This is a genomic window from Streptomyces echinoruber (genome assembly GCF_014651135.1).
Classification (GTDB): domain Bacteria; phylum Actinomycetota; class Actinomycetes; order Streptomycetales; family Streptomycetaceae; genus Streptomyces; species Streptomyces echinoruber.
In genome coordinates this window covers 1-115,343 of the sequence record NZ_BMWH01000007.1, presented here as the reverse complement: position 1 = coordinate 115,343, position 115,343 = coordinate 1, and the positions used below count along the sequence as shown (strand labels likewise).

The 115,343-nt window shown below is 73.8% G+C and carries 93 protein-coding genes, 1 tRNA gene and 2 pseudogenes; 65 read left to right on the top strand and 31 right to left on the bottom strand.

The features are described 5' to 3' along the window. Positions 1–413 precede the first annotated feature (413 nt). The 7 genes from ssd (at position 414) to IE225_RS12115 (ending at position 5,971) form a co-directional block, all read left to right on the top strand. Complete coding sequence (ssd, locus tag IE225_RS12145) at positions 414–1,517, top strand: septum site-determining protein Ssd (RefSeq protein ID WP_190057452.1); 1,104 nt, start codon at positions 414–416, stop codon at positions 1,515–1,517. Beyond that, complete coding sequence (locus IE225_RS12140) at positions 1,514–2,920, top strand: TadA family conjugal transfer-associated ATPase (RefSeq protein ID WP_229879462.1); 1,407 nt, start codon at positions 1,514–1,516, stop codon at positions 2,918–2,920. Before ssd ends, IE225_RS12140 begins: the two co-directional genes overlap by 4 nt. Further along, a complete protein-coding gene (locus tag IE225_RS12135; RefSeq protein ID WP_190057451.1) occupies positions 2,920–3,804 on the top strand; it encodes a type II secretion system F family protein in 885 nt (294 codons plus the stop codon). Before IE225_RS12140 ends, IE225_RS12135 begins: the two co-directional genes overlap by 1 nt. A 94-nt stretch (positions 3,805–3,898) precedes the next feature. Beyond that, positions 3,899–4,696 (top strand): type II secretion system F family protein, encoded by a 798-nt coding sequence (locus tag IE225_RS12130; RefSeq protein ID WP_190057450.1) that lies wholly within the window; start codon positions 3,899–3,901, stop codon positions 4,694–4,696. A 108-nt stretch (positions 4,697–4,804) separates the two neighbouring features. Continuing rightward, positions 4,805–4,996: a DUF4244 domain-containing protein gene (locus tag IE225_RS12125; protein WP_190057449.1), complete on the top strand. Its 192-nt coding sequence runs from the start codon at positions 4,805–4,807 to the stop codon at positions 4,994–4,996. After that, positions 4,983–5,402 (top strand): TadE family type IV pilus minor pilin, encoded by a 420-nt coding sequence (locus IE225_RS12120; protein ID WP_190057448.1) that lies wholly within the window; start codon positions 4,983–4,985, stop codon positions 5,400–5,402. Before IE225_RS12125 ends, IE225_RS12120 begins: the two co-directional genes overlap by 14 nt. 56 nt (positions 5,403–5,458) lie before the next feature. Further along, entirely contained in the window at positions 5,459–5,971 is a 513-nt protein-coding gene (locus IE225_RS12115; protein ID WP_229879482.1) for an Rv3654c family TadE-like protein, read from the top strand. On the opposite strand, the gene sftH is transcribed toward IE225_RS12115, so the two are convergent. Next, entirely contained in the window at positions 5,895–8,390 is a 2,496-nt protein-coding gene (sftH, locus tag IE225_RS12110) for a DEAD/DEAH box helicase (RefSeq protein ID WP_190057446.1), read from the bottom strand. The genes IE225_RS12115 and sftH overlap by 77 nt on opposite strands. Positions 8,391–8,472: 82 nt before the next feature. Between sftH and bldG the strand changes: the two genes are divergently transcribed. The 13 genes and pseudogenes from bldG to IE225_RS12045 all read left to right on the top strand — a co-directional run bounded on the left by bldG (position 8,473) and on the right by IE225_RS12045 (position 30,697). Beyond that, the gene (bldG, locus tag IE225_RS12105; RefSeq protein WP_010986038.1) at positions 8,473–8,814 is read left to right on the top strand and encodes an anti-sigma factor antagonist BldG; all 342 of its coding nucleotides are present in this window, start codon (positions 8,473–8,475) and stop codon (positions 8,812–8,814) included. A gap of 110 nt (positions 8,815–8,924) precedes the next feature. Next, positions 8,925–9,356, top strand: coding sequence for an ATP-binding protein (locus tag IE225_RS12100; RefSeq protein ID WP_190057445.1), 432 nt, complete (start codon positions 8,925–8,927; stop codon positions 9,354–9,356). A 369-nt stretch (positions 9,357–9,725) separates the two neighbouring features. Then, entirely contained in the window at positions 9,726–12,131 is a 2,406-nt protein-coding gene (locus tag IE225_RS12095; RefSeq protein ID WP_190057444.1) for a sodium-translocating pyrophosphatase, read from the top strand. Positions 12,132–12,339: 208 nt separating this feature from the next. Next, positions 12,340–12,951: a small secreted protein gene (locus tag IE225_RS12090; RefSeq protein WP_190057443.1), complete on the top strand. Its 612-nt coding sequence runs from the start codon at positions 12,340–12,342 to the stop codon at positions 12,949–12,951. A 124-nt stretch (positions 12,952–13,075) separates the two neighbouring features. Further along, a complete protein-coding gene (locus IE225_RS12085) occupies positions 13,076–14,596 on the top strand; it encodes a DUF7059 domain-containing protein (RefSeq protein WP_190057442.1) in 1,521 nt (506 codons plus the stop codon). Between the two features lie 589 nt (positions 14,597–15,185). After that, entirely contained in the window at positions 15,186–15,383 is a 198-nt protein-coding gene (locus IE225_RS12080) for a hypothetical protein (protein WP_190057441.1), read from the top strand. Between the two features lie 268 nt (positions 15,384–15,651). Then, positions 15,652–18,531 carry a type I DNA topoisomerase gene (gene topA, locus IE225_RS12075; protein WP_190057440.1) on the top strand — a complete coding sequence of 960 codons (2,880 nt, stop codon included), beginning with the start codon at positions 15,652–15,654 and terminating at the stop codon, positions 18,529–18,531. 279 nt (positions 18,532–18,810) lie between these two features. Next, a complete protein-coding gene (gene tmk / locus IE225_RS12070; RefSeq protein WP_190057439.1) occupies positions 18,811–22,110 on the top strand; it encodes a dTMP kinase in 3,300 nt (1,099 codons plus the stop codon). 224 nt (positions 22,111–22,334) lie between these two features. Further along, entirely contained in the window at positions 22,335–23,540 is a 1,206-nt protein-coding gene (locus tag IE225_RS12065; protein ID WP_190057438.1) for a DNA polymerase III subunit delta', read from the top strand. Positions 23,541–23,765: 225 nt separating this feature from the next. Beyond that, the gene (locus IE225_RS12060) at positions 23,766–25,358 is read left to right on the top strand and encodes an alpha/beta hydrolase (RefSeq protein ID WP_190057437.1); all 1,593 of its coding nucleotides are present in this window, start codon (positions 23,766–23,768) and stop codon (positions 25,356–25,358) included. Between the two features lie 115 nt (positions 25,359–25,473). Next, positions 25,474–25,550 (top strand) — tRNA-Thr (locus IE225_RS12055). A 311-nt stretch (positions 25,551–25,861) separates the two neighbouring features. Continuing rightward, positions 25,862–26,755, top strand: a pseudogene (locus IE225_RS12050) (glycosyltransferase family 2 protein). A 459-nt stretch (positions 26,756–27,214) separates the two neighbouring features. Then, entirely contained in the window at positions 27,215–30,697 is a 3,483-nt protein-coding gene (locus IE225_RS12045; RefSeq protein WP_373303173.1) for an AfsR/SARP family transcriptional regulator, read from the top strand. Between the two features lie 34 nt (positions 30,698–30,731). Here the strand turns inward: IE225_RS12045 and IE225_RS12040 are convergent, their stop codons facing one another. Both IE225_RS12040 and IE225_RS12035 read right to left on the bottom strand, forming a co-directional pair. Beyond that, positions 30,732–32,459, bottom strand: coding sequence for a bifunctional 3'-5' exonuclease/DNA polymerase (locus IE225_RS12040; RefSeq protein WP_190057436.1), 1,728 nt, complete (start codon positions 32,457–32,459; stop codon positions 30,732–30,734). A 70-nt stretch (positions 32,460–32,529) separates the two neighbouring features. Continuing rightward, positions 32,530–33,312 (bottom strand): Clp protease N-terminal domain-containing protein, encoded by a 783-nt coding sequence (locus IE225_RS12035; RefSeq protein WP_190057435.1) that lies wholly within the window; start codon positions 33,310–33,312, stop codon positions 32,530–32,532. Positions 33,313–33,788: 476 nt separating this feature from the next. Here IE225_RS12035 and IE225_RS12030 point away from each other — a divergent pair, with 476 nt between their 5' ends. Beyond that, entirely contained in the window at positions 33,789–34,964 is a 1,176-nt protein-coding gene (locus IE225_RS12030; RefSeq protein WP_190057434.1) for a DUF2786 domain-containing protein, read from the top strand. 220 nt (positions 34,965–35,184) lie between these two features. On the opposite strand, the gene IE225_RS12025 is transcribed toward IE225_RS12030, so the two are convergent. Next, a complete protein-coding gene (locus IE225_RS12025; RefSeq protein ID WP_190057433.1) occupies positions 35,185–35,736 on the bottom strand; it encodes a DUF4232 domain-containing protein in 552 nt (183 codons plus the stop codon). 116 nt (positions 35,737–35,852) lie between these two features. Next, complete coding sequence (locus tag IE225_RS12020; protein WP_190057432.1) at positions 35,853–36,395, bottom strand: hypothetical protein; 543 nt, start codon at positions 36,393–36,395, stop codon at positions 35,853–35,855. A gap of 333 nt (positions 36,396–36,728) precedes the next feature. On the opposite strand from IE225_RS12020, the gene IE225_RS12015 reads away from it, so the two are divergent. Then, on the top strand, positions 36,729–36,998 hold the full coding sequence (locus IE225_RS12015; protein WP_190057431.1) for a DUF397 domain-containing protein: 270 nt from the start codon (positions 36,729–36,731) through the stop codon (positions 36,996–36,998). A 377-nt stretch (positions 36,999–37,375) separates the two neighbouring features. Here IE225_RS12015 and IE225_RS12010 read toward each other — a convergent pair whose 3' ends face one another. Continuing rightward, positions 37,376–37,879, bottom strand: a complete 504-nt coding sequence (locus tag IE225_RS12010) for an ATP-binding protein (protein ID WP_229879461.1) — start codon at positions 37,877–37,879, stop codon at positions 37,376–37,378. A 363-nt stretch (positions 37,880–38,242) separates the two neighbouring features. Between IE225_RS12010 and IE225_RS12005 the strand changes: the two genes are divergently transcribed. The 3 genes from IE225_RS12005 to IE225_RS11995 all read left to right on the top strand — a co-directional run bounded on the left by IE225_RS12005 (position 38,243) and on the right by IE225_RS11995 (position 41,546). After that, complete coding sequence (locus tag IE225_RS12005) at positions 38,243–39,079, top strand: Sco1979 family transcriptional regulator (RefSeq protein WP_506004980.1); 837 nt, start codon at positions 38,243–38,245, stop codon at positions 39,077–39,079. A 255-nt stretch (positions 39,080–39,334) separates the two neighbouring features. Beyond that, complete coding sequence (locus IE225_RS12000) at positions 39,335–40,795, top strand: aldehyde dehydrogenase family protein (RefSeq protein ID WP_190057429.1); 1,461 nt, start codon at positions 39,335–39,337, stop codon at positions 40,793–40,795. A 196-nt stretch (positions 40,796–40,991) separates the two neighbouring features. Continuing rightward, positions 40,992–41,546: a DinB family protein gene (locus tag IE225_RS11995; RefSeq protein ID WP_190057428.1), complete on the top strand. Its 555-nt coding sequence runs from the start codon at positions 40,992–40,994 to the stop codon at positions 41,544–41,546. A 193-nt stretch (positions 41,547–41,739) separates the two neighbouring features. Here the strand turns inward: IE225_RS11995 and IE225_RS11990 are convergent, their stop codons facing one another. Further along, positions 41,740–42,105, bottom strand: a complete 366-nt coding sequence (locus tag IE225_RS11990) for a YbjQ family protein (RefSeq protein WP_190057427.1) — start codon at positions 42,103–42,105, stop codon at positions 41,740–41,742. 139 nt (positions 42,106–42,244) lie between these two features. Between IE225_RS11990 and IE225_RS11985 the strand changes: the two genes are divergently transcribed. After that, the gene (locus tag IE225_RS11985; protein WP_190057426.1) at positions 42,245–43,312 is read left to right on the top strand and encodes a DedA family protein; all 1,068 of its coding nucleotides are present in this window, start codon (positions 42,245–42,247) and stop codon (positions 43,310–43,312) included. 65 nt (positions 43,313–43,377) lie between these two features. On the opposite strand, the gene IE225_RS11980 is transcribed toward IE225_RS11985, so the two are convergent. Then, a complete protein-coding gene (locus IE225_RS11980; protein WP_190057425.1) occupies positions 43,378–45,081 on the bottom strand; it encodes a threonine/serine exporter family protein in 1,704 nt (567 codons plus the stop codon). Positions 45,082–45,194: 113 nt separating this feature from the next. Continuing rightward, positions 45,195–45,686, bottom strand: coding sequence for an inorganic diphosphatase (locus IE225_RS11975; RefSeq protein WP_190057537.1), 492 nt, complete (start codon positions 45,684–45,686; stop codon positions 45,195–45,197). Positions 45,687–45,765: 79 nt separating this feature from the next. Between IE225_RS11975 and dacB the strand changes: the two genes are divergently transcribed. The 6 genes from dacB to folE all read left to right on the top strand — a co-directional run bounded on the left by dacB (position 45,766) and on the right by folE (position 53,876). Continuing rightward, positions 45,766–47,559 (top strand): D-alanyl-D-alanine carboxypeptidase/D-alanyl-D-alanine endopeptidase, encoded by a 1,794-nt coding sequence (gene dacB / locus IE225_RS11970; protein ID WP_373303172.1) that lies wholly within the window; start codon positions 45,766–45,768, stop codon positions 47,557–47,559. A 164-nt stretch (positions 47,560–47,723) separates the two neighbouring features. Next, positions 47,724–48,863, top strand: a complete 1,140-nt coding sequence (locus tag IE225_RS11965; RefSeq protein ID WP_373303171.1) for an Rv3626c family coenzyme F420 biosynthesis-associated protein — start codon at positions 47,724–47,726, stop codon at positions 48,861–48,863. A gap of 277 nt (positions 48,864–49,140) precedes the next feature. Then, positions 49,141–50,310 carry a tRNA lysidine(34) synthetase TilS gene (gene tilS, locus IE225_RS11960; RefSeq protein WP_190057424.1) on the top strand — a complete coding sequence of 390 codons (1,170 nt, stop codon included), beginning with the start codon at positions 49,141–49,143 and terminating at the stop codon, positions 50,308–50,310. 55 nt (positions 50,311–50,365) lie between these two features. Next, the gene (hpt, locus tag IE225_RS11955; RefSeq protein WP_190057423.1) at positions 50,366–50,926 is read left to right on the top strand and encodes a hypoxanthine phosphoribosyltransferase; all 561 of its coding nucleotides are present in this window, start codon (positions 50,366–50,368) and stop codon (positions 50,924–50,926) included. Between the two features lie 175 nt (positions 50,927–51,101). Beyond that, a complete protein-coding gene (ftsH, locus tag IE225_RS11950) occupies positions 51,102–53,135 on the top strand; it encodes an ATP-dependent zinc metalloprotease FtsH (protein WP_190057422.1) in 2,034 nt (677 codons plus the stop codon). A 135-nt stretch (positions 53,136–53,270) separates the two neighbouring features. Further along, on the top strand, positions 53,271–53,876 hold the full coding sequence (folE, locus tag IE225_RS11945) for a GTP cyclohydrolase I FolE (RefSeq protein WP_190057421.1): 606 nt from the start codon (positions 53,271–53,273) through the stop codon (positions 53,874–53,876). Positions 53,877–53,893: 17 nt separating this feature from the next. On the opposite strand, the gene IE225_RS11940 is transcribed toward folE, so the two are convergent. From IE225_RS11940 to IE225_RS11915, 6 genes are all read right to left on the bottom strand, one after another. Beyond that, on the bottom strand, positions 53,894–54,385 hold the full coding sequence (locus IE225_RS11940; RefSeq protein WP_190057420.1) for a DUF3180 domain-containing protein: 492 nt from the start codon (positions 54,383–54,385) through the stop codon (positions 53,894–53,896). Positions 54,386–54,450: 65 nt separating this feature from the next. Continuing rightward, positions 54,451–55,062, bottom strand: coding sequence for a 2-amino-4-hydroxy-6-hydroxymethyldihydropteridine diphosphokinase (gene folK, locus IE225_RS11935; protein ID WP_190057419.1), 612 nt, complete (start codon positions 55,060–55,062; stop codon positions 54,451–54,453). Then, positions 55,059–55,418, bottom strand: coding sequence for a dihydroneopterin aldolase (gene folB / locus IE225_RS11930; protein ID WP_190057418.1), 360 nt, complete (start codon positions 55,416–55,418; stop codon positions 55,059–55,061). Before folB ends, folK begins: the two co-directional genes overlap by 4 nt. Positions 55,419–55,666: 248 nt before the next feature. Then, complete coding sequence (locus tag IE225_RS11925; RefSeq protein ID WP_190057417.1) at positions 55,667–56,188, bottom strand: nuclear transport factor 2 family protein; 522 nt, start codon at positions 56,186–56,188, stop codon at positions 55,667–55,669. Further along, entirely contained in the window at positions 56,185–57,075 is an 891-nt protein-coding gene (folP, locus tag IE225_RS11920) for a dihydropteroate synthase (RefSeq protein WP_190057416.1), read from the bottom strand. The genes IE225_RS11925 and folP overlap by 4 nt, the downstream gene beginning before the upstream one ends. A gap of 310 nt (positions 57,076–57,385) precedes the next feature. Continuing rightward, complete coding sequence (locus IE225_RS11915; protein WP_190057415.1) at positions 57,386–59,212, bottom strand: phosphatidylglycerol lysyltransferase domain-containing protein; 1,827 nt, start codon at positions 59,210–59,212, stop codon at positions 57,386–57,388. A 229-nt stretch (positions 59,213–59,441) separates the two neighbouring features. Between IE225_RS11915 and IE225_RS11910 the strand changes: the two genes are divergently transcribed. Both IE225_RS11910 and IE225_RS11905 read left to right on the top strand, forming a co-directional pair. Further along, positions 59,442–60,572 carry an alpha/beta hydrolase gene (locus tag IE225_RS11910; protein WP_190057414.1) on the top strand — a complete coding sequence of 377 codons (1,131 nt, stop codon included), beginning with the start codon at positions 59,442–59,444 and terminating at the stop codon, positions 60,570–60,572. Between the two features lie 210 nt (positions 60,573–60,782). Then, positions 60,783–61,868 carry a coiled-coil domain-containing protein gene (locus tag IE225_RS11905; RefSeq protein WP_229879457.1) on the top strand — a complete coding sequence of 362 codons (1,086 nt, stop codon included), beginning with the start codon at positions 60,783–60,785 and terminating at the stop codon, positions 61,866–61,868. 211 nt (positions 61,869–62,079) lie between these two features. Here the strand turns inward: IE225_RS11905 and IE225_RS11900 are convergent. Beyond that, a pseudogene (locus IE225_RS11900) lies at positions 62,080–62,366 on the bottom strand (PH domain-containing protein); the annotation flags it as partial. 93 nt (positions 62,367–62,459) lie between these two features. Between IE225_RS11900 and IE225_RS11895 the strand changes: the two are divergent. Further along, complete coding sequence (locus IE225_RS11895) at positions 62,460–63,611, top strand: NADH-quinone oxidoreductase subunit D (protein ID WP_190057412.1); 1,152 nt, start codon at positions 62,460–62,462, stop codon at positions 63,609–63,611. Here IE225_RS11895 and IE225_RS11890 read toward each other — a convergent pair. Continuing rightward, positions 63,576–64,637, bottom strand: a complete 1,062-nt coding sequence (locus tag IE225_RS11890; RefSeq protein WP_190057534.1) for an SAM-dependent methyltransferase — start codon at positions 64,635–64,637, stop codon at positions 63,576–63,578. The two genes, IE225_RS11895 and IE225_RS11890, sit on opposite strands and share 36 nt — an antisense overlap. Positions 64,638–64,890: 253 nt before the next feature. On the opposite strand from IE225_RS11890, the gene IE225_RS11885 reads away from it, so the two are divergent. The 3 genes from IE225_RS11885 (at position 64,891) to IE225_RS11875 (ending at position 67,611) form a co-directional block, all read left to right on the top strand. After that, positions 64,891–66,096, top strand: coding sequence for a sensor histidine kinase (locus tag IE225_RS11885; protein WP_190057411.1), 1,206 nt, complete (start codon positions 64,891–64,893; stop codon positions 66,094–66,096). 88 nt (positions 66,097–66,184) lie between these two features. Next, positions 66,185–66,856, top strand: a complete 672-nt coding sequence (locus IE225_RS11880) for a response regulator (protein WP_190057410.1) — start codon at positions 66,185–66,187, stop codon at positions 66,854–66,856. Positions 66,857–66,978: 122 nt separating this feature from the next. Beyond that, positions 66,979–67,611: an ATP-binding protein gene (locus IE225_RS11875; protein WP_190057409.1), complete on the top strand. Its 633-nt coding sequence runs from the start codon at positions 66,979–66,981 to the stop codon at positions 67,609–67,611. Positions 67,612–67,766: 155 nt separating this feature from the next. Here the strand turns inward: IE225_RS11875 and IE225_RS11870 are convergent, their stop codons facing one another. After that, positions 67,767–69,077, bottom strand: a complete 1,311-nt coding sequence (locus tag IE225_RS11870; protein WP_373303170.1) for a threonine aldolase family protein — start codon at positions 69,075–69,077, stop codon at positions 67,767–67,769. A gap of 205 nt (positions 69,078–69,282) precedes the next feature. On the opposite strand from IE225_RS11870, the gene IE225_RS11865 reads away from it, so the two are divergent. The 10 genes from IE225_RS11865 (at position 69,283) to IE225_RS11820 (ending at position 78,174) form a co-directional block, all read left to right on the top strand. Then, positions 69,283–70,248: a Rossmann-like and DUF2520 domain-containing protein gene (locus tag IE225_RS11865; RefSeq protein WP_190057407.1), complete on the top strand. Its 966-nt coding sequence runs from the start codon at positions 69,283–69,285 to the stop codon at positions 70,246–70,248. A gap of 259 nt (positions 70,249–70,507) precedes the next feature. Further along, positions 70,508–71,500: a pantoate--beta-alanine ligase gene (gene panC / locus IE225_RS11860; RefSeq protein WP_190057406.1), complete on the top strand. Its 993-nt coding sequence runs from the start codon at positions 70,508–70,510 to the stop codon at positions 71,498–71,500. After that, positions 71,497–73,233 carry an L-aspartate oxidase gene (locus tag IE225_RS11855; RefSeq protein WP_190057405.1) on the top strand — a complete coding sequence of 579 codons (1,737 nt, stop codon included), beginning with the start codon at positions 71,497–71,499 and terminating at the stop codon, positions 73,231–73,233. The genes panC and IE225_RS11855 overlap by 4 nt, the downstream gene beginning before the upstream one ends. A gap of 5 nt (positions 73,234–73,238) precedes the next feature. Beyond that, positions 73,239–74,255 (top strand): carboxylating nicotinate-nucleotide diphosphorylase, encoded by a 1,017-nt coding sequence (gene nadC / locus IE225_RS11850; RefSeq protein ID WP_190057404.1) that lies wholly within the window; start codon positions 73,239–73,241, stop codon positions 74,253–74,255. Between the two features lie 17 nt (positions 74,256–74,272). Beyond that, positions 74,273–75,070 (top strand): type III pantothenate kinase, encoded by a 798-nt coding sequence (locus IE225_RS11845; protein ID WP_190057403.1) that lies wholly within the window; start codon positions 74,273–74,275, stop codon positions 75,068–75,070. A 330-nt stretch (positions 75,071–75,400) separates the two neighbouring features. Beyond that, a complete protein-coding gene (locus tag IE225_RS11840) occupies positions 75,401–76,252 on the top strand; it encodes a hypothetical protein (protein WP_190057533.1) in 852 nt (283 codons plus the stop codon). A gap of 59 nt (positions 76,253–76,311) precedes the next feature. After that, on the top strand, positions 76,312–76,494 hold the full coding sequence (locus IE225_RS11835; RefSeq protein WP_190057402.1) for a hypothetical protein: 183 nt from the start codon (positions 76,312–76,314) through the stop codon (positions 76,492–76,494). 111 nt (positions 76,495–76,605) lie between these two features. Beyond that, positions 76,606–77,088: a BlaI/MecI/CopY family transcriptional regulator gene (locus IE225_RS11830; protein WP_190057401.1), complete on the top strand. Its 483-nt coding sequence runs from the start codon at positions 76,606–76,608 to the stop codon at positions 77,086–77,088. Between the two features lie 9 nt (positions 77,089–77,097). Next, on the top strand, positions 77,098–77,631 hold the full coding sequence (locus IE225_RS11825) for an amino-acid N-acetyltransferase (protein ID WP_190057400.1): 534 nt from the start codon (positions 77,098–77,100) through the stop codon (positions 77,629–77,631). Between the two features lie 207 nt (positions 77,632–77,838). Beyond that, positions 77,839–78,174: a histone-like nucleoid-structuring protein Lsr2 gene (locus IE225_RS11820; RefSeq protein ID WP_190057399.1), complete on the top strand. Its 336-nt coding sequence runs from the start codon at positions 77,839–77,841 to the stop codon at positions 78,172–78,174. Here the strand turns inward: IE225_RS11820 and IE225_RS11815 are convergent. Next, positions 78,153–79,001 (bottom strand): SCO3374 family protein, encoded by an 849-nt coding sequence (locus IE225_RS11815; protein ID WP_190057398.1) that lies wholly within the window; start codon positions 78,999–79,001, stop codon positions 78,153–78,155. The two genes, IE225_RS11820 and IE225_RS11815, sit on opposite strands and share 22 nt — an antisense overlap. Before the next feature lie 461 nt (positions 79,002–79,462). On the opposite strand from IE225_RS11815, the gene IE225_RS11810 reads away from it, so the two are divergent. Next, entirely contained in the window at positions 79,463–81,985 is a 2,523-nt protein-coding gene (locus tag IE225_RS11810; RefSeq protein WP_190057397.1) for an ATP-dependent Clp protease ATP-binding subunit, read from the top strand. Between the two features lie 139 nt (positions 81,986–82,124). Here the strand turns inward: IE225_RS11810 and IE225_RS11805 are convergent, their stop codons facing one another. After that, entirely contained in the window at positions 82,125–82,793 is a 669-nt protein-coding gene (locus IE225_RS11805; RefSeq protein ID WP_190057396.1) for an HAD family acid phosphatase, read from the bottom strand. A 120-nt stretch (positions 82,794–82,913) separates the two neighbouring features. Continuing rightward, positions 82,914–86,060 (bottom strand): NACHT domain-containing protein, encoded by a 3,147-nt coding sequence (locus tag IE225_RS11800; protein ID WP_190057395.1) that lies wholly within the window; start codon positions 86,058–86,060, stop codon positions 82,914–82,916. Positions 86,061–86,427: 367 nt separating this feature from the next. Between IE225_RS11800 and IE225_RS11795 the strand changes: the two genes are divergently transcribed. Further along, on the top strand, positions 86,428–87,228 hold the full coding sequence (locus tag IE225_RS11795; protein ID WP_190057394.1) for a M23 family metallopeptidase: 801 nt from the start codon (positions 86,428–86,430) through the stop codon (positions 87,226–87,228). 10 nt (positions 87,229–87,238) lie between these two features. Here IE225_RS11795 and IE225_RS11790 read toward each other — a convergent pair whose 3' ends face one another. Beyond that, positions 87,239–87,838: a TetR/AcrR family transcriptional regulator gene (locus IE225_RS11790; RefSeq protein WP_190057393.1), complete on the bottom strand. Its 600-nt coding sequence runs from the start codon at positions 87,836–87,838 to the stop codon at positions 87,239–87,241. 125 nt (positions 87,839–87,963) lie between these two features. Between IE225_RS11790 and IE225_RS11785 the strand changes: the two genes are divergently transcribed. The 3 genes from IE225_RS11785 to IE225_RS11775 all read left to right on the top strand — a co-directional run bounded on the left by IE225_RS11785 (position 87,964) and on the right by IE225_RS11775 (position 90,771). Further along, the gene (locus IE225_RS11785) at positions 87,964–89,568 is read left to right on the top strand and encodes an MDR family MFS transporter (RefSeq protein ID WP_190057392.1); all 1,605 of its coding nucleotides are present in this window, start codon (positions 87,964–87,966) and stop codon (positions 89,566–89,568) included. A 183-nt stretch (positions 89,569–89,751) separates the two neighbouring features. Continuing rightward, the gene (locus IE225_RS11780) at positions 89,752–90,198 is read left to right on the top strand and encodes a helix-turn-helix transcriptional regulator (RefSeq protein WP_190057391.1); all 447 of its coding nucleotides are present in this window, start codon (positions 89,752–89,754) and stop codon (positions 90,196–90,198) included. Between the two features lie 126 nt (positions 90,199–90,324). After that, positions 90,325–90,771: a VOC family protein gene (locus IE225_RS11775; RefSeq protein ID WP_190057390.1), complete on the top strand. Its 447-nt coding sequence runs from the start codon at positions 90,325–90,327 to the stop codon at positions 90,769–90,771. A gap of 77 nt (positions 90,772–90,848) precedes the next feature. Here IE225_RS11775 and cseC read toward each other — a convergent pair whose 3' ends face one another. The 5 genes from cseC to IE225_RS11750 all read right to left on the bottom strand — a co-directional run bounded on the left by cseC (position 90,849) and on the right by IE225_RS11750 (position 95,546). Continuing rightward, on the bottom strand, positions 90,849–92,204 hold the full coding sequence (cseC, locus tag IE225_RS11770) for a two-component system sensor histidine kinase CseC (RefSeq protein WP_190057389.1): 1,356 nt from the start codon (positions 92,202–92,204) through the stop codon (positions 90,849–90,851). A gap of 24 nt (positions 92,205–92,228) precedes the next feature. Then, complete coding sequence (gene cseB / locus IE225_RS11765; RefSeq protein WP_190057388.1) at positions 92,229–92,927, bottom strand: two-component system response regulator CseB; 699 nt, start codon at positions 92,925–92,927, stop codon at positions 92,229–92,231. A 151-nt stretch (positions 92,928–93,078) separates the two neighbouring features. Next, positions 93,079–93,744 carry a hypothetical protein gene (locus IE225_RS11760; RefSeq protein ID WP_190057387.1) on the bottom strand — a complete coding sequence of 222 codons (666 nt, stop codon included), beginning with the start codon at positions 93,742–93,744 and terminating at the stop codon, positions 93,079–93,081. Then, on the bottom strand, positions 93,732–94,271 hold the full coding sequence (locus IE225_RS11755; RefSeq protein WP_190057386.1) for a SigE family RNA polymerase sigma factor: 540 nt from the start codon (positions 94,269–94,271) through the stop codon (positions 93,732–93,734). Before IE225_RS11755 ends, IE225_RS11760 begins: the two co-directional genes overlap by 13 nt. Positions 94,272–94,607: 336 nt before the next feature. Further along, on the bottom strand, positions 94,608–95,546 hold the full coding sequence (locus tag IE225_RS11750) for an iron-sulfur binding domain-containing protein (RefSeq protein ID WP_229879453.1): 939 nt from the start codon (positions 95,544–95,546) through the stop codon (positions 94,608–94,610). A 294-nt stretch (positions 95,547–95,840) separates the two neighbouring features. Between IE225_RS11750 and IE225_RS11745 the strand changes: the two genes are divergently transcribed. After that, entirely contained in the window at positions 95,841–96,731 is an 891-nt protein-coding gene (locus IE225_RS11745; RefSeq protein WP_190057385.1) for a hypothetical protein, read from the top strand. Between the two features lie 268 nt (positions 96,732–96,999). Here the strand turns inward: IE225_RS11745 and disA are convergent, their stop codons facing one another. Then, on the bottom strand, positions 97,000–98,124 hold the full coding sequence (gene disA, locus IE225_RS11740) for a DNA integrity scanning diadenylate cyclase DisA (RefSeq protein ID WP_190057384.1): 1,125 nt from the start codon (positions 98,122–98,124) through the stop codon (positions 97,000–97,002). Between the two features lie 82 nt (positions 98,125–98,206). Next, positions 98,207–99,616 (bottom strand): DNA repair protein RadA, encoded by a 1,410-nt coding sequence (radA, locus tag IE225_RS11735; RefSeq protein WP_190057383.1) that lies wholly within the window; start codon positions 99,614–99,616, stop codon positions 98,207–98,209. Between the two features lie 422 nt (positions 99,617–100,038). On the opposite strand from radA, the gene IE225_RS11730 reads away from it, so the two are divergent. Next, the gene (locus IE225_RS11730; RefSeq protein ID WP_190057382.1) at positions 100,039–101,799 is read left to right on the top strand and encodes a BACON domain-containing protein; all 1,761 of its coding nucleotides are present in this window, start codon (positions 100,039–100,041) and stop codon (positions 101,797–101,799) included. Between the two features lie 179 nt (positions 101,800–101,978). Here IE225_RS11730 and IE225_RS11725 read toward each other — a convergent pair whose 3' ends face one another. After that, on the bottom strand, positions 101,979–103,001 hold the full coding sequence (locus IE225_RS11725) for a DUF3109 family protein (RefSeq protein ID WP_373303169.1): 1,023 nt from the start codon (positions 102,999–103,001) through the stop codon (positions 101,979–101,981). A 117-nt stretch (positions 103,002–103,118) separates the two neighbouring features. Here IE225_RS11725 and IE225_RS11720 point away from each other — a divergent pair, with 117 nt between their 5' ends. The 4 genes from IE225_RS11720 to ilvD all read left to right on the top strand — a co-directional run bounded on the left by IE225_RS11720 (position 103,119) and on the right by ilvD (position 107,878). After that, positions 103,119–104,051, top strand: a complete 933-nt coding sequence (locus tag IE225_RS11720) for a Ppx/GppA family phosphatase (protein WP_190057381.1) — start codon at positions 103,119–103,121, stop codon at positions 104,049–104,051. Between the two features lie 176 nt (positions 104,052–104,227). Continuing rightward, a complete protein-coding gene (locus tag IE225_RS11715) occupies positions 104,228–105,106 on the top strand; it encodes a sugar phosphate isomerase/epimerase family protein (RefSeq protein ID WP_190057380.1) in 879 nt (292 codons plus the stop codon). Next, positions 105,103–105,708 carry a TetR/AcrR family transcriptional regulator gene (locus IE225_RS11710; protein WP_190057379.1) on the top strand — a complete coding sequence of 202 codons (606 nt, stop codon included), beginning with the start codon at positions 105,103–105,105 and terminating at the stop codon, positions 105,706–105,708. Before IE225_RS11715 ends, IE225_RS11710 begins: the two co-directional genes overlap by 4 nt. Before the next feature lie 316 nt (positions 105,709–106,024). Beyond that, entirely contained in the window at positions 106,025–107,878 is a 1,854-nt protein-coding gene (gene ilvD, locus IE225_RS11705) for a dihydroxy-acid dehydratase (protein ID WP_190057378.1), read from the top strand. A gap of 75 nt (positions 107,879–107,953) precedes the next feature. Here ilvD and IE225_RS11700 read toward each other — a convergent pair whose 3' ends face one another. Continuing rightward, positions 107,954–110,188 (bottom strand): serine/threonine-protein kinase, encoded by a 2,235-nt coding sequence (locus IE225_RS11700; protein ID WP_190057377.1) that lies wholly within the window; start codon positions 110,186–110,188, stop codon positions 107,954–107,956. Positions 110,189–110,369: 181 nt separating this feature from the next. Here IE225_RS11700 and IE225_RS11695 point away from each other — a divergent pair, with 181 nt between their 5' ends. From IE225_RS11695 to proC, 6 genes are all read left to right on the top strand, one after another. After that, complete coding sequence (locus IE225_RS11695; RefSeq protein ID WP_229879451.1) at positions 110,370–110,717, top strand: SH3 domain-containing protein; 348 nt, start codon at positions 110,370–110,372, stop codon at positions 110,715–110,717. 50 nt (positions 110,718–110,767) lie between these two features. Next, on the top strand, positions 110,768–111,289 hold the full coding sequence (locus IE225_RS11690; RefSeq protein ID WP_190057376.1) for an EamA/RhaT family transporter: 522 nt from the start codon (positions 110,768–110,770) through the stop codon (positions 111,287–111,289). A gap of 309 nt (positions 111,290–111,598) precedes the next feature. Further along, entirely contained in the window at positions 111,599–112,384 is a 786-nt protein-coding gene (locus IE225_RS11685) for a class I SAM-dependent methyltransferase (protein WP_190057375.1), read from the top strand. Positions 112,385–112,499: 115 nt separating this feature from the next. After that, the gene (locus tag IE225_RS11680) at positions 112,500–113,351 is read left to right on the top strand and encodes an ABC transporter ATP-binding protein (RefSeq protein WP_190057374.1); all 852 of its coding nucleotides are present in this window, start codon (positions 112,500–112,502) and stop codon (positions 113,349–113,351) included. Continuing rightward, positions 113,348–114,094: an ABC transporter permease gene (locus IE225_RS11675; RefSeq protein ID WP_190057373.1), complete on the top strand. Its 747-nt coding sequence runs from the start codon at positions 113,348–113,350 to the stop codon at positions 114,092–114,094. The genes IE225_RS11680 and IE225_RS11675 overlap by 4 nt, the downstream gene beginning before the upstream one ends. A 77-nt stretch (positions 114,095–114,171) precedes the next feature. After that, complete coding sequence (proC, locus tag IE225_RS11670) at positions 114,172–114,984, top strand: pyrroline-5-carboxylate reductase (protein ID WP_190057372.1); 813 nt, start codon at positions 114,172–114,174, stop codon at positions 114,982–114,984. Positions 114,985–115,343: the final 359 nt, after the last annotated feature.

Sequence of the window (115,343 nt, the reverse complement as noted above, 5' to 3'; positions counted from 1 at the left end):
CGCATGTCCGGGCGGGTTTTCTCCTTTTGTACGCGGTTGCTTGGCGGCGTGGGCTGCTGCCGCCCCTTGATCCGTCATGCCCATGATCTGTCACTCTGTGTAGCAGGAGCGCTGCTCTGCGGGAGTCGCACAGAGGTCAGTACAGGCGTCACCGGTATGGGTGACGGCGATATTCACAGTCACCGACTTGTCCACCGTTATTGACCAAGATCCACACGATTTCCCGGATCGCTGCACCGTGATTCCAGCGCGTCCGGCTCGCGGCGAGTTCGTGGCCGGTTCCCGTTTGCCGGGACGCGTATGGGCCGGTTCGTATCGGGCGCTCATAGGGCGGCCGGTTGCCGGTTCTTCACACGGTTGGGATTCGCGGGGCCGCAGGGGCTGCGCGAGACATGCAGCAAGGGGGAAGCACCATGGCCGGATCCGTCACCCACGACCCGCCGCCCGTCGGCCCGGACCGGCCGGGCAGGCCGCTCATCGTCACCGAGGACGCCGAACTCCTCGACGACCTGCTGCGCCTGTGCGCCGCGGCCGGCGCCACCCCCGAGGTCCACCACGGGCTGCCGGAGCGCAGAGGGACCTGGGAGGGGGCACCGCTCGTCCTGGTCGGCGACGACGCCGCGCGGCGCGTACGCGGAGCTGCCCGGCGGCGCGGAGTCGTGCTGGTCGGGCGCGATCAGGACGACTCCGGGGTGTGGCGCCGAGCCGTCGAGATCGGCGCGGACCACGTCCTGATGCTGCCCGACGGCGAGCAGTGGCTGGTCGACCGCATCGCCGATGTCGCCGAGGGCGTCGGCAGACCGGCGCTCACCGTCGGCGTCATCGGCGGCCGCGGCGGGGCCGGGGCGTCCACGCTGGCCTGCGCGCTCGCCCTCACCTCCGCGCGCCGGGGGCTGCGCACCCTCCTGGTGGACGCCGACCCGCTCGGCGGCGGACTCGACGTCCTCCTCGGCGGAGAGGCCACCGAAGGGCTGCGCTGGCCGGCGTTCGCCGCGTCCCGCGGCCGGGTCGGCGGCGGCGCCCTGGAGGAGTCGCTGCCCGCGCTGCACTCGCTACGGGTGCTCAGCTGGGACCGCGGAGACCGCGTCGCCATTCCGCCCCAGGCGGTACGGGCGGTGCTCGCCGCGGGCCGGCGGCGTGGCGGCGCCGTGGTCGTCGATCTGCCGCGCCGCGTCGACGACGGGGTGGCCGAGGCCCTCGCACAGATCGACGTCGGGCTGCTCGTGGTCCCCGCCGAACTGCGCGCGGTCGCCGCGGCCGGCCGGGTGGCGTCCGCCGTCGGCATGGTCCTGCGCGACCTGCGGGTCGCGGTACGCGGTCCCCACGCGCCCGGCCTCGACGACCGCGAGGTGGCCCGCCTGCTCGGCCTGCCGCTGGCGGGCGAGGTGCCCGTCGAGCCCGGGCTGCTGCGCCCGGGAGAGGACAAGGCACCGCCCGCGGCCTCCGGACGCGGACCGCTGGCCCGCTTCTGCACGGTGTTCTGGGAGCGCGCACTGATCGAGGCGGGTGCCGCATGAGGAACCTCACCGACGTTCCCCGGCCCGGCGGCGGCACGGGCGCGGGCGGGAGCCTGCTGGACGGCGTGCGGCAGTGGCTGGCCGAGAGCGGGGCCGAGCCGACACCGGCGCGGGTGGCGCAGGCACTGCGGGAGCAGGGCCGGGTGCTGGGCGATGCCGAGGTGCTCGGCGCGGCCGAACAACTGCGGTCCGAGCTGGTCGGCACCGGGCCGCTGGAGCCGCTCCTGGCCGATCCGGCGGTCACGGACGTGCTGGTCTCGGCGCCCGACCGGGTCTGGGTCGACCGGGGCGGCGGGCTCGAACGGACCGACGTGGCGTTTCCCGACACGGCCGCCGTACGACGCCTCGCGCAGCGTCTCGCCGCGGTGGCCGGGCGCCGTCTCGACGACGCGCGGCCCTGGGTCGACGCCCGGCTGCCCGACGGCACCCGCCTGCACGCCGTGCTGCCGCCGGTCGCCGTCGGCTGCACCTGCCTGTCCCTGCGCGTGGTGCGGCCCCGCGCCTTCACCCTCGACGAGCTGGTCGCGGTCGGCACGGTGCCGCCGGGTGGAGACCGGCTGCTGCGGGCGCTGGTGCGGGCCCGGCTGTCCTTCCTGATCAGCGGAGGCACCGGCAGCGGCAAGACCACGCTGCTCAGCGCCCTGCTGGGGCAGGTGGGCCCCGGCGAGCGCATCGTGCTCGCCGAGGACTCCGCGGAGCTGCGGCCCGACCATCCGCACGTGGTCCGCCTGGAGACCAGGCCCGCCAACCAGGAGGGCGCCGGCCTCGTCACCCTGGAGGACCTGGTGCGGCAGGCCCTCCGGATGCGGCCGGACCGGCTCGTCGTGGGCGAGGTGCGCGGAGCGGAGGTCGTCCATCTGCTGGCCGCGCTGAACACCGGCCACGAGGGCGGTTGCGGCACGGTGCACGCCAACGCCGCCGCCGACGTCCCCGCGCGGCTGGAGGCGCTGGGCACGGCGGCCGGACTCGACCGGGCCGCCCTGCACAGTCAGTTGGCCGCGGCCCTGTCGGTGATCGTGCACCTCGTCCGGGACCGGAGCGGACGGCGGCGGATCGATGAGGTGCACGTGCTGGAGCGGGAGCCGTCGGGCCTGGTCACCACGGTGCCGGCGCTGCGGTGGGAGGCGGAGGCCTTCGCCCGCGAACGCGGGTGGGAGCGGCTGCTGGGGCTGCTTCACGGCAGTCACGGCAGTCACGGCGGTCACGGAGATCACGAAGATCACAGCGGTCACGGCAGTCACGGCCGTGACACGGGGGAGCGGGCCGACCGGTTTTCGCAGGCGCCTGCCGGAAGACCGGCGGGGGCTTGGAGACGTGCGAGGCCCGGTGGCGGCGGTGGGCGTGGTGGCGGCAGCGCGAGCGGTGCGGGCGGTGCGAGCGGCGCGAGCGGTGAGGAGGCGTGATGGGCACGGAGGGAACATCGCTGTACGACCTGTCTGTCGGTGCCGCCGCGGTGTGCGCCGGAATGGCGGCATGGCTGACGGACGGGCGCCACTCCGGCGCACGGCGGGCCCGGCTGCTCCTGGCGGGCGGAGGAACGGCGGGGACCGGACCGTCCCCGTGGGACCGTGCAGTCACCGAACTGCGGCGATTGCGGAGGCCGCCGCGCCCCGAGTGGTGGGCACCGGCCGCCGGGCTGGTCCTGACGGTCCTGGGCACCTCATGGATCCCGCTTCTCGTCGGAGCCGCCGCGGTACCGGCGCTGCGGCGGGCACGGCTGGCCAGGACGGCGCGGCGAGAGCGGGAGCGCCGCGGGGACGCCGTGATCGCCCTGTGCGGGGTCCTGGCCGGGGAAGTGCGGGCCGGACGCCAGCCGGGCGAGGCCCTCCTGCGTGCGGCACATGAGTCCGGTGGGCTCGGGGAGGCACAGGCCGCGGTGCTGGCGGCTGCCCGGTTCGGCGGCGACGTTCCCCAAACCCTCGCCGCGGCGGCGCGGCAACCGGGCGCCGAGGGGCTCCTGGGTCTCGCCGCGTGCTGGCGGGTGGCCGTCGACCGGGGCGCCGGACTCGCCGCCGGGCTGGACCGCCTGGAGGGGGCTCTGCGCACCGAACGCGACCAACGAGCCGACCTCAGTGCCCAGTTGGCGGGCGCGAAGGCCACCGCCGTGATGCTCGCGGGACTACCCGTCCTGGGCCTGCTGCTCGGCACCGCCCTCGGCGCCGACCCGCTGCACGTGCTGCTGCACACCGCGCCGGGACTGGGCTGCCTCGCGGTCGGCGCCGCGCTGGAGGGCGGGGGCCTGTGGTGGGCGCTGCGGATCGTGCGGGGAGCGGAGGCGGTGACGTGAGCGGGCGAGTCGGGGGGACGCACCGGTACGGGCTCCGGGCACGCGGGCGCTCCGCGGCGGGCCGGGCGGCATACGAGGGGAAGGCGGGATCGGGATGAGCACGGACGTCGTCCACGGGCTGGGGACGGTCCTGGGCGGGACGCTGCTGCTGTGGGCGGCGGTGAGATGGCCGACGGCGGTGCGCCAACGGCGGCGGGTCCGGCGGCGGTTGGCCGGATTGCTGGATCGGGAACGAGAGCGGCGCGGGGCGTCCGCCACACCGTGGCCCGCAGTGCGCGGCGTCGTACGGCGCTGGCTGCCCTCGGTCGGCGTGGTGGGTGCGGGATGGGTACTGGTCGGCGGCGTCGCCGGGGTCGGGCTTGGAGCGGTCGGCGCGGTCGTGCTGTGGCGGTGGCGGCAACGGCGGACGGCGGCCGATCCCTCGCAGGAGTACGACGTCGCGGAGGCGGCCCGTCAGTTGCCGCTGGCGGCCGACCTGCTGGCGGCCTGCATCGCCGCCGGCGCCGGTCCGGTGGCCGCTGCCCAGGCCGTCGGTGAGGCTCTGGGCGGGCCCGTCGGTGCGGCACTCGCACGCGGCGCGGCGGAGGTGCGGCTCGGCGGCGCACCGGCCGACGCCTGGCGGGGCCTGGCCGCGATACCGGGGGCTCGGGTCCTGGCACGGCTGCTGCACCGGGCCGACGAGTCGGGACTGCCCGCAGCCGGCCCCGTCGCCCGGCTCGCGGCCGACGCCCGTGCCGACTGGGCGCGCACCGCGACCGCGCGGGCCCGCCGGGCCGCTGTCCTGGTCACCGCACCCATGGGGCTGTGCTTCCTGCCCGCCTTCGTCACGGTCGGCGTTCTGCCCGTCGTGATCGGGCTGGCCGGCGGAGTGCTGGGAGGAGGCGGCCGCTGAGAGAACCACTGGCCCGACAACCGGGCCCGAAAGATCCACTGGCACCGACAACCGGGCCGAGAGAACCACTGGCACTGACGACTGGAACGAAACCTCACGGGGGTTGAGATGTGGAAGACGGTTTGGACACGACTGCGCACGTTTCTGCGCAGGGACCAGGGCATGGCCACCGCCGAGTACGCCATGGGCATCATCGCGGCGGTCGGACTGGCCGCGGTGCTCTACAAGGTGGTGACGAGCGATCAGGTCCAGGCGCAGTTGCAGGCACTCGTGAATCGAGCGCTCAGTGGCCCGATGTGAGCGCGCGGACGACCGGGGCTTCGTGACCGCGGAGACGGCCGTGGCACTGCCCGTCCTGGTGCTCGTCGCGCTGGCGCTCATGGGAGGGCTGCTGGCCATGGCCGCGCAGATCCAGTGCGTGGACGCGGCCCGTACGGGGGCCCGCGCGGCGGCCCGCCAGGATCCCGCCGACGCGGTGGTCGAGGTCGCCCGGAAGGCCGCGCCGCCCGGTGCCCGGGTCACGGTCACCCGGGAGGGCGACCAGGTCCGCGTGGTCGTCACGGCCCGGCCACCGCTGCTGCACGGGCTGCCCGTCGAGCTGCGGGAGGAGGCCGTGGCACTGGCAGAGGAGAGCACGGGCGGAACGGAGCAGAGCACAGGCGCGATGGAGGAGCGTACGGGCGGGGCGGAGGTGGTGGGGCGATGAGCCGTGCTCTGTGCGGACGTGGGATCGCGCATCCCCGGGTGGTGCCCGCGAGCCCCGTGGGGCGGTGGGCGGGGAAGGCGCGGCGCTTCGGCCGGGGCAGTGGTTCGCGGTGGCGTTCCGACCGGGGGTCCGCCTCGGTCTGGAGTGTCGCTGTGATCGCCTCGCTGTGCGTGGTGTTCGGCGCGCTGCTCGGCCTGGGGCACGCGTGCGTGGTCCGGCACCACGCGGCCGGAGGCGCCGACCTGGCGGCGCTCGCGGCGGCGGATCACTGGGCGGAGGGCGGTGCGGCGGCCTGCGCCCGGGCGGACCGGGTGGCGCACGCCCAGGGCGCCCGGCTCGTGCGGTGCGCGCTCGTCGGCGACACCTCGGACGTGACCGCGGCGTCGGGGCAGGGACCGTTCACCGCGCGGGTGAGGGCACGGGCGGGCCCGGGGCGGCTGCCGGACGCCCCGGTGCCGCCCGATCCGCCGGGACCACTCCCCGGGCCGGGGCCTACGCCCTCCCGGCCTTCTCCTCCGGTGTCTCCTGCGGCGGTGTCTCCTGCGGTGCCCCGCGCAGCAGCACCGTGAGGAGACGGACGGCACCCCGTTTGTGGAGCGGATCGTTGCCGTTGCCGCACTTGGGGGACTGGATGCAGGACGGGCAGCCGGCGTCGCACTCGCAGGAGGCGATGGCCTCGCGGGTGGCGGTGAGCCAGGAGCGGGCGGTGTGGAAGGCCCGCTCGGCGAAGCCCGCCCCGCCCGGGTGGCCGTCGTAGACGAAGACCGTCGGCAGGAGGGTGTCGGGGTGGAGCGGGACGGACACGCCGCCGATGTCCCAGCGGTCGCAGGTCGCGAAGAGCGGCAGCATGCCGATCGACGCGTGCTCCGCGGCGTGCAGGGCGCCGCCGAGGATCTCCGGGGTGATCCGGGCGGCGTCCAGCTGGTCCTCGGTGACCGTCCACCACACCGCGCGCGTGCGCAGCGTGCGGGGCGGGAGGTCGAGTTTCGTCTCGCCCAGCACCTCACCGGTGACGACCCGGCGGCGCAGGAAGGAGACGACCTGGTGGGTGACTTCGACGGAGCCGTAGCAGAGCCGGGCGTCCCCCCAGGGGACCTCGGTGTCGGTGTCGAGGACGGAGAGGGAGGTGGTGTCGCGGGCGACCGTGGTGTACGGCGGGTTCGCCTCCTCGACCAGGGCCACGGAGTCCTCCAGGTCGAGGGAGCGCACCAGGTAGGTGCGGCCCTGGTGCAGGTGGACGGCGCCCTCGTGGACGGTGGTGTGCGCGGCGCCCTCGTCGACGGTGCCGAGCAGCCGCCCGGTGCCCGCCTCGACGACCTGCACCGGCCGGCCGCCCTGGCCGCGGATGTCGGTGAGGTCGGCGGCCCGTTCGCGGCGCGTCCAGTGCCAGGCCGTCGCGCGGCGGCGCAGCAGCTTCGCGGCCTCCAGCTGCGGCAGCAGCTTTGGGCAGGCCGGGCCGAACAGGTCGAGGTCCTCGTCGGTCAGCGGGAGCTCGGCGGCGGCCGCACACAGGTGCGGGGCCAGCACGTACGGGTTGTCGGGGTCGAGGACGGTGGACTCCACGGGCCGGTCGAAGAGGGCTTCGGGATGGTGGACGAGGAAGGTGTCCAGCGGGTCGTCGCGGGCGACCAGGACGGCGAGGGCGCCCTGTCCGGCGCGCCCGGCCCGGCCCGCCTGCTGCCACAGCGAGGCGCGGGTGCCCGGATAGCCGGCGATCACGACGGCGTCGAGGCCGGAGACGTCGATGCCGAGTTCCAGGGCGGTGGTGGCGGCCAGGCCGAGGAGTTCGCCGGAGTCCAGGGCCTGCTCCAGGGCACGCCGCTCCTCGGGGAGGTAGCCGCCGCGATAGGCCGCGACACGCCGGGCCAGCGACCGGTCCACCTCGGCGAGCCGTTCCTGCGCGATCACGGAGATGATCTCCGCGCCGCGCCGGGAGCGGACGAAGACGACCGAGCGCACGCCCTGCACGGTGAGGTCGGTCAGCAGGTCGGCGGCCTCGGCGGTGGCGGTCCGCCGAACGGGTGCGCCCCTCTCGCCCTGCAGTTCGGTCAGCGGGGGCTCCCACAGGGCGAACACCAGTTCACCGCGTGGAGAGGCGTCGTCGGCGATCTCCACCACCGGCAGGCCGGTCAGCCGGCGGGCGGCGACGGCGGGCTCCGCGGCGGTGGCGGAGGCCAGCAGGAAGACCGGGGAGGCGCCGTAGCGCGCGCACAGGCGGCGCAGGCGGCGCAGCACCTGGGCGACGTGGGAGCCGAAGACGCCCCGGTAGGTGTGGCACTCGTCCACGACGACGTAGCGCAGCGCGCGCAGGAAGGAGGACCAGCGGGGATGTGAGGGCAGTATCCCGCGGTGCAGCATGTCGGGATTGGTCAGCACGTAGGTGGCGTACTGGCGGATCCACTCCCGCTCCTCGAACGGCGTGTCGCCGTCGTACACCGCGGCGCGCACGGCGTTGCCCAGCGGGCGGGCCAGGCGCTTCACGGAGCGGCACTGGTCGGCGGCCAGCGCCTTGGTGGGGGAGAGGTAGAGGGCGGTGGCGCCTCGGCCGTTCGGGGCCTCGGCGCCGTCCAGAAGGGTGGAGAGCACGGGGACCAGGTAGGCCAGCGACTTGCCCGACGCCGTGCCGGTGGCGACGACCACCGAGTCGCCGTCCAGGGCGTGCTCGGCCGCGCGCGCCTGGTGGGCCCAGGGGTGCTCGATGCCCGCCGCCCGCACGGCCGCGATGACCTCGGCGCGGATCCGGTCGGGCCAGACGGCATGGCGGCCCTCGCGCGGGGGCAAGTGCTGGGTATGAGTGATGCGCGAAGCCCGGCTCGGCCCGGAGGCGAGCCGGTCCAGGACCGCGCCCGGCGACATGCGGGGTGCGGTGTCCGTCGGGGGTCGATCGGATCGGTGATTCTTGGCCATCGGCACCGAGTGTGTCACCGGCGTGACGGACAATGGGACCAAGGCGTCGTGCACGCCTGCCGGTAAGTGATTGAATGCCATCGCGGCTGGCGAACCGTCCTGGGGGCTTCAAGCCGAGGTGTCCCGAGGGACGACCGCTCGATAGCAAGGTGCTGGAGGATCCGTGGACCTGTCCCTGTCGACCCGTACCGTCGGCGATCGTACGGTCGTCGAGGTCGGTGGCGAAATCGATGTATACACCGCGCCCAAGCTGCGCGAGCAGCTGGTCGAGCTGGTGAACGACGGGAATTTCCACCTCGTCGTCGACATGGAGGGCGTGGACTTCCTCGACTCCACCGGGCTCGGCGTGCTGGTCGGCGGCCTGAAGCGGGTGCGTGCCCATGAGGGCTCGTTGCGCCTGGTGTGCAACCAGGAGCGCATTCTCAAGATCTTCCGCATCACCGGCCTCACCAAGGTGTTCCCGATCCACACCTCGGTCGAGGAAGCGGTGGCGGCGACCGACTGACCACCGGACCCGGGCGGCGCGCCCGGGACGGAAGAAGTTCACCCGAGGGGTGGCCGGGCCGTCGACGGCCCGGCCACTCGAGAGCACGCCCGTAGTCGCGAGGGGGATGCATGGCCACCGTTGAGCTCCGCTTCAGCGCGCTGCCCGAGCACGTCAGAACCGCCCGGCTGGTGGCGGCGGCGGTGGCGCGCAGGGCCGGAGTGGACGAGGCCGTCCTCGACGAGGTCAGGCTCGCCGTCGGCGAGGCCTGCACCCGTGCCGTCGGACTGCACCGCAGCAACGGGGTCTCCGCGCCGGTGAAGGTGCTGCTGATCGAGGAGGAGAAGCAGTTCTCCATCGAGGTCGGCGACGAGGCGCCGCACTCGGCTCCCGGCGAGCGGTCCCCCGGCGCCGACACGGGCGAGCCGGAGAGCGAGGAGGACGACATGGGCCTCGCGGTCATCAGCGGCCTCGTCGACGACCTGGAGGTCAGGTCCGGCGAGCACGGCGGGCAGCTCCGCATGACCTGGCCGACCACCCCGCCCACCGCGGTACTCCCCTGACGGACGCACAGCGCGCCGTCGCACTGAAGGAGCCGTTGCACTGAAGGGCCCCACACCGTGGGGCCCTTCGGCATGTCGCCCCGCCGCCGGCACGCTCGTAGAGTGATCTCATCCGCAGAAACACACGGCGCATTACGTGAATTGCTTCACGATCGGCGGTGATGACCAGGTGATGATCAATGGCGCCGCTGCGGATCAGGAATTAATGCGTTCGGAGTATTACCGCTATCCGGTCGGCGGTCGTTCGGCGATCATTTACCGAGAGGCAAACGCAGGCCGAATCCCATGACCGCGCCCTGTTTAGATCAGGTCCCGGTACCTACAATCCCGTCCACATCTTGAGCTCAGCCCAAGCGTCAAGGAGGACGAATGGCGGGGCTTACCATCTCCCTTCACTCGGGCCACACCACCACCCTCTCCGCTGCCGTACTGACCGACGACAACCGGGTGATCGTGGCGGTTGTCGCGGCCGTCGCCGTCGCCGCGCTCGTGGTAGCCGGCGTCCTGGTGCGCCAGGTTCTCGCGGCGGGCGAGGGCACCGACGGCATGCGGCGGATCGCGTCGGCGGTACAGGAAGGCGCCAACGCCTACCTGGCCCGGCAGTTGCGCACCCTCGGCGTATTCGCGATCGTCGTGTTCTTCCTGCTCATGCTGCTGCCCGCGGACGACTGGAATCAGCGTGCCGGGCGGTCGGTGTTCTTCCTGATCGGCGCGGCGTTCTCGGCGTCCACCGGCTATATCGGAATGTGGCTCGCCGTACGCAGCAATGTGCGCGTCGCCGCGGCGGCGCGCGAGGCGACCCCGGCGCCCGGAGAGCCGGAAAAGGATCTCACCGCCGTCTCCCACAGAGCGATGAAGATCGCATTTCGCACGGGTGGCGTCGTCGGCATGTTCACGGTGGGGCTCGGACTGCTCGGGGCCACCTGCGTGGTGCTGGTGTACGCCGCCGACGCGCCGAAGGTGCTCGAGGGCTTCGGCCTCGGCGCGGCGCTGATCGCAATGTTCATGAGGGTCGGCGGCGGCATCTTCACCAAGGCCGCCGACGTCGGCGCCGACCTGGTCGGCAAGGTCGAGCAGGGCATTCCGGAGGACGATCCGCGCAATGCCGCGACCATCGCCGACAACGTGGGCGACAACGTCGGCGACTGCGCGGGCATGGCGGCCGACCTGTTCGAGTCGTACGCCGTGACGCTGGTCGCGGCCCTCATCCTCGGCAAGGCGGCGTTCGGCAACGACGGCCTCGCCTTCCCCCTGATGGTGCCCGCCATCGGCGTGCTCACGGCGATGATCGGCATCTTCGCCGTCGCGCCCCGCCGCGCCGACCGCAGCGGCATGAGCGCGATCAACCGCGGCTTCTTCATCTCCGCGGTGATCTCGCTCGCGCTGGTCGCGGTCGCCGTCTTCACCTACCTGCCCGGCAGCTACGCCGACCTCGACGGTGTCGGTGACGCCGCGATCCGCGGCAAGGACGGCGACCCGCGCATCCTCGCGCTGGTCGCGGTGGCGATCGGCATCCTGCTGGCCGCCCTGATCCAGCAGCTGACCGGCTACTTCACCGAGACCAGCCGCCGCCCGGTGCGGGACATCGGCAAGACGTCCCTCACGGGCCCGGCCACCGTGGTGCTGGCCGGCATATCCGTCGGCCTGGAGTCGGCCGTCTACACCGCGCTGCTGATCGGCCTCGGCGTATACGGGGCGTTCCTGCTGGGCGGCACGTCGATCATGCTGGCGCTGTTCGCGGTGGCGCTGGCCGGCACCGGGCTGCTCACCACGGTCGGTGTGATCGTCGCGATGGACACCTTCGGGCCGGTCTCCGACAACGCGCAGGGCATCGCCGAGATGTCCGGCGACGTCGAGGGCGCCGGCGCGCAGGTGCTCACCAACCTCGACGCGGTCGGCAACACCACCAAGGCCATCACCAAGGGCATCGCGATCGCCACGGCGGTGCTCGCGGCCTCCGCGCTGTTCGGGTCGTACCGCGACGCGATCACGACCGGCGCGCGGGACGTGGGCGAGAAGCTGACCGGGGCGGGCGCGCCGATGACCCTGATCATGGACATCTCGCAGCCGAACAACCTCGTCGGGCTGATGGCGGGCGCGGCGGTCGTCTTCCTCTTCTCCGGGCTGGCGATCAACGCGGTGTCGCGGTCGGCGGGCGCGGTGGTGTACGAGGTGCGGCGGCAGTTCCGCGACAAGCCCGGGATCATGGACTTCAGCGAGAAGCCCGAGTACGGCAAGGTCGTGGACATCTGCACCAAGGACGCCCTGCGGGAACTGGCCACACCGGGCCTGCTCGCCGTCATGGCGCCCATCTTCGTCGGCTTCACCCTCGGCGTCGGCGCGCTCGGCGCGTACCTGGCGGGCGCGATCGGCGCGGGCACGCTGATGGCGGTGTTCCTCGCCAACTCCGGCGGCGCCTGGGACAACGCCAAGAAGCTCGTCGAGGACGGCCACCACGGCGGCAAGGGCAGTGAGGCGCACGCGGCGACGGTGATCGGTGACACGGTCGGCGACCCCTTCAAGGACACCGCCGGTCCCGCGATCAACCCGCTGCTGAAGGTGATGAACCTCGTCTCGCTGCTGATCGCTCCCGCCGTCATCAAGTTCAGCTACGGCGCCGACGAGAACGTCGGCGTACGGGTACTGATCGCGGCCCTGGCGTTCGTGGTCATCGTCGGCGCGGTCTACGTCTCCAAGCGGCGGCGCACCGCCGTGGGTGACGAGGGCGACGTCGAGCGGAAGCACAAGTCGGCGGATCCGGCGGTGGTTTCGTAGACACGGCCCGGGGGTGTGGGAGGAGCCCCAGCTCAAGGGACGGGCGGGCGATGCCTGTTGAGGCGTCGCCCGCCCGTCCTGCGTGCGCCCCGCCGTGCCGCCGTGAGCCTTCTCTCGCTTGGGGCGAACAGCTGTAAGAGATCTCATAATCGGACGTTCCGCGTGTGGTCGTCTCCCGTCCGGCGTGTATGTTCCGGGGCCGAGAGCCATGGAAGGGACCAATCCGGTGAACAAGAAGCTCACGGCCGCACTGTCCGGCGGTGCGGTACTGATACTGGCACTGACGGGATGCAGCAGCAGCGACGGCGGCGACAAGGGCAACGACAAGCTGGATGCCTGGGCCAAGCAGGTCTGCGACGCGGTCAAGCCGCAGGCGCAGAAGATCAGAGCTGCCAACGCCGCGATCCAGAAGGAGACCTCGGACAACAGCCCGCCGGCACAGGTCCAGAAGACCGACGCGCAGGCCTTCCAGGACATGTCCGACGCCTACCGGGCGATCGGCGCCGCCGTGCGGAACGCCGGCGCGCCCGACGTCGAGAACGGCAAGAAGAAGCAGCAGGACGCCGTCGAGGAACTCACCCAGCTCTCGTCGTCCTACGCCTCCCTCCAGAAGCAGGTCGACGCCCTCAACACCAAGGACCAGGCGAAGTTCGCCGAGGGCCTCAAGGATGTCGCCACCGAGCTGGACAAGCTCAGCAAGAGCGGCAACGACGCGTTGAAGAACCTCGAGGAGGGCGAGGTCGGCGCGGCCATGGCCAAGCAGGCCAGCTGCCGGAACACCTCCTCGGCGGCCACGGCCTCGCCGGCGGTGAGCGGCTGACAGGCGCGCGTGCCCGGCCGTCCTCGTTCTTCGCCGCGCGGAGATGATCACCGGCTGACAGGCGTGTGCCCGGCCGTCGCCCGGCGGGACGCGCGGTGTCGGACCCAGCCGACACAATGAGGACGTGAGCGAATCCACCCTGCCCGACCTGCCCGCCGCCGACCGCCCGGACGTCGCCGCCCGGCTGCGTGACGCCCTGCTCGGCGCCTCTTTCACCGCCGACGGGCTGCTGGACCTGCTCGGCGCCCCGGCGTACGCGGCGCTGGCGCGCAGCGAGACCGTGCCGGCACTGCGGGCGACCCGCGGCGACACGCCGCTGGAGGCGCTGGTCCGGCTGTTCCTGCTGCAGCAGCCGGTGCCGCACGCGCGCCTGAAGGACGTCCTGCCCGTCGAGGAATGCCTGGCGACCGGCTGGCTGGTGCGCGCGGGCGCCGACGAGCTCGCCGCCACGGTCGACGTACGGCCCTACGGCGGCCCGGACGGCGAGGACTGGTTCGTCGTTGCCGACCTGGGCTGCGCGGTCGGCGGAGCCGGCGGCATCGGACGCGGGGACGAGGGGGTCGTCCTCGGCGTCGGGGGCGCCTCCACGACCCTGGCCGGGATCACCGTGCGCACGCCGGTCGCCTCCGCGCTCGACCTCGGCACCGGTTCCGGCATCCAGGCGCTGCACGCCTCCCGGCACGCCGGGCGCGTAACGGCGACCGATGTCAACCCGCGCGCGCTGCACATCGCCGCGCTCACCCTCGCCCTCTCCGGCGCCCCGGCCGCCGACCTGCGCCAGGGCTCGCTGTTCGAACCGGTCGGGGAGGAGGAGACGTTCGACCTGATCGTCTCCAACCCGCCGTTCGTGATCTCACCCGGCGCCCGGCTCACCTACCGCGACGGCGGCATGCGCGGGGACGATCTGTGCCGCACGCTCGTTCAGCAGGCGGGGGAGCGGCTGGCCCCGGGCGGCTTCGCCCAGTTCCTCGCCAACTGGGAGCACGTCGAGGGAGAGGAGTGGCAGGACAGGCTCAGGTCCTGGGTGCCGCGCGGGTGCGACGCGTGGATCGTGCAGCGCGAGGTGCTGGACGTCACGCAGTACGCCGAGCTGTGGCTGCGGGACGCCGGCGACCACCGCGGCGACCCGGCGGAGTACCGGGCGCGCTACGACGCGTGGCTGGAGGAGTTCGAGGCGCGCAAGGTCAGAAGCGTCGGCTTCGGCTGGATCACCCTGCGCAGGACCGACGCGGCCACGCCGTCGATCCTCGTCGAGGAGTGGCCGCACCCCGTCGAGCAGCCCCTGGGCGACACCATCCGCGCGACCTTCGACCGCATCGACTACCTGCGGGCGCACGACGACGCGGCCCTGCTGGAGGCACATTTCACGCTGGCCCCCGAGATCCTGCAGGAGCAGGTCGGGCTGCCCGGCGCCGAGGACCCGGAGCACGTCGTGCTGCGGCAGCGGCGCGGCATGCGCCGGGCCACCACGGTGGACACCGTCGGCGCGGGCTTCGTCGGCGCCTGCGACGGCACCCTCGGCGCGGGCCGCATCCTGGACGCCATCGCCCAGCTGATCGGCGAGGACCCGGTCCTGCTGCGCGACCGCACGCCCGCACAGATCCGGCGGCTGGTGGAACAGGGCTTCCTGGAACCGGCCGGGTGACCGGACCGGCCGGGTGACCGGACCGGCCGGATGACCGGCGGGGCGTCCCGGCAGCCGTAGCACACCGCAGGGCGCCGTGGATCCGCAGTGGCGAGTTCGAGCCGACTTCGGGCCGGCTGCGACCCGACTTCGGGCCGGCCGGCCGATCGGCGGCTTTCGCGCCGCCCCGCCCCTGCGCAGAGCCGCGCCCGGCTGCCCTCGCCCCGCGCCCTGCGCGCGCGGCGAGGGCAGCCGGAGGCCGAGCCCCAGCCGCCCGGGGCCCCAGCAGCCGCCGGGGTCGTCAAGGCCGCGGCAGCCGCCAGAGCCGTCGAAGCCCCCGGAGTCGCCAAAGCCCCCGGAGTCGCCAAAGCCCCCGGGGCCGTCGAAGCCGCGGCAACCGCCGGAGTACGGAAGCCGCTGAGGCCGCTGAAACCGCCGAAGCCGTCCGAATGTGAACCGTCCCCGGACGGTTACTCACCGTGCCCGGCGGGGAAGGTGCCGAAGTGCCCCGCGGCCCGGCGCGCCGCCGTCTGTTCACCGGGGGTTGGCCGCGTTGTCGCCCGCGGGTGCCAGCCTCCCGGTCCGGGGCATCGGGACGGAGGTGGCGTGGATGGAGCGCGGCCCGGCGATCTTCACGGGGATGGTGTTCGCCCTGTTCGGCGGGGCACTGCTGGTGTGGACGGCGGTTCGGGTGCGCCGCCGTGAGCCGGTGGCCGCCGGTGTGAGACCGGTCGCATCGGCCGCCCTCGCGGGCCTGGCCGCCGTGGCGGCCCTGATCCTGGGAACCTGGTGCCTGACGCACGTATGACCACCGCAGGACAAAACACCCAACAACGACAAACCCGGTAACCGGGAAATCACCCTCCGTGGAGGGCCGGTGGGCGGCCGCCCCCTCCGGGCGGCAGGAAGGGTACGAGTCGGGTTACCGTTCGAGTGGCCGTTGCGGGCTTTTCCCGTTTGACACGGGGGCGGGATGTACCGTCACACTCCGCAGCGTCAGCACGACAGCACGACCCGAGCCCCGGGAGCCAAGGCCTGGGGAGACCCAGCGTCGACCGGAGAGAAGAGCGAAGAAGTTGTCCCCGACCAGCGAGACCGCGCAGGGCGGCCGCCGACTCGTCATCGTCGAGTCGCCTGCCAAGGCGAAGACGATCAAGGGCTACCTCGGCCCCGGCTACACCGTCGAGGCGAGCGTCGGGCACATCCGTGACCTCCCCAACGGCGCCGCCGAGGTTCCCGAGCAGTACACCGGCGAGGTCCGGCGCCTCGGTGTGGACGTCGAGCACGATTTCCAGCCCGTCTACGTGATCAACGCCGACAAGAAGGCCCAGGTCAGGAAGCTCAAGGACCTGCTGCGCGACTCCGACGAGCTCTACCTGGCCACCGACGAGGACCGCGAGGGCGAGGCCATCGCCTGGCACCTGCAGGAGGTGCTCAAGCCCAAGATCCCCGTCAAGCGCATGGTGTTCCACGAGATCACCAAGGACGCCATCCAGCAGGCCGTGCGCAACCCGCGCCAGCTCAACAAGAAGCTGGTCGACGCCCAGGAGACCCGCCGCATCCTCGACCGCCTCTACGGCTACGAGGTCTCCCCGGTGCTGTGGAAGAAGGTCATGCCGCGGCTGTCGGCCGGCCGCGTCCAGTCCGTCGCCACGCGTCTCGTCGTGGAGCGGGAACGCGAGCGCATGGCCTTCCGCTCGGCCGAGTACTGGGACCTGACGGGCACCTTCTCCCCCACCTCCGGCTTCGCTCCGGCGGGGGGCTCCCCGTCCGGCCGCGCGGGCGACCCGTCGGACCCGTCGTCGTTCGCCGCCCGCCTGGCCACCGTCGACGGCAGGAGGGTCGCGCAGGGCCGCGACTTCGACTCCCGGGGACGGCTCAGGAGCGAGCAGGTCCTCCACCTCGACGAGGCGAACGCCCGCGCCCTCGCCGAGGCCCTGCAGGACACGCGCTTCACGGTCCGCTCGGTCGAGTCCAAGCCGTACCGCCGCTCGCCGTACGCCCCGTTCCGCACGACGACGCTGCAGCAGGAGGCCAGCCGCAAGCTCGGCTTCGGCGCCAAGGCCACCATGCAGATCGCGCAGAAGCTGTACGAGAACGGCTTCATCACCTATATGCGTACGGACTCCACGACGCTCAGCGACACCGCGGTCGCCGCCGCCCGCGCCCAGGTGACCCAGCTGTACGGCGCCGAGTACCTGCCGGAGCGGCCGCGCACGTACGCCTCCAAGGTGAAGAACGCCCAGGAGGCGCACGAGGCCATCCGTCCTTCGGGCGACCGTTTCCGCACCCCGGCGGAGACGGGCCTGACCGGCGACCAGTTCAAGCTGTACGAGCTGATCTGGAAGCGGACGGTCGCCTCCCAGATGAAGGACGCGACCGGCGACAGCGTCACGGTGCGGATCGGCGGCACCTCGGCCGACGGCCGGGACGTGGAGTTCACCGCCTCCGGCAAGACCATCACCTTCCACGGCTTCCTCAAGGCCTACGTGGAGGGCGCCGACGACCCCAACGCCGAGCTCGACGACCGCGAGCGCCGGCTGCCGCCGGTCGCCGAGGGCGACCGGCTCGCCGCCGAGGAGATCACCGCCGAGGGCCACGCCACCAAGCCCCCGGCCCGCTACACCGAGGCCACCCTCGTCAAGGAGCTGGAGGAGCGGGAGATCGGCCGCCCGTCGACGTACGCGTCGATCATCGGCACGATCCTGGACCGCGGCTACGTGTTCAAGAAGGGCACGGCCCTGGTGCCGTCCTGGCTGTCCTTCGCCGTGGTCAACCTCCTGGAGAAGCACTTCGGGCGGCTCGTCGACTACGACTTCACCGCCAAGATGGAGGACGACCTCGACCGCATCGCCCGCGGCGAGGCCGAGGCCGTGCCGTGGCTGAAGCGCTTCTACTTCGGCGAGAGCGCGAACGGCGCCGCGGGCGGCGTCGGCCGCGCCGCCGAGGCCGGCAACGGCGACGGCGACCACCTCGGCGGCCTCAAGGACCTGGTGACCGACCTGGGCGCGATCGACGCGCGCGAGGTGTCGTCGTTCCCCGTCGGCAACGGCATCGTGGTCCGCGTCGGCCGCTACGGCCCGTACGTCGAGCGCGGCGAGAAGGACGCCGAGGGCCACCAGCGCGCCGACCTCCCCGCCGACCTGCCGCCGGACGAGCTGACCGTCGAGCTCGCCGAGGAGCTGCTGGCCAAGCCCAGCGGCGAGCGCGAGCTGGGCCGCGACCCGCAGACCGGCCACCTGATCGTCGCCAAGGACGGCCGCTACGGCCCGTACGTCACCGAGGTGCTGCCCGAGGGCACCCCGAAGAGCGGCAAGAACGCCGTCAAGCCGCGTACGGCCTCGCTGTTCAAGTCGATGAGCCTGGACACGGTGACGCTCCAGGACGCGCTGCGGCTGATGTCGCTGCCGCGCGTCGTCGGCACCGACACCGACGGCCAGGAGATCACCGCGCAGAACGGCCGCTACGGGCCCTACCTGAAGAAGGGCACCGACTCGCGCTCCCTGCAGTCCGAGGACCAGATCTTCACGATCACCCTCGAGGAGGCGCGGGCCATCTACGCCCAGCCCAAGCAGCGCGGGCGCGCCGCGGCCAAGCCGCCGCTGAAGGAGCTCGGCCAGGACCCGGTCAGCGGTCGGCCCGTCGTCGTCAAGGACGGCCGCTTCGGCCCGTACGTCACCGACGGCGAGACCAACGCGACCCTGCGCTCCGGCGACAGCGTCGAGACGATCACCCCGGAGCGCGCCTTCGAGCTGCTCGCGGAGAAGCGGGCCAAGGGGACCGCCAAGAAGACGGCGAAGAAGGCCGCCGCGAAGAAGACGACCGCCGCGAAGTCGGCGGCGAAGAAGACGACGGCCGTCAAGAAGACCGCGGCGAAGACCACGACCGCGAAGAAGACGGCGACCAAGAAGACCGCCGCGAAGAAGACCACGGCGGCCAAGGGGGCGGAGGGCTGAGACCGCGCAGGCCCCGGCCCCGGGAGGGCCGGGGCCGGGCGGTCTGAGAACGCGTCAGGTCCGGGTCCGCGCGGCCCGGTCCGGCCGCCCCGCCCCTCCCGGGGCTCCCGGGGCGCGCTGTCCCTATTCAGGGCGTGCCGCCCGCCGCCCCCGCCCCTCCCGGGGCGCACCGCCCGCCGGTGCGTGAAGGCAACGTCCCGATATCACCTCAGTGACGGCGCGTTCGCGGGTACGTGCGGCAACCGTGGGCCCGTCTGCGGGGCCCGATAGGCTGAAAGCATGACGCGAGCCGAGCAGCCAACGGCCCCCCACACGGCATCGGACGACGCCCTGGTCGCCGACTCCCGCGAGCGCGCCGTCCGCGCCCTGCTGCGCCAGCCTCAGGTGAAACGGTTGTGGAGCGCCCAGCTCGTCGCGGGTGTCGGCGACACCCTGGCGCTGCTGGTGCTGGTCCTGCTCGTCCTGCAGGCGGCCATCGCCGAGGGCCCGTTCGGCGGCGGCTACCGGGGCGCGGCGCTCGCCGTGGCGGCCGTCTTCGGCACCCGCGTGCTGGCCACCCTGCTGTTCGGCGCGGTCCTGCTCGGGCCGCTGAACTCGCTCACCGCGAAGGAAGGTCCGCTCGACCGGCGCTGGACGATGGCCGGCGCCGACGGCCTGCGCGCCGCGCTGCTGATCGTCGCCCCCCTGTGGATCGACTGGACACCCGCCCACGCGCTCGCCCTGTTGCTGGTCACCGTCTTCGTCCTCGGCGTCGCCGAGCGCTTCTGGACCGTCTGCCGCGAGAGCGCCGCGCCCGCGCTGCTGCCCGCCCCGCCCCCGGAGGGCGCGACGGTGCGGCCGTTGCCGGACCACATGGACGCCCTGCGGCGCCTGTCGCTGCGCACCACCTTCGTGGCGATCCCGCTGGCCGCCGCCGCGCTCGTCGCCGCCGCGCTGCTGAACAACCTGCTGGGCACCGGCGTCGCGTGGTTCGACCAGCACCACGCGGCCCTCGCCTCGTACGTCGCGGCCGGCCTGTTCGCCGCCTCCCTGTCGGTGCTGACCTACCTGGAGCTGCCCGCCGTGCGCACCCCCCGCGCGCGGTCGCCGCTGGAGGGACTGCGCCGCCCGCGCACCGGCACCGGCGTCGACAAGGGCCGCACCGGCGCCCTCCCGCTGCTGGTGTTCGCCTGCGCCGCCGTCGCCTGCGCCGTCGCCGCCGCGGTCTCGGTGGCCGTCCTGCACGCCACGGACCTGCGCGGCGGCCCGGTGCTGTACGGGCTGCTGGTGCTCGCCCTCACCGGCGGTGTCGTCGCCGGCATCCGCACGGCCCCGAAGGTGCTCACGACGCTGTCGCGGCGCCGGCTGCTGCCGCTCGCCATCGCCTGCACCGGTGTGGCGCTGCTCGCCGCCGGGCTGGTCCCGGACGTCACCAGCGTGCTGCTGCTCCTCGCCCTGGCCGGCGTCGGCGCGGGCGCGGCCGCCAACACCGGGCACGCCCTGCTCGACCAGGAGACCGAGGAATACCGGCGCACCCGCACCACGGAGCACCTGCACGCGGTGGTGCGGGTCTGCGTGGCCCTGGGCACGCTGGCCGCCCCCGTCGTCGCCGCCGTGATCGGGCCGCACCGGCTGGAGAACGGCAGGTTCGTCTTCGCCCACGGCGGCGCCGCGTTCACCCTGATGCTCGTCGGCGCGCTGCTGCTGCCGGTGGCCGTGCTGGTGCTGGCGAAGACCGACGACCGCTCCGGGGTGCCGCTGCGGCACGACCTGCTGGACGCGGTGCGCGGCGACGACCCGGTGCAGGCCCCGTCGCCGACCGGTTTCTTCATCGCCCTGGAGGGCGGCGACGGCGCCGGCAAGTCCACACAGGCCGAGGCGCTCGCCGAGTGGATCCGCGCCAAGGGCCACGAGGTCGTCCTCACCCGTGAGCCGGGCGCCACGCCCATCGGCAAGCGGCTGCGCTCGATCCTGCTGGACGTGTCCTCCGCGGGCCTGTCGCACCGTGCGGAGGCGCTGCTGTACGCCGCCGACCGCGCCGAGCACGTCGACACCGTCGTACGGCCCGCGCTGGAGCGGGGCGCGGTCGTCATCTCCGACCGCTACATCGACTCCTCCGTCGCCTACCAGGGCGCCGGCCGCGACCTGTCCCCGACCGAGATCGCCCGCATCTCCCGCTGGGCCACCAACGGCCTGGTGCCGCACCTGACGGTGCTGCTGGACATCGCGCCGGAGACCGCCCGCGAGCGCTTCACCGAGGCGCCGGACCGGCTGGAGTCGGAGCCCGCCGAGTTCCACGCACGCGTGCGGGCCGGTTTCCTCGCCCTGGCCGCCTCCGACCCGGGCCGCTACCTCGTCGTCGACGCGGGCCAGGAGCCCGAGGCCGTCACCACCGTCATCCGGCACCGGCTCGACCAGATGCTGCCGCTGTCCGAGGCCGAGCGGAAGGCCCAGGAGGAGGCCCGCCGCAAGGCCGAGGAGGAGGCCCGGCGCAGGGCCGAGGAGGAAGCCCGCCGCAAGGCGGAGGAGGAGCGCCTGGAGCGCGAGCGCCAGGAGCAGCTCGCCCGGCTGCGCGCCGAGGAGGAGGAACGCAAGCGGCGCGAACTGGAGGAGGCCCAGCGGCGCGAGGCCGAACGCCAGGCCGAGGAGGCCCGGCAGCGCGCCGAGGAGGCCCGCCGCAAGGCCGAGGAGGAGCGGCAGCGGCTCCTCGCCGAGGAGAAGGCCCGCGCCGAGGAGGAGGCCCGCCGCAAGGCGGAGGAGGAGCGGCGCCGCCGGCAGGCCGAGGAGGAGGCCCGGCTGCGCGCCGAGGCCGAGGCGCGGCGCCTGGAGAAGCAGCAGAAGGCCGAGGAGGCCCTGCGGCGCGCCGAGGAGGCCCGCCGGGCGGCCGAGCAGGCGGCGGCCGCGGCCAAGGCCGGCCCCCGGCCGCCGGCACCGCCCGCCGTCTCGCCGCCCGCCATCTCACCGGACGCCGTCTCACCGGACGCCGCGACCGTCCCGACGCCGACGGTGACGCCGACCGGCGCGGAGGACGAGACGGCGGTGCTGCCGCAGGCGGCGCCGGGCGCGCCCGGCCCGTCGGGGGCCGACGACAGGACGACGGTGCTGCGCCCGGTGCGGGACGAGCCGGGTCAGCCGGGTCAGCCGGGCGGGCGCGCCGGCTCGGCGGCGCCGGGACCGAGGCGGCCCGCCGAGTCCGACGCCGAGGTGACGGCGAAGCTGCCGCAGCCGCCGGTGCCCGGCGCGGAGGACGAGACGGCCGTACTGCCGCAGGCGCAGCCGGAGGCGCCGGGGGCCGCCGGTCCCGCCGACGAGACGGCGGTGCTGCCCCCGGTCGGCCGCGAGGACCCCGCCGACCGGGTCCCGCCGGGCTTCTTCCGCGACGAACCGGCCGCCGCCCGCACCGACGGCACCGAGGACCGCACGCGTGAACTGCCGCAGCTCGACCCCGACGGCACTCCGCGTCGGCGGCCGCGCCCGGACTGGGCCGAGGAGACACCGCTCGACGACCTGCCGACGCTGGCCGACGAACTGCTGGGCCCGCGGGAGGACGAGACCCAGGACGAGGACCGGCACGGCCGGGGCAAGGGCCGCGGGCGCTGAGCGGACGGCTCACCCCTCGGCGGAACCGGCGCCGGGAGACGGGTGGCCAGGAGAGCCAGGGCGGACGGGCTGCCGACCTGTCCGGTCCTGGCCTCCCTGTGGCAGCCCGGAGACCCGCTTGGCGCGGGTGCCCGCCGTCGTCGCCGCCGTTGACGTCGTTGTCAGTGGCCGACCCCACAATGGATCCCGGCACCGCGAACCATGACGAAAGGGCGGCGTGACCCATGAGCGTGTGGGACGACCTGGTCGGGCAGGAGCGGGTGAGCGAGCAGCTCGCCGCCGCTGCCCGGGACGCCGACGCCCTGGTCACGGCCGCCGCCGCGGACGAGCCGCCGCCGGAGGCGTCGAAGATGACGCACGCGTGGCTGTTCACGGGTCCGCCCGGCGCGGGCCACACCCAGGCGGCCCGCGCCTTCGCCGCCGCGCTGCAGTGCGTCAGCCCCGACCGCGCCCTGGGCGGCGCACCCGGCTGCGGCTTCTGCGAGGGCTGCCACACCACGCTGGTCGGCACGCACGCCGACGTCACCACGGTCGCCGCCGTCGGCACGCAGATCCTCGCCGAGGACATGCGCGACACCGTCCGCAAGTCGTTCACGTCCCCGGCGAACGGCCGCTGGCAGGTGATCCTCGTCGAGGACGCCGAGCGGCTGAACGAGAAGTCCGCCAACGCCGTCCTGAAGGCCGTGGAGGAGCCCGCCCCCCGCACGGTGTGGCTGCTGTGCGCGCCCTCGATCGAGGACGTCCTGCCCACCATCCGCTCCCGCTGCCGCCACCTGGTCCTGCGCACCCCGTCCGTCGAGGCCGTGGCCGACATGCTCGTCCGCCGAGAAGGCGTCGAGCCCGAGGTCGCGGCGGCCGCCGCCCGCGCCACCCAGGGCCACGTCGAGCGGGCGCGGCGCCTGGCCACCGACCCGGCCGCCCGCGAGCGCCGCGCCGCCGTCCTGAAACTGCCCCTGCGCCTGGACGACGTCGGCGGCTGCCTCAAAGCCGCCCAGGAACTCGTCGACGCCGCGGCGGAGGACGCCAAGGCGCTCGCCGAGGAGGTGGACGCCAAGGAGACCGAGGAGCTGAAAGCCGCCCTCGGTGCGGCCCAGGGGGGCCGCCTGCCACGCGGCACGGCCGGTGTGATCAAGGAGCTGGAGGACAAGCAGAAGCGCCGCCGGACCCGCACCCAGCGCGACAGCCTCGACCTCGCCCTGTCCGACCTCACCAGCCTCTATCGCGACGTCCTCGCCCTCCAGCTCGGCTCCCGCGTGGCGATCGCCAACGCGGACGTCGAGGACACTCTGCAGCGCCTCGCCCGCGCGAGCACCCCCGAGTCCACCCTGCGCCGTATCGAGGCGATCGCCGCCTGCCGCGAGGCCCTCGACCGCAACGTGGCTCCGCTGCTGGCGGTGGAGGCGATGACGATGGCGCTGCGGGCGGGGTGAGGCGCGCGGCGCCGTACCCTGGACGAGCGACCGCACCTCGTGACTCCGCGGCCGCGTTCCCGACCCCGACCCCGCGGCCACGCCTCCGCCCCCGGCCCCGCGGCCACGCCTCCGAGTCCCCGGCCGCACCCCCGCAGGACGCGCACCCGGTTGACGGGGTGACCCGTCCGGGACATCTCCCGTGCGGAGAGCATTCGATTCGTCGCGCAGAGTTACGATCGCCAGATGTACCGCATTCTTCGCCCAGCCGTCCGTACCGGTACCCGCACGGCCGCCGCCGTCCTCGCGGCCGCGGCGCTGCTGGTGTCCGCCTGTTCCTCCGGGACGACCGCGAGCCGTTCCACGAGGTCGGCCGCCGAGGCCGCGCCGGCCGCGCTGCCCCGGGTCACGCCGTCCGCGCCGGCGCCGTACTACGGCCAGCGGCCGAAGTGGCGGGCCTGCGGCGTCTCCGGCTACGAGTGCACCACCCTGAAGGCGCCGCTGGACTACGCCCGGCCCGGCGCGGGAGACGTCCGGCTGGCCGTCGCCCGCAAGAAGGCCACGGGCCCCGGCAAGCGCCTCGGCTCGCTGCTGGTGAACCCGGGCGGACCCGGCGGCTCGGCGATCGCGTACCTGCAGCAGTACGCCGGCGTCGGCTACCCGGCCGCGATCCGCGCCCGCTACGACCTGGTCGCCATGGACCCGCGCGGCGTGGCCCGCAGCGAGCCGGTCACCTGCCTCGACGGCCGTGCGATGGACGCGTACACGCAGACCGACGTCACCCCGGACGACCGGAAGGAGACCGACGAACTGGTCTCGGCCTACCGCAGGTACGCCGAGAGCTGCGGCGCGCACGCCGCCCGCCTGCTGCGGCACGTCTCCACCGTCGAGGCGGCCCGGGACATGGACATCCTGCGGGCGGCGCTGGGCGACCGGCGGCTGACCTACGTGGGCGCGTCCTACGGCACGTTCCTGGGCGCGACGTACGCCGGGCTCTTCCCGGACCGGGTCGGGCGGCTGGTCCTGGACGGCGCGATGGACCCGTCGCTGCCCGCGCGCCGGATGAACCTGGAGCAGACGGCGGGCTTCGAGACGGCGTTCCGGTCCTTCGCGAAGGACTGCGTCCGCCACGGCGGCGCCTGCCCGCTCGGCGGCGCCGGCACCACACCCGCCCGGGCGGCGAAGACCCTCGGCGCGTTCTTCAGGCGGCTGGACGCCCACCCCCTCCCCACCGGCGACCGGAGCGGCCGCCGCCTCGGCGAGGCGCTCGCCACCACCGGCGTCATGGCGGCGATGTACGACGAGTCGGCCTGGCCGCAGCTGCGCGGTGCGCTGACCTCGGCGATCAAGCAGCACCAGGGTGCCGGCCTGCTCGCCCTGTCCGACAGCTACTACGAGCGCGGCCTCAACGGCCGCTACGCCAACCTCATGGCCGCCAACGCCGCCGTGAACTGTCTCGACCTCCCGCCCGCCTTCACCGGTCCGGACCAGGTGCGCCAGGCCCTGCCGGAGTTCCGGAAGGCCTCCCCGGTCTTCGGCGCCGGCCTGGCCTGGGCCGCCCTGAACTGCGCGTACTGGCCCGTGCGCGCCACGGGCGAACCCCACCGCATCGAGGCCAGGGGAGCCGCCCCGATCCTCGTCGTCGGCACCACCCGCGACCCCGCCACCCCCTACCGCTGGGCCCGGTCCCTCTCCCGCCAGCTCGCCTCCGCCCGCCTCCTCACCTACGACGGCGACGGCCACACCGCCTACGGCCGCGGCAGCGCCTGCATCGACTCCGCCATCGACACCTACCTCCTGCGCGGCACCCCGCCCGCGGACGGAAAGCGCTGCTCGTAGCCTCGCCCACCCGCCCCGCTCCCCGGAGGCCCCGCCTCCGGGGCCGGTACGAAGCACCCCCGGAACCTGTGTAGACTTACCCACGTTGCCGAGCGCACCCCGGTGCGGGCAGCACGCCGCTTTAGCTCAGATGGCCAGAGCAACGCACTCGTAATGCGTAGGTCTCGGGTTCGAATCCCGAAAGCGGCTCCATCGAGAAGGCCGACTGGGAGTTTCCCGGTCGGCCTTTCGTCGTTCCATGGGGTCTGTGGGCGCGGTGTCGGCGCCGTCGCCGGCGGCGGGAGCGGGCCCGTACGGTTGCGGGTCGGCGCGGTTGCGTGACTGTGCCGTGTCCTGCGGCATCGGGGGAAGCGTCGGCGCCGCGGAGGGAAAAGCGCCGTAAAAAGGGTGCAAAGGAAAGCCGAGCCGGTACACCCGCGGCCGTTGCGGCAACATCTTGGTGAACGGCGGGCGCCGTACGGTCGGCGCGCCGGTGTCGTCGTCGGCCGGACGGGGTGAGGGACATGGCGGAGCCGAGGATCGCGGTCGCGGTGGTGACCATGGGGAACCGGCCCGCCGAGGTCGACGCCCTGCTGGAGTCGGTCGCGAAGCAGGACCTGGCGCCCGCGCGCATCGTGGTCGTCGGCAACGGCTGCCGGCTGCCCGAGTTCGCCCGCCGGCTGTCGCTGCCCGGCGAGGTGACCGTCGTCGAGACCGAGGAGAACCTGGGCTGCCCCGGCGGGCGGAACGTGGCCCTCGCCCGGCTGCGGGAGTTCGGGGACGTGGACGTCGTCGTGGACCTGGACGACGACGGGCTGCTCGTCGACGCGGACGTGCTGCGCCGCGTGGCGGAGTTGTTCGCCGCCGATCCGCGCCTCGGCATCGTCGGTTTCCGGATCGCCGACGAGAACGGGGAGACGCAGCAGCGGCACGTGCCGCGGGTGGGGAAGTCGGATCCGCTGCGCGGCGGGTACGTCACCGGGTTCCTCGGTGGCGGGCACGCGCTGCGCATGGCGATGCTGGAGGAGATCGGCGACTGGCCCGCCGAGTTCTTCTTCGCGCACGAGGAGACCGACCTGGCCTGGCGTGCCGCCGACGCCGGCTGGCGCATCCGCTACGCGCCCGAGCTGCTCCTGCGGCACCCGAAGACCTCGCCCGCCCGGCACGCCATCTACCACCGCGTCACGGCCCGCAACCGGGTCTGGCTGGTCCGGCGCCGGCTTCCGCTGCCGCTCATCCCGGTGCACCTGGCGGTGTGGACGCTGCTCACCGTCGTACGGACCCGTTCCCTGGGCGGACTGCGGGCGTAGTGCGGCGGGTTCGTGGAGGGGCTGCGGCAGCCCGCGGGGGAGCGGCGGCCGATGCGGTGGCGGACGGTGTGGCGGCTCACCCGGCTGGGGCGGCCACCGGTCATCTGACCTGCGGGCGGCGGGCCGCCGTCCGGCAGGCGGCCGGGGAGCGTGCGGACAGGGCCCCGGTCGTTCACCTCCGCCGACCGGGGCCCTCGTGTCCCCGGATCCGGCCGCGGCGGCGACACTCCCCCGATTGCGCGTCGTACGCGCGCGCCGTCGGACCAGATCCGATGTGACGATCACACCAGGCGGCACCAACGGATCGCTAACATGTGGCCAACGGTTCGTCTCGGTGCCCGGTTCGGGCCGGCCGGAAGTCGCCGGACGACGGCCCAAGTCGGCCGGAACAGTAGCGGATTCCGCTGCGAACCGGTGTGAAGATGGTGGCGGGAAACCGTCGGGAAGAGGGCGGAAACCCGTCAGGCGGCGCACCGGAGCGGGCACCTCGCGCGCCCGCGCGCGTGCTCCGCCGTGGCTGCGGGTCTTCGCCGTGGAGCGCGGCCGCGGCGGCCGCACGGAAAGGCAGTGGGCGTCGTGGTGCGGTGCGAACTGCGGTACGGACTGCTGGGACCGCCCCTGGTGTACGACGACGAGGGCCGGGCCCGCCCCATCGGCAGCCCCAAGCTGCGGACCCTGCTGGCCGCCCTGCTGCTGGAGGCCGGCCGTGTCGTCTCCGTCAGCGCCCTCCAGGACGCGCTGTGGGGCCCCACCCCGCCGGCCTCCGCGCGCGCCTCCCTGCACAACCACGTCACCCGGCTGCGGCGGCTCCTCGACGACCCCGAGCGGCTGCGCGCCGTACCGCCCGGTTACCTGCTCCGCGTCGAGGACGGCGAACTCGACGTCCACCTCTTCGAACGCGGGATCGCGCAGGCGCGCGCGGCGCACGCCGAGCGCGACTGGGCGCGGGTCGTGCGCGCCTGCACGCAAGCGCTCGCCCTGTGGCGTGGCGCACCCCTCGACGGGCTCCCCGCCGACCTCGGCGGATACGCCTTCGTGCAGCGCCTGCAGGAGGCGCGGCTGCTGCTCCTGGAGTGGCGCTACGACGCCGAACTCGCCCTCGGCGGCGACCGTCTCGCCGGTCTCGTACCGGAGTTGGCGGCACTGGCCGCCGAGCATCCGCTGCGCGAGGTCTACCACCGTCAGCTCATGCTCGCCCTGCACCGCGCCGGCCGCCAGGCCGAGGCCCTCGCCGTCCACCGCGACCTGCGCGCCCGCCTGATCGAGGAACTCGGCGTCGAACCCGGCCCCGCCGTCCGCGAGGCCCACGCGGAGGTGCTGCGGGGGACGGCCGGGGAGAGCGGTGACCCCTTCACGGCCGGAGCCGCGGCCGGTGGGGGACGGGCGGGAACCGCCGCGGGGCGGCGGACGGGGACGGCCCGGGAACCCGTGGCCGCGGGGACCGCCCGGGAACACACGGCCACGGGGACCGCCCGGGAACAGGGGGCAGCCGTCGGCGGGGTGCCGGGGGCACGGGCGGGGGCGGTCGCGAAGGCGCGCGGAACCGGGGGCCGACGGGCGGGGAAGACCGCCGGCGCGTTCGGGCCGGGGACGCCGGCTGCCTCCGGGCTTTCGTCGCCGGTGGCGGAAGCGGCGCACGGGGCCGAGGACGAGCCGGCGTACGGAGCCGAGGACGAGTCGGCGTACGGAGCCGAGGACGAGCCGGCGTACGGAGACGGCGGCCCCGCCGGATCGGCCGACCCCGTCGACCCCGTCGACCCCGCCGGGTCAGCTGGGACAGCCGGGTCCGCCAGCCCCGCCGAGCCGACCGGACCTGCCGAACTGGCCGGTTCCGTCGGGCTCACCAGGCTCACCACCCCACCCCGGCCCGCCCAACTACCCCCGGCACCGGCCCACTTCACCGGCCGGACCGATGTCGTCAGGGCCCTCCTCGACGCTCTCGCCGCCGGGCGTCCGGCCGGTCCGGAGGGGGCCGCCGCTCCCGGGTGTCCCGTCGCCGTCGTCAGCGGCATGGCCGGTGTCGGCAAGAGCGCTCTGGCCCTGCACGTCGCCCATGAGCTGCGGAATCGTTTCCCCGATGGGCAGTTGTACGTCAACCTGCACGGCGCGACGCCCGGCGTGGCGCCCCTCACCGCCGGTCAGGCACTGCGCACGCTGCTGCGCGACCTGGGCACCGAGCCGCGGCTGATCCCCGAACACCCGGACGAGGCGGCGGCGTTGCTGCGGTCGCTGCTCACGCCGACACGCACGCTGATGGTGCTGGACGACGCGGCGAACGCGGCACAGGTGCGGCCGCTGCTGCCGGCGGGATCCGGCTGCGCGGTGATCGTCACCAGCCGTTCCCCGCTCACCGCGCTCGACGGCGCCAGCCGCTTCCCGCTCGCCCCGCTCACCGGTGAGGAGAGCGCGGCCCTGCTGCGCGCGGTCTCCGGGCGGGACGGCCTGCACGCTGGGCACCCGCTGGTCCACCTCACCGGCCGGCTCCCGCTCGCGCTGCGCGTCGTCGCCGCCCGGCTGGCCGCGCGCCGAGCTCTCACCCCGGACGTGCTCGCCGACCAACTGGCCGCCACCGAGCGGCGGTTGCACCACCTGGAGTACGACGACCTGAGCGTGCGCCGCTCCCTGGCCGTGGCCCACGACGCGCTCGCCGGCTCCGAGCGCGAGGCCGACCGGGACGCGGCCCAGGCGCTGCGCCGCATCGGCGCCCTGGACCTGCCGGTGTACGGGGCACCGCTGCTGGCCCGTCTGACCGACGGCGACGAGCGCCGCGCCGAGGCCGCCCTGGACCGGCTCGTCGACGTCGCGCTGCTGGAGGAGACGGCGTACGGCCGCTACACCCCGCACGACCTGGTGCGCGACTTCGCCCGCGAACTGGCCGGGGACGGCCGGGAGACCGGGCGGACCGTGGTGACCGCCCTGCGCTGGTACGCCGCCGTCGCCGAACGCGTCATGACGGTGATAGTCGAACCGGGCCTCGACCAGGACGACCGCCGCCGCCCCACCGCCGCCCAGCCGCCCGGGCACGCGGCCGAGGTCGCCGCCGTGGCGCCGTTCGCGCGCTCCGAGGACGCCTTCGCCTGGGGCGACCGGGAGCTGGAGAACGTCGTGGCGCTGGTGGAGCGGTACGCCGACGCACCCGACGAACACGTCGTCGCCCACGTCTCCACCCTGGTGCGGCTGTTCTTCCCGTACGCGCAGCGCCGGGGCCGCCTCGCCGAGATGGCGGTGCTCGGGCGGGCCGCGCTCACCGCGGCGCGGCGGCTTCAGGACGAGGCCGCGGAGGCGTACGCGCTGAGCGACCTGGCCGGGCTGCACTTCCTCACCGGCCGGCACGGCGAGGCCCTCGCGCTCACCGACCGGGCGCTGGCCATCTGGCGGCGGCTCGGCGTGCTGTCCTGGATCCGGCGCTGCCTGAACAACCGCGGGCTGCTGCTGGAGGGCCTGGGCCGCTACGCCGAGTCGGGCGCCGCCCTGCGGCAGAGCCTGGTCTACTCGCGGCAGCTCAACGACCCCCACGGCGAGGCCGTCACCTACAGCCACCTCGGCAACCTGTACGAGCACACCGACCCGCGCGCCGCCATCGAGCAGCACCGGCGCTCGCTCGCCATCGGGGAGGCGATCGGCGCCGTCATCGTGCAGCACTCCGCGCACTGCAACATCGGCTACGCCCACCTCACCCTCGGTGAACCGGCCGCCGCCGCGGCCCACTTCGAGGAGAGTCTGCGCATCCTCGGCGGCCACGGCGACTGGCACGGCGAGTCCCAGACCCGGCTCGGGCTGGTCCGCGCCCTGCGGCAGCTCGGCCGGCTGGAGCGGGCCGGGCGCGAGTGCGCGGAACTGCTGGCCCGCGCCGACGCCCGCGCCGACCGCTACGTGGGCGGCCTGGCCCGGCACCAGCATGGGCTGCTGCTGCGCGAGCAGGGCAGGTGCCGGGAGGCGTACGCGCAGTGGCGTGCCGCGCTGGAGGCGCTGGACGGCACGGACGAAAAGGCCGTGGCGGCGGAGCTGCGCGCGCTGCTGGGCGAGGCGGACATGCGCCGGTGCGGGTGATCCGCAGGCCGCCGCCCGGGTGCCGCCAGGGGTGCTACTTGGCGTCCGCATAGCACTCCACCACCGCCGTCGTGAACGGGAACCGCACCGGTGTGTCCCCGAAGGTCAGGCGCGCGGACAGGGCGGCGGCGTCGGCGATCGCCGCGACGACCGTGTCGGCCTCCTGCGCGGGGCAGTGCACGATCACCTCGTCGTGCTGGAAGAACACCAGCTCGGCGCGCAGGCCGGCGCAGGCGCGGCGCAGGGCGGCCAGCAGGAGCAGGGTCCAGTCGGCGGCGCTGCCCTGGACGACGAAGTTGCGGGCGAACCGGCCGCGTGCGCGGGCGTCGGCGGAGGCTCGGCCGGGCTCCCACTCCGGCGAGCCCGTCTCGTCCGAGGCGGCTGCGGCGGTGGCGGTGGTGGTGGCGGTGGCGTCCGGGTCCTGGGGCAGGCCGGCCTCCTCCGCCGACGCGTCACCCGCCCCGCGCGCGGGCGGGCAGGTGCGGCCCAGCCAGGTGCGCACCAGCCGGCCCTCCTCGCCGGCGCGGGCCGCCTCGTCGACGTACGCCACCGCCCGGGGGAAGCGGCGCCGGAGCGCGGCGAGGTTCTTCAGGCCGTCGCCGGAGGTCTGGCCGTAGATCGCGCCGAGCACGGCGAGCTTGGCCTGGGCGCGGTCGCCGGAGAACGCCCGGTCGGACACCTCCTGGTACAGGTCGGTGGCCCGGCCGGCCACCTCCATCAGGCCGGGGTCGCGGGAGATCGCGGCCAGCACGCGCGGCTCCATCTGGTCGGCGTCGGCGACGACGAGCCGCCAGCCGGGATCGGCGACGACCGCGCGGCGGATCACCCGGGGGATCTGCAGGGCGCCCCCGCCGTGGGTCACCCAGCGTCCGGTGACCGTGCCGCCGGCCTGGAACTCCGGCCGGAAGCGCCCCTCGTGCACCCAGTCCTGCAGCCAGGACCAGCCGTGGGCGACCCAGATGCGGTACAGCCTCTTGTACTCCAGCAGCGGTGGCACCGCCGGATGGTCGACGGCGGCCAGCTCCCGGCGGCGCGTCGAGCGCACCGTGATCCCGGCCTGCGCGAAGGCCCTGATCACGTCGGCGGGCAGGTCGGGCCGCACCCGGCGGCTGAACGCGGCGGAGATCTCCTCCGCGAGTTCGGCCAGGCGTTTCGGCTCGCCACCGCCCGCGTAGCGCTCGCCGAGCAGGTCGTGCAGCACCGCGCGGTGCACGTCCGCGCGCCACGGCAGTCCCACGTGGTTCATCTCGGCGGCGACCAGCGTCCCGGCCGACTCGGCGGCGGTCAGCAGCCGCATGCGGTCGGGGTGCTCCGCCTTGTCGTGCCGCCGCCGCTGCTCGGCGTAGACCTCCAGGAGATCGGTCAGCGGCAGGCGGTCGCCCGGCGGCTCGAACAGGGGCGACTGTGCGCCCGGGGCGGCCGGGCGCTGCGGCGGATCCGGCGGTACGGGGCCGCCGCGCAGCCGGGCCAGGGCGGCGGCGGCCGAGCGGGGTTCGCCGTGGCGGCCCTCGTGGCCGAGCAGGAGGGCCTCGGCGCTCTCGATGTCGTAGCACCGCTCCACGCGCACGCCCGCGGCGAGCAGGCGCGGGTACACCTCCGCGGTGGAGCGCCACACCCACCGTGCGACGCCGGGACGGGCGCGCACGGCTTCGGCGAGGTCCGGCTCCCTGGTGACCGGACCCGCGGGCAGCCCGTCCGGACCGAGGGCGGCGAGCTCCACGCCACCGTCCTCGGCCGGAGCCAGAGCCCACCGGTCGGTCATACGGCGAGTGTCGCAGGCGGGTCTGACAACCCGGCCCGAGCTGCGGTTTCCCGGAAAGGGGCCGCTTCGGCTAGCCCTGCTGTCCGTCCTGCTGTCCGTCCTGCTGTTCCTGTTCGTCCTGCTGTTCCCGGCGCGCCTGCACCAGGTCGGCCAGTGCCTTCGTCACGAACTCCTCGGCCCGCGCCTTGTCGACGCCCAGGTCGCTGAGGACGCCCTCGCCGTTCTCGTACTCCAGCAGGGCCAGCAGGAGGTGTTCGGTGCCGATGTAGTTGTGGCCGAGGCGGAGGGCCTCGCGGAAGGTGAGTTCCAGGGCCTTCTTGGCGGCGGCGCCGTACGGGACGAGTTCGGGGGCGTCCTCGGCGGGCGGCGGCAGGACGGCGGCCACGGCGGCGCGCCCGGCGTCGGGCGAGACGCCCTGCTCGGCGAGGGCCTGCGCGGCGAGGGCCTCGGATTCGGCGAGCAGGCCGAGGACCAGGTGCTCGGGCAGGACCTCGGCGTGGCGCGCGGCCCTGGCCTCATTGTGCGCGGCCATGACCACGTTGCGGGCGCGCAGCGTGTAGCGGCTGAAGCCCTGGGAGGGGTCGAGTTCCGTGGATTCCTTGGGCACGAAGCGCTTCTGGGCGGCCTGCCGGGTGACGCCCATGCTCTTGCCGATGTCGGTCCAGGAGGCGCCGGAGCGGCGGGCCTGGTCGACGAAGTGGCCGATGAGGTGGTCGGCCACCTCGCCGAGGTGCTCGGCGGCGAGGACGGCGTCCTGGAGCTGTTCGAGTGGTTCCGCGTGGACCTTCTTGATGGCCGCGATGAGGTCGTCGAGGCGGACGGTGGACGTGATGGCCGGATGCTGCTGCGTCATGTGTCAACCGTAGGTTGACAGGGCGGGGGTGTCAACCTCCGGTTGACGAAAGGGGGTTGCTTCGGGCCGGCCGTCGGCCGCACGCACCGCCGGCCCCGTGAGGATCGCGCCGCCGAAGACGTTCCGGGCCCGCGCCGCCCGGCCCTCGCGACGGTGAAGGAGACGAGGAACATGTCGGTCCCGGGGTGACGCGGAGCGCGAAGGCGGCGACCGGGGACGTCGCGCGGGGAGACGTGTCGAAGGGCGCCCTGCCCGGCGCGCGGCGAGGCGACGGTGAGTGGTTTCCGGAGGGCGGGACCGGGCTGGTCGGGGGTGCGGTGCACGGCACCGGGGCGGTGCGGGGCGCGGCACCGGGGCGGTGACCGCCGTCGGTCTCGCACGGGTTTCGCACGGGCGGGGGCTGCGGCGGCAGCGCCCGCGGCGAGGTTTTCCACAGGCGTGGACGCCGTGTCGGCGCCGCGTGCCACGATCGATGCGTGACCACGACCAGCAGCAGCACCGTCGAACGCGCCTTCCGGGCCGCCTTGTACGCCGGGACCGACGACACCCTCGACACCGGGGCCTCCCTGCTCGCCGCCGACCCGGAGGCGGACGGCGAACTGGGCCGGCGCGGGCGGGAGTTCGTCGCGACGGCCTGGCGGCGCGGCTGGCAGCCGGCGGACGTGGTGCGGATCGTGCGGCGCGAGCTGGACGAGGTGCACGTACGGCTGGTCGCCGCGCTGATCCGGGAGCAGGCGCCGTACGACGGCCCGCGCGGCCCGCGCTGGTCCGCCCAGCTCGCCGAGCTTCCCACCGCCCCGCCGCCCCGCACCGACCGTTTCACCCGCGCCACCGCCGTCCTGGAGCTGTACCGGCTGCTGCTGCGCCTGCCTCCCCTCGAACCCCTGGACCCCGCGGACGCGGCCCCCGGCGGATCCGCCCCCGCCGCCGGTTCCGGCCGCGCCCGCCCGGAGTCCCGCGTCCTCACGCGCGTGCGCGCCCTGCTCGCCAAGGCCGAGGCGACGGGCTACCCGGAGGAGGCCGAAGCGCTGACCGCCAAGGCGCAGGAACTCATGGCCCGGCACAGCATCGACGAGGCCCTCCTCGCCGCCCGCACGCCCGGGGACGGCTCCGGCACCGGCGCACCCGGCGCCTGCCGGATCGGTGTCGACCCGCCGTACGAGCAGGCCAAGGCGGTGCTGCTGGACGCGGTCGCCACCGCCAACCACTGCCGCGCGGTGTGGAACGAGGCCCTCGGCTTCTCCACCGTCGTCGGCTTCGCCCCGGACCTGGAGGCCGTCGAGCTCCTCTACGCCTCGCTGCTCGTGCAGGCCGAATCCGCGATGACCAGGGCGGAGGCGGCGCAGCGCGCGGGCGGCCGGAAGCGCACGAAAGCCTTCCGGCAGTCGTTCCTCGCCGCCTACGCCCACCGCATAGGCACCCGCCTCGCGGCCGCCGCCGAGCACGCCGGGACCGAGGTGGGCGAGGCGGACGCGCGGGACCTGCTGCCGGCCCTGGCGAGCCGCGAGGCGGCGGTCACCGAACGCCTCGACCGGATGTTCCCGGAGACGACCACCACCCGGCTGCGCGGGGTCAACGACGCCGCCGGCTGGACGGAGGGCGCCCGCGCCGCGGACCGCGCCCAGGTGCGGGCCCGTCCGCGGCTCGGATAAGGCGCGGACGGGTCTCGGGTGAGCTCTCGGGTGAGGTGCGGACGGGTGCCGCGCCGGTCGCGGTGGGGGCCGGGGCCGGCGGCACCCGCCGCGGTGGGACTCGGGTGACTGTCACCGGCTGCGGCCGCGACCCGGGCAGGTCTCGCCGGCGCGGTGGGGAGTAGGACAGTCCCGCCGGTGGCGGTGGCCCGCGTTCGGCCCCCGGGGCGTGGTCCCTGTCTCAGTCCCCGGCCTGCTGGAAAGCGCTGACCGTGGCGTCGGGGGTGCCGCCGCTCTTCAGGGCGACCGGGCCGTACGACCACGGGTGGCTCTGGTGGGCGCCGGAGCCCGGGAGGCTGATCGTCAGCGTCCTGGCGGCGAGGCTGCCGGCGCCGCTCGCTCCGCCCCGCACGTAGGTGAGGGTGAAGGAGGCGGTGCCGTTCTCGGGCAGGGTCAGCTTCTGCGGCTGGGCGCCCTTCTCCGAGGGGACGGACACCGAAGTGCTCCCGGCGGTCAGCCTGACGCCCGGGAAGCCCTGGAGGGTGCAGGTGGAGCCGCGGTTGGTCAGGGTGACGGGCACGTTGCCGGTGTCGCCGGCGACCGGCGCGGCATTGGCCGGTCCGACCCGCAGGCCGATGTCGCTCAGCCGGCACGCGGCGGCGCCGGCGTTCTTGCTCCCGCTCCCCGTGTTCTTCTCGCCGCTGCCGCCGCCGTCACCGCCGCTGCCGCAGCCGGTCAGCAGCAGGGCGGAGGCGAGAGCGGTGACGGTGAGCGTGATCGGGAAGGTGCGCATGAGGTGGTCCCCTGAGGTTCGTGACGATGCCCCAGGATCATCCCGCACCGGCCCCGGTCCGGCTCGCTCGCCTCGCCGGTACCGGGTGTGACCGGAGACCCGGCGGCCACCCCGGGTCAGGAGCCCGAGCCCGCCGTCGGCAGCCCCGTCGGCAGCCGGCCGCCCTCCGCCCGGCGGAAGGTCTCCCTGCCGTACCCCTCCCAGGTGACCTTCAGGGTGTTCCTGCCGACGGAATCGACCACGCCGTCGACGCGGTTCCGGTTGCCGGCGGTGCGCTGGAGGTGGATCGTCCGCCTGCCCGCCCGCTCTTCCACCGTGCCGCTGCACATGGTCCCGCCGGTGGTGAAGAGCCCGGCCTGCTCGCCGTTGAACACCAGGACGACGGCCTTGCCGCCCGTGGTGGCGAGCCAGCTGCCCTGCAGCTTGTCACCGGCGGACGGCGTGGCGCCCGTCCCGCCGCCGGTGTCCGCGGAGGCGGACGCGGACGCGCCGGCCGACGCCGTGGCGGCCGTGCCGGAGGTGGAGGGGGAGCCGCCCGCCGAGTCGCCCGAGCCGCCGCTGCACGCGGTCAGCGCGAGCGCGCCGGCCAGCGCGGCGGCCGCGGTCGCGACGCGTACCGCCCGGCGGGACGGCCCGCGCGTCCGCCGTGAGAGGGTCACCGTGGTAGCCGTGGTCGCCGAAGTCACTGGAAGCCCCCAAACTGCTGCGGCCCGCCGGCCAGGCCGGCCGGAAGCGACCGCAGCAAGCTACCAGCACCCTCTCCCACCCTCTCCGCGGCCCCAGGGGGGCGAGTGCGGCGGGAACGCTTCCGGCGAAGCACTCGTCCAACATTGAAGGGGTGCGTCGGGTCCTCGGGGGAGCTGTAACCGAGGGACCACCCCTCGTGCACGTGCATCTGCGCATGCATATGCACGTGAACACAGCTATGATCCGGTTCAGTTGACCAATGCACCAATGGCCACACCAGCCAGTGCACCACCGGGGAGCGACCTGTGGAACACGACGTCGACGGCGTGTGCGGGGGGTACGACGTGTACAACGGCATGGCGGCCACGCAACTGCGTGGGGTGGCCTGGCAGAAGAGCCGCCACAGCAACTCGCAGGGTTCCTGCGTGGAGTTCGCGCGGCTGCCCGGAGGGGACGTGGCCGTGCGCAACTCCCGGTTCCCGGACGGCCCCGCCCTCGTCTATACGCGCGCCGAGATCGAGGCGATGCTGCTGGGCGTCAAGGACGGCGAGTTCGACCACCTGATCGCGGGCTGATCCGGAAACGGAAAAGGCGCCGGGTCGCCGGGGCGCCGCGGGACGCCCGCCGCACGCGGGCGCACTCCGGCGCGTACGACGGCCCCGCCCGCTTCGGCGTGCGCACGTTCCCGCGCCGCCGTGCGTGCGCCTCCGCGCCGTGGGGCCGGCCGTGGGACCGGCCGTGAAGGCCGCAAGGACAGCCGTGGGGCGGGGTCACCAGGGCAGGGCGGTCAGTCGGCATGCCCCATGCATCCATCCTCGTGCTCCACGAGTCCCTGCACCCTGCACGTCCCCGTGCCCCGCAAGTTCCCATGTCCTGCGGGGCCCGTGTCCTGCGGGGCCCGTGTCCTGCGGGGCCCATGTCCTGCGGGGCCGTGTCCTGCAAATCCCTGTGTCTACCAGTCCTGGGGCAGCCGGAAGAGCGCCCACACGACCTTCCCGCCCACCGGCCCGGAGAGCGGGTGCCAGCCCCAGCCGTCGCTGAAGGAGTCGACGAGGAACAGCCCGCGTCCGGACTCCGCGGAGCAGTCGTCCGGGTCGCTGGCCACGGGACCGTCGTAGCTGGGATCGCGCACCGCGCACACCAGGCGTCCCGTCCACAGCATCAGGTGCAGCCGCACGGGCGGGAGTCCCCCCGGCGCGGCCACCTCGCCGGCCGCGCGGACCGGGGAGGCCGCGGAGGCCGGCAGCGCGTGCCGCAGGGCGTTGGTGACGAGTTCGGAGACCACCAGGCAGATGTCGTCGAAACGCTCGCCGACGTGCCACTGCTCCAGTGTGCCGCGGGTGAAGCGCCGGGCTTCGCGCACCGCGTCGTGGCGGGCGGGCAGGGCGCACGAGGCGGCGTTGGACACGGCCGCGGGATCCAGTGGCGGAAGGCCCTGCCGTAACGGCTCGAGCATGGTCGATCCATTCGTCCCCATGCGAGGCACTCCCGGGAATTCGCGGTCGTAGCGATGCGGCGGTGGCGCGGGACCATCGTTTCGGATGGGAACATCAGATGCAAGGGCAGATGCACGTGCACGCGACCGAAATAGGTGCTGACGTACCGATTCCCGGCCATTTTTTCTGCCCTCTCCGCGCCTCCCACCTGTCTCGCCGCCCCTTCTCGCCCCGTCCCCACCGGTCTCCGTGCCCCTCCGGCCTCCGGCTCCTTGCCGTATCTGTAACCGGACGAGTACAGCTCGGAGTGTTTTAGTGGCAGACTGCGATCCCTGAAGACGTTGGGGAGGCTGACGAACGTGAGCGCGGGAGAGCCCGGATCGGTGGTGCGGCGCATGCTGCTCGGCTCGCAACTCAGGCGACTGCGTGAAGCTCGGGGGATCACGCGCGAGGCGGCGGGGTACCACATCCGTGCCTCGGAATCGAAGATCAGCCGGATGGAGCTGGGCCGGGTGAGCTTCAAGACGAGGGACGTGGAGGACCTGCTGACGCTGTACGGCATCACGGACGAGCAGGAGCGCGCGTCCCTGGTGTCCCTGGCCCGGGAGGCGAACGTCGCCGGCTGGTGGCACAGCTACTCGGACGTGCTGCCCAGCTGGTTCCCGACGTACGTCGGCCTGGAGGGTGCGGCGTCCCTGATCCGCGCCTACGAGGTGCAGTTCGTGCACGGTCTGCTGCAGACCGAGGACTACGCCCGCGCGGTCGTCCGGCGCGGCATGAAGGGCGCGAGCGAGGCGGACGTCGAGAAGCGTGTGGCGCTGCGCCTGGAGCGGCAGAAGCACCTCGTCTCCGAGAGCGCCCCGGAGTTCCACATCGTTCTGGACGAGGCCGCGCTGCGCCGCCCCTACGGCGACCGCGAGGTGATGCGTGGCCAGATCCAGCACCTGATCGAGATGTCCGAGCGGGAGAACGTGCGGCTGCAGGTCATGCCGTTCAGCTTCGGCGGGCACTCCGGCGAGTCCGGCGCCTTCACGATCCTGAGCTTCCCGGAGTCCGACCTGTCGGACGTGGTCTACCTGGAGCAGCTCACCAGCGCCCTCTACCTGGACAAGGGGGAGGACGTTGCCCAGTACGAGAAGGCGATGAAGGAACTGCAGCACGACAGTCCCGGCCCGGACGAGAGCCGCGACCTGCTGCGGGGCCTGCTGCAGCTGATCTGACGATCAGGGAGCCGGATGACCGAGTGACCGGGTGGCCGGGTGGTCAGGTGACCGGGAGACCGGGAGACCGGGAGACCGAGTGGCCGGATGGCCCGGTGACCGGCCGGCCCGGGAACGGGCGGCCCCGCGGACACCCCTCGAGTTGTCCGCGAGTTGACCGAAGCTCCCCCTCAACTCGCTTGGAACGAGCGTACGATGACGCCTGTTCAGGCGTCCGTGCAGTCGTCGCCGCGGCGAGGGATTCGAGGGGTCCACATGTCGTCCTACTTCACCGAGCTGGCCCAGCAGTACATCGGTGGTGAGTGGCGCCCGGGCACAGGCTCCTGGGACATCATCGACTTCAACCCGTACAACGGCGAGAAGCTCGCCTCGATCACCATAGCCACGGCCGAGGAGGTCGACGAGGCCTACCGGGCGGCCGCCCGCGCCCAGAAGGAGTGGGCCGCGACCAACCCCTACTCCCGTCGCGCGGTGTTCGAGAGAGCGCTGCGGCTGATCGAGGAGCGCGAGCGGGAGATCACCGAGGTGATCATCGCCGAGCTGGGCGGCACCCACCTGAAGGCCGGCTTCGAACTGCACCTCGCCAAGGAGTTCCTGCGCGAGTCGATCCACCTGGCGCTGCGTCCCGAGGGCCGGATCCTCCCCTCCCCGATCGACGGCAAGGAGAACCGCCTCTACCGCGTCCCCGTCGGCGTCGTCGGCGTGATCAGCCCCTTCAACTTCCCGTTCCTGCTGTCGCTCAAGTCGGTCGCGCCGGCGCTCGCGCTCGGCAACGCCGTCGTCCTCAAGCCGCACCAGAACACCCCGATCACCGGCGGCTCCCTGATCGCGAAGATCTTCGAGGACGCGGGTCTGCCCGCCGGCCTGCTCAACGTCCTCATCACGGACGTCGCGGAGATCGGTGACGCCTTCCTGGAGCATCCCGTTCCGAAGGTCATCTCCTTCACCGGCTCCGACAAGGTCGGCCGTCACGTCGCCACCGTCTGCGCCGCGCAGTTCAAGCGCGCGGTCCTCGAACTGGGCGGCAACAGCGCGCTGGTCGTCCTCGACGACGCCGACCTCGACTACGCCGTCGACGCCGCCGTCTTCAGCCGCTACGTCCACCAGGGCCAGGTCTGCATGGCCGCCAACCGCATCCTGGTCGACCGCTCGGTGCAGGCGGAGTTCACCGAGAAGTTCGTCACCAAGGTCAGGTCCCTGAAGGTCGGCGACCCCAGCGACCCGCAGACGGTGATCGGCCCGGTGATCAACTCCCAGCAGGCGGATGCCGTCTCCGGCGCCGTCGAGCAGGCCCTCGCCGAGGGCGCCACCGCCCTGGTGCGCGGCGAGACCCGCGACACCCTCGTCGAGCCGTCCGTCCTGACCGACGTGCCCGCCGACTCCGCCCTGCTGCGGCAGGAGATCTTCGGCCCGGTCGCCTTCCTCATCCCCTTCGACGGCGAGGAGGAGGCGGTGCGCATCGTCAACGACACCCCGTACGGCCTCAGCGGCGCCGTGCACACCGCCGACGTCGAGCGCGGCGTGAACTTCGCCAAGCAGATCGACACCGGCATGTTCCACGTCAACGACGGCACCGTGCACGACGAGCCGCTCGTCCCCTTCGGCGGCGAGAAGAACTCCGGCGTGGGCCGCCTCAACGGCGAGACCACCCTGGACGCCTTCACCACGCTGAAGTGGATCTCGGTCCAGCACGGCCGGAGCGGCTTCCCGTTCTGACCGTTCCGACCGTCCTGGCCGTTCTGGCCGTTCTGGCCATTCCGGCTCGTTCCGGTCGCGACCGACCGCGTTCCCCTGTTCACCTCCGTTCAGCCCCGCACTTCCATCGCCGGGCCCCTTGCGGACAGAACCTGACCGCAAGGGGCCGTAGCGTCGTCGGTGTCAGGAAAACCGGACCCGACGAAAGGTGGCTGTCATGGTCATGCACGTACGCGCCGAGGCACCGGGCGACGAGCGCGGGGCGCTTCTCGCCTTCCTCGACGAGCAGCGCGGCGGCATCCGCCGGGCCGTGCTCGGTCTGACGGAGGAGCAGGCCCGCAGCACCCCCAGCGCGAGCGAGCTGTCGCTCGGCGGGCTGGTCAAGCACGTCGCCGAGGTCGAACAGGGCTGGATCGCCCGCGCCAAGGGCGAGCCGCCGGCGGTCGAGCGGAACGAGTCGAACTGGCACGAGTGCTTCCGGCTGACCGGCGAGGAGACGGTCGCCTCCCAGCTGGAGTACTGGGAGAAGGTCGCCGCCGAGACGGAGGCGTTCATCCGCTCGGCGCCCAGTCTGGACGTCACCTTCCCGCTGCCGAACGCCCCCTGGTTCCCGCCGGACGAGCGCGTCTCGCTGCGCTGGCTGCTGCTGCACCTCATCCGCGAGACCGCCCGGCACGCCGGCCACGCCGACATCATCCGCGAGTCCCTGGACGGCAGGACGGCGTTCGAGCTGGTGGCCCTCGCCCGGAACGGAGCCCCGGGTCCCGCCTAGATGTTCCGTCCGGGGCCGGGAGGCCGGTGACACGCCCGGCCCCGGCCCGGACTCGCCCCCCCCAACAGCCCGGAATCGCCCCCATCAGCCCGGACTCGCTCCCGCCGACCTGGACTCATCCCCACTGACCCGGATGCGCCCGCACTGACCCGGACTCACTCTTACCGGCCGGACTCACTCCTACCGGCCGGACTCACTCCCGGGCCAGCACCACCGCCGTCCCGTACGCGCACACCTCCGTGCCGATGTCCGCCGTCTCGGTGACGTCGAAGCGGAAGGCGAGGACCGCGTTGGCACCCCGCGCGCGGGCCTGCTCGACGAGGCGTTCCATGGCCTGGTTGCGGGTCTCGACGAGGGTCTTGGTGAGTCCGCGCAGCTCCCCGCCGACCACCGACTTCAGACCGGCGCCGATCTTGCTGCCGAGGTGCCGGGACCGGACGGTCAGCCCGAAGACCTCGCCCAGCACCTCCTGGACCCGGTGCCCGGGCACGTCGTTCGCCGTCACCACCAGCACGTCCGGCCGGGGCCCCTGACCACCGCCGTACTCATCGATGCCCATGTCCCACAGCTTCCGCCCGGAAGGCCCACGGCGCACCCCAAAGGGGCCGGTGGAACCCGGAGAGGACACCGGGCGTTGATAGCTTTGTGCGGCCGTATCAGAAAAACCGCCGCGTCCCCACCGTCAGGAGCCCGGAACCGTGACGACGCTTGCCCTCGGCCCGAGCTGGCTCGATCCGAACTATCTGCTGGACACGTTCGGCATCTGGGGTCTGCTCCTCATCGTCTTCGCGGAGTCGGGCCTGCTCATCGGCTTCTTCCTGCCGGGTGACTCGCTGCTGTTCACCTGCGGTCTGCTGATCACCTCGAACCAGCTGGACTTCCCGCTGGCCGCCGCCATCGCCCTGATCTGCCTCGCCGCGGTCCTCGGCGACCAGGCGGGCTACATGTTCGGCCGCAAGGTCGGCCCATCGCTGTTCACCCGGCCCGACTCGCGCCTGTTCAAGCAGGAGAACGTCACCAAGGCGCACGAGTTCTTCGAGAAACACGGCCCGAAGTCCCTGGTCCTGGCCCGCTTCGTGCCCATCGTGCGTACGTTCACGCCGATCATCGCCGGCGTCAGCGGCATGCGGTACCGCTCGTTCCTGGTGTTCAACGTCATCGGCGGCGTCCTGTGGGGCGCCGGCGTGACCCTCCTCGGCTCCTGGCTCGGCAACGTCGGCTTCGTCAAGAACAACATCGAGGCGATCCTCATCCTGATCGTCCTCGTCTCGGTCGTCCCCATCGGCATCGAGTACCTGCGCGCCCGCTCCAAGGCGAAGAACGCGCCGGCCGCGCAGGAGTCGGCGGCCGCGCAGGAGCAGCCCGCGGCACCGCCGCTCATGGACGACGCCACGACCCGCCTGCGCCGCGTGGAGCCCGCCCACCAGGACCAGGGGTACGGCGGGCAGGAGTACGGCGGGCAGCGGTACGACGCGCAGGGGTACGGCCGGCCGTACGCCCAGCAGCCGCACGGCCACCAGCCGTACGGCCAGGAGACCTATGACCGGCAGGGTTACGGCGACCAGGGATACGGCGACCAGGGATACGGCGACCAGGGTTACGGCGGCCAGGGCTACACCCAGCCCCATCCCCAGCAGCAGCCCCAGCCACAGCAGCCCCACCCCCAGCAGCCGTACGGCTACGACCAGCACTACTACGGCCGGCCGCACCCCCAGCAGCAGGACTGGCCGTACCCGTACGACGAGGACGGACGCCGCGCCCCGTGAGGGAGGACGGACGCCGCGCCCCGTGAGGGAGGACGGCCGCCGCGCCCCGTGAGGCACGGAACCCGCTAGAACCCCCGCGTCCGCTTGGCCGCCCGCCGCCGTGCCGCGTCCGCGCCCGGAACCCGCAGGAACAGCCGGAAGATCTCCGACCCCAGGTTGACGCCGATGGCGATCGCCATCGCCAGCGACGCGGCCTTGACCAGGGACACCAGGCCCGCGTCCACCTCGTTCTGCGCGATGGACAGCAGCCCGAAGTAGGTGGCCGATCCCGGCAGCAGGGGCCCGATGGCGGCGGTGGTGTACGGCAGCGCCGACGCGAACTGGTACCGCGACAGCAGCTGCCCGAACAGCCCGACCAGGCCGGCGGCCACGGCCGTGGAGGCGACCGGCGAGAGGTCGCCGACGTAGTGCATCGCGCCGTAGACGGCCCAGGCGACGCCTCCGTTGAGGGTCACCAGCAGCACGGTGGACCGTTCCTGCTGGAGCAGGACGGCGAAGGTCAGCGACAGCAGCATGGACGCGCCGAGCTGCCACAGCGGCCGTTCGGACAGGTGCAGGGCCGCGTCCGGATTGAGCGGGGCGCCCAGCTTCACGCCGAAGTAGAGCACCACCAGCACGCCGGTGACGATGCCGACGAAGAAGTACATGACCTCCAGCAGGCGCGCGGAGGCGGTGATGTAGAAGCCGGTCAGCCCGTCCTGCACGCCCGCGACCAGCGCCCGCCCGGGCAGCAGCGCGAACAGGCCACCGGTGATGACGGCGGACGCCCGCACGTGGACGTGGGCGAGGGTGAGGGCGACGCCGACCGCGGCAGGCGGCATCGCGGCGACCATGAACTGGTAGAACTCCGGCAGCCCGCGCCCCGCGCACAGCCACGCCAGCCGGTCGCCGAGCATCGCGCCCAGCGCGGCGGCCACGAACACGACGAGATTGCCGCCGACGAGCACCGAGGCCGCGCCCGCGAGCAGCCCGGCGGCCGCGGTGATCGCCCAGCCGGGGTAGGGGTGGCGGTTGCGGCGGATCTCCGCCAGGCGCCGGTAGGCCTCCTCCAGGGAGACGTGCGTCTCGGGATCGTGGAGGTCGTCGACGAGCCGGTAGACGGCCGCCAGACGCGTGTAGTCGGTGCCGCGGCGGCGCACCGTGCGGGAGGCGGAGACGGGATCGTCGACCAGGGACGGCTGGTAGGAGATCGACAGCAGGGTGAAGGTGACGTTCGGCTCGCAGCGGTCCAGGCCGTAGGAGCGGCACACGGCGAACATCGCCGTCTCCACGTCCTCGGCGCCCTCGCCGCCGGCCAGCAGCAGCTCCCCGATGCGCAGGGTCAGGTCGAGGACGCGCGGTACGGCCGGGCCGCCGTCGTCCTCCACCCGCTGCACCGGCTCGGGCGCGGGCCGCTCGGCCACCGGCAGGCGCAGCATGGTGCGCATCCGGTCCTGCCAGGGCAGGTCCTTGGTCAGCGTGACCACGGGTATGCCGGTGGGTGGGGTGAACGCGGGCGGGGCCGTACGGGCGTGGTACGTGCTCGGCGGACTGAACGCGGAGCCCTCCGGCTCGGCCGCCGACGGCTGCGGCACCTTCAGGCCCTCGGGGACCGCGAACTCGGAGGTGACCTCCGACTCCGGCACCGCCCGGGGCACGGCCAGCCCCTCCGGAATCGCGAACTCGCAGGTGGTGGACGCCTCACCGTCGCCGTCCACCGTTCCGACCGGAGGGCGAAACGCGCTCCTGGCCTCGTCCGACTGCGGTGTGCGGTCCTCCGCATCCGTCACTGGGCAACGCTCCCTGAACGACACATTCCGTAAGCCTCAGTATGTGCACAGGTGAGCGAACGGACCGCGTCACCCACAGGGGTCACGCGGTCCGCGGGCGGTGCGGCGGCGGATCAGTGGCCGCCCTGCTCCTTGAAGCGCTTCAGGGACCGCTCGATCTCCGCCTCGGCGTCGGCGCGGCCGACCCAGTTGGCGCCCTCGACCGACTTGCCGGGCTCCAGGTCCTTGTAGACCTCGAAGAAGTGCTGGATCTCCAGCCGGTCGAACTCCGACACGTGGTGGATGTCACGCAGGTGCTCCACCCGCGGGTCGGACGCCGGCACGCACAGCACCTTGTCGTCGCCGCCGGCCTCGTCCGTCATCCGGAACATCCCGATGGCGCGGCACTTGATCAGGCAGCCGGGGAACGTGGGCTCGTCCAGGATGACCAGCGCGTCCAGCGGGTCGCCGTCCTCGCCGAGGGTGTTCTCGACGAAGCCGTAGTCGGCCGGGTAGCTGGTCGAGGTGAAGAGACGGCGGTCCAGGCGGATACGACCGGTCTCGTGGTCCACCTCGTACTTGTTGCGCGAACCCTTCGGGATCTCGATCGTGACGTCGAACTCCACCGGTGGCTCCTCCATGATCAGCACATAGTTCTGGTGGTTAAGTGTCCCTCACGCAGGTGAGTGATCGCGAAAGGGGCTGGTGGTCGTGCCAGAGGTGAGGGCGTGGCAGGCCGCGAAACCACGGCTGGCGCGCCTCGCGCGCGCGGCGCGGCCGCGTCTGGCCGGGGCCGCGCAGACCGTGCGACCGCGTCTCGCGCGGCTGACCGCGAGACTGCGGGCCGCCCGGACGACGCAGTCGGCGGACCTTCCGGTCGCCCGGCCGGCGCGGTCCGTGAAGCCGCACGTCACGCGCCTCACGCAATCCGTGAAGCCGCACGTCACGCGCCTCACGCAGGCCGTGAAGCCGCGGGTGGCGCGCCTCACGCAGACCGTGGGACCGCGGATCGCGCGGCTCACGCGGGCCGCGGCCCCGCTCCCCGCGCGCACGGCGAGGAGCACGACCCGGCCCCTGAAGACCTGGCAGTACACCGCGGGCGCCGCCACCGCCGGACTGGCGCTCGCCGCCGGTGTGGTGACCGCCGCCGGTCCCTGGGACTCCACCGGTCAGCGTACGGCCGAGCGGGACTGGGCAGTGGCCCGGGGCGCCGGGGGTGGCGCAGATCACGGCCGTACGTCCGGTATGCCCCGCCCCGCGCCCAGCGCCCCCTCCGTCCTGGTGGGCCTCGCCGGCGGCACCGACGGCCCGGGGACCGCGCCCGCCGGCCCGGCCCTGGCCGGCGTCCTCGGCCCGCTGCTGGACGTGCCGTCCCTGGGCGCCCGGCGCGCCGCCGCGGTCGTCGACGTCGCCACCGGCAGGCTCCTGTACGGCCGGGGCGCCGACGACGCGCTGACCCCCGCCTCCACCACCAAGATCGCCACCGCCGTCGCCGCCCTGTCCGCGCTCGGCCCCGACCACCGCCTCACCACCCGCGCCGTCCTCGAACCCGGCACCCGCGAGCTGGTCCTCGTGGGCGGCGGCGACCCCACCCTCACCGCCCGCGAGGACGCCGCGGGCTGGGCGAGCCTGCGCACGCTGGCGGACCGGACGGCCGCGGCCCTGAAGCGGCACGGGCTGCGCACGGTGACGCTGTCGTACGACACCACGCTCTACACCGGCCCCGCACTTCACCCCATCGGGGTAAACGACAACCTCGCGCCCGTTACCGCCCTGATGGTGGACGAGGCCCGCACCGACGGCTCCGCCGCCGGCCCCGCACCCCGCGACACCGACCCGGCGGCGTCCGCGGCCCGCACCTTCGCCGGTCTGCTCAAGGAGCGCGGCATCACCACCACCGTGCCCGGCCCCTCCAGGGCCACCGCCCGCGCGACCACCCTCGCCGCCGTCTCCTCCCCCCCGCTGTCCGACCTGGTCGAGCGCATGCTCACCCACAGCGACAACGACATCGCCGAGGCCCTGGCCCGGCACACCGCCCTCGCCACCGGCCACCGCCCCGACTTCCCCGGCGGCGCCGCCGCGATCGCCGGCCGGCTGAAGCGGCTCGGTCTCCCGCTCGGCGGCGCCGCCTTCCACGACGGCAGCGGCCTGAACCGCGACGACCGCCTCACCGCCGGCCTCCTCACCGCCCTCCTCACCCAGGCCGGCTCCCCGGCCCACCCCGAGCTGCGGCCCGTCCTCACCGGCCTGCCCGTCGCCGGCTTCACCGGCACCCTCACCACCCGCTACACCGGCGCCACCGCCGCCACCGCCGCCGGCGTGGTCCGCGCCAAGACCGGCACCCTCACCGGCGTCAACACCCTCGCCGGCACCGTGGTCGACCGCACCGGCCGCCTGCTGGCCTTCGCCTTCCTGGCCTCCGGGACGACCGACCCGGCCGCGGCCCAGTCGGCCCTGGACCGGGCGGCGACGGCACTGGCGGGGTGCGGCTGCCGGTGACCCGCCGCCCGCGGACGGCGGCCGGGACGCGGTGCGCCGGCGGCGCGGACCCGCGGCGGCACCGCCACCTTCAAACAGCGGCGGCACCACCACGTTCGAACAAAGGCGCGGCCCCCGGTCGTCACGCCCTGCCCGCACCGGCGGCGCTCCCGTACGGTTGACACATGAGCATCGGTGGCGCTGCCTTCTCCGCATCCCCCGGGATGGTCGACTGGAACCTCGCCGTGGCGACCGCGACCCGGCTCGTACGACCCGGCCCCGACGTCACCCGCGACGAGGCTCGGGCCGTCGTCGCGGAGCTGCGCCGGCACGCCAAGGCCTCGGAGGAGCACGTCCGGGGCTTCACTCGTATGGGCGGCGAGGAGACCCACGACACCCCGGTCCTCGTCGTCGACCGCCCGGGCTGGATCCGGGCGAACGTGGCGGGGTTCCGGGAGATTCTCAAACCGCTGCTGGACAAGATGCAGCAGCGGCGCTCCCAGAGCCCCGGCGGCGCGCTGTTCGGCGCGGTCGGCGGCAAGGTCACCGGCGTGGAGCTGGGGATGCTGCTGTCGTTCCTCGCCTCCCGCGTGCTGGGCCAGTACGAGACGTTCGCCCCGTCCACCCGCGAACTGCCGGCCGGGGAGAACGGCGGCGGCCGGCTGCTGCTGGTCGCACCCAACATCGTGCACGTCGAGCGGGAGCTGGACGTCCAGCCGCACGACTTCCGCCTGTGGGTGTGCCTGCACGAGGAGACGCACCGCACCCAGTTCTCGGCGGTGCCCTGGCTGCGCGACCACCTCGAAGGCGAGATCCAGTCGTTTCTCGCGGAGACCGACGTCGACCCGATGACGCTCCTGGAGCGCGTCCGGGACGCTGCCCAGTCCCTCGTCGGCGGCCGGCCGGAGGGCGAGCGGGAGGACGGCGGGCACTCCCTCGTCGAGCTCGTGCAGACCCCCGCCCAGCGGGAGATCCTCGGCCGCCTGACCGCCGTGATGTCGCTGCTGGAAGGACACGCCGACTACGTCATGGACGGCGTGGGCCCCGACGTCGTGCCGACCGTCGCGGAGATCCGCGAGAAGTTCCAGCAGCGCCGCCAGAAGGGCGCCTCCCGCCTGGACATGGCCCTGCGCAAACTGCTCGGCCTGGACGCCAAACTGCGGCAGTACCGGGACGGCGAACGCTTCGTGCGGGCCGTCGTCGAGGAGGTCGGCATGGACGGCTTCAACAAGGTGTGGACCTCACCGAACACCCTGCCCACCAAGACGGAGATCTCCAAACCGGCGGACTGGGTCGCGCGGGTGCACCGCAGGCCGGAGGCGTGAACACCGCCGAAACGGAGTGGAGGCATGAACACCGCCGAAACGGAGTGGAGGCATGAACACCGCCGAAACGGAGTGGAGGCGTAAACACAGCCGGAACGGAGTGACGGAATCCGGCCGACGGCAGGCGAGCGCCCCTCCAATCACCCGTCCGAGGGACCGTGAGCCAGGGGAAGGCGTGCAATGCTCGGAGAACGGCCCGGTTCTGTCACCATCGAGACACTCTGAGTGACCGAACTCGGCCCCCACCCCCGGACAAGCTTCACGAAGGGAACCGGACATGGGTCCCCATCCTGCGGTCGCGGCGATACGCCTGGCGGTCCGCCGCGTCCTCCACGACATCCTCACCGAGCAGGCCGCCGCCCCGGCCGCTCCCCGGCCCACCACGGCCCTCCCGGAACCCGCCGCGCCGCCCGCGCCCGCGGCCGCGGCCGCGCAAGGGATCCCGCAGCCCCCCCAACACCCCGGACAGACCTGCGGACGGCCCACGCCGGCCGACCGGCCCGCCTCCCAGCAGACCCCCCACGAGCGGACCCCCTCCCCGCTCGTGCTCGTGGCCTGCTCCGGCGGCGCCGACTCCATGGCCCTCGCCTCCGCCCTCGCCTTCGAGGCGCCCAGGCTCGGCGTCCGCGCCGGCGGCGTCACCGTCGACCACGGCCTGCAGCCCGGCTCCGACACACGCGCCGCCGAGGTCGCCCAGCGGCTGCGCGAGCTGGGCCTGAGCCCCGTCGAGTCCGTCGCCGTCACCGTCGGCCGCGAAGGCGGGCCCGAGGCCGCCGCCCGCGACGCCCGCTACGCCGCCCTCGACGCCGTCGCCGAACGCCACGGCGCCGCCGCCGTGCTGCTCGGCCACACCCGCGACGACCAAGCCGAAACCGTCCTGCTGGGCCTCGCCCGCGGCTCCGGCATCCGTTCCCTGTCCGGCATGGCCGCGGTCTCGGGGGCCGGCGGCCGCTACCGCCGCCCCTTCCTGCACATCGACCGGCAGACCGCCCGCAAGGCATGCATGGTCCAGTCCCTGCCCGTCTGGGACGACCCGCACAACAGCGACCCCGCCTACACCCGCTCCCGGCTGCGCCACGAGGGCCTGCCCGCCCTGGAGAAAGCGCTCGGCAAGGGCGTCGTCGAGGCCCTCGCCCGCACCGCCCAGCTCTCCCGCGACGACGCCGACGCCCTCGACGCCTGGGCCGCCGCCGCCGAAGCCGGCGTGCGCGACGCCGGCGGCCTGCTGGAGTGCGCCAAACTGCACGCCCTGCCACCCGCCGTGCGCCGCCGCGTCCTGCGCCGCGCCGCCATCGCCGCCGGCGCCCCCGCCGGCTCCCTCTTCGCCCGGCACATCGAGGAGATCGACCGGCTCATCACCGGCTGGCGGGGCCAGGGGGCCATCAACCTCCCGGGCAAGGTCGTCGCTCAGCGGCAGGGTGGCAGACTGGTGATTCGGCAAGGCTGAATCCCTACCCTCGGGCCTCCCCTCGGGGAGGCGGCCGGCGGGACGACCGAAAGTGATGCGGGTGGACGCGAAAGACATGGGTGCCGACCTCAAGCAGGTACTCATCACCAAGGAAGAGATCGACGCGAAGCTGGCCGAGCTCGCCGCGAAGATCGACGCGGAGTACGCGGGCAAGGACCTGCTCCTCGTCGGTGTCCTCAAGGGCGCGGTCATGGTCATGGCCGACCTCGCCCGGGCGCTGTCCACCCCCGTCACCATGGACTGGATGGCCGTATCCTCGTACGGGGCGGGCACCCAGTCCTCCGGTGTCGTGCGGATCCTGAAGGACCTCGACACCGACATCAAGGGCAAGCACGTCCTCATCGTCGAGGACATCATCGACTCCGGCCTCACCCTGTCCTGGCTGATCAACAACCTGGGCTCGCGCGAACCGGCGTCCCTGAAGGTGTGCACCCTGCTGCGCAAGCCCGAGGCCGCCAAGGTCGCCATCGACGTGGAATGGGTCGGGTTCGACATCCCGAACGAATTCGTCGTCGGCTACGGCCTCGACTACGCGGAGAAGTACCGCAACCTGCCGTTCGTGGGTACGCTCGCGCCTCACGTCTACGGCGGCTGAGCGGACCCGTACGCGGACCGGGAACCCCGGCGGGTACGGAACCGTTGGAGCAAGCGGAGGCGGGATCGCCAGCCGTCCCGTGCGGCTTCGGACGGCAATGCTGGGGTACCGTCAGAAGAACTGTCTTATCAGACTCACTATGGCAGGAGGGACGGGGCGGCACCGCTCCGTATGGATGGACGTGAAGCGATACTTCCGTGGGCCGGTCATGTGGATCGTGCTGGCCGTCCTTGCCGTGGTCGTGTTGATGCAGGTCGTCGGCTCGTCCGGTGGCTACAAGACGGTGGACACCGGCCAGGTCGTCCAGGCGATCAATACCAACAAGGTCGAGTCGGCCAAGCTCACCACCGGTGACGAGCAGACCATCAAGGTCCAGCTCAAGGACGGTGTGAAGGTCAGCGGCGCCTCGAAGATCCAGGCCAGCTACATCGGCGACCAAGGCGTCAACATCGCCACCACGCTGCAGAACAAGTACGAGCAGAAGCAGATCCCGAAGGGCTACACGGTCTCGCCGTCCAAGCAGAACCCCTTCGTCAGCGTCCTGCTCTCGCTGCTGCCCTTCGTCCTCATCGTCGTCGTCTTCCTGTTCCTGATGAACCAGATGCAGGGCGGCGGCTCCCGGGTGATGAACTTCGGCAAGTCCAAGGCCAAGCTCATCACCAAGGACACGCCCAAGACGACGTTCGCCGACGTCGCCGGCGCGGACGAGGCCGTCGAGGAACTCCAGGAGATCAAGGAGTTCCTGCAGGAACCGGCCAAGTTTCAGGCCGTCGGCGCCAAGATCCCCAAGGGCGTCCTGCTCTACGGTCCGCCCGGCACCGGCAAGACGCTGCTCGCGCGCGCCGTCGCCGGCGAGGCCGGGGTGCCCTTCTACTCGATCTCCGGCTCCGACTTCGTCGAGATGTTCGTCGGCGTCGGCGCCTCCCGCGTCCGCGACCTGTTCGAACAGGCCAAGGCCAACGCCCCGGCGATCGTCTTCGTCGACGAGATCGACGCCGTCGGCCGCCACCGCGGCGCCGGCCTCGGCGGCGGACACGACGAGCGCGAGCAGACCCTGAACCAGCTGCTCGTCGAGATGGACGGCTTCGACGTCAAGGGCGGCGTCATCCTCATCGCCGCCACCAACCGGCCCGACATCCTCGACCCCGCCCTGCTGCGCCCCGGCCGCTTCGACCGGCAGATCGCCGTCGACCGGCCCGACAAGCAGGGCCGCCTGGAGATCCTCAAGGTCCACCAGAAGGGCAAGCCCGTCGCGCCCGACGTCGACCTGGAGGCCGTCGCCCGCCGCACCCCCGGCATGACCGGCGCCGACCTCGCCAACGTCCTGAACGAGGCCGCGCTGCTGACGGCCCGCAGCGACAAGAAGCTGATCGACAACAAGATGCTCGACGAGGCCATCGACCGCGTGGTCGCCGGCCCGCAGAAGCGCACCCGGATCATGTCGGACAAGGAGAAGAAGATCACCGCGTACCACGAGGGCGGACACGCCCTGGTCGCGGCGGCCTCCCCGAACTCCGACCCCGTCCACAAGATCACCATCCTGTCCCGCGGCCGCGCCCTCGGCTACACCATGGTCCTGCCGGACGAGGACAAGTACTCCACCACGCGCAACGAGATGCTCGACCAGCTCGCCTACATGCTGGGCGGCCGTGCGGCCGAGGAACTGGTCTTCCACGACCCGACCACGGGCGCCGCGAACGACATCGAGAAGGCCACCAACCTGGCCCGCGCGATGGTCACCCAGTACGGCATGACCGAGCGCCTCGGCGCGATCAAGTTCGGCAGCGACAACAGCGAGCCGTTCCTCGGACGTGAGATGGCCCACCAGCGCGACTACTCCGAGGAGGTCGCCGCGCTGGTCGACGAAGAGGTCAAGAAGCTCATCGAGAACGCGCACAACGAGGCCTGGGAGATCCTGGTCGAGAACCGCGACGTCCTCGACAACCTCGTCCTCGCCCTCCTGGAGAAGGAGACCCTCGGCAAGGAGGAGATCGCCGAGATCTTCGCCCCGGTCGTCAAGCGCCCGCCGCGGCCCGCCTGGACCGGCTCCTCCCGCCGCACCCCGTCCACCCGCCCGCCGGTGCTCTCCCCGAAGGAGCTGGCCCTGACCAACGGCGCGAACGGCGCGACGGCGTCGATCAGCACGGTCAAGTCCACGACCGAGACCGCCACCCCGGAGCCGTCCCCGGAGGACCGCTCCGACGGCTGACCCGCCCGGCAGCGGGTGGGTGATCCACCCCACCGGCCACGGAATGGATGCCGCGCCCCCCTGGTTCTAGCCTGGGGGGCGCGGCATTGCTGTGACATGCCCGCACGCAGGACATCTTCAGGAACGAGGCACCACATGACCGACCCCGTGACGCTGGCCGGCGAGCACCGCATCGGCGAGTTCGACGAGAAGCGCGCCGAGAACGCCGTGCGGGAACTCCTCATCGCGGTCGGCGAGGACCCGGACCGCGAGGGGCTGCGCGAGACACCGGCACGGGTGGCGCGGGCGTACCGGGAGATATTCGCGGGGCTGTGGCAGAAGCCCGAGGACGTCCTGACGACGACGTTCGACCTCGGACACGACGAGATGGTGCTGGTGAAGGACATCGAGGTCATGTCCTCGTGTGAACATCATCTGGTGCCATTCGTCGGAGTTGCCCATGTTGGGTACATTCCGTCCGTCGACGGCAAGATCACCGGCCTCTCCAAACTGGCTCGGCTGGTGGATGTGTACGCCCGGCGCCCGCAGGTGCAGGAACGACTCACCACGCAGATCGCCGACTCCCTGATGAAGATCCTGGAGCCGCGCGGAGTGATCGTCGTCGTCGAGTGCGAGCACATGTGCATGACGATGCGCGGGGTTCGGAAGCCCGGCGCCAAGACCATTACGTCGGCGGTGCGCGGTCAGTTGCGGGACCCCGCCACCCGCAATGAGGCGATGAGCCTCATCATGGCGGACTGATCACCGGCTTCGCCGCCTCAGGCTGCCGGGGCGGTTCCCGGGTCGTTGTGGTGTTCGTCGTCCTCCGGGAGGCGGCAGACGTGCTGGAGGAAGAGGGCGGCCGCTATGACGCCGATGCCCGCCACGACCGACAGGCCGGCGTAGATGGCCTGGTCGCGGCGGGGCGGGATGTCGAGCAGCTCCAGGAGGAAGACGCCGGTGCCGCCGTACATGCCGGCGACGAGGGCGGCCACCAGGGCGCTGGCCTGGCCGAAGACGACGGCGCGGGCGGCCATGAGGGGGTCGACGCCCTTGGCGTCGGGCACGCGCTCGCGCTGGGCCTTGAGGCGGGCGCGCAGGGACAGGGCCGTGGAGAGCAGGACGACGGCGATCAGCGCGAGGACGATCGGGGCGGCCAGGGGGACGCTGGGGAGCGTCCCCACCGCGTTCCACAGGCGGGCGCCCGCCCAGGACAGCACCCCGGCGGCGACGAACAGACCGGCCAGCACCCTGATGCGCAGCTCTCTCACGGTGTCCCTTCAGCCCATGCCCGTCCTCGGTGGTGGCCGGCGCGCGGCCGTCTTGACCTTAACGGTTACTCGGGCAGCCGGAGTTCCAGGTCCGTGCGGGGTGCGACGCCCGTGCGCGTGACGGTGCCGAGGAGGGCGGCGACGGCGCCGCGGCCGGGCAGGTGCGCCTCGGGGTCGATGTCGTGCCAGGGGGCGAGGACGAAGGCGCGTTCGTGGGCGCGCGGGTGGGGCAGGGTGAGCTGCGGGTCGTCGGAGACGACGTCGGCGTAGGCGACGATGTCCACGTCGAGGGTGCGCGGGCCCCAGCGTTCGTCGCGCACCCGGTGGAAGGCCTCCTCGACGGCGTGCGCCCGCTCCAGGAGGGAGGACGGGGGGAGGGTCGTTTTCAGGACGACGACGGCGTTGAAGTACGACGGCTGGGTGCCGGGCTCGACGCCCCACGGCTCGGTCTCGTAGACGGGGGAGACCGCCTTGACCCGGACGCCGGGCGTGTCGGCGAGGGCGTCGACGGCTCCCTGGAGGGTCTCCAGGCGGTTGCCGAGGTTCGAGCCGAGGGAGATCACGGCCCGCTGGGGGTTGTGCAGGGTGGTGTCGGCGGCGTCCACCTTCTCGGTGACGGAGGCGGGCACCGGCTGGACGGTCGGGTCGCTGGGGCCTTTCAGGAAGGGTGCGGTCATACTCGGCTCCGGGTGATGGTGACGGTCACGTCGTCGAAGGGGACGGTGATCGGCGCGTCCGGCTTGTGGACGCAGACCTCGACCTCCTGGACCCCCTCGTGCTTCAGACAGGCCTGGGCGATGCGCTCGGCGAGCGTCTCGATGAGGTTCACGGGCTCGCCCTCGACGACGGCCACGGCCTCCTCGGCCACGATGCCGTAGTGCACCGTCTTCGCCAGGTCGTCGTCGGCCGCGGCCGGCCGGGTGTCCAGGCCCAGGACGAGGTCGACGATGAAGGTCTGGCCTTCCTCCCGTTCCCTGGGGAACACCCCGTGGTGCCCGCGGGCCTTCAGGCCGCGCAGCGCGACACGATCCACGCGAATCACTCCTGCACTCGTCGGTTGCGGCCAATGGCGCCGGATGCGGTCGGCGCCGTCGGCCGCCACCGAATCTACCTGCGGGCACGGACGGTGCCGGGCCGCGGGGCGCGGCGCCGGGCCGGCGGCTCCGGAGGTTCACCGCGTGTTTCCCCCGGTGCGGCCGGCAGCTCACGGGTCGGTAGCCGCGCCCCTACCCAGGGACGGAGGGCTCCAACCGTGTGGCGGTCCTCAGGGCGCCTACCCGCTCAGGCGGGGGTGTCATCGGCCCCGTCGGCCCGGTCGTCCTCGTCCTCGTCGTTTTCGGCCAGGACGGGGGAGGCGTGGTGGGACCAGAGTTTCCAGCCCGCCGGGGTGCGCCGGAACACGTTGGTGGCGACCACGAGTTGCCCGACGAGCGGCCCGGGGCCGTCGCTGCCCTCGGGGGCGGGTCCGCTGCTGAGGATGTTCTCCGTGCAGGTCACCAGGGCCGTGTCGCCGGTGACGGAGACGTGTACGTCGGTGAGGAAGAACTGGATGTAGTCGGTGTTCGCCATGATCAGGGCGTACGAGCGCAGCACCTCGCCGCGGCCGGTGAGCACCGGCCAGCCGGGGTGCACGCAGGAGATCACGGCGGCGTCGGCCGGGTCGTGGTAGGTCTCGTCGATGCCCAGGTCGGCGGGGGTGAGCCAGAGCGAGGTCAGTTCCTCGAAGTCGCCCCGCTCGAGCGCCTCGTAGTAGGCGGTGTTGGCGAGTTCGACGTCCTCGACGTCGGTGTGGGGGGCGCTCACCGGGTTCCTTCGGGCGTGTCGTGCGTCGTGCGCGCCTGCTGCACGGCGCGTACGACGCGTACCGCGTCCGCCGTCGCGCGCACCTCGTGGACCCGTACGGCCCACGCGCCGGCCTGCGCGGCGAGCGCGGAGACGGCGGCCGTGGCGGCGTCGCGCTCGCGGGCGGGGGGCGGGGTGCCGTCGGGGCCGGCCAGGACGCGGCCGAGGAACCGTTTGCGGGAGGCGGCGACGAGGAGGGGGTGGCCGAGGGCGAGCAGGCGGTCGAGGTGGGCGAGGAGGGCGAGGTCGTGCTCGGCGTCCTTGGAGAAGCCCAGGCCGGGGTCGACGATGACGCGGTCGGCGGCGACGCCGCCCGCGAGGACGGCCTCCACGCGGGCGCGCAGTTCGTCGACGACCTCGGTGACCACGTCGTCGTAGACGCCCTTGACGGTCTCGCCCCGCAGCAGGCCGCGCCAGTGCATGACGACGAAGGGGACGCCGGCGTCCGCGACGACCGGGACCATGTCGGGGTCGGCGAGGCCGCCGCTGACGTCGTTGACGAGGGTGGCGCCGGCGGCGAGGGCCTGTGCGGCGACGGAGGCGCGCATGGTGTCGACGGAGATCGTCACGCCTTCCGAGGCGAGGCCGCGGACGACGGGGACGACGCGGCGCAGTTCCTCGGCCTCGTCGACGCGGGTCGCTCCCGGGCGGGTGGACTCGCCGCCGACGTCGACCAGGTCGGCGCCCTGGGCGACCAGGTCGAGGCCGTGCTTGACGGCGGCCGTCGTGTCGAACCAGCGGCCGCCGTCGGAGAAGGAGTCGGGGGTGACGTTGACCACGCCCATCACCGCGCACCGGTCCCACTCCGGCAGCCCTGCGACGTGCCCGCGTCCGCTCTGCTTGCTCATACGTTCAGCCTAGGCCCACGGGTGGCATCCGGCGGCCGGGGTGGGCCGGGGTGGGCCGGGGGGTGGCGGGGCCGGTTGCGGGTCCTCGGCGGCGTCGGCCGCGAGTCTCCGGCGGCGTCGGCTGCACGCCTCCGGCATCGTCGGCCGCGAGCTCCCGAGGGCTTCGGCCGCGAGTCCCGGCATCGTCGGCCGCGAGTCCCGGCACCGTCGGCCGCAGGCTCCCCGGCGGTGCATGGCCCAAGCGGAAGCCCCCCGGGGTGGAGGGAGGGGGAGGGGCTTCCGCCCGGGTCGGTCGGGGATCCCCGGGGCGTCAGGCCGTCTGCATGTCGCGGTGGGCCGGTTCGCGTTCGGGGGTGCGGTGGGCGCAGGGGCGCGGGGCGGCGGCGCGGCGGCGCAGGAAGCGGGGCAGCGGCAGGGCGAGGTCGACGAAGCCCTCCGCGCGCAGGTAGGCGAAGCCGAGGCGCGGCAGGTCGGCGGCGGTGCGGTAGACCACGAAGCGCGGCTCCCAGCGCGGCTGGAACTTGGCGTTGAACTTGTACAGCGACTCGATCTGGAACCACCGGGAGAGGAACAGCAGCAGTCCCCGCCAGGCGCGCAGCACCGGGCCGGCGCCGATCTTCTCGCCGCGTGCCAGCGCGGAGCGGAACACGGCGAAGTTGAGCGAGATCCGCTCGATGCCGAACTTCGGTGCGGCCTGCAGCGCGGCGACGATGAGCAGCTCGTTCATGCCGGGGTCGGCCGAGCGGTCGCGGCGCATCAGGTCCAGGGAGGCGCCGTTGGGGCCCCAGGGCACGAAGTGCAGGATCGCCTTGAGGTCGCCGTGGGGGCCCGGTTCGGCGTCCGGTTTGTGGGCGGTGGCGATGAGGCAGTCGCCGTCGGCGGGGTCGCCGATGCGGCCGAGGGCCATGGAGAAGCCGCGCTCGGTCTCGGTGCCGCGCCAGGCGTCGGCGGCGCGCCGGATGCGCTCCAGTTCGGCCTCGCCGAGGTCACGGACGCGCCGTACCCGGGTTTCGTAGCCGGCCCGCTCGATGCGCTTGACCATTTGGCGGACGTTGCGCATCGCGCGTCCGGCGAGCGAGAAATCCGCGACGTCCACCACCGCCTCGTCGCCGAGTTCGAGGGCGTCCAGGCCGGTCTCGCGCACCCACACCTGGGCGCCGGTCTCGGAGCAGCCGACGACGGCGGGGGTCCAGGAGTGGGCCCTGGCCTCGTCCATGAACCGTTCGATGGCGCCGGGCCAGGCCTCGACGTCGCCGATGGGGTCGCCGCTGGCCAGCATGACGCCGGAGACGACGCGGTAGGTGACGGCCGCCTTGCCGCTGGGGGAGAACACGACGGCCTTGTCGCGGCGCAGCGCGAAGTGGCCGAGGGAGTCGCGGCCGCCGTGCCCGGCCAGCAGGGCGCGCAGGCGGGCCTCGTCCTCCTCGGTGAGCTGCGCGGCCGGGTGTTCGGGGCGGAAGGCCAGGTAGATGGTGGTGACGGCGGTGAGCAGTCCCAGGGCGCCGAGGGAGTAGCCGACGGTCCAGGAGGTGTCGCCCTGGTAGTCGACGGGGCCCTCGAAGCCGAAGAGGCCGTACAGGACGTGCGTCAGCCGGTCGGCCAGGCTCGGGTCGCCGACGATGCGGTGCGGGTGGACGCTGACGATGACCAGTCCGAGCACGAGGGAACCGGCGCTCATGAGGACGAAGTTCGCCAGCGCCCGCCACCGGCTGCGCGGGTCGGGCAGGGCGGAGAAGGCGCTGCGGTACCGCACGAGTACGGCCAGCAGGGCGAGGGAGATCAGCGCGCCGACGACGGAGTGCCGGTACACGAACTGCGCCACCGCGCCCGCCGGCAGCAGCGCGACCCCGGCCCGCCAGGCCCGGCGCTTGGCGCGCTTGAGGCCGTGCGCGAGCAGCAGGAGCAGCACGCCCGCGCTGAGCGAGAGGGCGGCGGCGAACGGGCCGAGCGCGCCGGGCAGCACCTCGACCAGGTGGTGCATACGGCTGTGCCGGAACCGGGGGAAGACCCCGGCGGCGATGTCCAGAAGGCCCACCAGGGCGCACGCCCGGCCGACGAGCGCGGGGACGGCCTCGGGACGCGGAGCTCTCAGCGCGCGCCGCGCACGTCCGGATCGGCCTGGAACCGCTTCCGACATTTCCCCATCTGTCCTGACAGACATCGCATCCCGTAGTTCTGCGAGAGACCTTGGATCCGGTGCCGATTCGGGCATCCGGCGACATTGCGCCCTCTAGGACGGTGTCTCGGGGATACAGGTTCACTCCCCATCGGAAAGCCGATTCAAAGGCCGGGAAAAGCCCGGGGCAAGCTCGTGTCAAGAGTGCGTCGGCGGGCTGCCCGGGGCGGGACGACGCAGGCAGGAGCCCATGGGTCTGACGAGCGACAAGGTGCTGGTGCTGGCGGTCGGCTGTGCGGTGGCGCTGTTCGCCGGCACGGTGTGGTGCTGGCCGCGGCTCGCGCGGCGCGGCTGGCGGGCGGTGGGCGGGCGGATCGGCCTGCTGCTGGCCACGCAGCTGTCCCTGTTCGCCACCGCGGGCCTCGCCGTGAACCAGGCCTTCGGGTTCTACGCCGACTGGGCCGACCTGCTCGGGCGGGAAACCGCCCAGGGCGTGGTCGTCGACCACGCCACGGTGGCCGGCGGCGCGGGCGGCGCGCTGCGGGTGACGGACGCGCGCGACCTGCCGGCGGCCGGCGGGGCGCGGCCCGGGACGGCGGGGCGGATCCAGCGGGTCGAGATCTCCGGCCGTACCACGCACCTGACCGTGCCCGCGTACGTGTACCTGCCGCCGGAGTACTTCCGGCCGCGGTACCGCACCCGTACGTTCCCGGCGGCCGTGGTGCTCACCGGCTACCCCGGCACCGCCCGGGCGCTGGTGGACAAGCTGCACTACCCGCACACGGCGCACGCGCTGGCGAAGGACGGGCGGATGCGGCCGATGGTCCTGGTGATGCTGCGGCCTACGGTGGCGCCGCCGCGGGACACCGAGTGCGTGGACGTGCCCGGCGGGCCGCGGGCGGAGTCCTTCTTCGCGCGGGACCTGCCGGACGCCGTGGCGGCGCACTACCGGGTGGGGCGCGGGCCGGGCGGGTGGGGGATCATCGGCGATTCCACCGGCGGCTACTGCGCGCTGAAACTGGCGCTGCACCATCCGGAGGTGTACGCGGCGGGCGCGGGGCTGTCCGCGTACTACAAGGCGCCGACCGATCCGACGACGGGGGATCTGTTCCACCGGAACAAAGACCTGAAGAATCGTTCCGACCTGTGGTGGTGTCTCAAGCACCTGCGGGCGCCCGCGACTTCGCTGCTCGTCACCAGCAGCAGGGCCGGCGAGCCGAACTACAAGGACACGCTGAAGTTCATAGAACGGGTGAAGGCGACCGGCCGCACCGGTATCTCGTCGATCATCCTCGACAGTGGCGGCCACAACTTCACCACCTGGCGGCGGGAGATCCCGGCCGCGCTGCAGTGGCTGAGCGAGCGGCTCGACGACCGGTGACGATCCCGGAACGGGCGGGAGACGATCCCGGAACGGGCGGGAATCGGCGAAACTTCGAATTCACTCTTCCGCGCGGGGGAGAGCTGACGCACTGTGAACACTCGGGTATGGCTGTCTTTTTACGGTGCGGGGCACCACGATTCGCCTACGCGCGGTAAGTTTCTGGCCATGCCACGTGGACGTCACCGCCATTCCCCGCCCCTGCACAGAATGCTTCCTCCCGCGGCGATCGCCGGCGTCTCCCTCGTGTGCGCCCTCGGCCCCTGGCTGTTCACGGAGCCGGCGGTGCTCCGCACCCTGGCCGCGGTCGCGGCGGCCACGGCACTCGTCGGCGCGGCCGTCATGCGCCGCTGGGACGTGCAGGCGGGCAAGCGCGTCGCCGACCTCGTCCGCGCGCGTGCGAGCGACGAGTGGCGCTTCGAGGAACGCCTCGCCGAACTCGAGACCGACCTCGAGGAGGCCCGCGAACTGCGCGGCCGGCTGGAGCAGAAGCTGCGCGCCAAGCGCGCGGAACTGGCGGCCCTGCGCAACGAGCACGCGGCGCTGCTGCGCCGGTACGCCACGGCGGAGACCGAGCGCGCCAGCGCCCTGGAGGGCCGCCGCCTGCTCGAACTGGAGGCCGCGGTGCCCGCCGAGGACACCGACGCCGCCGGCGCCACCGATGCCACCGACAACGCCGACGGCTTTGCCGGGCCGGCGCCCGAGGACGCCCCGGCGCAGACCGGTCTCTCCTCGCCCGAGGGCGCCCGCCTCTTCCAGCGCGCCGCCCAGGCCCTGGCCCGGCTCGCCGGCGCCGACGACGACGAGCGGACGCGGGACGCCTCCGCCGAGCGGCGGGCGGCCGCGTCCGAGGCGGAGGCGCAGGCGGACGGGGAGCGGGACGGGGACGGGCCGGCCGCCGCCGACGGGCACCGGCGCACGGCCGCCCCGGAGGCGGCCGCCCGCGGCGGCGTCCCCGGGCGGCAGCCGTCCGGCCACTTCACCGTGCCGCCCGCGAAGGCCGTCGTACCGCCCGCCCCGGTGCGGCCCCCGGCGGCCGAGGGCGGCTTCGACTTCTTCGGCACGAAGAAGGGCTCGCCCAAGCGGTCCGCCGCCGCCGGCCTGGGCGGCGTGCAGAACGAGGACCTCGCCGACGTCGTCGGCCAGGAAGCCCTCGCCCTGCACAAGGCCGAGACCGAGTCCCGCTACAAGCCGGCCGGCGAGGACGCGCGCGGTGTGGGACAGGTCATCGACCTGACGGCCCACGACGAGACCGAGCAGATCGACCTGCAGGGGCTGCGCAGCAAGGTGTCGTGACGCGGCGTCGGGGGCGGGGCCGGGGCCGGGGCGCCGCGTCGTGAGGCGGCGGCAGGCCCCGCGGGGCGCCGTGGCACGGCCGCGGAACGGTACGGGGCGCACGGGCACGCGCGGGGGAGACCGGCGGCACCAGCACTCGCGCGCTGGGAGACCGGCGGCGCCGGCACCCGAGTGCGGGGGAGACCGGCGGCCCCGCGCGCGTGGCGCGTCCCTACGTCATCCACCGGTCCGGCCGCGCCCCCGCCGCCCGGTGCGCGGGCGCGCCGCCGGCGCGTGCAACAGGCGCGCGGCCTCGCCGGTGTCCCGGAGCCGGGCCGTGACCGTCCGGCCGGCGCCCGTGTCGACGGGGACGTCGGCGACCCGCCGCAGCCGCTGCCACGGCCCCTGGGCGAGCCGTACGCTCCGCACCCTGGCGTGCGGGACGCGGGCGAGGCGGCGCCGCAGCAGCCCGTGCCGCGCCGCGCACACCACGTCGGTGACGGCCAGGCCGTACCCCCGTCACCCCCGCCACCGCACCGGCGCGCCCCGCCCGCCGGCTTCTCGCGGCTCCCCGTCTCCACGGGCTCGGGGGACGTAGGGGAAACTGTCTCCATGACCCCCACGACTCAGACCACGGTCGGGATCGGCGGTGCCGCGGAGAGCACCGACATGGTGCTCAACATCGGGCCCCAGCACCCGTCCACGCACGGCGTGCTGCGGCTGCGGCTGGTGCTGGACGGGGAGCGCATCACACGCGCGGAGCCGGTGGTGGGCTACATGCACCGGGGCGCGGAGAAGCTGTTCGAGGCCCGCGACTACCGGCAGATCATCATGCTCGCCAACCGCCACGACTGGCTGTCGGCGTTCTCCAACGAGCTCGGCGTGGTGCTCGCCGTGGAGCGGATGCTCGGCATGGAGGTGCCCGAGCGCGCGGTGTGGACGCGCACGCTGCTCGCGGAGCTGAACCGGGTGCTCAACCACCTGATGTTCCTCGGCTCCTACCCGCTGGAGCTGGGCGGGATCACGCCGGTGTTCTACGCGTTCCGGGAGCGCGAGACGCTGCAGAACGTCATGGAGGAGGTCTCCGGCGGGCGCATGCACTACATGTTCAACCGCGTCGGCGGCCTCAAGGAGGATCTGCCGGCCGGCTGGACCACGCGGGCGCGGGCCGCCGTCGCCGCGGTGCGCTCCCGCATGGACGTCTTCGACGACCTCGTCCTCGGCAACGAGATCTTCCGGGGGCGCACACGGGGCGTGGGAGTGCTCACGCCCGAGACGGTGCACGCCTACGGCGTGAGCGGGCCCATCGCGCGCGCCTCCGGCGTCGACTTCGACCTGCGGCGCGACGAGCCGTACCTGGCCTACGCCGACCTCAAGGACACCCTCCGGGTCGTCACCCGGCGCGAGGGCGACTGCCTGGCCCGCTTCGAGTGCCTGCTGGAGCAGACGCACAACTCGCTGGACCTGGCCGACGCCTGCCTGGACCGGCTCGCCGAGCTGCCGCCCGGCCCGGTCAACCAGCGGCTGCCGAAGGTGCTGAAGGCGCCCGAGGGACACACCTACGCCTGGACGGAGAACCCGCTCGGGCTCAACGGCTACTACCTGGTCAGCAAGGGCGACAAGACGCCGTACCGGCTCAAGCTGCGCTCGGCGTCGTACAACAACATCCAGGCGCTGACCGAGCTGCTGCCGGGGACGCTGGTGGCGGACATGGTGGCGATCCTGGGGTCACTGTTCTTCGTCGTCGGCGACATCGACAAATAGGGAGGATGAGGCTGCCGGGTCGGCTGGATCGGCCGAGACGGATGGGGCTGCCGGGGCGGTGAGGCCGGTGAACAGGTCGTCGAGCAGGCCGGCCGTCCCGCGGCCCACGGGCTGGAGCAGCCAGCCGAAGTCGCCGAGCCCGCCGGCCGCGGTCAGCTCGGCGGCCTCGCCGGCGCGCGCGAGGGCGCGCACGTAGGCGGCGGGGTCGGTGGAGGCGAGCGCGAGCGGGGGGCGTGCGCCGGTCAGGCCGAGGGCGCGCAGGGCGTCGCGCTGCGTCAGGACGCGCCCGCCGGGCAGGGCGCACGCGTCGAGCGCCACGTGCGCGGTGAGGTCGCACGACCCGTCGGGCACCGGCGCCGTCTCCCGCCCCTCCCGGAAGCCGGTGAGCGTCCCGTACGCCGGGCGCGCGTGCGCCGTGTGCGCGTAGTCCACGGCGACCGCGAGCCCCCGCTCCAGCGACGCCACCGCCCCGGCCCATGCCGTGTCCCGGGGATGCCCGATCTCCGCCCGCCGCCCCTCCTCGGCGGGCAGCGGCCACCACCGCGCCAGCCACGCGGCGTCCGCTCCCGCCACCGGCGGCCCGAGCCGCTCGGTGCCGTCCGGCGCGACCAGCACCAGGCGCGCCGCGCCCGCGGCGTCCACCTCGGCGACGTCCAGGGGGACGTTGTCCAGCCACTCGTTGGCGAACAGCAGCCCCCGGGCGCCCGGCGGCGGTTCGGGCAGCCACTCGATACGGGGGTCCAGGCCGGCGGGCCGGTCGGCGATCTCGACGGCGCACACGCGCGTGCGGGCCGCCACCGGCTCGGGCAGCGCGGCCAGCACCCCGGCGGCCAGCTCCCCGCGCCCGGCCGCCATGTCCACGAAGTCCAGCCGCGGCGGCCGGTCCAGCGCCTCGTCCACCCGGCACAGCAGCCGCGCCACCGCCCACGCGAACAGCGGCGAGGCGTGCACGGACGTACGGAAGTGCCCGGCCGGGCCCTCCGGCCGCCGGTAGAACCCGCCGGGCCCGTACAGCGCCTCGGCCATGGCGGCCCGCCAGCCCCGCCAGTCCTGCGCGTTTCGCGCGTCCCGCTCGTCCCGCTCGTCCCGCCGGTCCTGCGGGCCGCGGGACGCGTCGCCCGCGGCCGCGTCCGCCCGTCCACCTGCCGTCTCGCCCGTCACACGGCAAGGCTAAGCATCCCGCACCGGCCACCCTCCACCTTGGGGAGTACGGGTATCGGGCCGGGATCGGTCCTCCGGTTGACTCCTGCACGCATCCCGCTTCCCTACGCTGGGTTACGTGCAGCGCCTCTATGACTTCCTCCGCAGGCACCCGACGTGGGTCGACGGCTTCTGGGCCCTCGTCCTGCTGGCGATGTCCGGCGTGAGCGCGTCGAGCATCAACGGGGCGCCGGACCGCCACGGCTCCCTGGCCGCGGCGATGGCGGTGAGCGTCGTGCTCGGCGTCGTCGTGACGCTGCGCCGCCGGATGCCGGAGAGGATGCTGCTGCTGGCCGCCGCGGTGGGGGTGGCGCAGCTCGCCGTGGACGTCGAGACGCTGCCGGCCGACTTCGCCCTGCTGGTGATCGTCTACACGGTCGCGGCGACCGGCGCCCGCTGGGCCTCCCGGCTGGGGCTGACCGCCGGCCTGTGCGCCGCGCCCCTGGCGCAGCTTCGCTGGCCGAACGAGCACACGAGCTTCGCCGGCAACCTCGCCCTCGTCGTCTTCCAGAGCGTGCCGTTCGCCCTGGCCTGGGTGCTGGGCGACTCGCTGCGCACCCGCCGCGCGTACTTCGCGCAGCTGGAGGAGCGCGCCGCCCGCCTGGAGAAGGAGCGCGAGGCGCAGGCGAAGGTCGCGGTCGCCGCCGAACGCGCCCGCATCGCACGCGAGTTGCACGACGTGGTGGCGCACAACGTGTCGGTGATGGTGGTGCAGGCCGACGGCGCCGCCTACGTCCTCGACTCCGCCCCCGACCAGGCGAAGAAGGCCCTGGAGACCATCTCTTCCACCGGCCGCCAGGCTCTTGCGGAGATGCGCCGCCTGCTGGGCGTGCTGCGCACCGGCGAGCACCAGGAGGCCGGCGAGTACGTTCCGCAGCCCGACGTGCGGCAGATCGAGGAGCTGGTCGAGCAGTGCCGCGCATCCGGGCTGCCGGTCGACTTCAAGGTCGAGGGCACCCCGCGCCCGCTGCCCAGCGGCGTCGAGCTGACCGCGTACCGCATCGTGCAGGAGGCGCTGACCAACACGCGCAAGCACGGCGGCCCCAACGTGGGCGCCAGCGTGCGGCTGGTCTACTTCGACGACGGACTCGGCCTGCTGGTGGAGGACGACGGCAAGGGCGCCCCGCACGAGCTGTACGAGGAGGGCGGCCTGGACGGGCAGGGCCACGGGCTGATCGGCATGCGCGAGCGGGTCGGTATGGTCGGCGGCACGCTGGACGCGGGTCCGCGCCCCGGCGGAGGCTTCCGCATCAGCGCCCTGCTGCCGCTCAAGCCCGCCCACTGAGCTGCCGCTGGAGCCCACCCACTGAGCTGCCGCTCGAGCCCGCCCGCCGACACGTGCACGACCAGCCGACCGACCGGAGGATGCCGCCATGCCGATCCGCGTGATGCTCGTCGACGACCAGGTGCTGCTGCGCACCGGATTCCGGATGGTGCTCGCCGCGCAGCCGGACATGGAGGTCGTCGCCGAGGCGGGCGACGGAGTGGAGGCCCTGCGGGCGCTGGAGTCCACGTCCGTCGACGTCGTCCTGATGGACGTGCGCATGCCGAAGCTGGACGGGGTGGAGGCCACCCGCCGCATCTGCGTCCGGCCCGACCCGCCCAAGGTGCTCATACTGACCACCTTCGACCTCGACGAGTACGCCTTCTCCGGGCTGAAGGCGGGCGCCTCCGGCTTCCTGCTCAAGGACGTGCCGCCCGGCGACCTGCTCGCCGCGATCCGCGCCGTGCACAGCGGCGACGCGGTCGTCGCGCCCTCCACCACCCGCCGCCTGCTGGACCGCTTCGCACCGATGCTGCCCTCGCCCGGCGGGCGGCCGCAGCACAAGGAGCTGGAGCGGCTCACCGAGCGGGAGCGGGAGGTGATGATGCTGGTCGCACAGGGCCTGTCCAACGGCGAGATCGCGCAGCGGCTGGTGCTGTCGGAGGCGACCGTCAAGACCCACGTGGGCCGCATCCTGACCAAGCTGGGGCTGCGGGACCGGGTGCAGGTGGTCGTCCTCGCCTACGAGACGGGGCTGGTGCGGGCGGGCGGACACGGCTGACGGGCGGAAGACCGAGGACCGGGCACGGCTGACGGGCGGAAGACCGGGGCGCCGGGCACGGCTGACGGGCGGAAGACCGGGATACCGGGCACGGCTGACGGAGGAAAGGCCGGGAGCGTTCGATGCTGTTGTGGATCAACGGCCCCTTCGGCGGGGGCAAGACACAGACCGCGTACGAGATCCGGCGCCGCCTGCCCGGCAGCGTGGTCTGCGATCCGGAGCACGCCGGTTTCGGGCTGCGCAGGGTGCTGCCGCCGCCGCTGCGGGGCGACTTCCGGGACCTGGTCTCCTGGCGGCGGGGTGTGGTCGAGGTGCTCGACCTGGCCCTGCGCGGGCACCCCGGCGTCGTCATCGCGCCCATGACCGTCACCGACCCCCGCCACTTCGCCGAGACCGTCGGGCGGCTGCACGAACTCGGCCATGACGTACGGCACTTCACGCTGCTCGCCGAGCGGGAGACGGTGCTGCGGCGGCTGCGGGAACGCGGCCTCGGGCACCTGCTGCAGTTCGCCGCGGGGAAGAAGGCGGGCCTGGGAAGGGAGAGTTGGGCGGTCCGGCAGCTCGACCACTGCCTGGAGCGGCTGCGCGGGCCGGAGTTCGCCGAGCACGTGTGGACGGACCACACGAGCGTGCCGCGGACGGCGGAGATCGTCGCCGCCCGGGCCGGCCTGACGCTCGCCCCGAACCCCGACGGGGCGGTGCGCAACCGGCTGCGGCAGGCGCGCGTCGGACTCCGGCACATCCGGTTCGACTGAGCCCTCCCCGGAACGCCCCGGAACGCCCTGGAACGCTCCGGCGCACCCCGGAACACCCTCCCGCGGCGCGCGACCCCGTGCCCGCGGTGCGACCCGGCCGTCGGGTCCGGCAGTATCCGACGGCAGTACCCGATGGCCGTACCCGACGGCCGTACCTACCGGACCTGGCGGGGGACGCCCTCCGGAAAACCGTCGCCGAGCCGGGCCGCGAAGTCGCCCACCGCCGCCCGCACGTCGTCCGCCGTCCACTCCAGCCCCGCGGCCTGCACGGACACCTCCGTGCAGGCCAGGCCGGGGCCCTTCGGGTCCCAGGCATGGGCGAAGAGCAGTGTCCCGGTCTCCTCGGCGGTGCGGACCGCGGCCTCGGCGAGGACGTCGGCGTCGTAGGGCAGCCACAGCTGGAACTCGTGGGTGTGCGGCACCTCGGGGTGCACCCGGGCCCACGGCACCCCGGCCGCAGCGAGGCCCTCGCGCAGCGCGGCGGCCACCACGCGCGCGTGCCGCACGTAGTCGGGCAGCCGGGGCAGTTCCCGCTCCAGCCCGACGAGCGCCGCCAGCACGGTCGGGAACTGCTGGAAGACCTGGCCGCCGTAGCGGTGCCGCCAGGTCTTCGCCTCGTCGACCAGCGTGCTCGGCCCGGCGAGGGCCGCGCCGCCGTAGCCGCCGAGGGACTTGTAGAAGGACACGTAGACGCTGTCGGCCAGGGCCGCGATCTCGTCGAGGGGGCGGCCGAAGTGGACGGTGGTCTCCCACAGGCGCGCGCCGTCGACGTGCACCACCGCGTCGCGCTCGCGCGCCGCCTCCACCACCGCGCACAGCTCCTCCCAGGTGGGCAGCAGGAAACCGGCGTCCCGCAGCGGCAGTTCGAGCATGAGCGCGCCGAACGGCTCGGGCAGCTCGCGCACCTCCCGGGCGGTGGTGGGCCGCGGCTCGGTGGTGACGTGGAGCGGGCGCAGCCCGGTGACCTGGCTCAGGGCGTGGCGTTCGTGCACCTCGGGGTGGGCGAGGGCGTGCAGGGCGACGGCCGGGTTGCCGGTGCGGCCCGCCCAGCAGCGCAGGGCGACCTGCTGGGCCATCGTCCCGGTGGGGAAGAACGCGGCTGCTTCGGTGCCGAGCAGCCCGGCGATCTTCCGCTCCAGGGCCTCGACGACGCCGTCGCCGTAGAGGTCGCCGCGCTCGTCGAGGTCGTACACCTCGCCGGCCCGCTCCAGCAGCGCCAGCCGCTCGCGCAGGGTGCCCAGGTAACCGGGGCGGGCGAGGACGCGCCGCACGCTCCGGCACGCGGCGCGGCGCCGTTCGCGCAGCGCGGCGCGCCGTTCCTCGTCCGATGCCGCCCGCTCTTCCTGGTCCGTGGCCGTCCGCTCTTCCTCCGTGGCCGCCCCTGCCCCCTCCGCGGCCGCTTCCGCGGGCTTTCGGTTCCGTGCCGTCGTACTACCGTCGTCCGCCGTGTCCGCCGTGTCGCTCATGGCCGGGATCATCCCGCGGGCGGCCGCTCGCGGTCACCCGTGTTTCCCGTGTTTTCCGTGTTTCCGCCCGGCCCGCGCGCGGCGGCGGAGCGTCACGAAGGCCCACGGTCCGTGGACGGCCGAACACCCTTCGAACCGATCGCGTTAACATGACGAGAAATCGTCCGGTACCCCGAGCGGACTGGAACGGGAAGGCCGCCGTCGCGTGAGTACATTCCAGCAGGCAGACCCCAGGGACCGCCCCGCGCGGCTCACCGTCGGCGTCGTGGGCGCCGGACGCGTGGGTCCCGCGCTGGCCGCGTCCCTCCAACTCGCCGGGCACCGCCCGGTGGCCGTCTCCGGGGTCTCCGACGCCTCCCGGCGCCGCGCCGCGCAACTGCTGCCCGACGTGCCCCTGGTCCCGCCCGCCGAGGTCCTGGAGCGGGCCGAGCTGGTGCTGCTGACCGTCCCCGACGACGCGCTGCCCGGCCTGGTCGAGGGCCTGGCCGCCACCCGGGCGGTGCGGCCGGGGCAGCTGCTCGTGCACACCTCCGGGCGCTACGGCACGCGCGTGCTGGACCCGGCCCGGCGCGCGGGCGCGCTGCCGCTCGCGCTGCACCCGGCGATGACCTTCACCGGCACCCCCGTCGACGTGCAGCGGCTCGCCGGCTGCCCGTTCGGCGTCACCGCCCCCGAGGAACTGCGGCTGGCCGCCGAGGCCCTGGTCATCGAGATGGGCGGCGAGCCGGAGTGGATCGCCGAGGAGATGCGCCCGCTGTACCACGCGGCCCTCGCCCTGGGCGCCAACCACCTGGTGACGCTGGTCGCCCAGGCCATGGAGCTGCTGCGCACGGCCGGTGTCGGGGCTCCCGACCGGATGCTCGGCCCGCTGCTCGGCGCCGCCCTCGACAACGCGCTGCGCTCCGGCGACGCCGCCCTGACCGGCCCCGTCGCGCGCGGGGACGCCGGCACCGTCGCCGCGCACGTCGCCGAGTTGCGCCGGCACTCCCCGCAGACCGTCGCCGGCTACCTGGCGATGGCCCGCGCCACCGCCGACCGCGCCCTCGCCCACGGCCTGCTCAAGCCCGAGCTGGCCGAGAACCTGCTGGAGGTCCTCGCCGACGGCACGGGCGGCGCGCACGGCACGGGCGGCGCGGCCGGGCCCGAGGGCACCCCGGGGAACACGCCGTGACCCGGGCCGGTTTCCCCAGCGGCGGCGCCCTGCGGCCCGTTTCCCGGCCCGCGCGCGGGCCCCGTACGACGGGACGGCTCCGTACGACGGGACGGCCCCGTACGGCCGTACGGCCATGCGCGACCGGCCGGCCCCGCGCGACCGCCCGGCCCCGTACGACCGGACGCCCGCCGCACGCGCCCGGCGCCGCCCGCGCCGCGTCCCCCACCGCCCCCGAGGGCCGTCCGCGTGCGGGCGCGCCCGAGAACGGAGACCTGCGATGACCACAGCCCTGCTGCGCACCGCCGACGAGCTGCGTGCCCGCGCACGCGTGGGCCGCCGCGCCGTCGTGATGACCATGGGCGCTCTGCACGAGGGCCACGCCACCCTGATCCGCACCGCGCGCGAGACCGTCGGCCGCGACGGCGAGGTCGTCGTCACCGTCTTCGTCAATCCGCTGCAGTTCGGGCAGGGGGAGGACCTCGACCGTTACCCGCGCACCCTGGAGGCCGACGTCAAGCTCGCCGAACAGGCGGGCGCCGACGTCGTGTTCGCCCCTTCCGTGGAGGAGGTCTACCCCGGCGGCGAACCCCAGGTCCGGATCAGCGCCGGACCCATGGGGGAGCGCCTGGAGGGCGCCTTCCGGCCCGGACACTTCGACGGCATGCTCACCGTCGTCGCCAAGCTGCTCCACCTCACCGCCCCGGACGTGGCCCTCTACGGCCAGAAGGACGCCCAGCAGCTCGCCCTGATCCGCCGCATGGTGCGCGACCTGAACTTCCCCGTCGAGATCGTCGCCGTCCCCACCGTGCGCGAGGAGGACGGGCTGGCCCTCTCCAGCCGCAACCGCTACCTCGCCCCGCAGGAGCGGCGCACCGCGCTCGCCCTCTCCCGCGCCCTGTTCGCCGGCCGGGACCGGCACGTGGCGCAGGAGGCGCTGCGCGCGCGGGCCCGCGAGGTGCCCTCCACGCACGCGCGCGCCGAGGCGCTGAGCGCCCTGGGCGAGGCCCGCGCGGCCGCCGACGCTGAGGCCGTGGCCAAAGCGGCGCCGAGCGGCCCCAAGGCCGTGCTGGCCGCCGCCCGCCACGTGCTGGACGAGGCCGCCCGCCTCGATCCGCCTCTGCGCCTGGACTACCTCGCCCTCGTCGACCCGTCCGACTTCACCGACGTGCCCGACGACTTCACCGGCGAGGCCGTCCTCGCCGTCGCGGCCCGGGTCGGCACGACCCGGCTGATCGACAACATCCCCCTCACCTTCGGAGCCGCCTCGTGACCAGCACAGGCATACGACTGCACGCGCCCGCCCCCGGGTGGTCGATCCCGGCGGACGTGGTGGTCGTCGGCTCCGGCGTGGCCGGCCTGACCGCCGCCCTGCGCTGCCAGGCCGCCGGCCTGGACACCGTCGTCGTCACCAAGGCCCGCCTCGACGACGGCTCCACCCGCTGGGCCCAGGGCGGCATCGCCGCCGCCCTCGGCGAGGGCGACACCCCCGCACAGCACCTGCGGGACACCCTCGTCGCGGGCGCCGGGCTGTGCGACGAGGAGGCCGTGCGCATCCTCGTCACCGAGGGCCCCGACGCCGTACGGCGGCTGATCTCCACCGGCGCCCGGTTCGACACCGACGAGGCGGGCGGCATCCAGCTCACCCGCGAGGGCGGCCACCACCGCCGCCGCATCGCCCACGCGGGCGGCGACGCCACCGGCGCCGAGATCTCCCGCGCGCTGGTGGCGGCCGTGCGCGCACGCGGGGTGCGCACCGTCGAGAACGCGCTCGTGCTGGACCTGCTCACCGACGCCGAGGGCCGCACCGCCGGCGTCACCCTGCACGTCATGGGCGAGGGCCAGCACGACGGCGTGGGCGCCGTGCACGCCCCCGCCGTCGTGCTGGCCACGGGCGGCATGGGGCAGGTCTACTCGGCCACCACCAACCCGGCGGTGTCCACCGGCGACGGCGTGGCCCTGGCGCTGCGGGCCGGCGCGGAGGTCTCCGACCTGGAGTTCGTGCAGTTCCACCCGACGGTGCTGTTCCTCGGCCCGGACGCCGAGGGCCAGCAGCCCCTGGTCTCCGAGGCGGTGCGCGGCGAGGGCGCCCACCTGGTCGACGCCGGCGGCGTGCGCTTCATGGTCGGCCGGCACGAGCTGGCCGAGCTGGCGCCCCGGGACATCGTCGCCAAGGGCATCATGCGCCGCATGCGGGAGCAGGACGCCGAGCACATGTTCCTCGACGCCCGCCACTTCGGCGCCGAGATGTGGCAGCACCGCTTCCCGACCATCCTGGCCGCCTGCCGCGCCCACGGCATCGACCCGGTCACCGAGCCCATCCCGGTCGCCCCGGCCGCCCACTACGCCTCCGGCGGCGTGCGCACCGACTCCCGCGGCCGCACCACCGTCCCCGGCCTGTACGCGTGCGGCGAGGTCGCCTGCACCGGCGTGCACGGCGCCAACCGCCTCGCCTCCAACTCCCTCCTGGAGGGCCTGGTGTACGCCGAGCGCATCGCCGCCGACATCGCGGCCGGCCGTGCCGGGGGCGGTCTGCCCGCGCGGGTGCCCGAGCCCGTCCCGCAGCCGGCGAAGCCCGCCCACCCCCTGCTCGCCCCCGAGGCCCGCTTCGCCATCCAGCGGATCATGACCGAGGGCGCCGGCGTGCTCCGCTCGGCCGAGTCCCTGCAGAAGGCCGCCGACCAGCTCGAACGGCTGCACACCGAGGCGCGCGACGCCCTCGACGTGCACGGCAAGACGGCCGAGCCCGGTGTCGACACCTGGGAGGCCACCAACCTGCTGTGCGTGGCCCGCGTCCTGGTCGCCGCCGCCCGGCTGCGCGAGGAGACCCGCGGCTGCCACTGGCGCGAGGACCGCCCCGAGCGGGACGACACGGCCTGGCGCCGCCACATCGTCGTACGGCTCAACCCGGACCGCACCCTGGCCGTGCGGACCACCGACACAGCAGACTTCCCCCCGACCCGTCCCCAGGCGTCTCCCGCGCCCCACCGTCCCCAGGAGCAGTGACCGACGTGAGCAACACCGACCTCCCCCTCGCCTCGACCGGAGGCTGCGGCGACGGCTGCGCCTGCGGCGCGGACAACGGCGAGGGCCCCGACGAGTACGCCGAGTACGCCGACGAGTGCGGCCTGGACCCCGCGCTCGCCCGGCTCCTGGCCGACGCCGGACTCGACCCCCTGGAGGTCGAGGACGTCGCCCACCTCGCCATCCAGGAGGACCTGGACCACGGCGTGGACGTCACCACGGTGGCGACCATCCCCGAGGACGCCGTCGCCACCGGCGACTTCGTCGCCCGCCAGGCCGGCGTGGTGGCCGGCCTGCGGGTCGCCGAGGCGGTGATCTCGGTGGTGTGCAGCGACGAGTTCGAGGTCGAGCGGCACGTCGACGACGGCGACCGCGTCGAGCCCGGCCAGAAGCTGCTGTCGGTCACCACCCGCACCCGCGACCTGCTCACCGCCGAGCGCAGCGCCCTGAACCTGCTGTGCCGCCTGTCCGGCATCGCCACCGCCACGCGCGCCTGGGCGGACGTTCTGGAGGGCACCGGGGCCAGGGTCCGCGACACCCGCAAGACCACCCCGGGCCTGCGCGCGCTGGAGAAGTTCGCGGTGCGCTGCGGCGGCGGCCTCAACCACCGCATGTCGCTGTCCGACGCGGCCCTGGTCAAGGACAACCACGTGGTCGCCGCCGGCGGCGTCGCCCAGGCGTTCAAGGCCGTGCGCGAAGCCTTCCCCGAGGTGCCGATCGAGGTCGAGGTGGACACCCTGCAGCAGCTGCGCGAGGTGGTCGACGCCGGCGCCGACCTGATCCTGCTGGACAACTTCACGCCCGCCGAGTGCGCCGAGGCCGTCGCGATGGCCGGCGGCCGCGCCAAGCTGGAGGCGTCCGGCCGGCTGACCCTGGACAACGCGCGCGCGTACGCCGAGACCGGCGTCGACTACCTGGCCGTGGGTGCCCTCACCCACTCCTCGCCGATCCTCGACATCGGCCTGGACCTGCGCGCGGCCGAGCCCGCCGGGCAGGCGGAGTAGGGAAGCGGGGACCGGCCATGCTGCTGACGATCGACGTAGGCAACACCCACACCGTCCTCGGCCTCTTCGACGGCGAGGACATCGTCGAGCACTGGCGCATCTCCACCGACGCGCGCCGCACCGCCGACGAACTCGCCGTTCTGATGCAGGGCCTGATGGGCATGCACCCGCTGCTCGGCGACGAGCTCGGCGACGGCATCGACGGCATCGCCATCTGCGCCACCGTCCCCTCCGTCCTGCACGAGCTGCGCGAGGTCACCCGCCGCTACTACGGCGACGTGCCCGCCGTCCTGGTGGAGCCCGGCGTCAAGACCGGCGTCCCGATCCTCTTCGACAACCCCAAGGAGGTCGGCGCCGACCGCATCATCAACGCCGTCGCCGCCAACGAGCTCTACGGCGGTCCCGCGATCGTCGTGGACTTCGGTACGGCGACGACGTTCGACGCGGTCAGCGCGCGCGGCGAGTACGTCGGCGGGGTCATCGCCCCCGGCATCGAGATCTCCGTCGAGGCCCTGGGCGTCAAGGCCGCCCAGCTCCGCAAGATCGAGGTCGCCCGGCCGCGCAGCGTCATCGGCAAGAACACGGTCGAGGCCATGCAGGCCGGCATCGTCTACGGCTTCGCCGGCCAGGTCGACGGCGTCGTCACCCGCATGGCCCGGGAGCTGGCGGACGACCCCGACGACGTGACCGTGATCGCCACGGGCGGGCTCGCGCCGATGGTGCTGGGCGAGTCGTCGGTGATCGACGAGCACGAGCCGTGGCTGACGCTGATCGGGCTGCGGCTGGTGTACGAGCGGAACGTGTCGCGGCTTTAGGAGCGGAAGGGCGGAGCGGGGGAGTACGGAGGGGCTGCGGGGCTGCGCGGGTCCGGCACCAGGCACCGCGGGACGGTGCCGGAGCCCTCGCGCTTCGCGCCGCGCGTCTCGCGCTTCGCGCCGCGCGTCTCGCGCCGCGCGCGGTCCGGAGCGGGAGCCCTCGCGGCCGGGTGCCCCCGACCGGCCGGGACACGGGCGGGGGCGCGGGCGGCGGGCGTCCTGCTGCCCCACCCGGGTGGCTCCCGCGCCACGCGCGCCCATTTCGATCTCGTTTGTCCGGTTGGCGCGTACCGTCGGCTCATGCCCACGCCATACGGATCCCGCGGCGGCATGGCGTTCGCGCCGGAGGAGCTGCGTGTGCTCCGCCGTGCTCTCGCCCTCGCCCTCCACCCCGCCCCCGCCTCGGCGCAGGACGTCCGGGCCTGTCTGCGCCTGGCCGAGTCCCTCGACGAGGCGATGCGCGAGGGCGCCCGGCTGCGCGCCTTCCTCGTGGCCGACGTCGCCCGGTACCGTGCCGCCCTGCCCGGCACCGTCGTCGGCTATCTCACGGTCCTGGAGGAGGCGCTGGGCGCCGGCTACCGCGCGCGTCCCGACGACCTCGCCGCGCTGCGCGCCCTGCGCGGCAACGGCCGGGCGGCCGCCCTGCTCGACCGCTGCCAGGCCCTCGCCGAGCGGGACGTCCGCGCCCGCCTGGCCCGTACGGCGCCGCGCCCGGCCCCCGAGGCGGCCCCGGCGATTCCGGCGGCCCCGGCGGCCTCGGCACTTCCGGCGGCCGGAGCCGCCACGGTCCCCGCCTCCCGCACGCGCCTCCTCGCCCTGCGCGGCGGCCTGTCGGACGCCGCGCAGGGCCCCGCCGCACCGGCGGGCGCGTCCGCGTCCGGGTGCGCCGCCCCTGCCGGTCCCCGCGCGGACGAGTCCGGCCAGGACAAGGACAGGAACAAGGACGACAGGGACAGGAACAAGGACGACAGGGACAGGGACAAGGGCAAGGACAGGGACAAGGACCCGGTGGGCAAGCCCGAGGAGCAGCCCGGCCGGCGCCCGGCTCCGGCCAAGCCCGACCAGGCCCCCGCCGCACCCAGGCCGGCCCGCCGCCCCGTCCCCACCCCCGGCGAGGTCTTCCCGCGCCGCAAGCCCGCCGCGCCGCCCGCCGACCCGCCCCAGCGGCTGGCGGCGGTCTGAGGCACGACCCGGCGGGGGGCCGCCCGGCTCCCCGCCGTCCCCGTGGCTACCCTGGAGACATGGACTACGTCTCCGCGCTCGTGCCCCCGGTCGTGATGGCCGCGTTCTTCATCGGGCTGATCCGTGTGATCGTGAAGACCCAGGGCGGGGCCAACAAGGCCAAGGAGGACGCCGCCGTCGACGCCGCGCTCGCGCGCGCGGAGGGCGCCCACCGGGCCGGCGCCCCGCACACCGACGCCTGAGACGCCTGAGCCGTCGCACATCGCCCCTTTTGCCCCATTTGTCACATTGAGCGGCTTTCGGCACGCTCTTGGGGGGATCTCCCACTATTGTTCTGAGGTGTGCCTCGCCCCTTGGGAGAACTCGAAGACGCGGTCATGACGCGGGTGTGGAAGTGGAACCGCCCGGTGACCGTTCGGGAAGTCCTGGAAGATCTGCAGCAGGAACGGTCCATCGCGTACACCACGGTGATGACCGTTCTCGACAATCTCCATCAGAAGGGCTGGGTGCGCCGCGAGGAGGAAGGACGCGCCTATCGCTACGAGGCCGTCTCCACGCGTGCCGCCTATGCCGCCGCGCTGATGAACGACGCGTGGGCGCAGAGCGACAACCCCGCCGCCGCTCTCGTCGCCTTCTTCGGGATGATGAGCGACGAGCAGCGCCGGGCACTGCGGGACGCCATCCGCATCGTTCAAGGTCCGGAAACGGGCGGAGCCGAGGACGAGAAGCCGCAGAGCGGGAACAGGAGCGGGAACACGCGGAACCCGGAGAGCGACGGAGAGAACGCCCAGAGCGATGGCAACCCCGGCTCGGCTCCGGAGCGCGCCGGGCGATAACGTCCGGACATGCCAGCTGAGCGCCCCGAAGTCACCGCAAAAGCCATCACCGTCCGGCGCGCCCGGACCGGCGATGTCCCGGCCGTGCGCCGGCTCGTCGACATGTACGTGCGCAAGGGCATCCTGCTCGACAAAGCGACGGTGACCCTTTACGAGGACATCCAGGAGTTCTGGGTCGCAGAACGGGACGACAACGCCGAGGTGGTCGGCTGCGGCGCCCTGCACGTGATGTGGGAAGACCTGGCCGAAGTCCGCACGCTGGCCGTCCTGCCCGGCCTCAAGGGCGCCGGGGTGGGCCATCAGTTGCTGGAGAAGTTGCTGCAGACCGCACGCTGGCTCGGCGTGCGCCGCGTATTCTGCCTCACCTTCGAAGTGGAGTTCTTCGGGAAGCACGGCTTCGTCGAGATCGGCGAGACGCCCGTCGACAGCGATGTCTACGCGGAGCTCCTCCGTTCCTATGACGAGGGCGTCGCGGAGTTCCTGGGCCTCGAACGAGTGAAACCGAACACCTTGGGCAACAGCCGGATGCTTCTGCATCTGTGATCTTCGACCGCTCAGTGCGGTTCCCTATGTCCGAAACGCACATATTTCCGGGCGGGTGTGCCCCCGGAGTCTCTCCCAGGGGTTTGTGTTTTTCCGGCAAAAGCGGTTTGCTTTCCGATGTACTGCAGTACTGCATATAACAGGGGCCGGTGAAACGGCGGACGCCGGCGACCCCCGGCCCTCACGTTATCGATGAAAGGAAATCCGGTGGCACAGAAGGTTCAGGTCCTTCTTGTCGACGACCTCGACGGTGGCGAGGCGGACGAGACCGTGACGTTCGCACTGGACGGCAAGACGTACGAGATCGATCTCACCACCGAGAATGCGGACAAGCTGCGCAGCCTTCTCGAGCCGTATGTGAAGCACGGTCGTCGTACCGGAGGCCGCACCTCGGGCGGGCGCGGAAAGGCCCGCGCCGCCTCCGGCGGCGGCCAGGACACCGCGGCGATCCGCGCCTGGGCGAAGGCGAACGGCTACGAGGTCAACGACCGCGGGCGCGTGCCCGCCTCCATCCGCGAGGCCTACGAGAAGGCCAACGCCTGAGCGCGGGCGCGTCGCAGCCGGAGACGGTGGCACCACGTCGCCATCGTGTCCACGACACGTACGAGATCGGGGGCGCCGTCGGCGCGTCCCACCGCCGACAGCGTCGGCAGCGAGGCCCCGACCTCGCACCCCGGCTGCGGGGGCCGCATCCACACGGCGGCCCCCGGCCCACCAGCGCGGCTCAGGGGAAGCGGCCGCGCGTGTTCCCGCTGCCCGGGAAGACGGAGGGCCCCGTTCCACACGGAGAGCGCCGTGAACCCGGGCACACCCGGCACCGCCCCGGGCGGCTCCGCGCACGCCCCGGGCGACTCCCTCACCCGCCCGGGCCGCCGGCCCTGCGGCCCGGGCGCCTCGCACGGCCCCGGGACGGACGCGTCGCAGGGCTCCGGCCCGGGCGCCTCGCACCACCCCGGCTCCCGCTCCCCGTCCCGCCGCGGCCACGGCGCCTCGGCCCGCTGCGGCCACGGCGCCTCGATGGTCGTTCCCTCGCCCAGCGCCACCAGGTCCCGGGCCAGGGCGCCCCACTCCAGCCACTCCAGCACGCCGGGAAGCTCCTCGGCGCTCCCCGGGGCGACCAGGAGCCGCACCCGGTCCCCGTGCAGGGCCACCGGGGAGTCGGGGCGCAGGTGGCGCAGGGCGGCGCGGCCGGCCTCGGCGGGGGCGTCCAGGACGTCGAAGCGGAGACCGACGGCGAGGCGGACGGGCGTGCCGGGCACCGTGACCCAGCCCAGGCCGTTCTCGTACCAGTCCCGCAGCCGCGCGTGCGGCCCGCCGCCCGGGTCCTGCGGGCGGCGGGGGAGGGGGACCGTGGGCGCCGTGCCGACCATGACCGGTGCAACCGGCGCGGAGCCGTGCGGGTTACGCGGAGTGCGTGGGTGTGCGCTCTCCATCACGAAATCGGGGATGCGCGGGGGCGGGGGAGGGCGCAAGGTTGTTCGCCCGTAGCGGAGGGAACCGGTGCGCGCCGCATGGACTGTCAGTCCGTACGGGTAAGACATCCCTAGTGGGAGGGGGCGACGCGCGGGTCGGAGAGGATTCCGTTCGCCATGGGCGTACTGGCGACTGGGGTATCTGCCTGGCCTGCGGGAACATCGTCTCGCACCATCGGGTTGGAGCAAGTGTCGGCGTTCGGGGTCAGGAGGCAGCCACTCTGTCTCCGCGGCAGCGGAGGTGATCCGGACGGTGTCGGCAGTTGGAATGAGCGGTCCCCGCTTGCGGGACTAAGCTGCGGAAGGACAGGGAGGGGACAGCCCCCTTACTGCCTGACCGCTCTGAGGAGCGATTAACGATGTTCGAGAGGTTCACCGACCGCGCGCGGCGGGTTGTCGTCCTGGCTCAGGAAGAAGCCCGGATGCTCAACCACAACTACATCGGCACCGAGCACATCCTCCTGGGTCTGATCCACGAGGGTGAGGGTGTCGCCGCTAAGGCCCTGGAGAGCCTCGGGATTTCGCTCGAGGCGGTCCGCCAGCAGGTGGAGGAGATCATCGGGCAGGGCCAGCAGGCCCCGTCCGGGCACATCCCCTTCACCCCCCGTGCCAAGAAGGTCCTGGAGCTGTCGCTCCGCGAGGCCCTTCAGCTGGGCCACAACTACATCGGCACGGAGCACATCCTGCTCGGCCTGATCCGCGAAGGCGAGGGCGTCGCCGCCCAGGTCCTGGTCAAGCTGGGCGCAGACCTCAACCGGGTGCGGCAGCAGGTCATCCAGCTGCTCTCCGGTTACCAGGGCAAGGAGACCGCCGCGGCCGGCGGGCCTGCCGAGGGCACGCCCTCCACGTCCCTGGTGCTCGACCAGTTCGGCCGGAACCTCACCCAGGCCGCCCGCGAATCCAAGCTCGACCCGGTCATCGGGCGCGAGAAGGAGATCGAGCGGGTCATGCAGGTCCTGTCCCGGCGGACCAAGAACAACCCGGTCCTCATCGGCGAGCCCGGCGTCGGCAAGACGGCGGTCGTCGAGGGCCTGGCGCAGGCCATCGTCAAGGGCGAGGTGCCCGAGACCCTCAAGGACAAGCACCTGTACACGCTGGACCTCGGCGCGCTGGTCGCCGGCTCCCGTTACCGCGGTGACTTCGAGGAGCGCCTGAAGAAGGTCCTGAAGGAGATCCGCACCCGCGGCGACATCATCCTGTTCATCGACGAGCTGCACACGCTGGTCGGTGCGGGTGCCGCCGAGGGCGCCATCGACGCGGCGAGCATCCTCAAGCCGATGCTGGCCCGCGGCGAGCTCCAGACGATCGGCGCGACCACCCTGGACGAGTACCGCAAGCACCTGGAGAAGGACGCGGCCCTGGAGCGCCGCTTCCAGCCCATCCAGGTCGCCGAGCCGTCCCTGCCGCACACCATCGAGATCCTCAAGGGCCTGCGCGACCGCTACGAGGCCCACCACCGCGTCTCCATCACCGACGAGGCGCTGGTGCAGGCCGCCACGCTGGCCGACCGGTACATCTCCGACCGCTTCCTGCCGGACAAGGCGATCGACCTCATCGACGAGGCCGGTTCCCGTATGCGGATCCGCCGGATGACCGCTCCGCCGGACCTGCGCGAGTTCGACGAGAAGATCGCGGCCGTGCGCCGCGACAAGGAGTCCGCGATCGACTCCCAGGACTTCGAGAAGGCGGCCGCCCTCCGCGACAAGGAGAAGCAGCTGCTGGCGGCGAAGGCCAAGCGGGAGAAGGAGTGGAAGGCCGGCGACATGGACGTCGTCGCCGAGGTCGACGGCGACCTGATCGCCGAGGTGCTGGCCACCGCCACGGGCATCCCGGTCTTCAAGCTCACCGAGGAGGAGTCCTCCCGCCTGCTGCGCATGGAGGAGGAGCTCCACAAGCGGGTCATCGGCCAGGACGACGCCGTCAAGGCGCTGTCGAAGGCGATCCGCCGTACGCGTGCCGGTCTGAAGGACCCGAAGCGTCCGGGTGGCTCGTTCATCTTCGCCGGCCCGTCCGGTGTCGGTAAGACCGAGCTGTCCAAGGCGCTGGCGGAGTTCCTCTTCGGCGACGAGGACGCGCTGATCTCCCTCGACATGTCGGAGTTCAGCGAGAAGCACACGGTCTCGCGGCTGTTCGGTTCGCCCCCCGGCTACGTGGGCTACGAGGAGGGCGGCCAGCTGACCGAGAAGGTCCGCCGCAAGCCGTTCTCCGTGGTCCTCTTCGACGAGGTCGAGAAGGCCCACCCGGACATCTTCAACTCGCTGCTGCAGATCCTGGAGGACGGTCGCCTGACCGACTCCCAGGGCCGGGTCGTGGACTTCAAGAACACGGTCATCATCATGACGACCAACCTCGGCACCCGGGACATCTCCAAGGGCTTCAACCTGGGCTTCGCGGCCTCGGGTGACACGAAGACCAACTACGAGCGCATGAAGAACAAGGTGTCGGACGAGCTCAAGCAGCACTTCCGGCCCGAGTTCCTCAACCGCGTCGACGACGTGGTGGTCTTCCCGCAGCTGACGCAGGAGGACATCCTGCGGATCGTCGACCTGATGATCAGCAAGGTGGACGAGCGCCTGAAGGACCGGGACATGGGCATCGAGCTCTCCCAGTCCGCCAAGGAGCTGCTCGCGCAGAAGGGCTACGACCCCGTGCTCGGTGCGCGGCCGCTGCGCCGCACCATCCAGCGCGAGATCGAGGACTCCCTCTCCGAGAAGATCCTCTTCGGCGAGCTGCGCCCCGGCCACATCGTGGTCGTGGACACCGAGGGCGAGGGCGAGGCCAAGACCTTCACCTTCCGCGGTGAGGAGAAGGCCGCCCTGCCGGACGTCCCGCCGATCGAGCAGGCGGCCGGTGGCGGGCCCAACCTGAGCAAGGACGCGTGACCTCACCGGGGGTGACCCTCCGGGGGTGACGCCGCGCGGCACCGGGAAAGGGGCCGCTCCGGGACTTCGGTTCCGGGGCGGCCCCTTTTCCCTTTCCAGGAGGCTCGTTTCAGGAGACTCGGGGGGGCGGCCCGGCCGTTCAGGAAAGCTGCCCGTCGTAGTCGGGCAGTTTGAACGTCTTCTCCGCATGCCCGCCGGTCAGGTCGGAGGTGTTGTTGCCGATGTTGGCGATGATCGTGTAGCCCTTCGCCTCGATGGCGGCGCGCTGGGCGGTCTTGTAGGCGGCGACGTCCTTGAACAGGTCGGCGAAGCCGCGCACGTACAGCCCGGAGACCCGGTAGCCGACATGCTTCAGGTTGTACTCGGTGGGGGCGGAGAGGATGCCCGGGCGCGCGGTGACGAAGAACAGGGAGACGCCGTGGTCCTGGGCGTACTCGGCGACGTCGAGGACGGGCTTGTTGGCGGACTGCGGGTAGCTGAAGCCGAAGTCGGTCTCCAGGGTGGTGTTGTCGATGTCGAAGACGACGGCCTGCTTCTCGCCGGGCCTGGCGGCGGCGATCCGCTCCTTCAGGTAGGGCAGGGCCTGGTCCATCACGGCCTGGCAGTCCCTCTGCCAGGTGGCGTAGTCGACGGCGGCGGCCGTCGCGGTGGCGGTGGTGGTGGCCGGCGCGGTGGCGGTAGTGGCGGTGGTGGCCGACGCGGCCGTCGTCGCGGCCTGGGCGGCGGTGGGGGCGGCCAGCGTGGCCAGCGCGGCCACAAAGACGGCGGTCAGGGTGACGCGGCGCGTCCGGCGGGGTCGTCGGGGCATGGGCGGGGTCCTCTCACGTCCGTACGTACACCTCTGTGAGTGTCATGGGCATGATCGGTGGTGAGGGTGGCGCGACGGGAACCGTAGGGTTACCGGACGGTAGGTGTACAGAGACGTGCGTCACACCACCCGGTGGAGGCGCACGACGGCGGGCGGGACGGGGAGGTGGGCCAGGAGGTGGTCCGGCAGCTCGGCGACCTCCGGGGCGGGGACCACCGTGAGCGTGCCGAGGCGGGGGAAGAGGGACCCGAGCCGCGAGAGGTCCTCCTCGCCGGTCAGCCTGTTCAGGCGCAGACTCGTGACGTTCGGCAGCGGCGGTCCGGCCCAGCCCCCGGTCGCCGCCCAGTCGATCCGCAGATCCGTCAGCCCGGGGAGCCGGGCGACCTCCTCGTAGTCCTCGGGGCCGAGCCGCCGGATCAGCGAGGCGAGGCTCAACTGCCGCAGCGAGACGAGCCGGTGCAGACCGCGCAGGCCGGTGCGCACCAGGGCGTGCTTGGTGAGGCGCAGGTAGCGCAGGGCCACGTCCCGGGGCAGGGCGGCGTCGAGTGACTCCGCGTCCAGCAGCACGCCGACGTCGAGTGCGCGCAGGGTGGCCGAGCCGGACAGGGCGTGCAGGGCCCCCGGCCGCTCGAGACCGGGCAGGCGCTGCAGGGACAGCCAGCCCAGCGGCAGGCCGGCGAGGGGCGCGAGGTCGTCGACGTGCGGGCAGTTGTTGAGGTCGAGGTAGTCGAGGCGCAGGTGGGTCAGGCAGGTCACCTCGGTCAGCGCGTGGTTGTCCCGCACGTGCAGCCGGGTCGTCACCTCGGGGTCGATCCCCTCGCGGAGCGCGGCCGGCGGGATGTCCCCGACGAGTTGGAGCGCGGGCCGGCCGCCCAGCTCGCGCAGGACACGCAGGTGCTCGGCCGAGTGGACGCTGAAGAACAGCTCGTCCGGGCGCAGGTGGGCGACGACCTCCCGGCCGTAGCGCCGGGCCGGGAACCGGTGCCAGGTCCAGGTCAGTTGGGCGCGCACCTCCAGCGACGGGTGGGAGCGGAAGCGGGCGAGCACCGGCAGGGCCGCGTCGGTGCCGACGAGGGACGCGGTGACGACGACGGCGCGGGCCTGGTCGTCGTCGAGCCCCTCGGGCCCGGGGAGCAGCTCCAGCACGAGCGGGCCGGCGGAGGCCAGGGCGCGGGCCTCCTCGGTCGTCCGGGGCGGGACGAGGGCGGCGGCGTCCTGCTCGACGGCGGCCCGCACGGCCGGGTCGAGCTGCGTGGCGTGCTCCAGACAGGCCAGGGCCAGCAGCCTCACCCGGGTGGCCGCGGGGCCCTCCAGACGGCGGGCCGACTCGGTCAACTCGGTGAGCAGGGCGGCGCGTTCGCGCGGCCGGGCGTGGGCGACGGCCATCCGGAGCACGTCCGCCCACTGCTCGTCCGCGGCGTTGCGCACCAGCAGGCCGAAGTCGCCGTCCTCCACCGCCGCCTTGGCGCCCAGGTAGTCCTGGAAGGTGCGGTGGACGAACTCCACAGTCCCGGGGGCGGGTTCGCGCAGCAGGCCGCTGCGGACCAGCAGGTGGCCGAGGACCGCCCGGGCATCGCCCTGGGCGGCGGCCGCGGGCAGGGACGGCAGGACGTCGGCGACGATGCGCTCGGCGCGTTCGCGGTCCATCTCCGACTGGTTGTTGCGGATCAGCCAGTACGCGAGCCGCTGCAGCAGCTGGATCTGCGGCAGTTCGCCGAGGCGGACGCCGGCGCCGGGATCCTCCCCCGGGCCCTGACGCGGGAACATGTCCCGTTCCTCGTCGCGCCGCACCAGCAGCATCGACAGGGCGGCGTCGTACAACTCCTGCCTGCCGTCCGGGAGGTAGCCGTGCCGGTCCCGGTGCAGGGCGCAGATCAGCGCGCACATCAGCGGATTGGTGGCCAGGCGGCCGAGGTCCGGGCGGATGCGCAGGGCCTGGAGGAGACCGCGCTCGTAGGCGTCGAGGCGTTCCGCGTCGGCCTCGGCGGCGTCGGCGCGGGCGGCGGCGTGCCAGCGGGCGACGAACGCCGCCACCTCGTCCCGGCTCATGGGCAACAGCGCCAGCTCCGTGAAGCCGTCCGCGGTCAGCCAGTCCTCCCGTACGGCGGAGGGGCGGGAGGTGACCAGCCACCGGTTGCCGGGGTAGACGTCGAGCAGGTCGCGCAGCCAGCGCCGGGTGCGCTCCCGGTCCCGCTCGGGGATCTCGTCGACGCCGTCCACCAGCAGCAGGCCCCGCCCGGCGCCGAGCACCCGGTCCGCCCAGCCCTCCGGCTGGACGGCGTGGAACGGGACGCGTACGGCGGCCAGGAAGGCGTCGGGCGCGGGCAGGCCGTCGGGGCGGCGGGCCAGCGTGCGCAGCGGGAGGACGAACGGGACGCGGTCGCCGCGCTCGCCGCGGGCCGCGGTCACCGCGAGCCACTGCACCAGGGTGGTCTTGCCGGAGCCGGCCACCCCGCGCAGCAGCACCCGGTCGTGTTCGGCCAGGGCCTGTTCGGCGGGGACCGGCGAGGCGGTGGAGGCGACGGCGAACCCGTCGGGCCCGGTGGCGTGGTCGTCGTCGGGGCCCAGGGCCTGCAGGCTCAGGTAGGCGGTGTCCAGGGGCCAGCGGTCGGGGGAGTTGTGCAGGTCGATGCCGTAGATGGTCAACCGGCCGTGCCGGGTGCGGACGTACGACAGGTAACGCTGCTCGAACTCGGTGTCGCGGCCGCCCGCCGGCGGGATGCGGGCGATCAACGCGTCGACCTTGGCCACGAGTTCGCGCTGCCGCCGGGACTGCTCGACCAGGGTGCGGGCCACGAAGGTGGAGCGCTGGGTGAAGAAGTGCAGGATGTGCAGGCAGGCCGTGGCGAGCAGTTGCTCATAAAACAGGCCCGCGTCGCGGGACAGGTGCCGCTCCGGGTGGCCGGCGGCCGCGCGGAGCCGGGCGGCGAGGGCCTCGTGGCCCAGCTCCACCGCCTGCACGTCGGTCATGGTGAGGTCGCCCAGGGCGTGCAGGGTGTCGGCGAGGGCGTGCACGACGGACGGCTCCTCGTCGGCGCAGACCGGGCGCTCGCCGGACTTCAGGGCCTGGCGGACCAGTTCGGCGGCGAGCCTGTCCAGATCCGGCCGCTCCAGGGTGCGTTTCTCGCCCCGGAAGGAGACGAAGCCCGAGATCCGCACGGGTCGGTCGACGAGACCGGCGCCGGGGCCCTCGGAGACGAAGAGCTTCCTGACGAGCGGGGTGACGGTGCTGGACGCCAGCTTGACGCCTAGGGTCGCCGGTTCCATGTCGTCGGGGGCTCCTCGGTCCTGACGGCGGGTCGGTACGGCACCGCGCACGGGCGCGTTGATCAGCGTAGCCCCGGTCACATGTCCGGGTCCTCCCGTCGCGGGCACCGGTGATATGCCACACAGGCGAAATGTCCGTTACTAGGCGGAATAGTGGGCCGGGTGGCGCGGGAACGGCGCGGGAACGGCGCGGTCGGCGGGGAATCGAGCGGGTGATTCGGCGACCTTCGTCGCGATCAACTAATTTCCGTCGTAGATGGTCGTTTTTGGGGTTTCTGTACCTCCGGGGTACCAAAGGATGGCCCACCCGGCGGACGCCCCGCGTGTCCCGGGTGGGGTTTCTTCGTCCCCGTCCCCGAGGTTTCGCATGTTCCAGCGCGTCACGCTCCGCAGCTTCCGTACCGCCCGCCCGTTCCGTACGTTCCCGATCCGCACCCGTGCGGCCGTGATGGCCGCGGGGCTGGGGGCGTCGGTGGCGCTGGGGGCCGGGGTCGCGGTCGCCGTCGGCGTCACCGCGGTGCCCGGGACGGAGAGCACCGCCGGCGCCGTGCGGGCGCAGGCCGTGGCGCAGGCCAAGGCGGCCCAGGCCGCCCAGGCGGCGAAGGCGGCGAAAGCGGCCCAGGCCACGAAGGCCGCCCGGCAGGCCGAGGTCGCGGCCGCCGCCAAGAAGGCCGCAGCCGCCAGGAAGGCCGCCGCTGTGAAGAAGGCCGCCGCCAAGGCCAGGAAGGCCGCCGCCGCCAGGAGGGCCGCCTCCTGGATCGACCCGGTGAAGACGTACCGGCTCTCCGCGCGCTTCAACCAGGCCGGCAGCCACTGGCACGCCCGGCACAGCGGGCAGGACTTCGCCGTCCCGATCGGCACGGACGTGGTGGCCGCGCACGGTGGGACCGTCGTCAAGGCGGGGCCGAACGGGGCCGGCGACGGGCCCGCGTACGGCAACGCCGTCGTGATCCGGCATGCCGACGGGACGTACTCGCAGTACGCCCACCTGTCCCGGATCGACGTGCGGATCGGCCAGGTGGTGACCACCGGTCAGCACATCGCCCGGTCCGGCGACACCGGCAACTCCACCGGCCCGCACCTGCACTTCGAGATCCGCAGGACGCCCGACTACGGCTCGGCGGTCGACCCGGTCGCCTTCCTGCGCGCCAGGGGCGTGACCGTCTGACGCGACCGGGTCAGGCGGGGCGCGTACCCGCGTGCGCCTGCCGGACCAGGTCGGTGGCGACCTCGAGGACGGCCCTGCGCTTCTCCTCGGGGTCGGCCTTGACGTCCTGCAGGACGAACATCCCGGCGTGCAGCGTGAACATGGCGCTGATGCAGCGGACCTGGTCGACCAGGTCGGCGTCGGGATCGACGATGATGTCCCGCATCTCGATCATGCGGTTCTTGAACAGCTCGCCGATGCGCAGCTCCCGTACGGTCGCCTGGTTCTCCTGCATGAAGCGGAACAGCGGGGCCGCGTCGCGCAGCGCCTCGCTGTAGCGGCGGATGATCTCCTGCTTCGTCTCCAGGCTGTGGGGCTGGCCCTTGCCCCACTCGATCAGCTCCTGGATCGGCTTCGTCAGGTCCTCGAAGAGGCTGACGATGATCTCTTCCTTCGTCTTGAAGTGGTAGTAGAGAGCGGCCTTGGTGACGCCGAGGTGCTCGGCGATCTCGCGCAGCGAGGTCTTCTCGTAGCCCTGCTCGGCGAAGAGGTCGAGCGCCACGTCCTGGATGCGCTGGCGCGTGTCGCCGCGGCGCTGCTGCCGCCTGGTGCCGTCCGTCGTGCCGCCCATCCCGATGCTCCTCGCGCTCCCCGGAAACTTACTTGACGCCCGGCTAGTTCCGGGTCTACCTTCCTTGAGTGTAGTCAACTAGCCGGGCGGCAAGTAAGTAGTCGAACCAGGGGGAACTGGAAACGATGGCGGACACGGCACAACAAGCGGCGATAGCGACGGACTCCGGCGGGAAACCCCGCAGCGTGCGGGTCGTCCTGCTCGCACTGATGATCGCGATGATGCTCGCGATGCTGGACAACATGATCGTGGGTACGGCGATGCCGACGATCGTCGGTGACCTGGGCGGACTGGAGCACCTGTCCTGGGTGGTCACCGCCTACACCCTCGCCACCGCGGCCTCGACCCCGATCTGGGGCAAGCTCGGCGACATGTACGGGCGCAAGGGCGCGTTCATGTCGTCCATCGTGCTGTTCCTGATCGGCTCGGCGCTCAGCGGCATGTCCCAGAACATGGGCGAACTGATCGGCTTCCGCGCGATCCAGGGCCTGGGCGCGGGCGGTCTGATGGTCGGCGTCATGGCGATCATCGGTGATCTGGTGCCGCCGCGGGAGCGCGGCAAGTACCAGGGCATGATGGCCGCGGTGATGGCGCTGGCGATGATCGGCGGGCCGCTGGTCGGCGGCACCATCACCGACAACTGGGGCTGGCGCTGGGCCTTCTACATCAACCTGCCGCTCGGCGCCGTCGCACTGCTGCTGATCAGCGCGGTGCTGCACCTGCCGAAGAAGCGGGCCGAGGCGGGCATCGACTACCTCGGCGTGGTGCTGCTGACCGTCGGCATCACCTCGATCGTGCTGATGACCAGCTGGGGCGGCACCGAGTACGCCTGGACGTCCGCGCGGATCATGGAGCTCATCGGGATCGGCGTGGCCGCGCTGGTCGGGTTCGTGTTCTGGCAGACCCGGGCCGCCGAACCGGTCGTGCCGCTGCACATCTTCCGCAGCCGCAACTTCTCGCTGATGTCGCTCATCGGCTTCATCACCGGATTCGTGATGTTCGGCGCCGTTCTCTTCCTGCCGCTGTACCAGCAGGCGGTGCAGGGCGCGTCCGCGACCAACTCCGGGCTGCTGCTCCTGCCGATGCTGGGCGCGATGCTGGTGACGTCGATGATCGCCGGCCGGATCACCACCGGCACCGGGCGCTACAAGGCGTTCCCGATCGCGGGCGGCGCCCTCATGATCGTCGGAATGTTCCTGCTGTCGACCATGGACACCGGCACCTCGCGGCTGACCTCCGGCCTGTACATGGCCGTCCTCGGCCTCGGCATGGGCTGCCTGATGCAGATCACCATGCTGGTGGCGCAGAACAGCGTGGAGATGAAGGACATGGGCGTCGCGTCCTCCTCCACCACCCTCTTCCGCACGCTCGGCTCGTCCTTCGGCGTGTCGATCATGGGCGCGCTGTTCAACCACCGCGTCCAGGACGTCATGGCCGAGCGGGCCGGCGCGCTGGGCTCGAAGATCACCGAGAAGTCGGCGCAGCTCGACGCCGCCAGCCTCGCCAAGCTGCCGGCCGCGGCCCGGGAGGCCTACCAGCACGCCGTGTCCTCCGGAACCCACGCGGCCTTCCTGCTGGGCTCCGTGATCGCGGTGGTCGTGCTGGTGGCGGCCCTGTTCGTGAAGGAGGTGCCGCTGCGCGGCGCCGGCCCCAAGGCGGGCAAGGACGCACCGGACGCCCAGGCGGACTCCGCCGCCGAGCCGAGGACGCCCGTGGTCGACGCGGTCTGACCCTCCGCGCGACGAGCGAAAGCCCCCGGTCGGTGTCCGCCCCGGGGGTTTTCCGCCGTGTACGGGGCCGTCCGCCGCGCGCGGGCCGTCCGTGCACGGGCCCCGTTCGTGCACGGCCCGCCCGCCGCGCGGCCGCCGCCCGCGCGGCGGGCCGTTGTCAGTGGTGGGTGCCACCATCGGCGCATGGACAGGTTGCGGCAGCTTCGGCTGGCCAAGGACGTCATGGACCGGGAATGGTCCGACCCGGAGCTCGACCTGGCGGTGGTGGCGGCCCACGCCGGGTACTCGCGCTACCACTTCCTGCGCGCCTTCAAGGAGGCGTACGGCGAGACGCCCGGCCAGTACCTGACGCACCGCCGCATCGAGCGGGCGCAGGACCTGCTGCGCACCGCCGACCTGACGGTGACGGAGATCTGCCACCTGGTCGGTTTCAGCAGCCTGGGCACGTTCTGCACCCGCTTCAAGGAGTGGACCGGGCTGACCCCCACCGAGTACCGCAAAAAGCACGTGGGCCGCGGCGCCGCGCTGATACCGGGCTGCTACGCGATGCTGTGGGCCGGCGGCTTCCGCACCGCTCCGGGCCGGCCGGACCAGGGCGCGCAACGGCGCAATTCCCGAGAAGCGGGGTGACGGCCCGGCTGCCTACGGTGGCGGGGCAGGGCGGGACCGGCACCGTGAAGACCGGCACCGTGAACAGCCGTCACCGCACCCGCCCGTCACCGCATCCGCCCATCACCGCACTCGGAGGAGCACGCCATGATCAAGGGACTCGCCATCTCCACCGTCTGGGTCCTCGACCAGGACCGCGCCAAGGAGTTCTACACCGAGAAGCTGGGCCTGGAGGTCCGCACCGACCTGACCATGGGCGAGGGCGGCATGCGCTGGCTGACCGTGGGCGCCCCGGGCCAGCCCGACGTCGAGCTGACGCTGATGGTGCCCGGCCCGCCCGCGATGGACCCCGAGTCCGCCGAGATGGTCCGCACGCTCGTCGCCAAGGGCGTCCTCGGCGCGGGCGCGCTGACCACGGACGACATCCACGGCGACTACGAGAAGCTGAAGGGCCGCGGCGTGGAGTTCCTGCAGGAGCCCCAGGAGCGGCCCTACGGCACGGAGGCCGTGCTGCGCGACGACTCCGGCAACTGGTTCTCCTTCGTCCAGCCCCGCGAGGGCGGCCTGGACCTGTCGAAGGAGTGGGCCTGCTGACAGCGGCGCGGCCCCGGCGTCCCGCCGTCGGGAACCGGCGCCGTCACCGGCCCGGAGCTGTCACCGGCCCGGAGCTGTCACCGGCCCGGCGCCGGCAGCACGGGGTAGCTGCCGGTGTTGGTCGGGGCGTGTTCGGGCAGCCAGAGGACGGCGACCGCGCCCTCGGCCGGGACGTGGGGCGGGGCGCCGGCGGGGCGGACGTTGCGGAAGGTGAGGCGGGCGCCCAGGACGCGGGCCTGGCCGGCGGCGATGGTCAGGCCCAGGCCGTGGCCCTGTCCGGAGCGGTCCCGGCTGCCGGTGCGGAAGCGGCTCGGGCCCTCGGCGAGCAGGTCCTCGGGGAAGCCGGGGCCGTGGTCGCGCACGCGGATCACCCGGCCCTCGACGGTGACCTCGATCGGCGGCCTGCCGTGCCGGACGGCGTTGGCGAGCAGGTTGAACAGCACGCGTTCCAGGCGGCGCGGGTCGGTCGTCACCATCGACTCGTGCACCACCCGCACCTCGACGTCCGGGTCCTTCGCGGCCACCCGCCGGGCGACGAACTCGCCCAGCATGATGTCCTGCAGCTCGGCCCGCTCCGAGGCGCCGTCGAGGCGGGCGACCTCCAGGACGTCCTCCACCAGCGTGCGCATCGCCTTCGCCCGGTCCAGGACCAGCTCGGTGGGCCGGCCCGGCGGCAGCAGTTCGGCGGCGGTCAGCAGCCCGGTCACCGGGGTGCGCAGCTCGTGCGCGATGTCCGCGGTGACCCGGCGCTCGGCCTCCAGCCGCTGCCGCAGCGCGTCCGCCATCGCGTCCACGGCCCGCGCGAGGTCGTCGGTCTCGTCCCGGAACATCCCGCCCAGGGCGTCCCGCACGCGCACCTCCGACTCGCCGCCGGCGACCTGGTGGGCGGCTTCCGCGGCCCGGCGCAGCCGTGACGACAGCCGCCCGCCGATGAGCACCCCGAGGGCGCTGCCGCCGACCACGGCCGCGACGGAGCCGATGACCAGGGCCTGGTCGAGGTCCTTCAGGATGCCGGTGCTGCGGTCGGTCAGCCGGGTGTGCAGGGACAGCACCTTGCCGTCCTTGTCGGGCACGGCCGCCCAGATGTCCGGCACACCGTGGCCGTCGTCGCCGACGTACGTCGCCCAGCGGCCGTCCTCGACCTTCCGGCGCAGCGGCGCCGGCAGGCGCGGGTCGTTGACGCGGACGTCGGGGAAGTTGGGCCGGCGGTACAGGTCGTAGTTGCGCCGGGCGATCTGCAGCCGTTCGACGGCCAGGTCACGCGCGTTGTCCAGCATCGACACCCGGGCGGCGTTGTGCACCACCAGGCTCAGCGCGACCGCCACCAGCGCGCCGACCAGGGCGATGGCCGCGCTGAGCTTCCACCGCAGGCCGGTGCGGACGCCGTCGCGCGCCAGCCGCCGCGGCACCAGCCGCCGTACGATCCCCCGCATGCCGTCGCCCAATCCCCGCCCCGCTCAGGCCTTCAGCTTGTAGCCGAAGCCGCGGACCGTCTCGATGCGGTCCTGGCCGATCTTCTGCCGCAGCCGCTGCACATGGACGTCGACCACGCGCGTGTCCCCGCCCCAGCCGTAGTCCCACACCCGTTCCAGGAGCTTGTCGCGGGAGAGGACGGTGCCCGGCGCGGAGGAGAACTCGAGCAGCAGCCGCATCTCCGTCGGCGTCAGCGCCACCGGCCGCCCGGCCCGGCGCACCTCCATGCCCTCGGTGTCGACCTCCAGGTCGCCGAAGGTCAGCACCCCGCCGGTCCCGGGGCCGCCCGCGTCCGCCCGCGCCGCGCCGGCCTGCACGAAGCGGCGCAGCACCGCCCGGATCCGGGCGACCAGCACGGCACCGTCGAACGGTTTGGTGACGTAGTCGTCGGCGCCCGCCTCCAGACCGAGCACGACGTCGATGGCGTCCGCGCGCGCCGACAGCATGATCACCGGCACGACGGACTCCTCGCGGATGCTGCGGCACAGGCTCACGCCGTCCAGGCCGGGCACCATGACGTCCAGCAGCGCGATGTCGGGGCGGTCGGCCCGGAACGCCTCCAGGCCCGACAGCCCGTCGGGCACGGCGGTGACCACGAAGCCGTTCCGCTCCAGGGCGAGTTGCGTGGCCTCGCGGATGACGTCGTCGTCCTCGACGAACAGGACGTGGGTCTGGTCTGCCATCCCGGTGCTGCTCTCTGCTCTCTGTCTCGCGGTCTCGTGGTCTCGTGTCGTGCCCGTGCGGTGGGCCGGAGTCCGGTGCCGTGTGCCGGACGGGCGGGCCGGGCAGGCGGGGTGTGAGGGCGCGCGGTCCGCGCCCCTCCCCGGTGTCCGGTCAGTGCCCGGGCGCCGGGGAGGGGTCGCCCCCGACGACGGTGCTGTAGTCGGTGTGGTGGTAGTCCTCCTGCACGAACCGCCCCGAGACCCACCGGTACGTGATCACGTTCTCGCCCGACGGGTCCGAGACCGGGTCGCCCTTCTCGTACACCTGCTTGGTCACCATCAGATCCCCCCGGTCGATCTCGGCGTAGACCGGGGACTCCTCGCTCTTGAAGACATTCTGGTAGGCGCCGTTCTCGCGGCGGTACACGTACGACCCGACGCCCACCGCGTCGCCGCAGGTGAGGACGTTGACGACGACGTCCTCGGCGGGCCCGCCGGTGAGGTCGCCGTAGGAGACGTCGACGGGGTACTCGTCGCCGGAGCACGGCTTGAGGGCGCGCTTCACGGCGGCCGACACCTGCGGGTCCCGCCTGACCAGTTGGACCGCGTTCACCCGCCGGAAGGTCTCGGACGGAGCGGGCGAGAAGGCCGCCCCGGTGCCCCCGGCCGCCTCGGCGTGGGCCGGTCCCTCGTCCCGGGCGCCGGTGCCGCCGGTGGCGCACGCGGAGACCGAGAGGGCGAGGGCGGCGAGGACGGCCAGGACAGCCGCCGCCGTGATTCCCGCCCGGACGGTGTCTCGGGCCCGGGGGTGGGGCCCCGCGGACGTCAGGCCGCGCAACGCTCCCGCTCCTCACGCTCCAGCGCGCGTGCGTCCAGATCGCGCGCCTCCAGCTCCTCGCGGAGCCGGGCGAGCGCCCGGTGCAGCGTGCTCTTGACCGTTCCGGCCGACATGCCGAGGGCCGCGGCCGTCTCCTCGGTGGACATCTGCTCCCAGTGTCGCAGCACCACGACACTGCGCTGCTTGGGGGCGAGCACCTTCAGCACGTCCATCAGCAGGGCCCGGTCGGCGTGCCGTTCAGCGGCGTCCTCCACGCAGGCGTCCGGGAGCTGCTCGGTGGGCACCTCCTCCAGCTTGCGGGCGCGCCACCACTCGGTCCGGGTGTTGATCATGACCCGGCGCAGGTAGGCGTCGGCGAGCTGCTTGTCGGCGATGTTCTCCCAGCGCCCGTAGGTGCGGGCCAGCGCGGTCTGGAGGAGGTCCTGGGCGTCGACCGGGTCCGGCACCAGCCGGCGCGCGCTGCGCAGCAGCGCGTCCTGCCGGGTGCGGACGTACTCCTCGAACTCGAGCACCTCGCCCTGATCCATGGTCAACCCCTCCGATTCCCCGTTCCGGCGGGCTCTTCCTGCCGCCGGCCTCCCGGTGCCGCACTCGTCCGCAGCGGCCGGGATCCATCTGATCGGAGAAGAAACTACGGAGGGCGTGTCACGGCGCTGTCCGAGCCGGCCCGCGACTGTCACTCGGCTGTGCGTCGGTTGTGTAACAGCCGTCGGATCTGGGTAAGGAGGCGCCCGGAATTGGGCGGTTGTGAGGTGGTTCGTTCGGTGGCGTACGGCCCGGTGGCGGCCGTACGCCCGTGACATGACGGCGGATCAGCGCGACAGGGCGGCAAGGCAACGCGGCAGGGCGGCGGGTCAGGCCGGTCAGGTCAGCGGCAGCCGGTACAGCCCGCCCGGCAGCGGCTCCACCAGACCGTCGGCGACCAGACCGTCCAGGGCGCGCGCCCGCTGCACCGGGTCGTGCCACACCCGGTCCAGGACCGCCTGCGCGACCGGCGCGTGCGCCTCCCGCAGCACCGCCAGCAGCTTGCCGCGCACCTGCCGGTCGGTCCCGGCGTAGGTCTGGCCGCGCCGCGGCGGGCCGGCGTGCTCCGGCTTGCCCGCCAGCCGCCAGGCGCACTGCGCGGCGATCGGGCAGCGGTGGCACGCCTCGTTCTTCGCCGTGCACACCAGCGCGCCCAACTCCATCGAGGCGGCGGCCCAGCGGGCGGCGGTCCGCTCGTCCTCGGGCAGCAGGGCGCGCGCCAGGCGGCGCTCGGCGGCCGTGGTGGCGTTCGGCGGGTACTGCACGCCGGTCACCGCCCGCGCCAGCACGCGCCGCACGTTGGTGTCCAGCACCGCGTGCCGCTGCCCGTACGCGAACGACGCCACCGCCGCCGCGGTGTACTCGCCGATGCCGGGCAGCGCCAGCAGCTGCGCGTGGTCGGTCGGCACGTCACCGCCGTGCCGTTCCGCTATGGCCACCGCGGCGCCGTGCAGCCGCAGCGCGCGGCGCGGATAGCCGAGCCGGCCCCACGCGCGCACCGCCTCGCCGGGCGACTCCCGGGCGAGGTCGGCGGGGCGCGGCCAGCGGGCCATCCACTGTTCGTAGACGGGCAGCACACGGTTCACCGGCGTCTGCTGGAGCATGAACTCGCTGACCATCACACCCCACGGGCCGGCCTCCGGGCGCCGCCAGGGCAGGTCGCGGGCGTGCTCGTCGAACCAGGTGATGACCGGGGTGTGCAGGGCGTGGCCGGGGTTCTGACCGAGGGGGGCGCCGTCGTTCCCCGAGGGGGCGGCGTCGGTGGTGGGAGCAGTCATGGCGCTTCGATCCTGCCACGCCAAAGGGGCGAAGTGCGCGAGGTGACGGACGGCCACGCGGGTGTGGTGCGCCGCTGACCCGCCGTACGGCGCCATCGGGGTGGCCGCGCGGAGCCGGGCGGTTCCTGCTCCGCGGAGCCGGGCGGTTCCGCCCCGCGGCGCCGCCGGTCCTGCCGTGCGGAGGTGAACGGCCGTGCTCCGAACGGCCGTTATCAAAATGATGATCGGGAAAAGTTGTGGTCCGTGCGGCGGGTGGGACGGGGGAACGCGCCGATCTCTCGTACAGTTTGCGCCGTGGGATCTCTGCGCAATCCGGTCGGGCCGCTTCCCTCCTCCATCTACTGGCGACGGAGGATCGTCGTTCTGTCCGTCATCGTCCTGCTGGCGCTGCTGATCACCTGGATCGTCACCTCCGGCGGCGGAGGCGGCAGAAACGGCGCCGACGGGTCGAACGGCAAGCATCCCGCACCCTCGACGATCACCCCCGGTCCCTCCGGTTCCGGGCCCGCGATCAGCCAGCACCCGGGCGGTCGCGACGGGTCGGGCGGGTCGGACTCCGGCGGATCGGGCTCCGGCGGATCGGGCTCCGGCTCCGGTGCGGGGTCGGGCTCGGGGTCCGGTACGGGCTCCGGCGGAGCGTCGGGCGGCAGCGGCGGCTCGGGCGGCTCGGGCGCGGGCTCCGCGTCCGGCGGCGGGTCCGCGGGCACCGGCGTGACGGTCTCCGAGGGCGGCTCCGGCGGCGGGGGCGGTGCGGCCGCCTCACTGCCGGCCGGTTCCACGCTGCCCACCTGCACACCCAGCGTCGTCAAGCTGAACCTGCGCAGCGTGCACAACACCTACGCGCCCGGGAAGACGCCCACCGTCGAACTCACCGCGAAGAACACCTCCGGCCACGACTGCAAGATCGACCTCGCGCCCGAGCACGCGGTGCTGACCATCACCAAGGCCGGCGCCGACGACCCGTTCTGGGCGTCCGACGACTGCCCGAAGGTGTCCGGGAGCCGGTACTACCGGGTGCCGGCGGACGGGACCGTCACCTACACCGTCCGGTGGGACCGCGGGCCGAGCGCACCGCGGTGCGCGACGCCGCGGGCGGGATCGGCGGGCGCCGGGACGTACCTGGTGGAGGTGAAGGTGCCGGGCTTCGAGAAGGCGCGGACGTCGTTCGTGCTGTCGGCGGACTGACCCCGCCGGGCGGCGCCGGCCCGGTGGCCGCGGACCGCCGCCCGCCGGAGTGGACGCATCGCCGGTCGAGCGGTCGCGCGGGCGCAGCGCGCGCCCGCGCGCGGACGCACCCAAATCCTGGGCCCGCTCAGCGGGTGGCAGCTCGCAGCGCGCGCCCGCGCGCGGACGCACCGCTCCAGAAGCCCGGACGTACCGTCCCAAGGCCCGGACACACCGCTCCAGAAGCTTGGACCGCGCCGCCCCGGAGCCCGGTCGTGCCGCCCCAGGGTCAGACGTACCGCTCCAGGATCGACGACTCCGCCAGCCGCGACAGGCCCTCGCGCACGCTGCGCGCCCGCGCCTCGCCCACGCCGTCCACCGTCTGCAGGTCGTCGACGCTGGCGGCGAGGAGCTTCTGCAGGCCGCCGAAGTGCTCGACGAGGCGGTCGATGATGGCGCCGGGCAGGCGCGGCACCTTCGCCAGCAGGCGGAAGCCGCGCGGGGAGACGGCGGTGTCGAGGGACTCGGGCGAGCCGGTGTAGCCCAACGCCTTGGCGACCGTGGTCAGTTCCAGCAGCTCGGCGTGGCTGAGCGCGTCCAGTTCGGCGAGCGCCTCCTCGACCGTGCGGGAGCGCTTCGCGGTGGGCTCGGGGACGTAGTCGCGGACGACCAGTTCGCGCTCGGGCTCGACACCGGCGATCAGCTCGTCGAGCTGGAGGGCGAGCAGCCGCCCGTCGGTGCCCAGCTCGACCACGTACTCGGCGATCTCGGTGGCGATGCGGCGCACCATCTCCAGGCGCTGCGCGACCGCCGAGACGTCCCGGACGGTGACCAGGTCCTCGATCTCCAGCGCCGACAGCGTGCCGGCGACCTCGTCCAGGCGCAGCTTGTAGCGCTCCAGGGTGGCCAGGGCCTGGTTGGCGCGGGAGAGGATCGCCGCGGAGTCCTCCAGGACGCGCCGCTGCCCGTCGACGTAGAGCGCGATCAGCCGCATCGACTGGGAGACCGAGACGACCGGGAAGCCGACCTGCTTGCTGACGCGGTCCGCGGTGCGGTGCCGGGTGCCGGTCTCCTCGGTGGGGATCGTCGGGTCCGGCACCAGCTGCACGCCGGCCCGCAGGATCTTGGAGAGGTCGGTGGAGAGCACGAGCGCCCCGTCGAGCTTGCACAGCTCGCGCAGGCGGGTCGCGGTGAACTCGACGTCCAGCACGAAACCGCCCGTGCACAGCGCCTCGACGCTCTTGTCGCAGCCGAGCACGATGAGTCCGCCGGTGTTGCCGCGCAGCACCCTCTCGAGGCCGTCGCGCAGCGGGGTGCCGGGTGCCACCGCGCTCAGTGAGGCGCGCATCAGGCCATCGGCACCGGAACTCCCGCCGGACTTTCCGGGAGCTGCCGCCCGGTCGTTGGCTGCCACTGCACTCCTCCGGTCGCAGGTTCTTCAGGCGCTCCCGTGTCGCACTCTCGGTTCGTACGGACGGGCGAGACCAGGGCAAAGTCTACCGGCGGTCCTCCTCCTCCCGTGGGGCCTCTCGCCGACGGGAGCGCGGAAGGACCCGCAGCGCGTCCCCGATGTCGGCGACCTCCAGCACCCTCATCCCCGGCGGAATCCTGCCGGGATCGCCCGGGACCAGCGCATGTGTGAAGCCCAGGCGGTGCGCCTCGGCGAGCCGGCGCTGCACGCCCGTGACCCGTCTCACCTCCCCCGCGAGACCCACCTCGCCGATCGCGACGAGGTTCTTCGGCAGCGGGGTGTCGCTCGCCGCCGACGCCAGCGCGAGCGCCACCGCGAGGTCCGCGGCCGGCTCCGACAGCTTCACCCCGCCGACCGTCGCGGAGTAGATGTCCCGCTTGCCCAGGCTGCTGATGCGGCCGCGCTGCTCCAGCACCGCCAGCATCATCGACACGCGGGAGGTCTCCAGACCGGAGGTGGTGCGGCGCGGGGAGGGGATCTGCGAGTCCACGGTGAGCGCCTGCACCTCGGCCACCAGGGGGCGCCGGCCCTCCAGGGTGACGGTCAGGCAGGTGCCGGGCACCGGCTCGTCGCGGCGGGTCAGGAACAGGCCGCTGGGGTCGGCCAGGCCGGTGATGCCCTCGTCGTGCAGCTCGAAGCAGCCGACCTCGTCGGTGGCGCCGTAGCGGTTCTTGACGCCCCGCACCAGGCGCAGACGCGCGTGCCGGTCGCCCTCGAAGTGCAGCACGACGTCGACCAGGTGCTCCAGCAGGCGCGGGCCGGCGATCGCGCCGTCCTTGGTGACATGGCCCACCAGCAGCGTGGACATGCCGCGCTCCTTGGAGGCGCGGATCAGGGCGCCGGCGACCTCGCGGACCTGGGCCATGCCGCCGGGGGCGCCGTCGACCTCCGGGGAGGCGACCGTCTGCACCGAGTCGAGGATCAGCAGCGACGGCTTGACCGCGTCCAGGTGGCCGAGCACCGCGGCGAGGTCGGTCTCGGCGGCCAGGTACAGGTGGTCGGCTATGGCGCCGATGCGGTCGGCGCGCAGCCGCACCTGGCTCGCGGACTCCTCGCCCGTCACGTACAGCGTCGGGTGCTCCTCGCTCGCCGACTTGGCCGCCACGTCCAGCAGCAGCGTCGACTTGCCGACCCCGGGCTCGCCCGCCACCAGCACGACCGCGCCGGGGATCAGGCCGCCGCCGAGCACCCGGTCCAGCTCGGGCACACCGGTGGGGCGCGCGGTGGCCTGGCGGCCGTCGACCTGGCCGATGGGCAGGGCGGCGCTGGTGACGCGCCCCGGCGTCGTGGTGCGCACCGCGGGCGCGCCGTATTCCTCGACCGTGCCCCAGGCCTGGCACTCGGGGCAGCGGCCGAGCCACTTGGCCGTCTGCCAGCCGCACTCCGTGCAGCGGTAGGACGGGCGGTCCTTGGCGGTCTTCGTACGGGCAGCCATGTCCGCAACCGTAACCGCCGGCACTGACAACCAGCGGCCGACCGCCGGTCCTGGCCACCGGTCGACCGCCGTCCCTGGCGTCCCTGGTCACCGGTCGACCGCGGTCCCTGGCGTCCCTGGTCACCGGTCGACCGCGGTCCCTGGCGTCCCTGGTCACCGGTCGACCGCGGTCCCTGGCGTCCCTGGTCACCGGTCGACCACCGGCCCCGGTGGCCGGCCGGCCGCCGGGGCCGGCCGCCGGGGCCGGCCGCCGGGGCGTCGGGTTGCCGGGCCGACCGGCCGCCGGGAACGGGCCGGGCCATCGCGATCCGGCCACGGAGCGAATCGTTCCTGTCCCCTATTGAGGGATCGTTTCACCCGTACGAATTAAAAGCGCTCGGGGGAGCCGTGAGGACCGTGCCCGGGCCCCTACGGTCGCACGGGTGACGAGCAGCAGTACGGAGACCTCCACCCGCACGACCGGGACACACCGGGCGCACCGGGCGCACCGTGAGGCGCGCGACCGGGCCGCGGCGCGCACCCTGGCGCAGCGCCCGCCCGCGCGCTACGAGCCGTACCTGGACGGCCTGTTCACCTACTGCCTGTCCGTGCTGTGCGACCACGACGCCGCCACCGCCGCCCTCGGCGACGTGCTCGCGCTGGCCGAGCGGCGCGGCGCCCGCGCCCCCGAGGCGGCCGGGGAACACCGCGCCTGGCTGTACGCGCTGGCCCGCTGGGCGTGCCTGCGCGAGCTGGCCGAGGCCAGGCGGAAGCGCCGGGCCACCCACGCGGCGGGCCGCCCCGGCGCCGCCGGGCACGACGGGCCGCGCCCCGGTGAAGTGCCCGCCGGCGCGCAGGAGCAGGAGCGGCGGCGACGCGAACTGGCCGAGCTGGCCTGGCCGGAGGCGGCCGGCACCACCCCGGAGCAGCGGGAGGCGCTCGAACTCGCGGTGCGCCACCACCTCTCCGCGCAGGAGGTCGCCGCCGTCCTCGGCCGGGACCTGGCCGCCACCCGCGACCTGCTGGCCTCGGCCGCCTGCGAGGTGGAGCGCACGCGCGCGGCGCTCGCCGTCGTGGAACTGGGCGGCTGCCCGGGCGTCGCCCACCTGGCCGGCGACCACCGGCTGGTGCTCAGCCCGGCCCTGCGCCGGGAGCTGGTCCGGCACGTCGACGACTGCCCGCGCTGCCGCCGCACCGCCGAGCGCGCCGTCCCCGGCCGCTGGCCCGGCACCAGCGTCACGCCCGCCGAGCTGCCCGTGCTGGAGGCGCCCCGCGCGGCCCTGCACGCGGCCATGGCGCACCCCACGCGCGCGCGGGGCACCGCTCCCCGCTTCGACCGGCGCGGCTTCCCCATGGACCCCAAGGACCGCGCCGCCCGCCGTGACCGCATGCGCGCGCGGGCCGTCACCACCACCGTGGTCGCCACCGTCGTCGCCGCCCCCGTGCTCGCCCTGTGGGCCGCCTACCGGGGCACCCCGGCCGGCGAGGCGAACGGCCACCCCGCCACCGCGAGCGAGGCCCACGACCCCGGCGCCCTCGGCGGCGAGACGGCGGGCGGCTACGAGAACACCGGCGACGCCCGCACCCGCCCCGGTGCCCGCACCGACGTCTCCGTCGAGGTCGTCGGCGTCTCCGGCAGGGGCGAGAAGGGTGCCGGGCGCCTCACCGTCACGGCCGCCCAGAGCGGCGGCACCACGCTGATCACCCTCACCGCGTACGGGCCGTCCCCGGTGCGCTGGTCCGCGTCCACCACGGCGCCCTGGCTCGACCTGAGCCGGTCGTCGGGGACCCTGCGGCCCGGCGAGACGTTCACGGTCGAGGTGTACGTCGACCACCTGCGCGAGCCGACCGGCCGCTGGAGCGCGCGCGTGGCGGTTTCGCCCGCCGGCGCGGTGGTCACGATCGAGGGGCACGGCCCCGAGCCCGCCCGCCCGTCGCGGCCCCGCCCGGCCGGTCCCGGCGGCCTGCCGGCTCCCTCCGACCGGGACGACCGGGGCCCGGTGCCCACCGCCTCGGCCCCCGCCCCCGCCGACCCGTCGCCCGGCGGCCCTCCTCCGGGCTCCGGCGAGCAGGGGGAACCCTCGCGGTCGCCCGAATCCGGCCCGCCCTCCCCGTCCGGCCCGCCCTCCGCCAGCCCCGGGGACCCGACGGAGCCTGCCGCCGGCGGCGGCGATTCCGGCCCGGCGGCGTCCTCGCACCCGTAGCGCCCGCGGGCGTCGCGGCACCCGCGGCACCCGCGGCGCCCGGCGGTGTCTGCCGTACGCGGCGCCCGGCGGGCCTCAGTCGCCCGCCTCCGCGGGACCGGCGGCCCCCTGCCCGGAGCGCCCGGAGCGGGCGGGGCCCGCCGCATCCGCCGTCCGCGGCCCGTCCACCGCGTCCGGATTCACCCGTCCGCATCCACCGCGTCCGGATTCACCGCGTCCGCATCCACCGCATCCGGGTCCGCCGGGCGCGGGTCCGCCGGATGCGGGGCCAGCAGCGGGCGCGCCGCGAGCCGCTGCTCGCACAGCTCCACCAGCCGGTCGTAACCGGCCTTGCCCATCAGCTCGGTCAACTCGGCGCGGTAGGAGAGGTACACCGGCTCGCCCGCGCCGTGTGCGGAGACCGCCGACGTGCACCACCAGTGCAGGTCGTGGCCGCCCGGCCCCCAGCCGCGCCGGTCGTACTCGCCGATCGACACCCGCAGCACCCGCGTGTCGTCGGGCCGGTCGATCCAGTCGTAGGTGCGCCGGATCGGCAGCTGCCAGCACACGTCGGGCTTGGTCTCCAGCGGCTCGCGGCCTTCGCGCAGGGCGAGGATGTGCAGCGCGCAGCCGGCGCCGCCGGGGAATCCGGGGCGGTTCTGGAAGATGCAGGAGCCCTGGTAGGGGCGGGTCTGCCGGGAGCCCTCGTCGTCCTCGCCGACCCAGCCGTGCCGGGTGCCCTCGTCGTGGTGCTGCCAGATGTCCGGCGTGAGGCGCGCCACGTGTTCGGCGACCCGCCGTTCGTCGTCCTCGTCGGAGAAGTGCGCGCCCAGGGTGCAGCAGCCGTCGTCGGAGCGGCCTTCCTGGATGCCCTGGCAGCCGCGGCCGAAGATGCAGTTCCAGCGTGATGTGAGCCAGGTCAGGTCGCAGCGGAAGACCTGTTCGTCGTCGGCCGGGTCGGGGAACTCCACCCACGCGCGCGGGAAGTCGAGCCCCTGCTCGTCGGGCTCGGCGAGCGGCAGCGGCGGCCGCTCCGGCCTCCTCGCCGCCCCGGCCGGTCCGTCGCCCCGCACGGGACCCGGTCCGTCGCCCCGCACGGGACCGGCGTCCTTCGCGGCTTCTCCGGCCTTCGCCGCTTTCCCTGCCTTCCCCGCTTCCTCCGCCTTTACGGCTTTTTCACGCTTCGCGGCTTTTCCGGGCTTCGCCTTGTTCGTCTTTGGCACGCGTCCAGGGTAAGTCGCGCACCACGCGGCCCGGGACCGCTCCGGCGCTCCTCCGGGCAGGTCTCGAGCGGGTCTCCCGGCATCGCCCGCCGTCCGCCGGGCAGTAGCGTTCCGGGTATGAGACTCGGTGTCCTCGACGTGGGTTCGAACACGGTGCATCTGCTGGTGGTGGACGCGCATCCCGGCGCGCGCCCGCTGCCCGCGCACTCGCACAAGGCGGAGCTGAAGCTCGCGCAACTCCTGGACGACAGCGGCGCCATCGGCCCCGGAGGGGTCGACAAACTGATCGCCGTCGTCCGCGACGCGCTGCGGGCCGCCGAGGACAAGGGCGTCGAGGACCTGCTGCCGTTCGCGACCTCCGCCGTGCGCGAGGCCCGCAACGCCGACGACGTCCTCGCCCGCGTGCGCGCCGAGACCGGTGTCGAGCTGACGGTCCTCACCGGTGAGGAGGAGGCCCGGCTCACCTTCCTCGCCGCCCGCCGCTGGTTCGGCTGGTCGGCCGGGCGCCTGCTGGTCCTGGACATCGGCGGCGGCTCCCTGGAGATCGCCTACGGCATCGACGAGGAACCCGACGCCGCGGTGTCGCTGCCGCTCGGCGCGGGCCGGCTCACCGCCGCCCGGCTGCCCGGCGACCCGCCCGATCCGGACGACGTGCGGGCCCTGCGCCGCCATGTGCGCACCGAGATCGCCCGTACGGTCGTCGAGTTCGCCCGCTTCGGCCGGCCCGACCACGTCGTCGCCACCTCCAAGACCTTCAAGCAGCTCGCCCGCATCGGCGGCGCCGCCCGCTCCGCCGAGGGCCTCTACGTCCACCGCGAGCTCAAGCGCACGTCCCTGGAGGCGTGGGTCCCCAGGCTCGCCGCCATGACCACCGCCCAGCGCGCCCGGCTCCCGGGCGTCTCGGAGGGCCGCGCGGGCCAGATCCTCGCCGGCGCGCTGGTGGCGGAGGCCGCGATGGACCTGTTCGGCGTGGAGGCGGTGGAGATCTGCCCGTGGGCGCTGCGGGAGGGCGTGATCCTGCGGCGTCTGGACCACCTGGCAGCGGGGTGACACCCCTCACAGGACCCGGGCGCGCGGCGCACCGGCGCACCGGGCCCGGGACGCGCGGGAGCAGGACGGACGGCACCGGGACGCGCGGGACCAGGCCGTACGGCACCCGGACGGCCCGTGGCCGATCCTCACCGTCCCCGGCCACTCCGCCGGAGCCACCCCGTACCCTGTCCCTCGTGGCAGAACCAGTCGTACGCGTCCCGGATGCGAAGGTCGCGCTCTCCACGGCCTCCGTGTATCCGGAGTCGACGGCGACGGCCTTCGAGATCGCCGCGCGCCTGGGGTACGACGGGGTCGAGGTCATGGTGTGGACCGACCCGGTCAGCCAGGACATCGAGGCGCTGCGCCGGCTCAGCGACTACCACCAGATCCCGGTTCTGGCCGTGCACGCCCCCTGTCTGCTGATCACGCAGCGGGTGTGGTCCACCGACCCGTGGACCAAGCTGCGCCGCGCCCAGGCGGCCGCGGAGAAGCTGGGCGCGAGCACGGTCGTCGTCCACCCGCCGTTCCGCTGGCAGCGCCAGTACGCGCGCGACTTCGTCGCCGGAATCTGGCGGATGGCGAACGAGACGGATGTGCGGTTCGCCGTCGAGAACATGTACCCGTGGCGTTACCGCGACCGCGAGATGCTCGCGTACGCGCCGGACTGGGACGTGACGAAGGACGACTACCGGCACTTCACGATCGATCTCAGCCACACCGCGACGGCCCGCACCGACGCGCTGCAGATGATCGACCGCATGGGCGACCGCCTCGGCCACGTCCACCTCGCCGACGGCCGCGGCTCGGCCAAGGACGAGCACCTGGTGCCCGGCCGCGGCACGCAGCCGTGCGCCGAGGTGCTGGAGCGGCTGGCGCGCAGCGGCTTCGACGGCCATGTCGTCCTCGAGGTCAACACCCGCCGCGCCATGTCCGGCGCGGAACGCGAGGCCGACCTGGCGGAGGCGCTGGCCTTCACCCGGCTGCACCTGGCCTCGCCGGTGCGGGCGGCGCGGGCGGAGCGGTCGGCACGGGCGGAGCGGTCGGCGCGGGCGGCGCGGGCGGAGCGGCGATGACCGAGGCCGCCGCCCGCCGCCGCGGGCGCCCCCCGCGCACCGAGGCGGCCGGCACCCGGGACCGCATCCTGGCGGCGGCCCGCGAGGAGTTCTCCGCGCGCGGCTACGAGAAGACGTCGGTGCGCGGCATCGCGAAGGCCGCCGGGGTGGACCCGGCCCTGGTCCACCACTACTTCGGCACCAAGGAGCAGGTCTTCGAGGCAGCCGTCGAGATCGCCCTGGCGCCCGCCGCGGGCATGCCGGACACGCTGGCCGAGGGGCCGCTGGACGGCGTCGGCGAGCGGCTGACCCGGTTCGTCTTCGGCGTGTGGGAGAACCCGGTGACCCGGGCCCCGCTGCTGGCGATCGTGCGCTCCGCGGTGACCAACGACACCGCCGCCGCCGTCTTCCGGCGCATGGTCGTCAGCCAGATCATGCGGCGCGTCGCCGCCCGGCTGGAGGTCCCCGACGCCGAGCTGCGCGCCGAGCTGGCGGCGGCGCAGCTGGTCGGCACGGCGATGCTGCGGTACGTGATCCAGGTGGAGCCGCTGGCGTCGGCGGACGTGGAGCGGATCGTCGAGCGGCTGGCGCCCGTGGTGCAGGGGCACCTCACGGGGCCCTGAATCCCCGTGGTGCAGGGGCGCACCTCGCGGGGCCCTGAATCCCCGTGGTGCAGGGGCGCACCTCGCGAGGCCCTGAATCCCCGTAGCGCAGGGACACACCTCACAGGCCCCTGACCTCTGTGGTGCAGGAGCACCTCATGGCCCTCGACCGCCCCCGGGACGGCCCGGCCCGCCGTCCGGGACACGCGTCCCGGATGACGGACAACTCGTCCCGCCCTGCGGATGACCGGCGTACGCTCGACTCCGTCAGAACCCTCCGGAGCACTCTCCGGAGCACCCCGGAACCTTCCGGTGGATCCCGAAGGAGCGAGCGACGATGCCCGAGCTGAGGTCCCGCACAGTCACCCACGGCCGCAACATGGCGGGCGCCCGCGCCCTCATGCGCGCCTCCGGGGTACCGAGCGAGGACATCGGCCGCAAGCCGATCGTCGCGATCGCCAACAGCTTCACCGAGTTCGTCCCCGGCCACACCCACCTGCAGCCGGTCGGCCGGATCGTCAGCGAGGCGGTGAAGGCCGCGGGCGGCATCCCGCGCGAGTTCAACACGATCGCCGTCGACGACGGCATCGCCATGGGCCACGGCGGCATGCTGTACTCGCTGCCCTCCCGCGACCTGATCGCGGACAGCGTCGAGTACATGGTCGAGGCCCACCGCGCCGACGCCCTGGTCTGCATCTCCAACTGCGACAAGATCACCCCGGGCATGCTGATGGCCGCCCTGCGCCTGAACATCCCGACGGTCTTCGTCTCCGGCGGCCCGATGGAGGCCGGCCGCGCCACCCTCGTCGACGGCACGGTGCGCACCCTGGACCTGATCGACGCGATCGCGGACGCCGCCAACGACCAGGTCTCCGACGCCGACATCCTGCGCATCGAGGAGAACGCCTGCCCCACCTGCGGCTCCTGCTCCGGCATGTTCACCGCCAACTCGATGAACTGCCTGACGGAGGCGATCGGCCTCGCCCTGCCCGGCAACGGCTCGGTCCTGGCCACCCACACCGCCCGCCGCGCCCTGTACGAGAACGCCGCGCGCACGGTGATGGACCTCACCCGCCGCTACTACGAGCAGGACGACGACTCCGTCCTGCCGCGCAGCATCGCCACCTTCGCCGCGTTCGAGAACGCCATGGCCCTGGACATCGCGATGGGCGGCTCCACCAACACGATCCTGCACCTGCTGGCCGCCGCCCAGGAGGCCGGCGTGCCCTTCGGCCTGGAGCAGATCGACGCCGTCTCCCGCCGCGTGCCGTGCCTGGCCAAGGTCGCGCCCAACGTCGCCAAGGACCGCACGTACTACATGGAGGACGTGCACCGCGCCGGCGGCATCCCCGCCCTGCTGGGCGAGCTGCACCGCGCGGGCCTGCTCAACGAGGACGTGCACGCCGTGCACAGCCCGTCCCTGGCCGACTGGCTCAAGACCTGGGACGTGCGCGGCGGCTCCCCGTCCCCCGAGGCCGTCGAGCTGTGGCACGCGGCGCCCGGCTGCGTCCGCTCCGCCGAGGCGTTCTCCCAGTCCGAGCGCTGGGAAGCCCTCGACACCGACGCCGAGAACGGCTGCATCCGCTCCGTGGAGCACGCCTACTCCAAGGACGGCGGCCTGGCCGTGCTCAAGGGCAACCTGGCCGTCGACGGCTGCGTGGTGAAGACCGCCGGCGTCGACGAGTCGATCTGGACCTTCGAGGGCCCGGCGGTGGTCTGCGAGTCGCAGGAGGAGGCCGTCGAGAAGATCCTCAACAAGCGGGTCAAGGAGGGCGACGTCGTCGTCATCCGCTACGAGGGCCCCAAGGGCGGCCCGGGCATGCAGGAGATGCTGCACCCGACGTCGTTCCTCAAGGGCCGCGGCCTGGGCAAGGTCTGCGCGCTGATCACCGACGGCCGCTTCTCCGGCGGCACCTCGGGCCTGTCCATCGGGCACATCTCGCCCGAGGCGGCCTCCGGCGGCCTGATCGCCCTGGTCGAGGACGGGGACCGCATCCGCATCGACATCCCGAACCGCTCCATCGAGCTGCTGGTCGACGACGCCGAACTGGCCCGCCGCGAGCAGGCGCTGAACGGCGCCTACGCCCCGAAGAACCGCGACCGCAAGGTCTCCGCGGCCCTGCGCGCCTACGCGGCGATGGCCACCAGCGCCGACAAGGGCGCCGTGCGGGACGTCGGCAAGCTCGGCTGAACCCGCGCGGCCGGGACGTCACGCCGTACGCCATCGGGCTCGGCCGAACCCGCGGCCGGTACGGCGCGCCGTACGTCACCAGTCCGCGGGGGAGGCGCCGTCCAGCCCGAACACGGTGCCGTCCGGCGCGGCCCCGTACACGCGCCCGCCGGCGGCCACCGGGGCCGGCAGCGCCGCCACGACCCGGTCGGCGGCGGCACCCAGCCGCGGCCGGGTCTCGCCCAGCAGCCGCCCGCCGCGGGCGTCCACCGCGAGCAGCCGCCCGTCGGCCGCGGTGAGGTACACGTGCCCGCCGGCCACGACCGGCTCCGAGCCGCGGCTGACGGACGTCTCCAGGTGCCACCGCCGCTTCCCGGCGCCCAGGTCGACGGCCTCCAGCGCGCCCCCGGCGGCCAGCAGGTACACGGTGTCCCCGTGCACGGTGGCGAGGGCGCCGTCCAGCCGCACGGGCAGCGCCACCCGGCGGACCGCCCGGGTCGCCGGGGCGTAGCGGACCACGGCCCGCGCGTACCCGTACACCGGGTCGGTCTCGACGAAGGTCACCGTGTCGCCCGCCGCCCCGACGGGTTTCAGGGACCCGGCCAGCCGGGTGTCCCACCGCACCTCGCCCGTCTCCGGGTCCACCGCCGTCACCCGGGTGCGCGTCCCGTCGCCGGAGGTGGTCACGGCGTACGCCGCCGGGTCCCCGGCGAAGGAGGAGAACAGCGGCATCGCGTGCCCCGGGATCCGCCGCGTCCACCGGGAGTCGCCCGAGGCGGCGTCGACGCCGGTGACCGTCCCGTCGGTGCCGGTCAGCAGGATCGTGCCGCCCGCGTAGCGGATCGCGCCGTACGCCGGCACGGTCCGCTTCCAGCGCACCCGGCCGGTGCCGGGGTCGAGGGCCTCCAGCCGGCGTCCCGTGTCCAGCGCGGGTTGCACCAGCCCGCCCGCCACGACCGGCGGCGCGCCGCGCACCGTCGCGGCCACCGGGTGCCGCCACCGCACCGCGCCGTCGGCGGGATCCAGCGCGTACACCAGCCCCGGCCGCGCGCACACCAGCTCCCCGGCGCCGTACGAGCACTGCGGCATGCCCGTGCTCTTGCCCGGGGCGGCCGTCTCCCACCCGGTGAACCCGGCGGCCGTGGTGCGCGGACCGGCGCCGCCGCCCGTCCCGGGCCCGGCCCCGAGGAACTGCACCGAGGCCACCGCCGCGCCCACGGCCAGCCCCAACGCCCCGGCGACGAGCCCGGCCCGCCGCAGCGGCCGCCGGGGACTCCGCCCGGGCTCCCGCGCGTGCTCCCGCGCGGCCGGCGGCTCCGCCGCCTGCTCCGCTGCCGGTGATTCCGCCGCCTGCGGCTTTGCCGCCCGCGGTTTCGCGGCCTGCTCCGTCGCGGCCTGCGGTGCTGCCGCCTGCGCTTCCTCCGCTTCCTCCCCCCGCTCCGCCGCGGCCCGAGCCGGGTCCGCGAGGCGCGCCGCGGCCGGCTCCGCGAGCTCCCCGGTGCGCGGCTGAGCCACGAACGCCTGCGTGTCGTACGACGCCGCCAGCGCCCGCAGCTCCCGCATCAGCTCGTCCGGCGTCGGCCGGGCCTCCGGCTCCTTGGCGAGGCAGCGCCGCACCAGCGGGGCGACGCTCTCCGGCACGCCGGTCAGGTCCGGCTCGTCGTGCACGACCTGGTAGGCCACGACGTACGGGCTGTCGGAGTCGAACGGACCGCGCCCGGTGGCCGCGTGCACCATCACCGAGCCGAGCGCGAACACGTCGGCGGCCGGCCCGACCTCGCGCGGCCGCTGGAACTGCTCCGGCGCCATGAACGGCGGCGTGCCGATCAGCTTGCCGGTCTCGGTGCGCAGTTCGCTGTCCTTGGGCCGGGATATGCCGAAGTCGATGACCTTCGGCCCGTCCTCGGCGAGCAGCACGTTGCTCGGTTTGAGGTCCCGGTGCACCACGCCCACCCGGTGGATGTCGCGCAGCGCCTCCGCCAGCCCGGCCATCAGCCGGCGCAGCCGGTCCGGCGGCAGCGGCCCGTCGTTCTTGACGTGCTCGGACAGCGTCGGCCCCGGGATGAACAGCGTCGCCATCCACGGCCGTTCGGCCTCCGGATCGGCGTCCACGACCGGCGCGGTGAACGCGCCGCTCACCCGCCGCGCCGCGGCCACCTCCTGCCGGAACCGGCCCCGGAACTCGTCGTCCCGGGCGAACTCGGCGTGCACGACCTTCACCGCGACCCGCATCCCGGAGGCGCTGCGCGCCAGGTGCACCACGCCCATGCCGCCGGAGCCCAGGCAGGACTCCAGGCGGTAGTGACCGGCGTACTCGGGCAGGTGCGCCATGGACCACCCCCGTGCTGTTCGTCCGCGCGCGCGACGCAGGGAGCCTAGTCGATGACATTGACGAGACGGAGGAGGCGTACACGCGTCCCCGTGCGAACCGCACACGGGTGTTCCGGCGTCCCAGTCGGTGCGACAACGGATTCCCATGCACCGCATGGGACGCAACGGGGGAGGTCCTTCCATGTCCGTCGAACCCGCCGAGACGACCGGCGCCGTTCAGGAGAACACCCAGAACACCCAGAACACCCAGAACACCCGGGCGGTCACGGCCGAGGCCGCGGCCGTCCGCTCCTACCCGGTCGCCCCGGGCGTCCGCCTCAACGTCCGCAGCGGCCCCGGCACCGGCTACAGCATCGTCCGCATCCTGCCCGAGGGCGCCAACGTGCCGATCTACTGCCAGGCCCCGGGCACCACGGTCAGCGGCTACTACGGCACGAGCAACATCTGGGACAACATCGGCGACGGCTACGTCTCCGACGCCTACGTCCACACCGGCAGCGACGGCTACGTGGCGCCCCGCTGCGGCTGACCCGCACGCCGTCCCGCGGAGCCCGCGGCATCGGGGGTCATAATCGACGCGTGAGCGACGAGCACGGCACACCGGACACCTCCGACATTCCCGCGGGCTCCCCGGGCGGCCCCCGCCCCGAGCCCCTCCGCTTCTTCGGCACCACCTGGGTGCGCCACGACGGCGGCTACGCGGCGCGCCGCGTCGGCGTCGCCGTCGGCTCCCTCGCCGCGGCCGCCGGCTCCTGCCTGGTGCTGCGCTTCGCCTACCAGGGCCTGCGGATCGCCGACGTCGGCGGTTTCGTCATCGCCCTCGTCGTCGTCATGTTCGCCGTGTGCACCGCCCTCGCCTTCCGCCACACCTGGGACGGTTTCACCCGCCGCACGGCCGCCGACCCCGAGCGCCAGGCCTCCCTGCGCGGCCTGCTGACCATCGGCTTCGTCGGCTCCCTCCTCGCCTACTTCCTCCGCTCCCTGATCGAGGCGCCGGGCGAGAAGCTCCTGCGCGAGGACTACGAACGCGCCCGCGCGGCGTACGCGCGGCGCAGCACGCGCCGGACGGGCAACCCGGCGCGCAGGGGACGGCGCTCTTAGGGCGGTCCTGGGACGTCCTGGGACACCCTCGGGTGTTCTTTGGCGTCTCTTGACGTCCTCAGACGTCCTCAGACGTCCTCAGACGTCCTCAGACGTCCTCGGGTGTCCTCAGGTGTCCTTGAGGGGTGATCGGGCGCGCGAAGCCCGGCGCACGACCGTCGCGCCGCACCGAGGAACGCGACCGTCGTCCCCCGGAAGCCGGCAGGGCCCGGCAGAGCCCGGCAGGGCCCGGCAGGGTCCGGCGGGGTCCGGCAGCAGGCAGCCGGAAAAGCACCGGCGCCGCGCGTCCGCCGTCGCCACCATGACCGCATGACGACGAACCCCTCCGGCCTCCACGCCGCCCGCGCCCGCTCCTTCGACTCCGCCGCCGCCCAGTACGCCGCGAACCGCCCGTCCTACCCGCCCGCCCTCCTCGACGCACTGGAGGAGCTGACCGGCCGTCCTCTCGCCGGCGCCCGCGTCGTGGACGTGGGCGCCGGCACCGGCATCGCGACGGCCCTGCTGCACGCGCGCGGCGCGCACGTGGTGGCCGTGGAGCCCGGCGAGGGCATGGCGCTGCAGTTCCGCCGCACCCTGCCCGGCGTACCCGTCCTGCGCGGCGACGGCAACGCCCTCCCCCTCGCCGGCGCCTGCGCCGACCTGATCACGTACGCGCAGTCCTGGCACTGGACCGACCCCGTCCGCTCGGTGCCGGAGGCGCTGCGCGTCCTACGGCCCGGCGGGGCGCTGGCGCTGTGGTGGAACACCCACGCCTTCGACGTGCCGTGGATCGTGGAGCAGTCGCGGCGTGTGGAGCGGTACTTCGGCGTCCGGGCCGCCGGGGAGCGCCCCCGGGAGCGGAGGGCGGCGTTCGACCCGCGCCGGGCCGATCCCACCGGCCGCCTCGACTTCGTCCGCCGCCGCGTCCGCTGGAGCCGCCGCGTCCCCGTCGACACGCACCTGGCCAACATCGGCAGCCACTCGATCTTCCTGGTCCACGCCGACCGCGCGCCCGTCTTCCTCGCCGAGGAGCGCGAGCGCCTGCTCGCCGCCTTCCCGGACGGCACCGTCGAGGAGGTCTACGACGTGGAACTGCTGCTCGCCCGCACTCCCTGACCACCGTCCCCGCGGCGGCCCGGCGGCTTGACGGCCTGATGGTCCGGGGGCTTGACGCCTTGACGGCTTGACGTCTTGACGGCGGCTCCGGGCCGGGAGCATTATTCATCGCGTGATGAATAAAGCTTCCGACCCACCCGCCCCGACCCCCGCGGCCCCGGCCGTCCGCGCCGAGGACGTCACCGTCGTCCGCGGCTCCCGCACGGTCCTGCACCACCTGTGCTTCACCGTCCCGCGCGGCCAGGTCACCGGCCTCCTCGGCCCCTCCGGCTGCGGCAAGTCGACGCTGATGCGGGCGATCGTCGGCACCCAGGCCAAGGTCACCGGCACCCTCGAGGTCCTCGGCAACCCCGCCGGCCACGCCGCCAACCGCACCCGCGTCGGCTACGTCACCCAGGCCCCGTCCGTCTACGACGACCTGACGGTCCGTCAGAACCTCGACTACTTCGCCGCGATCCTCGCCCCGGGCCGGCCCCCCGAGGAACGCCACCACGACGTCGACCGCGTCCTGACCGACGTCGACCTCACCAGCCACGCCGACGCCCTCGCCGGTAACCTCTCCGGCGGCCAGCGCAGCCGCGTCTCCCTCGCCGTGGCCCTCCTCGGCACGCCGGAACTCCTCGTCCTCGACGAACCCACCGTCGGCCTCGACCCCGTCCTGCGCCGCGACCTGTGGCGCCTCTTCCACGAGACCGCCGCCGGCCGCGGAGCCACCCTCCTCGTCTCCTCCCACGTCATGGACGAGGCCGAGCGCTGCGACCGCCTCCTGCTCATGCGCGAGGGCCGCCTCCTCGCCGACGACACCCCCGACGCGCTGCGCTCCCACACCGGCACGGACACGGTCGAGGAGGCCTTCCTGCACCTGGTCGACGAGGCGGCGGCGAAGGCCCGCGCCCAGCAAGCCGAGCGCGCACCGGAAGCCGAGCGCGCCCGGGAGAACGACCGCGCACAGGAGAGCACCCGATGAGCACCCTCACCCCGGCCCGCACCACCGCCACCGCCGCGCGGGTCCTGCGCCAACTGCGCCACGATCCGCGCACCATCGCACTGATGCTGCTGGTCCCCTGCCTGATGCTGGTCCTGCTGCGCTACGTCTTCGACGGCAGCCCGCGCACCTTCGACACCACCGGCGCCTCGCTCCTGGGGATCTTCCCGCTCATCACCATGTTCCTGGTGACGTCCATCGCCACCCTGCGCGAACGCACCTCCGGCACCCTCGAGCGCCTCCTCGCGATGCCCCTGGGCAAGGCCGACCTCATCGCGGGTTACGCCCTCGCCTTCGGCGCCCTCGCCATCGTCCAGTCCGCCCTGGCCACCGGCCTCTCCCTCTGGTTCCTGGACCTGGACGTCACCGGCTCCCCCTGGCTCGTGCTCCTCGTCGCCCTGCTCGACGCGCTCCTGGGCACGGCCCTCGGCCTCTTCGTCTCGGCCTTCGCGGCCTCCGAGTTCCAGGCGGTCCAGTTCATGCCTGCCGTGATCTTCCCCCAGCTCCTCCTCTGCGGCCTCTTCACCCCCCGCTCCGCCATGCACCCCGCCCTCGAGGCCATCTCCGACGCCCTCCCCATGTCCTACGCCGTCGACGGCATGAACGAGGTCCTCCACCACACCGATATGACCGCCACGTTCGTACGGGACGTGCTGGTGGTCGCCGGCTGCGCGGTCCTGGTCCTGGCGCTGGGCGCGGCGACGCTGCGGAGGCGTACGGCGTAGCCGCCCGGCCGCCGTGCCGCGTTCCGCCCACCGGACAAACCCGCCGCCCCCCGCACCCCCGGTGCGAGGATGGCCCCATGACGCAGAAAGTCGCAGTCCTCGGTACCGGCAAGATCGGCGAAGCCCTCCTGAGCGGAATGATCCGCGCCGGCTGGTCCCCCGCCGACCTCCTCGTCACCGCCCGGCGTCCCGAACGCGCCGAGGAACTCCGCACCCGCTACGGCGTCACCCCGGTCACCAACCCGGAGGCCGCCAAGTCCGCCGACACCCTGATCCTCACGGTCAAGCCGCAGGACATGGGCACGCTCCTCGACGAGCTCGCCCCGCACGTCCCCGCCGACCGCCTGGTGATCAGCGGCGCCGCCGGCATCACCACCGCGTTCCTCGAGCAGCGCCTCGCCGCCGGCACCCCGGTCGTCCGCGTCATGACGAACACCCCCGCCCTCGTCGACGAGGCCATGTCCGTCATCTCCGCCGGCAGCCACGCCACCGCCGACCACCTCGCCCACGCCGAGGAGATCTTCGGTGCCGTCGGCAAGACGCTCCGCGTCCCCGAGTCGCAGCAGGACGCCTGCACGGCCCTGTCCGGCTCGGGACCGGCGTACTTCTTCTACCTCGTCGAGGCGATGACGGACGCCGGCATCCTCCTCGGCCTGCCCCGCGACAAGGCCCACGACCTGATCGTCCAGTCCGCGATCGGCGCCGCCGTCATGCTCCGCGACAGCGGCGAGCACCCGGTCAGGCTCCGCGAGAACGTCACCTCTCCCGCCGGCACCACCATCAACGCCATCCGCGAGCTGGAGAACCACGGCGTCCGCGCCGCCCTCATCGCCGCCCTGGAAGCGGCCCGCGACCGCAGCCGCGAACTGGCCTCCGGCACCAACGGCTGACACGGCCGGCCGGCCCACCGGCCGGCCGATCCGCCGGAGACGTAAGCCGGTTGACATGCCCCGCCCCGATCCGTAAGGTTCTTCGGGTTGTCGGGAGCCGGAGGCTTCCGCGGCACACCTTCCGCCGCTCGTGCGGCATCCCAACCTCAGCAAGATCTCCTCTCCCAGGGGGTCGAATTCGGCGTGCCCGAATTCAATTCCCGCACAGCGATCCGGGATCCGGAGCGATTTTGGAATCGCGGGGGGAGTCCGCTAAGGTGGAACACGTCGGAACGGCCCAACGGCCGGGAAGACAAACCCCGCTGACTGGGGATCAGGTCGAGAAAAGATCTGATAGAGTCGGAAACACCGAAGGGAAA

Excerpts from the sequence above, each read along its gene's own strand:
- ssd (WP_190057452.1), top strand. The coding sequence starts at position 414 with ATGGCCGGATCCGTCACCCACGACCCGCCGCCCGTCGGCCCGGACCGG.
- IE225_RS12140 (WP_229879462.1), top strand. The coding sequence starts at position 1,514 with ATGAGGAACCTCACCGACGTTCCCCGGCCCGGCGGCGGCACGGGCGCG.
- IE225_RS12135 (WP_190057451.1), top strand. The coding sequence starts at position 2,920 with ATGGGCACGGAGGGAACATCGCTGTACGACCTGTCTGTCGGTGCCGCC.
- IE225_RS12130 (WP_190057450.1), top strand. The coding sequence starts at position 3,899 with ATGAGCACGGACGTCGTCCACGGGCTGGGGACGGTCCTGGGCGGGACG.
- IE225_RS12125 (WP_190057449.1), top strand. The coding sequence starts at position 4,805 with ATGTGGAAGACGGTTTGGACACGACTGCGCACGTTTCTGCGCAGGGAC.
- sftH (WP_190057446.1), bottom strand. The coding sequence starts at position 8,390 with ATGGCATTCAATCACTTACCGGCAGGCGTGCACGACGCCTTGGTCCCA.
- IE225_RS12100 (WP_190057445.1), top strand. The coding sequence starts at position 8,925 with ATGGCCACCGTTGAGCTCCGCTTCAGCGCGCTGCCCGAGCACGTCAGA.
- IE225_RS12095 (WP_190057444.1), top strand. The coding sequence starts at position 9,726 with ATGGCGGGGCTTACCATCTCCCTTCACTCGGGCCACACCACCACCCTC.
- IE225_RS12090 (WP_190057443.1), top strand. The coding sequence starts at position 12,340 with ATGGAAGGGACCAATCCGGTGAACAAGAAGCTCACGGCCGCACTGTCC.
- IE225_RS12080 (WP_190057441.1), top strand. The coding sequence starts at position 15,186 with ATGGAGCGCGGCCCGGCGATCTTCACGGGGATGGTGTTCGCCCTGTTC.
- tmk (WP_190057439.1), top strand. The coding sequence starts at position 18,811 with ATGACGCGAGCCGAGCAGCCAACGGCCCCCCACACGGCATCGGACGAC.
- IE225_RS12065 (WP_190057438.1), top strand. The coding sequence starts at position 22,335 with ATGAGCGTGTGGGACGACCTGGTCGGGCAGGAGCGGGTGAGCGAGCAG.
- IE225_RS12060 (WP_190057437.1), top strand. The coding sequence starts at position 23,766 with ATGTACCGCATTCTTCGCCCAGCCGTCCGTACCGGTACCCGCACGGCC.
- IE225_RS12040 (WP_190057436.1), bottom strand. The coding sequence starts at position 32,459 with ATGACCGACCGGTGGGCTCTGGCTCCGGCCGAGGACGGTGGCGTGGAG.
- IE225_RS12035 (WP_190057435.1), bottom strand. The coding sequence starts at position 33,312 with ATGACGCAGCAGCATCCGGCCATCACGTCCACCGTCCGCCTCGACGAC.
- IE225_RS12025 (WP_190057433.1), bottom strand. The coding sequence starts at position 35,736 with ATGCGCACCTTCCCGATCACGCTCACCGTCACCGCTCTCGCCTCCGCC.
- IE225_RS12010 (WP_229879461.1), bottom strand. The coding sequence starts at position 37,879 with ATGCTCGAGCCGTTACGGCAGGGCCTTCCGCCACTGGATCCCGCGGCC.
- IE225_RS12000 (WP_190057429.1), top strand. The coding sequence starts at position 39,335 with ATGTCGTCCTACTTCACCGAGCTGGCCCAGCAGTACATCGGTGGTGAG.
- IE225_RS11995 (WP_190057428.1), top strand. The coding sequence starts at position 40,992 with ATGGTCATGCACGTACGCGCCGAGGCACCGGGCGACGAGCGCGGGGCG.
- IE225_RS11990 (WP_190057427.1), bottom strand. The coding sequence starts at position 42,105 with ATGGGCATCGATGAGTACGGCGGTGGTCAGGGGCCCCGGCCGGACGTG.
- IE225_RS11965 (WP_373303171.1), top strand. The coding sequence starts at position 47,724 with ATGAGCATCGGTGGCGCTGCCTTCTCCGCATCCCCCGGGATGGTCGAC.
- tilS (WP_190057424.1), top strand. The coding sequence starts at position 49,141 with ATGGGTCCCCATCCTGCGGTCGCGGCGATACGCCTGGCGGTCCGCCGC.
- hpt (WP_190057423.1), top strand. The coding sequence starts at position 50,366 with ATGCGGGTGGACGCGAAAGACATGGGTGCCGACCTCAAGCAGGTACTC.
- ftsH (WP_190057422.1), top strand. The coding sequence starts at position 51,102 with ATGGACGTGAAGCGATACTTCCGTGGGCCGGTCATGTGGATCGTGCTG.
- folE (WP_190057421.1), top strand. The coding sequence starts at position 53,271 with ATGACCGACCCCGTGACGCTGGCCGGCGAGCACCGCATCGGCGAGTTC.
- folK (WP_190057419.1), bottom strand. The coding sequence starts at position 55,062 with ATGACCGCACCCTTCCTGAAAGGCCCCAGCGACCCGACCGTCCAGCCG.
- folP (WP_190057416.1), bottom strand. The coding sequence starts at position 57,075 with ATGAGCAAGCAGAGCGGACGCGGGCACGTCGCAGGGCTGCCGGAGTGG.
- IE225_RS11915 (WP_190057415.1), bottom strand. The coding sequence starts at position 59,212 with ATGTCGGAAGCGGTTCCAGGCCGATCCGGACGTGCGCGGCGCGCGCTG.
- IE225_RS11910 (WP_190057414.1), top strand. The coding sequence starts at position 59,442 with ATGGGTCTGACGAGCGACAAGGTGCTGGTGCTGGCGGTCGGCTGTGCG.
- IE225_RS11905 (WP_229879457.1), top strand. The coding sequence starts at position 60,783 with ATGCTTCCTCCCGCGGCGATCGCCGGCGTCTCCCTCGTGTGCGCCCTC.
- IE225_RS11895 (WP_190057412.1), top strand. The coding sequence starts at position 62,460 with ATGACCCCCACGACTCAGACCACGGTCGGGATCGGCGGTGCCGCGGAG.
- IE225_RS11890 (WP_190057534.1), bottom strand. The coding sequence starts at position 64,637 with ATGGCCGAGGCGCTGTACGGGCCCGGCGGGTTCTACCGGCGGCCGGAG.
- IE225_RS11880 (WP_190057410.1), top strand. The coding sequence starts at position 66,185 with ATGCCGATCCGCGTGATGCTCGTCGACGACCAGGTGCTGCTGCGCACC.
- IE225_RS11875 (WP_190057409.1), top strand. The coding sequence starts at position 66,979 with ATGCTGTTGTGGATCAACGGCCCCTTCGGCGGGGGCAAGACACAGACC.
- IE225_RS11870 (WP_373303170.1), bottom strand. The coding sequence starts at position 69,077 with ATGAGCGACACGGCGGACACGGCGGACGACGGTAGTACGACGGCACGG.
- panC (WP_190057406.1), top strand. The coding sequence starts at position 70,508 with ATGACCACAGCCCTGCTGCGCACCGCCGACGAGCTGCGTGCCCGCGCA.
- IE225_RS11845 (WP_190057403.1), top strand. The coding sequence starts at position 74,273 with ATGCTGCTGACGATCGACGTAGGCAACACCCACACCGTCCTCGGCCTC.
- IE225_RS11840 (WP_190057533.1), top strand. The coding sequence starts at position 75,401 with ATGGCGTTCGCGCCGGAGGAGCTGCGTGTGCTCCGCCGTGCTCTCGCC.
- IE225_RS11835 (WP_190057402.1), top strand. The coding sequence starts at position 76,312 with ATGGACTACGTCTCCGCGCTCGTGCCCCCGGTCGTGATGGCCGCGTTC.
- IE225_RS11825 (WP_190057400.1), top strand. The coding sequence starts at position 77,098 with ATGCCAGCTGAGCGCCCCGAAGTCACCGCAAAAGCCATCACCGTCCGG.
- IE225_RS11815 (WP_190057398.1), bottom strand. The coding sequence starts at position 79,001 with ATGGTCGGCACGGCGCCCACGGTCCCCCTCCCCCGCCGCCCGCAGGAC.
- IE225_RS11810 (WP_190057397.1), top strand. The coding sequence starts at position 79,463 with ATGTTCGAGAGGTTCACCGACCGCGCGCGGCGGGTTGTCGTCCTGGCT.
- IE225_RS11805 (WP_190057396.1), bottom strand. The coding sequence starts at position 82,793 with ATGCCCCGACGACCCCGCCGGACGCGCCGCGTCACCCTGACCGCCGTC.
- IE225_RS11800 (WP_190057395.1), bottom strand. The coding sequence starts at position 86,060 with ATGGAACCGGCGACCCTAGGCGTCAAGCTGGCGTCCAGCACCGTCACC.
- IE225_RS11795 (WP_190057394.1), top strand. The coding sequence starts at position 86,428 with ATGTTCCAGCGCGTCACGCTCCGCAGCTTCCGTACCGCCCGCCCGTTC.
- IE225_RS11790 (WP_190057393.1), bottom strand. The coding sequence starts at position 87,838 with ATGGGCGGCACGACGGACGGCACCAGGCGGCAGCAGCGCCGCGGCGAC.
- IE225_RS11785 (WP_190057392.1), top strand. The coding sequence starts at position 87,964 with ATGGCGGACACGGCACAACAAGCGGCGATAGCGACGGACTCCGGCGGG.
- IE225_RS11780 (WP_190057391.1), top strand. The coding sequence starts at position 89,752 with ATGGACAGGTTGCGGCAGCTTCGGCTGGCCAAGGACGTCATGGACCGG.
- IE225_RS11775 (WP_190057390.1), top strand. The coding sequence starts at position 90,325 with ATGATCAAGGGACTCGCCATCTCCACCGTCTGGGTCCTCGACCAGGAC.
- cseC (WP_190057389.1), bottom strand. The coding sequence starts at position 92,204 with ATGCGGGGGATCGTACGGCGGCTGGTGCCGCGGCGGCTGGCGCGCGAC.
- cseB (WP_190057388.1), bottom strand. The coding sequence starts at position 92,927 with ATGGCAGACCAGACCCACGTCCTGTTCGTCGAGGACGACGACGTCATC.
- IE225_RS11755 (WP_190057386.1), bottom strand. The coding sequence starts at position 94,271 with ATGGATCAGGGCGAGGTGCTCGAGTTCGAGGAGTACGTCCGCACCCGG.
- IE225_RS11750 (WP_229879453.1), bottom strand. The coding sequence starts at position 95,546 with ATGACTGCTCCCACCACCGACGCCGCCCCCTCGGGGAACGACGGCGCC.
- radA (WP_190057383.1), bottom strand. The coding sequence starts at position 99,616 with ATGGCTGCCCGTACGAAGACCGCCAAGGACCGCCCGTCCTACCGCTGC.
- IE225_RS11720 (WP_190057381.1), top strand. The coding sequence starts at position 103,119 with ATGAGACTCGGTGTCCTCGACGTGGGTTCGAACACGGTGCATCTGCTG.
- IE225_RS11710 (WP_190057379.1), top strand. The coding sequence starts at position 105,103 with ATGACCGAGGCCGCCGCCCGCCGCCGCGGGCGCCCCCCGCGCACCGAG.
- ilvD (WP_190057378.1), top strand. The coding sequence starts at position 106,025 with ATGCCCGAGCTGAGGTCCCGCACAGTCACCCACGGCCGCAACATGGCG.
- IE225_RS11700 (WP_190057377.1), bottom strand. The coding sequence starts at position 110,188 with ATGGCGCACCTGCCCGAGTACGCCGGTCACTACCGCCTGGAGTCCTGC.
- IE225_RS11695 (WP_229879451.1), top strand. The coding sequence starts at position 110,370 with ATGTCCGTCGAACCCGCCGAGACGACCGGCGCCGTTCAGGAGAACACC.
- IE225_RS11685 (WP_190057375.1), top strand. The coding sequence starts at position 111,599 with ATGACGACGAACCCCTCCGGCCTCCACGCCGCCCGCGCCCGCTCCTTC.
- IE225_RS11680 (WP_190057374.1), top strand. The coding sequence starts at position 112,500 with ATGAATAAAGCTTCCGACCCACCCGCCCCGACCCCCGCGGCCCCGGCC.
- IE225_RS11675 (WP_190057373.1), top strand. The coding sequence starts at position 113,348 with ATGAGCACCCTCACCCCGGCCCGCACCACCGCCACCGCCGCGCGGGTC.
- proC (WP_190057372.1), top strand. The coding sequence starts at position 114,172 with ATGACGCAGAAAGTCGCAGTCCTCGGTACCGGCAAGATCGGCGAAGCC.